Genomic DNA, 115,343 nt, shown 5'->3' with positions numbered 1-115,343 from the left:
TCGTCGACTTCCTTGGCAGCGGTGTGGTGACGGATGAAGACCAGCTCGACCTTCTCGTAGTTGCGCTCCAGGAACAGATACAGCAACAGGAAGAAACGCTTGCCGATGTCCTTGTGCGCCTGGGTCATCGACCCCGAGACATCCATCACGCAGAACATCACCGCCTTGTTGGACGGCATCGGCTGATTGATGAGGTGGTTGTAGCGCAGGTCATAGGTATCGAGGAACGGTACCGCCTTGAGGCGGGCCTCGAGCCGCTCGATTTCCGCCTTGAGCTCACTGATGCGCACCTTGTTGCGCAGCACCGGGTCCTTGCGCTCCTCCTGCTCCAGCGCTTCGACAGCTTCCTTCAGCGCCCGCTTGATCGGGGAACGCATCGCGATGCGCCGCGCCTGTGCTGAACGCATCGAGCGCACGATGTTGATACGTGCCGGTGTGCCGTCACGCGCGATCCCCGCGCGCACCGGGCGCACCTCTTCCATGTCCGCGATCTGCTTGCGCTCCAGATGCGGCAGTTCCAGCCCGTCGAAGACGAACTCGAGAAATTCCTCACGCGACAGGGTGAAGGCAAAGTCGTCTTCCCCCTCGCCCTGATTGGAGGCCTGGCCCTCGCCACTGCCGCCTCCCCCACCACCGCCGCTGGGACGGCGCATGCGGTCCCCTTCGACAAATTCCTTGTTGCCGGGATTGATCACACGCCGCTTGCCGCCCTGACCGTGCTGGAAGACCGGCTCGGAAATGTCACGCGTCGGAATGGAGACTTCCTCGCCGCGCTCCATGTCGGTGATGGAGCGCCGATTGACGGCATCCTCCACCGCCCGCTTGATATGACTGCGATAGCGCCGAATGAAGCGCTGTCGATTCACTGCACTCTTGTTGCGTGCATTGCTGCGTCGATCAATGAAATAACTCATTCGCCCTCCTTGCCGGCCCCGCCCTCAGCGGATGGCCGGATGGCAAGTGCCGGCGGCAATCGTGCCCGCCGGCAGGCCTGTCGTCAGTCGGCAGGGCTTACTGCGACTTGCGTACGCGCAGATACCATTCGGACAACAGGCGCACCTGCTTCTCGGTGTAGCCGCGATCCACCATGCGCGCCACGAAGTCCTCGTGCTTGCGCTGGTCGGATGCCGAGGCCTTGGCATTGAAGGAGATGACCGGCAGCAGCTCTTCGGTATTGGCGAACATCTTCTTCTCGATCACCGCACGCAGCTTCTCGTAGGACTGCCAGCTCGGGTTGGTACCGTTGTTCTGCGCCCGTGCGCGCAGCACGAAGTTGACCACCTCGTGACGGAAATCCTTCGGGTTGGAGATGCCCGCGGGCTTCTCGATCTTCTCCAGCTCCTCGTTGAGTGACTGACGGTCCAGCAGTTCGCCGGTCTCGGGATCGCGATACTCCTGCTCCTGGATCCAGAAGTCGGCATAGGTCACATAGCGATCGAAGATGTTCTGCCCATACTCGGAATAGGACTCGAGATAGGCGGTCTGGATCTCCTTGCCGATGAAATCGACGTAGCGGGGCGCCAGGTATTCCTTGATATAGCGCAGGTAGCGCTCGTGGGTTTCCTTGGGCAACTGCTCCTGATCGAGGCGCTGCTCCAGCACGTAGAGCAGATGGACCGGATTGGCCGCGACCTCACTGGCATCGAAGTTGAAGACCTTGGAGAGAATCTTGAAGGCAAAGCGTGTCGAGAGCCCATCCATCCCCTCGTCGACACCGGCGCTGTCGCGGTATTCCTGGATCGACTTGGCGCGCGGATCGGTATCCTTGAGGTTCTCGCCATCATAGATGCGCATCTTCGAGTAGACGCTGGAATTCTCCGGCTCACGCAGACGCGACAGCACGATGAACTGGGACAGCATGCGCAGCGTATCCGGGGCACAGGGCGCCTGATTCAGCGACGAATGCTCCAGCAGCTTGGCGTAGATCTTGACCTCCTCGGAGGCGCGCAGGCAATAAGGCACCTTGACGATGTAGACGCGATCGAGGAAGGCCTCATTGTTGCGATTGTTGCGGAATGCCTGCCACTCGCTCTCGTTGGAGTGCGCCAGCACCACGCCATCGAAGGGAATCGCGCCCATGCCTTCCGTCGGATTGTAATTGCCCTCCTGAGTCGCAGTCAGCAGCGGGTGCAGCACCTTGATCGGCGCCTTGAACATCTCGACGAATTCCATCAGCCCCTGGTTGGCCTTGCACAGCCCGCCGGAGAAGCTGTAGGCATCCGGGTCGTCCTGGGCATAGAGCTCCAGCTGACGGATATCGACCTTGCCGACCAGCGCGGAAATGTCCTGGTTATTGTCATCGCCCGGCTCGGTCTTGGAGATACCGATCTGATTGAGGCGCGAGGGATAGAGCTTGACCACGCGGAACTTGCTGATATCACCGCCATATTCCTTGAGGCGCTTGGCGGCCCACGGTGACATGGCACTGCGCATGCAGCGCTGGGGAATGCCGTACTCCTTCTCGATCAGCTCGCCATCTTCCTCCGGCGAGAACAGCCCCAGCGGAGACTCGAAGACCGGCGAGCCCTTGATGGCATAGAAGGGAATCTGCTCCATCAGCAGCTTGAGACGCTCCGCCAGAGACGACTTGCCGCCGCCCACCGGGCCGAGCAGATACAGGATCTGCTTGCGCTCCTCCAGTCCCTGCGCCGCATGCCGGAAGTAGGAAACGATCTGCTCGATAGCCTCTTCCATGCCATAGAACTCGGCAAAGCTTGGATAACGGCGGATCAGCTTGTTGGAAAAGATACGGGAAAGACTGGGGTCCTTGGCGGTATCGATGACCTCCGGTTCACCGATGGCCGCCAGCATGCGCTCGGCAGCGCTGGCGTAGGCAGTAGTGTCCTGCCGGCACAACTCCAGGTACTCCTGGAGACTCATCTCTTCTTGCTGAATCCGCTCGTAGCGGCTCTGCACGTGATCGAAGATGCTCATGGAAGCCTCCTTGTCGCGACATCAGTCGCTGGGACCATCGCCGGGCCCACTCAGGTAAGACCGCAAAATTCGTTCGTCCGCTCAGCCTAGATAGCGTACGCAGGACGACTGCCTCGGCGTGTTTATCAGCATAGGTCGATATAGGGTGCTGGTGTCCAATACAGTGAATGAATGCATTCAACGAACTTTCCGCCGGCGGAGCCAGTTCTGCCAAGCACCGCAGGATCTACGGCAGCCAGTGGGTCAGCAGACACTACGATGGCGCCTGAACGCCCCTGACAACGCGTTGAAGAAAGCTTCGAAAGACGCGAAAACTCGACCAATGCTTCTGCTGTCGCGGGTGATTCACTCATGTCATGTTGCACCGCAGCACACCTTGAGCATAGGAACAGACTGACGGTTGACGCCAGTCACTCTCACGCCCAGACGACATTGCATACCAGCCAGTCGAGCAAGAATGGCCGCGCCCACACTTCACTCCCGACCACCTCCGCCACGCTTCATACAGCCTCCTGACTCACCACAAAGACCATGAAAACAACGACTGGCGACGAAGTGGCTACCAACCTGATCAGACTCTTGCCTCAATCACGCATGACGTTGACAAGACCGGACAACCGGCCACAAAAAAATCCCCACCGCCGGCGCGATGGGGATCTCGAGGGAGGCGCTCACGCCTTCGGGACTGTCTGAATCAAGAGGCTCACAGCACGTCGCGAATATCCTTGAGCAGGGCGTCGAGCAACTCGGTGGTGGTGTTCCAGGAGCAGACGAAGCGCGCGCCACCCGCACCGATGAAGGTATAGAAGGTCCAGCCACGCTCACGCAGTGCCACCAGCACATGCTCGGGGAAGCTGGCGAACACGCTGTTGGCCTCGCTGGGGAACAGCAGCTCGATGCCTTCCAGCGCCTCGAGACGCTCGGCCAGATACTGTGCCATGCCGTTCGCATGGCGGGCGTTGTTCAGCCAGACATCATTTTCCAGCAGCCCCATCCAGGGCGCCGCGATGAAGCGCATCTTGGAGGCCAGCTGACCGGCCTGCTTGCAGCGGTAATCGAAATCGCGTGCCAGCTTGCGATCGAAGAAGATCACCGCCTCCCCCATGGCCAGACCATTCTTGGTGCCGGAGAAGCACAGCACGTCCACACCCGCCTTCCAGGTCAGCTCGGCCGGTGAGACATTCAGCGCGGCGCAGGCATTGGCGAAACGGGCGCCATCCATATGGATCTGCAGATCATGACGGTCCGCCACTTCACGAATCGCCTGCAGCTCTTCCAGGCTGTAGACGGTGCCGACCTCGGTGCACTGGGTCAGGGAGATCACGCGCGGACGCGGATAGTGGATATCGCTGCGCTTGGTGACCAGCTGCTCGATGCCTTCCGGCGTCAGCTTGCCGTTGGGGCCCGGCGCGTTGAGCAACTTGGAACCGTTGGAGAAGAACTCCGGCCCGCCGCATTCATCGGTCTCGATATGGGCCAGTTCGTGGCAGATGACGCTGTGATAGGACTGGCACAGGTGGGCCAGCGACAGGGAGTTGGCGGCGGTGCCATTGAAGACGAAGAACACCTCACACTCGGTCTCGAACAGCTGACGGAAACTGTCGGTAACCTGCTGTGTCCAACGGTCATTGCCGTAGGCGAGATCATCATTACGATTGGCCTGCATCATGTACGCCATCGCCTCGGGACAGATACCGGACGTGTTGTCACTGGCCAGAAAGCGTGAAGTGCACGCTTCATCGGCAGCAGAGGTCGCAGCGGGGGTCGGGGCAATGGCGTCAGTCGTCATGGGAATTTCCAGAGCGGGACAGGGGATCACCCTGTCCGGTGAAACAGACACGGCTCCCGGATGGCAGGAGCCGCTGCAGAAACTCCATCATAACAGCGCTGCACGCCGCCGCCAGTGGCAGGTGAAGGCTGCACGCAAGCCACCGGAGGGCACCTCGCGAGAGGGGACGAGCCAGATGACACTCGCCTCGCCAGCACCCTCAGATGGCCTGCAACGCCGGATAACCTCGCCGCCCCTGCAAGCCCCCGCTGTGCAGCACGCGAATGCGCGTACCGCGTGCGATCAGGCCATTGGCCAGATGATGCGCCAGCGCCGCAAACAGCTTGGCGGTATAGACCGGCTCCACCGCAACACCTGTCTCGGCCTCGAAGCGCTCTATGAACTGGATCAACCAGTCAGGCGCCTTGGCAAAGCCGCCGGCCTGCGCCCCCAGCCACAGGCCCCACTCCGGCGTCTTCTGCTGGCTGCCACCACTCTCTGCCAGCAGGCGACGCACACGATGATAGAGCTGATCGCCATGATTCATGGTCGGCACCCCGATGACCCGCAGCCCATCGCGCTCGCCCAGCGCACTCAGCACTCCGGCAAGCGTCGTGCCGCTGCCACAGGCCAGCAGCACCAGCTGCGGCGCAGATTCGCCCGGCACCGGCTCGGCCAGCGCCTGAGCCAACGGTGCCAGCCCGGCGACGCCTTCCACGCAACCGCCACCCTCGGGAATCCATACCCCCTCGCCATGGCGCCTGGCAAAATCAGGCTGGTCACGCTGCCGGTACTCGGCTCGCGAGACGAAACTCAAGCGCATGCCATTGTCGCGCGCATCGGCGAGCGTGGGCGTCAGCGGCGCTTCGGGATGCCCGCGCACCAGGCCATGCGTATCGATGCCCAATCTGGCGCCCGCCGCCGCCAGCGCATGCAGATGGTTCGACCATCCACCCCCACAGCTGATGATGCCCCGCTTCTCGCTCAACGCCCTGGCCAGCGGCAGGCGCAACTTCCAGGCCTTGTTGCCGGAAATCTCGCTATCCAGCGTGTCGGCGCGCAGGCACTCGACGATCACACCGGCCTCATCGGCCAGCGGCCACGCCAGGCGCTCGACCGCTGGCGGCGTGAAGAGATCCAGCAGGCTGTCCAGTGTCTCGGCTACCGGCGGGGAGGCGGCCAGCGATGATGAAGTCCGAGCATCCTCCCTGTGAGGCGGCAAAGGACTGTCCTCGGTGTCCGGCATCAGAGCCTCAGCGGTGGCATGGCGTGAGGCGGCAGCGTGCGGTGACATGAGCAGATCCCATCGTGGCGGCAAGGTAGAGATCAGAGCGCATCGAGCCGCTGGCGCGGCGCCCGAGGCAAACTCTGAAGACGACAAAGCCACCACGGAGGCACATGCAGCAAAGGCACGGCGTCCGCGGTGGCTTCCATCAGTCTAGGCAGTGGTCAGGCTCAGCTCAACGCTGAATATCCCCATGCGTGATCGCGGTCAACTCAAAGGGCAGCGGCCGCCATGGTGCCCTGCGCGATCGCGCGCTTGGCATCCAGCTCTGCCGCCTTGTCGGCGCCACCGATGATATGCAGCTCCACCCCCGCCGCCTCCAGAGGCGCCTTGAGTTCCAGCACCGAATCCTGCCCGGCGCACAGCACGATGCTGTCCAGCGCCAGATGCTGCTCTTCGCCATTGAGGCTGACAGTCAGGCCTTCACTGTCGATCGAGCGATACTCACAGCCGGCAACCATCTTGACGCCACGCTGCTTGAGGGTCGCGCGATGCACCCAGCCAGTGGTCTTGCCCAGCCCCTTGCCGGGCTTGGAGGTCTTGCGCTGCAGCAGCCACACCTCACGAGGCGCCTGCGGCACCACGGGTGCCTTGAGGCCGCCAGGCGTGCTGACCGAGAGATCCACCCCCCACTCTTCGCACCACAGTTCACCATCCAGCGAGGGCGACGGCTCGACGTGAGTCATCAGCTCCGCGACATCGAAGCCGATCCCGCCCGCCCCGATCAATGCCACGCGACGCCCGACCCGCTCCGGCGCACTGATCGCCTCGGCATAGCTGAGCACCTGACCCCGCTCGATACCGGCTTCGACACCCTCGATATCCGGCGTCCGCGCCTTCACGCCCGAGGCCAGAATCACGGCATCGAATTCCGCCAGCATCTCGGCGGTGGCGCGAGTATTGAGGCGCACCTCGACCCCACAACGCACCAGCTTCTCGTTGAAGTAACGCAGTGTCTCGTCGAACTCTTCCTTGCCGGGAATACGACGCGCGAAATTGAACTGGCCCCCCACCTCGGACTGCGCCTCGAACAGCACCACCACGTGACCACGCTCGGCCGCCGTCACGGCGGCAGACAGTCCCGCAGGCCCTGCGCCCACCACTGCCACGCGGCGCTCATGTCGCGCAGGCTCGATCACCATCTCGGTTTCATGGCAGGCACGCGGATTGACCAGACACGAGGTCAGCTTCATCTGGAAGGTGTGATCGAGACACGCCTGATTGCAGGCGATGCAGGTATTGATGATGGCAGCATCGTCCGCTCTGGCCTTGCTGACCCATTGCGGGTCCGCCAGGAACGGTCGCGCCATCGACACCATGTCGGCATGGCCCTCAGCCAGCACCGACTCGGCAACCTCGGGCATGTTGATGCGATTGGTGGTGATCAGCGGCAGGCTGAGTTCCTGCTTCATGCGCTGGGTCAGCCCGGTGAAGACAGCGCGCGGCACGCTGGTGACGATGGTCGGCACACGCGCCTCATGCCAGCCGATGCCGGTATTGATCAGGCTCGCCCCTGCCGCCTCGATGGCCTTGCCGAGCGCGACCACTTCCTCCCAGGTGCTGCCCTCATCGACCAGATCCAGCATCGAGAGGCGATAGATGATCAGGAAGTCCTCGCCCAGCGCGGCACGGATACCGGCGACGACCTCCACCGCCAGGCGGATGCGATTCTCGAAGCTGCCACCATACTCATCCTCGCGCTGATTGGTGCGCCGACAGATGAACTGGTTGATGAAATAGCCTTCCGAGCCCATCACCTCGACGCCGTCATAGCCGGCCTCGCGGGCCAGGCTGGCGCAGCGCACGTAGTCGGCGATCTGCTCCCTGACATCTGACGTGCTCAGCGCACGTGGCGTGAAGGGGTTGATCGGCGCCTGAATCGCCGAGGGCGCGACCTGATCCGGCGAGTAGGCATAACGCCCCGCATGCAGAATCTGCAGACAGATGCGCCCATCCTCGGCGTGCACCGCCTCGGTGACCTCGCGATGGTGCTCCGCCTCTTCCGGGGTGGTCAGCTTCGCGGCCCCCTGCATGACAGCCCCTTCCGCATTCGGCGCGATACCGCCCGTGACGATCAGCGCCACCCCGTGGCGTGCACGCTCACGATAGAACGCCGCCAGGCGCGCGAAGCCATCGGGAGTCTCCTCAAGCCCCGTGTGCATCGAGCCCATCAGCACACGGTTCTTGAGCGTGATGTGGCCCAACGTCAGCGGACGGAAGATATTCGGATAGGCAGTCATTGCGGTCTCTCCTTGGCTGTCTCGAGCACCTCGGACAATCATTGTTATATCGCGCCGCCGCCACTCTCATCAGCAACACTCACTCAGTCATGGTCATCAGTAACAGGTTGTCAGGACATCAACGACTGATGATAGATGGCAAACGGTCGTATGAAACGAGTGATCCCAGTGTAGAGCATCGCGCCATGGGCTCAATACTCCCAAAGGCCACATTGCGAATGACATCAGTGATGACATCAGAGAGGTGAGCAACCGCGCAGGACACCCATCAACGGGAATGAACGAAATGTCGTGATGTGCCCAGGGAAGACCGACAAGCCTGGAACATGACCAGGTCGAGAAGAGAGAAGAGAAAGGAAGAGGAAAGAGGCAAGAACAGGAGGCAAGCGGGCCGGGCCAGTACTGAAGACTTTCCGACAGCCAGAAACGCAAAAACCCGAGCTCGAAAGCTCGGGTTTCACGAATTCTATGAGATCGAATGGCGGACCGGACGGGACTCGAACCCGCGACCTCCGGCGTGACAGGCCGGCATTCTAACCAACTGAACTACCGGTCCGCATTGGTGGGTGATACTGGATTCGAACCAGTGACCCCAAGCATGTGAAGCTTGTGCTCTAACCAACTGAGCTAATCACCCAACACAAACGATCTTTGCTGCAAGCAGCGGTGATATCTCGCGATTCTGATGGCGGACCGGACGGGACTCGAACCCGCGACCTCCGGCGTGACAGGCCGGCATTCTAACCAACTGAACTACCGGTCCACTTCAGAACAACTCAACATCGGGCGCATGACAAACGAGAATGGCGGACCGGACGGGACTCGAACCCGCGACCTCCGGCGTGACAGGCCGGCATTCTAACCAACTGAACTACCGGTCCACGACAATCGCTTGCTTCTGCTAACGAACCAGGCCATTTAATCAAGTAACGCTTTGAAAAGCAATGACTTTTTTCAAATGGTGGGTGGTACTGGGTTCGAACCAGTGACCCCCAGCTTGTAAGGCTGGTGCTCTACCAACTGAGCTAACCACCCCTGTCTCGTTGGCGCTGCATTCTACGGAATCCGGCCCATGAGTCAATACTTTTTTTACGCGCAATTTCAGCAATCGTCCGCGACAGAGTATTGATAAGACAGGACTTTCCCGCTGCATATCGCCTGCAGGCCAGTAAACATCAGCGTTGCGTCATCATTCTGACATGCCGCTGTCGCCATCGAAGGCCAGGGTAATGCCCCTCGCATGGTGGCGATTCACTGCCGTTTTCCGCCCAGCGCCGGGTGATTGGCCAAGGCCTGCGCCGCACGCGAAATCAGTCCTTCACGTGTCTCGCCACTCGCTTTTCGTGGCTTGAAATCATGTTCGCCATCATTCAGCCAATGCAATGTCAGGCTTTCCGGCAACGGATATGCCGTCACTTCCTCGCGAGTTCCGAAGGGATCGCGGCTGCCCTGACAGATCACGCCGGCCATCGGGATATCCGGCAGATGGTCGATGCGCAACTTGTCGGGCTTGCCCGTGGGATGAAACGGATAGCCTAGCGCGTACCACCCGACCGGCAACGGCGCATGCGCCGCCCGGGTCAACTCCACCAGCAGATGGGAGGCCACACGACTGCCCATCGACTTGCCGCCGACCAGCCAGGGCAGCGATCGCAAGGAGTCGACGGCCGCCACACACGCCATCAGCGCCTGACACCAGCGCGCCATCTCCTCGATCAGCCCAGGCAGCCGGGGCGGCGGTCGGCGACGGCCTTCACAGCGCATCCTGACGAGATAGCCGAAATCGAATGCCAGCCACGCCATGCCCTGCATCAGGCAGGCAGCGCCGAACTGTTGATGGAAGTCGGTCTCACGCCCGGCGCCGGCTCCATGCGCATGCAACAGCAGGGCACGCCCCGGTTGCCCATGGATCTCAAGCGGGCCCAGTTCCGCCAACCAGCCTCGCCACGGCCCTCGCGCGGCCAGCGCGTCGTCGGACATGGTCTGGCGAGCAGCAAGCTCCGCGGCGACATCGGCCAGGCTGGCGACACGAAAGCCTTCCTCGGCGTAAGGGCTGGGAACCTCAGCCGTATTGGACGCATTGGCATCTTCGTCCGATGATGAAGTGACGGCGGGCAAGCGAAATTCTCCTGTTGATCTCGTACGGCTCGCGCCAGACAACGCTGGAACCGATGAGGGGTAAACGCTGCATTCCAGCGCGAGGGATGGCCTGTCAGTCGGCCATGGTCGCGCGTGATATCGGTCAGCGCCAGCCCTGCCGCCCTGACAGGGGCGTCGATGACCTGGCCGCTCCCGCAGCGCCGCTTCCAGCACCGTCACCACCAGCACTGCGCTTTCGCCCACTGCCGACGAGGTCGTGATATGCGTACAGCTCTTGAGGCTTCGGCCTGTCATCCCCGCGTGAACCATCATCACGTAAGCCATGATTTCGCTCGCATGGCCGTCATCTGGGGCCTGCTCAGCCTCTGTCTGGCCGTATGGCTCAACCTCATCTGGCTGTGGCCATCACTGGGGCCGGAGGTGGCCTGGCTGAGTTACGGCCGCCTCGCCCCCTTGCAGCACCACCTGCTGCTTTACGGTCTGGGCGGCTCGGCAGTGATCGCCGGCGGCTACTCCATCGCCATGCACAGCGTCCTGCAACGCGAATCACGCACGGACGCCGAGACGGCGATAGCGGATATCGCACTGCCCCCCTTCACGCTCAAGTTGATGCATTTCATCTTCCTCGGCTGGCAGGCCGTGGTCGCGCTCGGCGCACTGGCGATTGTCGCAGGCTACTCCTCGGGCCAGTACATGGCCGAAGCGCCCTGGCTCGTCGATCTCCTGATGACCCTCGTCTGGCTGGCCGTGGCGTGGGTCTTCTTCACGGTGCTGGAACAGCGCACGCTGCGCCGCCTGCCGGTGGCCTGCTGGTACTTCATCGCCGGCCTGATGCTGGTGTTGATACAGCATGTGCTGATCTCGCTCAGCGTGCCGATCGGCCTGCTGGAATCGATACCGCTCTTCACGGGCAGCCTCGAGGCACTGGTTCAGCGCTGGCAGGCAGGGCCACTCCCCGGTGGCATGTTCGCATTCGGCCTCATTGCCTTGCTCCATCACATGGTGACGAGCCGCTCGCGGCTGCCGCTCTACTCGCACCGGCTGGCCACCACCAGCTTCTGGATGCTGGTGCTGCTGGTGACATGGGGAGGCGCTCCGCTGCTGTTCGCGAGCGCCCTGCCGGCCTGGAGCCAGACGCTGGGCATGGCGATGGGCCTCCTGCTGCTGGCGCCGGGGCTGGCACTCAGCCTCAATGGCCTGATGACACTCAAGGAGGATTGGCACTCATTGCGCCGGGATCCGCTTAACTGCCTGCTGGCGGCAGCGCTGGTCAGCTTCGCCCTTGCGGTTCTTGAATACAGCCTGCTGTCATTGCCGACACTCAATGCCCTGACCTTCAGTGCCGCCAACAGTCTGTCGCCGGCAGCAAGCCTGGGGGTGGTCGCGACAGTCGCCATCGTGATGGCCTATCACCTGCTGCCCCCGATGCGCTCCCTCGCGCTGCTCAAGACTCACGCCCTGCTGGCCATCATCGGCACCCTGCTGTGCGTTGCCGCCAGCTGGGCGACCACGCTGCTTCAAGGCAGCATGTGGCATGTGCTGGCAGATGACGGCAGGCCGCTATACACCTTGAGCGAGGTGCTGGAAGCGGCCCGCATGCCGATGATGATCTCGCTGGGCGGGCTCGCCTGCTGGGCGCTCGGCATGCTGCTGATGCTCCTCAACGTGACGCGCACCCTGGCTGATCAAAAGAGCGAACGCCAAGCCGCTCACGAGCGCCAGCGCCTGAGCTCCGGCTCGCACAAGGCATCATCAGAACCTGCCATGCACTCTGCGTCCCCCTCTACCACGCCCCCTGCCACATCCTCGGGAGGGCATTACGCATGAGACATGTCCTGCTCGAACGTCACGCCGGCCTGATGACGGCACTATGCCTGCTCACCATGAGCCTCGGCGCCCTCGCCCAGCTGGTGCCGCTCGGGGCTCACCCCAGCCTCGCCAGCGCCCCCGAAGACCTCAAACCGCTGAGCGCCCTGGCGCTGGAGGGCCAGCGCATCTACCAACGCGAGGGCTGTCAGCAGTGCCACACACGCATGGTGCGCGATCTACCTGGCGATACGGCGCGCCACGGCGATGCGACGACCGCCCGGGCGCGCTACTACGACCGTCCCTCGCTGTGGGGCGTAGAGCGCTGGGGGACGGATTTGAGCCAGCTGCCTGCGCAACATGACGATGCCTGGCAGCGTCTGCATCTGAATGACCCGCGCAGTCAGGTGCCGGGCTCAGCGATGCCCGCCTACCCGTGGCTGTTCGAGCGGGCGTTGAGCGGTGAAGGCATCGCGGCACGCATGCGAGCCCTGCAAGGCCTGGGCGTGCCCTACGCGGAAGATGAGATTCTCGCCGCCCCCAATGACGTGCGTGGCACTGCCGAAATCACGGCGCTGCTCGCCTACCTGCAGCAGGCCGCCCCCGCGAGCGACATCGCCAGCCGTGGCCCATGACAGGACACCGCTCAGGAGACACGACATGAATCTGCTGGAGACAACTGGACTCCCCCTGTTCTGGAATCTCTGGGTGCTGGCCCTCACGCTGGGCAGCCTGGTGCTGTTCGCCATGCTGGCCCTGGGCAGCCTTTCGCGCGCTGCAAGCGCTGACAGCGACGAGCGCGAAGGCGATGGCCCCATGCAGGAACATCGCATCAACGGCGTACGTCAGCCTGACACACCAGCACCACGTGCCTGGGGCATACTGGCACTGGCGACGCTGGCCGCCGCACTGATTCTGCTGCTCGGCGCAGCTGGCTGAGGCAGGTCGTCGCGGTATGGTCACGCAGGGCCAACCAGGCCTAAAGTTCACACACCTTGCAACGCCCATGGGTTGGGCAGGATAATGAATTAATAAAATCTAATATTATGGCGCCACGAAATTGCGCTGCGCCAGCCGATGAGCGCTCAGACTCTGGCCGCTCGAATCACATCGGCTGAGCAGGGTAGCGGCGGGCGACAAGGCCCCGCCCCACCGTTCGTTGCGCCCGAAAGCCCCCTCCGCTGCCCTGCCCCAGGGGTAGCGGTGACATTCCTCAGGAGAGTCACCATGACGGCCAATGCACAGGCATCACACCGCTTGCGCGCCCATGAAGCCCGCTGCCAAACCTGTTCGCTGAGTTCACTGTGCCTGCCACTGGCACTGAACATGGAAGATATCGACCAGTTTGACGCCATCATCCGCCGTCGCGCGCCACTCAGAAAAGGGGAAGTGCTCTTCAGCCAGGGCGATGCCTTCGATTGCGTCTTCACGGTGCGCTCCGGAAGTCTCAAGCAGATCACCAATGAAAACAGCGGCATGGAGCAGCTGACCGGCTTCTACCTGCCCAGCGAGCTGGCCGGGCTCGATGCTATCGACAGCAATTGCTATCCCGGCACCGCGGTGGCGCTGGAGACCACCACCGTCTGCGAGATCCCCTTCGACCGCCTCAATGCGCTCTCGGAGCAGATGCCGGAGCTGAGAACCCAGCTGTTCAAGAGCCTGAGCAAGGAGTTGCACGAAGATCGCCGCATGATGATGCTGCTGTCGCGCAAGACAGCCGATGAGCGGCTGGCGAGTTTCCTGGTCAACCTGTCACAGCGCTTCCGTCGCCGTGGCTATTCGCCGTACAGCTTCCGCCTCTCGATGGCACGCGCCGATATCGGCAACTATCTGGGGCTGGCCGTCGAAACCATCAGTCGTATCCTGACCCGCTTCCAGACCCAGGGGCTGGTCGACATTCGTGCCCGCGAGGTGCATATCCTGCATCTGGATGGCCTGATCGAACTGGCCGAAGGCGAGTGTCAGGGCGGTCGCTGATGACGCCTGCTGACAGCACATCACGCTGAGCGACACTGCGCTGATCCGCCACCAGGGCACCATGTCGGCACCACACAAGACAGAAGCCCGCCACGCAATTTGCGTGGCGGGCTTCTTCTTTCTGTCAGGTCAGTCGTCCTGACAGTCCTGGCAGCCCAGACAGTCATGACAATAGGCCTTGTCTCGGCCTTCGCTGGCGATCAGCGGTTCTCGAGGCGGTTATAGTCCAGCAGGCCCGCTTCGACAGGGCGATCAGCATAGTTGGTGCGCAGCACGCTGTCGGAGAACTCCCAGAAGCGCGGGTCAGTCCGGCGCACCCCGATATCCGCCTGCAGGGCGCGATAGTCCTCTTCGGTCTCGAGTGCCGCCACCCGCTCTGCCAGCCTCGTCAGGGTGTCAGGCGTCAGACGCCAGAAGGCATTCGGGTAATCGCCCGCCACGCCCCGCAAGACATCGAGAGTGTCTTCCTCAGGACGGCGATTTTTCTCCTCATCGAACAGGCTGGTGATGTTGGCGTGGGCGGAATTGCGCAGCACGCTGTAAAGGCGCGGCGAGTCATCAGTGCCCTCCTCCAGCGCGACGATCGTCACCTCCGGCATCAGGCTGGCCGAGACTCCCTGCACCGCAGCGAGGGCCTGCAGCTCATGTCGCACGTGCTCGTCCTCGACATTGCTCAGGCTGCGCTCATGGCCGAGTTCCGGCGCGAGGCGCTCCTGCATGCGCCGCATCAGCCCAAGGCGCGCCTGGTCCGGCGATGACAGCTCCTGCGGTGTCCAGACGATGCCACTGGGCGCATCGAACTGCGGCGGCTTCTTGAACAGCAGCTCGCCAAGGCCGGGGCTGACGTCGCGATACCAGCTGTCATGCACCGCCTGGCGCTCGCCTGCCGGCAACAGCACCAGCAGGTTGTTCTCGCCTTCCATGCGCAGGAAGTCCATGTACAGACGGGTGACCAGCTGATGGCCGAGATTGCCATAGACATCGAAGCCGGCGACCAGCAGATAGTGGATGCGCTCCAGCATCGGGTAATCGATGATCCAGCCCGTCTTGGGCACGCCACCGACCAGCCCCTTCATCACCGCCGCATTGTCGAAGTGACGATAGATGGTCAGGGCCGCGTTGGGGTTGCGCCCCTGGCCGGGGCCGTCGGTCCAGCCGCTGCCGTCCCACAGCACCCGCTCATCCAGGCGCAGATCGCCATCGAGATAGGCCTGGGACATCAGGCGCTGCTTGGCCTTGAGATAGGCGGTCTGTTTGCTCTCGAACTTGACCCATGAGCTGATCGGCAACGCATTGCTGCTCTGCTCGGCGGGCAGGCTGAGATTCTTCCCTTCCTCGGCCAGGGTGCGTTCCACTTCCGGGTGACTGAACATCTTCGGGTCAGTGAAGCCGACCCAGAAGTGATCATTGATCACATCCACCGCAACCTGCCCGCGACAGACCGGCCCCTTGATGAAGCCCATGATGGTGTTCTGCGACTCATCCAGCATGAAGCGATAGCGTGACTCGGCCGGGATGGCCTCGAAGGTCAGGAAAGGATTCGAGGCCGTCTTGAGGTCGTAATCCGGCAGGTCATCCACCGGGTAATCCGGTGTCAGGAACAGCGCCTGCCAGCGCTTGAAGCGAGCATCATCGAGCGCATAGGGCAGATGATTCTTGGCCAGGATCGTCGCGCGCTCCTGCCACAGACGGTAATAGACCCGCGGGCGCCCGGCGTCATCGTGGGGCATGCTCGCGCGTTCATCGGCGGTGTAGGAGGCGTAGGGTGGATCGTAGGGGCGGCGCGTGGAGATGCGCTTGATCGGCTCGCCCGGCGGGGTGCTGGAACGCACCAGCTTGAAGAAGACCGGCCGTCCGTCCGCGCCATTGATGCCCGGGAAATACACATGACTCAGGAAGAGGTGCTCGTAGATATAGCGATTCATCAGGCGCTGCTTGAGGCTGTCGCCATTGAAGAAGCGCTCGGCCTGCTCGATGTGCGGCATCAGCGCCTGGGGCAGCGGTGCCGGGCCCGTCATCGCGCCACCCTTGGCCAGCCAGTTCACCAGCGTGCGGTGCTCTTCATCGCTGACCTGTGGCAGGGCGTAGGGCATGCCCCAGTCAGGATGGTCTTCGGCGAACTTGTCGTAGCCCTCGACGGGGGCACATACCTGACTGCGATTGAGCGACAGGTCGAAGCGGTCTTCCGGCAGCAGGCCATCTTCCGTCACCGGCAGCGGCGCCTTGCGCTTCTGGCTGAGCGCACGGAACAGCACACTGCCCTCCAGATTGGCGGCCGGGGAGTCGAAGCGCTCATTGAGCACCGGCGAGAAGTCCATGCTGCGCCACTGCTCGGTGGTGTCCGCGTCTTCGAACATGCGCGTCAGATTGGCCGCCAGCAGGCGCGTGCCATCGTAGACCGGCGCCGGATTCATGCCGCGATCGATCCCCGCGGCCGATGACATCTTGAGCTGACAGGGAGCGTCGTAGCAGCCATGACAGACCACGCAGCGCGTCTCGATCACCGGCTTGACCTCATCCTCCCACTGACGCCCGGCAAGACTGTCGTGTGACACCACCCGCTCACGCGGTGACGCGGGGCCGAAACGCTCATCGAGCTGATGAATCGCGACGGCACTGCAGCCCCCCAACAGTAGAACGAGCACGATGCTCCAGCGCCAGCGCGGTATGCGCCACAGGCGTCGAAGTAGGTCCGGCATGGGGAACTCCAGCAAGAGGAAGGGGTATCGGCAATCGGGCAGATGATGGCGAAAGCGTACCATAAGCAGGCTCACTAATTCGGCAAGACTGCCTTTCCAAGCATAGTGAACAATGATGTCAGATTTTTTTGGCGTTTCCGCATCCAACTTTATTTTGACGGCGTATGACTTCATGACCCGCCTGAACGAGCTGTCTGACGCAAGCGGGTGCATCGATGTTCCTGATCCATAATTCAAAAAATACGGGCCCTGCCCGATAGGAAGCCATCATGACCATGAAGAAGACCGTTACTGCCGCTACCTTCGCCGCCGCTGCCGCCGCGCTGTTCTCCACTGCCGCCCTGACCTCGATGCCGGTGCACGCCGGTGACAATGCCGTGAAGTGCTCCGGCATCAACTCCTGCAAGGGCACCTCCGAATGCGCGACCGCCAACAGCGCCTGCAAGGGCCACAATGCCTGCAAGGGCCAGGGCTGGTCGTACACTGCCAGCGCTGAATCCTGTGTCGGCGAAGGTGGTACTGTCGTCGAGGGTTGATCCTCAGGCATCAGATGCGCCTGCTGAGGCAGGCGCATCTGGCGAATTCCCGACGGGAGGACGGCACACCGTCCTCCCGTTCCTGATTCTGGGTCTGGCTCTGTTTCTTCCTGGGCCCCCTGGCGGGTGTCTTTCAGCCCTCCTGACTCGCCATCTGCCTCGCCCTTTTCCGCACCCTCTGCCTTAGCTCAGAAGAGGACTCACGCATGACGACAGCTGTCACCTCTCGCCTGCCCACGCCCGCCAGCGCCGGCATTGGTCAGGGGCTGGGCCTGCGCCCCGAGTACTATCACGAGATTCTGACGACGCTGCCGGACATCGACTGGTTCGAGGCCATCAGCGAGAACTACATGGGCCACGGCGCCAGCGAATCCGGTGGCCTGAGTGCCGGCGGCAAGCCACTGCATCACCTCGAGCGTGTCCGAGAGCACTACCCCATCGCCCTGCATGGCGTCTCGCTGTCCATCGGTGGCAGCCATCCCATCGACAGCCGTTACCTGCGCGAGCTGCGCGCCTTGTGCGAGCGCATCGAGCCGCTGTGGGTCTCCGACCACCTGTGCTGGACGCGTACCGGCGCGCATCAGTTCCATGACCTGCTGCCGCTGCCCTATACCGATGCCACCATTGACCATCTGGCCGAACGCATCGATCAGGTCCAGAACGCGCTCGGCCGTCAGTTATTGCTGGAAAATGTCTCCAGCTATCTGACCTGGCGCCCTGACGAGATGAGCGAATGGGAGTTTCTGGCCGAGGTCAGCCGCCGCGCCGACTGCCTGATCCTGCTCGACCTGAACAACGTCATCGTCTCGAGCCACAACCATGGCTTCGACCCGCTGACCTATCTGGACGCCATGCCGGCAGAGCGCGTCTGGCAGCACCACCTGGCCGGTCATATCCGGCAGGAAGTCTCCGGCGGCGAGCTATGCATCGACACCCACGACCAGCCCGTCCCGGACACCGTGTGGTCGCTGTATGACGCCGCGCGGGAGCGCTTCGGCGATGTCGCCACCATGATCGAGCGTGACGACAACTTCCCGCCCTGGTCGGAGTTGATGCAGGAGTACGCCGAGCTGCGCCGCCGCAGTAGTCGTCCGCTGACGGATGCCACGCGCGCGAATCAGACGGCAGACCACGGAGGGCTGCGCGCATGACGCAAGCGAGCCCCGCAGGCGGTGCTGATCGCAGCGCCCTGATGCAACTGCAGGAGACCACGGGCGCCTACCTCGCGACACCGAGCCCTGACACCCGCAGCGCGGCGGCCGAGGCCGTCATCAGTGATCAGCTTGCCAGCGCCGAGGAGCGCCTCGACATCTACGCGATGGCCTATCGGCTGCGGCTGTTCGAGGTCTTCGGCGGGGATTTCGAGGCCGTGCACACCCTGATCGGCGATGACGCCTTCGGGCTGCTGTGTCGTGACTACCTCGCGGCCCACCCGCCGAGTCATTATTCGATTCGCTGGGCCGGCCAGCATTTCCCGGCCTTCGTCGCGGCGCGCGAACCCGAGCGCTCCCTGGTCACCGAGATGGCCGCCTTCGAGTGGGCATTGGGGCTGGCGCTGGATGCGGTGGACAGCGCCCCGCTGAGTGTCGAGTCCCTGCAGACGCTGGCCCTTGATGAGTGGCCCGAGCTGGCCCTGGCAGCGCATCCGTCCCTCAAGCGCTTCTCGTTCCACTTCGATACGCCGGCCATCTGGAAGGCCATCGACAACGATGAGCCGCCACGCGCACCGGTCGAGTCCGACACGCCCACGCCCTGGATCGTCTGGCGCCAGCCCACCGCTGGCGCGCCCGAGGTGCACTATCGCTCTCTCGAGCCGCTGGAGGGCCAGGCTCTCGGCGCCATCCTCGCGGCCGGAGACGAGGGCCTGAGCTTCGGCCGACTCGGTGAGCTGCTGACGCCGCAGGTGGGGGCAGAGCAAGCCCCGGGCGTGGCGATCAACCTGCTGGTGCAGTGGCTAGCCGCCGGTCTGCTGATCAGGCCCTGACATAGCCATCCGCGCGCCCGACGCCACAGCGGACATGACAGCCAGCGGCGAAAGCCGGACAATACACGCCGACCCTCATTGCGATGGTCGGCTTTCGTCTTCCTGCTGCCGTGATGCCCATGCCCTCTTCTCCTGATGCTCCGCACTCCGACGCGCCAACGGCGCCTCAGACACCTGCGCCGATGGCGGACGCCACGCCCACGCCTCTCGAGGCCAAGTCTGCTGAGGTGACTGAGCCGGCCGAGCCGGTTGAGCTGACTGAACCCGCCGAGCCACTCGACATCCTGTTCCAGGATGAAGTGCTGGTGGTGGTTCACAAGCCATCGGGCCTGCTGGTGCACCGCAGCCCCATCGACAAGCACGAGACCGAGTTTCTGCTTCAGCGTCTGCGCGACCAGATCGGCCAGCATGTCTTCCCCGTGCATCGCCTCGATCGCCCCACATCAGGGCTGATGGTGTTCGGCCTCTCGCCCCAGGCGGCGCGCAAGCTGAGCACCGCCTTCGAGGAGCAGCAGGTCAGCAAGCGCTATCTGGCGATAGTGCGCGGTGTCGCGCCCGAGCAGCAACGCCTCGATTACGGCCTGCGCAAGGAAGATGGCAAACTGCCCAAGGCCGAGATGCCGGAGCAGGAAGCCATCACCGACACGCGCCGTCTGGCACAGGTCGAGCTGCCCATCGCCATCGATCGCTATCCGCAGTCGCGCTTCTCGCTGGTCGAGGCCCGTCCGCTGACCGGCCGCCGCCACCAGATTCGCCGTCACCTGTCACGCCGTGGCTACCCGATCATCGGCGACGCCAAGCACGGCAAGGGCAACTACAACCGCTACTTCGCCACGACACTGGAATGCCCCCGCCTGCTGCTGGCGGCTGTCGGGCTTGAGCTTCCTCACCCCGAGGGTGGCTGGCTGAGCCTGTCGTGTCCGCCAGAAGGCGCCTACGCGGCACTGATGGAGCGCTTCGGCTGGCTGGGCCATCTGCCCGAACGCTACGCTGAACATCTGGCAGAGCGCCCGACCAGACACTGGCTCGATGCGACCGCCGGCGACCCGGCTGACTGAGCGCATCCCTGCCGACTGCCACCCGTTCCCCCGAGATTCGCGAGCTGCGCATGACCACCTCTTCCGACACCCCGGACTCGACCGACATGAGCCCAGAACAGCAGAGCTCTGAAAGCAAAAGCTCTGAAAGCAAAAGCCCTGGAGAACAGAGCCCTGACCGCAAGCCCTCAGGCGAGCCGTCGACTCACGCCAGCACGCCCTCTGCCAGCGAACGAATGCTGGAGAGCTTCTTTGCGGCCGGCGCTGCCAGCCAGGCCCCCGCAGAAGACGACTACGACTTCCGCTTCGGCGGCATCCGTCGCCTCTACGGTGCCAACGCCTTCGCCCACTTCCGCCACGCGCATGTCGCGGTGATCGGGGTCGGCGGCGTCGGCAGCTGGAGCGCCGAGGCATTGGCACGCTCCGGCATCGGCGAGATGACGCTGATCGATCTCGATGATGTCTGCGTCTCCAACGTCAATCGTCAGCTGCATGCGCTGGATGGCCAGATCGGCCGTCCCAAGGTCGAGGTGCTGGCCGAGCGCTGCCAGCTGATCGCGCCACAGATGAAGATCCACGCCATCTCGGCCTTCGTCACGCCGGACAACCTCGCCGAGCTGATCCACGACGACCTCGATCACGTCATCGACGCCATCGACAGCGTGCCCGCCAAGACGGCGCTGATCGCCTGGTGCAAGCGGCGCAAGCTGGGCCTGACCGTGACGGGCGGCGCCGGTGGCCAGCTCGACCCGACGCGCATCCAGATCGGTGATCTCGCCCGCACCGAGCAGGACCCGCTGCTGGCGCGCGTTCGCTCACTGCTGCGTCGCGACTACAATTTCAGTCGCAACCTGAAGCGCCGGTTCGATGTCGAGTGCGTCTATTCCGACGAGCAGCTGACCTACCCCGGTGCCGACGGCGAGGTGTGTGCCACCAAGCCCGGCGACAGCGCCACGCGCCTGGATTGCGCCGGCGGCTTCGGCGCGGCCACCTTCGTCACCGGCAGCTTCGGCTTCACCGCCGCTGCCCGCGCGCTGGCGCGCATCGCACGCCGCGGTGCCAAGGCCACGCCTGTCGCTGATGACACCTCTGTGGCTGATGCGCCGAACGCTGCCGACTGATACGCCTGCTTCTCGCTGCTGGCTTCACCGCTTCTCGCTTCTCGCTTCTCGCTTCTTGCTTCACCCTCAAGGAAATCGCCATGACTGACCTGCCTGCCATGCCGCCGCTGCCGGAAAATCGTCCCGTGCCGGGCCTCTACCGCCACTACAAGGGCGCGCAGTACGAAGTGATCGGCACCAGTCGCCACAGCGAGACCGAAGAGCTGCTGGTGGTCTATCGTGCTCTTTATGGTGAATGCGGGCTGTGGGTGCGTCCGCTGAGCATGTTCATGGAGAACGTCGAGATCCAGGGCGAGCCGGTGCCACGCTTCGCGCTGGTCTCGGCGTGGTCCTGCTGATCCGCGGCCTTGCCGCACCCACATCCTGACCGACCAGACAGGTACATGCCGCCTGTCGGTCGCGGTGCTATACTGCGCCGCTTGTTTTTCCAGACATACGCATTGAGCCGCTTGCGGGCATGATCTGCCCGCGCGGCTCGGCCACGCCCACACAGCGCACTGCCCGGCACGTCTGGCAGGCACTGTGAGCTGGTTCATACCACGTCAAGAGCGGAGGAAGCATGAGCGCACTGGTTGGTGTCATCATGGGATCAAAATCGGATTGGGCGACCATGTGCCATACGGTCGAAACCCTGGAAGCGCTGGGGATCGAACACGAGGTCAAGGTCGTCTCTGCCCATCGCACGCCCGACCTGCTGTTCGACTATGCCGATACCGCTGCCGAGCGTGGCCTCGAGGTCATCATCGCCGGTGCCGGTGGCGCGGCGCACCTGCCGGGCATGTGTGCCGCCAAGACCTGGCTGCCGGTGCTGGGTGTGCCGGTGCAGTCCAGCATGCTGTCGGGTGTCGATTCCCTGCTCTCCATCGTGCAGATGCCCGCCGGCATCCCCACCGGCACGCTGGCCATCGGCCGCGCCGGTGCCGTGAATGCCGCGCTGCTGGCCGCCAGCCAGCTGGCCAACAAGTACCCGGCTATCCGCACCGCGCTGATCAACTTCCGTGCCGAGCAGACCGACCGTGTGCTCGACAATCCGGACCCGCGCCCCGACGCACCCAGCCTGTCCCACGGAGGCGAGTAAGCCATGAGCCAGCCGTTCCGCTTCGGTATCGTCGGCGGCGGTCAGCTGGGCCGCATGTTGGCTCAGGCCGGCGCCGCCCTGAATGCCCGCTTCACCTTCCTTGATCCTTCGGATTCGCCCTGCGGTCGCGTCCACGGCCATCATCTCTGCGCCGATTGGCAGGATGATGCGGCCCTGACGCAGCTGGTGGCGGCGTCTGATGCCATCACCTTCGAGTTCGAGAACGTGCCGGCGGACGCCGTCGCGCGTCTGGCAGCCGAGCGCCCGACCTTCCCGCCGGCTGGCGCCCTGGATACCGCGCGTGACCGCTGGAGCGAGAAGTCGCTGTTCATGCGTCTTGGCATCGAGGTGCCGCCGCTGGCGCTGGTCGACAGCCAGGCGGACCTTGAAGCGGGCGTCGCGACCATCGGTCTGCCCGCCGTGCTCAAGACACGCACGCTGGGCTATGACGGCAAGGGCCAGAAGGTGCTGCGCGAGATGGCCGACGTCGCCGACACCTTCGCCGAACTCGGTAGCGTGCCGCTGATCCTGGAAGGCTTCATCGCCTTCGATCACGAAGTCTCGGTGATCGCGGTACGCGGTCGCGATGGCGAGACGCGCGCCTGGCCGCTGTCGCGCAATGAACATCGCAGCGGCATCCTGCACTGCTCCACGCCGCTCGACTCCCACGGCCTGCAGGCCGAAGCCGAGGCGGCTGCCTTCAAGGTGATGCACGAGCTCGACTATGTCGGCGTGATGGCCTTCGAATTCTTCGTCGTCAAGGACGCCGATGGCAGCGAGCGCCTGCTGGCCAACGAGATCGCACCGCGCGTGCATAACTCGGGTCACTGGAGCATCGAAGGCGCTGTCACCAGCCAGTTCGAGAATCACCTGCGTGCCGTCGCCGGCATGCCGCTGGGCGAGACCGCACTGCTCACGCCCTGCGCGATGCTCAACATCATCGGCCGCATGCCGGAACGTGACGCCGTGCTCTCCATCCCCGGCGCGCGTCTGCACGACTACGGCAAGGCGCCGCGTGCGGGGCGCAAGATCGGCCACATCACGGTGCTGGCCGCCGACAAGGCGAGCCTCGACGCCCGCATCGCGGCTGTCGAAGCGCTGCTGGTCAATGAACTGGGCAAGTAAGCCGGTTCTGCGCCACTGAAGACAAAACGCCCCCGCTGCCATCGGCAGCGGGGGCGTTTTGTCTTCGGCACGGCTCAGCGAGCCGCCACGGAATCAGTCGATCTCGTGGTGGATCTGCTTCTGCAGGTAGAGCTCGATGCCGACTTTCTCGATCAGGCCCAGCTCGGTCTCCAGGTGATCGATGTGCTCTTCCTCGTCGTCGAGGATCTTGCGGAACAGATCACGCGAGGTGTAATCGCGAACCTGCTCGGCGTAGGCGATCGCTTCCTTCAGATCGCCATGTGCCTGGTGCTCCAGCGCCAGATCACACTCGAGCATTTCCTTGGTGTTCTCGCCGATGCGCAGCTTGCCGAGGTCCTGCAGGTTGGGCAGACCTTCCAGGAACAGGATGCGCTCGATCAGGGTGTCGGCGTGACGCATCTCTTCGATGGACTCGTCGTATTCCCACTTGGCCAGGCGCTTGAGGCCCCAGTCCTTGTACATGCGCGCATGCAGGAAGTACTGATTTATGGCGACCAGTTCGTTGGCCAGTATGGTGTTGAGATGCTCGATGATCTTGGGATCGCCTTTCATGTCGCCATTCCTCTCTTGTCAGGGTTGCTGCTTGCGTCAGGTTCTGTGCTGCGCCTGATGACGGCATGCATCAGCCGCAGCGCGGGCACGTCAGGCGTGCCCTATCGATCATGTGCGGCAAGTATGGCGCAAAAACATGAATTTTTCGAGACATACCAACAAGTTATCGACTTTTAGGCGCAAATGGGAAGGATTGGTATCCGCGTTGTCATGTGGCGACCGACACCGGATTGCCTGGCGCCCATACGAAAACGCCCGCCGCCCGGTCTTGAGACCAGGTGGCGGGCGTCAGGCAGGCGAGCACTTGCCGGGAGTCGACGAGAACGGATCACGCAGCAATGGACAGTGCGGCGACTGGAGTGTCAGTCGCCGGCAGGCGAGCCTCGGCTCGAGCCTGCATCACACCGCGTAGGCGAGACCCTCTGCCGGCATCATTTCACGCGCGACCGCTTCGCGAGTGATGGTCTTGGCCATGCAGGCACATTTGCCGCACTGGGTCGCGCAGCCGGTCTGCTCACGGACTTCGCGGAAGCTGCGCGCTCCCTGTTCCACGACTTCGCGGATCTTGTGGTCTGACACACCTTTGCACAGACAGACGTACATGGCTCACCTCGCTCACTCCAAGTGAGACAAATGTAAATGATTCGCAGAAACATGCGCAACACCTGACTGCAAAAAATTCTCATTCACACGTTATATCAAATACTTAGCGAGGCGATTTCTGGCCGGTTTGCGGTTGCGGAACACACGATGTCATAAGCAGGCCACATCAGCCTCACAAAGCGATTGCCGTGGGGAAAGCCAGCGCCGTATAAAGAATGATGGCTCGTGGCTGACAGAAAGGTAGGGTTGCGATTTCACACGAGACCGCTAGTATGTATAACGATTTTTTATGCAATTCGAAAAACAATCGCACCAAAACATAATGAGTCATCGCTAGCCGATCACTCAGGCGGGTCACTCGAACGCAGCCCAGCTGAACGCAGCCCAGCTCCTCGCTCACGGGAAGCGCCGCGTCACGATGAAGGCAAATGACTGCCACGCCCCGCCAGGCAATCAGGAAAGAACATGAACAGGACACTGCAAGAGATTCCGTCGCTCCGCCTCCTCATGGCCATGACCCGCATCGGCATGCCGATGATGGGCGCCATGCTGAAGCCGTGACCGGCCTGAATCCGTCTGCTGTTGCCCTATCTGCCGATTTCCGAACGCCAATCCGCAAGGAGCCCGATATCATGTCAGTACAACTCGCCACCGCCGATCATCACGCCACGTCCCACCTGCCACTTGATCTGGACGCCGTCCGCGACGCCGGCAGCTGCTTCGGTGACCACCACCGTCTGCCGCTGACCCCGCTGCTGCGCAATCTCTATCGTGAAGCCCGCCGTGAAGGCTTGGTGGATGAGCATTGCAACGCGCGTGAACTGATGAGCCATATCGCTCTGCCCCATGACCACGTGGTCACCCAGGAAATTTCCGACCGCGTCTGGCGCTACAACGTCGGTTACTCCAACACCGGCGAGAGCGCGGAACAGGGCGACCTGAGCGCGGCGCTGGACTCCCTGAACGAGCGCACCCTGGATGAGCCGCTGCCGGGCGCCCTGCAGCGCCTGACCGAATCCTGGCTGTACCTGCCGGGCGAGCTGGAAAGCCCGCGTCAGGCCAGCGCCGACGTGCTGTGGCTCGACAAGCAGGGCCGTGCTCGCTACCGCCTGGATCAGGCGCGCCACTGGTTCGCCACCCTGCGTGACGAAGCCATCGACATCGATGGCTGGCTGGCATGGCGCCTGACACATCTGCCGCTGACCAGCGCGCCGGTGCTCGATACCGTCAGCGCCTTCACGCGTCTGGCGCGCCTCGATCACGATGGCCAGCGTCCGATCGGCCAGCTGTCCTTCGTGCGTTATCGCGAGGGTGTGCGCCTGGAAGGCATGGGCACCGCGGTGATCGACCTGCCGCGCGAGTTGCCCGAGACGGCGGCACAGGAAGACAGCCTGGTGGTGTCACGCGCCAGCGTGGAGCGCATCATCACGCGCCTGGATGGCCTGCTGGGCGTCTGATCACCCCCTGCACTCGCGGAAAACACAACGCCCCGCCAGTCGATGACTGCCGGGGCGTTTTTTTATCTGATTGAGATCACGTCTGGCTGAGATCACTTCTGGATGAGCTCGCTGCTTTCCTGCACGGCGCATGCGCCAGAGGATCCCTGACGGTGCCTCACTCGCGCCGCGGCTTGGGCAGCACCACCACGCGGGTGCCGGAGGCGATGTCCTGCCAGCTGCGCTGCTCAGGGTCCCACAGCTGCCAGACGTACCCCAGCCCGCAGGCGCCCAATGACAGCCCGGCAACCACGAAGCGTATCAGGCACTGCTGCAGCGTCGGGACATGACCCTGTGGCGTCTCGATGCGCAGTCGCCAGGCCTGCATGCCCAGCGTCATGCCACTGCGGCTCCAGCAGCCGCCGAAGAAGGCGAACATCGCCACCAGCAACAGACTGCGGAACAGCGGCGACTGATTGGCCTCACCACCATTGACGGCAACCCCGATGAAGCCCAGCACGATCAACAACGCCATCACGAGGAAGGCGTCATAGACCACGCCACCCAGACGCCGCATCAGGCCCGCAGGGCGCGCTCCCTGCGGGTCGAGACGGCGGCGAGAGTGCGGGGCGCCCCTAGCCACTGCGCCGGATCAGCAGCAGGCCGATCACGTAACAGGCCAGCATCGGTGCCAGCACCGCCCAGATGGGCGCGAAGCCGAACACCACCGAGGCCGGGGCGAGCAGGTCCTGCAGATACTTGAACAGCAGGCCGACCACGATGCCGTAGAAGACCCGGGTCCCCGCCGCCACCGTGCGCAAGGGCCCGAAGACGAAGGAGGCGGCCACCAGTACCAGCGCCGCCAGTGTCAGCGGCTGCAGAATCTTCTGCCAGAAGTAGAGCAGTGGCTGGTTGGCCGACAGCCCCTGGTCCTGCAGATAGCGGGAATAGCGCCACAGGTCGGAGGCTGACTGCTGCTTGGGGTCGCTGATGACCAGCTTGAGCAGGTCCGGCGTCAGCTGGGTATCCCACTCGCGGGTCTCCTGCTGAGCTACCGTGGTGGCGCTCGGCTCGCCATCCTGGGACTCGAAGGTGGTGGTCTGCACTGCCTCCAGCGTCCAGCCATCATCCTGCCAGACGGCGCGCTTGGCGTAGAGCGCCTGGGTCAGGTGGCGCTCGTCATCGAAGCGATAGCGGGTGACGTTGAGCACCACATCATCGCTGCGAATCGAGCCGAATCGGTAGTAGTCGTTGCCCTCGCGCTGCCAGCCGCCACCCTCGGCATAGACGGCGCCTGCGCCCTGCTGCTTCTCGGCGCGCCAGGCGTCGGCCTGCAGTTCGGTGACGGGGGCGACGTATTCACCGACCGCCATGGTGATGGCGATGACCAGCCCCAGCGGCTTCATCACGCCCCACAGAATGCGTGTCAGTGAACGACCGGCGGCGCGCATGATGGTCAGCTCATTGCTCGAGGCCATGCTGCCCAGCCCGATCAGGGCGCCCAGCAGTACGCCAACCGGCACGAATTCGTAGAAGCGCGACGGCAGACGCATCAGCAGATAGAGGAGCACTTCAAAGGCGCCGTAGTCGCCTTTCACATCCCCCAGATCATTGATGTAGGTAATCATCAGGTCGAGCCCGAGAATCAGTACCTGCACCACCAGCATGGCCACCAGCACATTGCGGGCGATGTAACGGTCGAGACGATCAAGCAGCATCAGCGGCCACCTCCGCGGTTGTCGCGCCAGCTCAGCCAGATGCCGAGCGCCAGATAGACGCCGTGAATGGGCCACAGGCCAATGGCGGCCGGGTACTTCTCGGATGCGACGGCATTCTGCGCCGCGATCAACAGACTGAGGTAGGTGATATGCACGAAGATGGCCGGCAGCAGACGCGCGAAACGCCCCTGACGCGGATTGACGCGTGCCAGCGGCAGGCCGATCAGCATCAGGATCGGCACCATCAACGGCAGCGAGATGCGCCACTGCAGCTGGGCCTTGGCCTCCGGAAGATCGGAAGCCCAGAGCTGCGCCGTGGTCGCAAGCTCGATGTCCTCCTTGAGAGCCGCGGCGTCCTGGCCCTCGGTGATGCGCACGCCGTAGCGATCAAAGCCCAGTCGCTGGGCGATCGCCTTGCCGGGCTCCACGCCGTAGCGCGTGCCGTCGCTCAACACCAGATAACGACTGCCGGTCTCGGGGCTAACTTCCTGGAAGGCACGCTCGGCGCGCACCACCGACTGGCTCGGTTCGCTGTCGGGCGTGCTGGCGGCATTGCTGTCACCTGCCTCGGCGATGAAGACGTTTTCCAGCTCGCTGTTGTCATCGCTCATGCTCTCGGCATAGACGGTGCGATTGCCGATCTCCTGGAAGCGTCCCGCGCCGAGAATCGAGAAGTCGGTCTTCTGCTTCTGCTGCTCGAGCAACAGCTCATTCTTGAGCGCGCCGGCAGGCGTCAGATAGAGGCTGCAGGCCGCGACCAGCGCCGTGATCAACAGCGCCGGCAGCAGGGTGACACGCAGCAGGCGCTCCGGGCCGACGCCACAGGCGACCAGCACGGTGATCTCGCTGTTCATGTACAGCTGACCGAAGGCCAGCAACACGGCGAGGAAGAAGGACAGCGGCAGCAGCAGTTCGAAGAAACCCGGCAGGTGATAGAGCATCAGACTGCCGAGAATCGACGCCGGGAAATCCCCCTCCGCCGCATCACTGAAATAGCGGATGAATCGGCTGCCCATGATGACAAGCATCAGCACCCCGGCCACGGCGGCCATGGTGGTGAGTATCTCGCGTGTCAGGTAGCGGAAGATGATCAAGTGGAACTCCTGTTTCCCGCTCGCAAGCGAGCGTGTTGACCAGATCGATGATAGCCGGTGGAGGAATGGTCGTGATCACATGAAGGCATCATCCCCCTCATGCATGGTGCGCAGCCTTTGCGTACACTGGCGGCACGGGTCTGAAGACTGGACGGGAGCGGCTCCCCCTCATGCAGCAGCATTATCCAGAAAGGATGCTGCCTTGTCGCGGCTGCAGGCATTGCACGTGGACAGCCTGACATGATGGACTGCCCTCACTCGTGCATGCCAGCTCAGCTTGTCATGAGCGGTCTGCGCCCCCATCCAGACCATGACCCCGATGTCGCCGCGAGCCGGGCACGCCTGGCCTGACGACATCCTTCATCCTTGTACTGTTCATCTTCGTACCCTCACTCGCGCGCGTGGAGTTGCCATGGAATTTCCTGTAGTCACTGCCAATCCGGCCCAGCTTGAAACCGCCTGCATCGTGGTACCTGTCATCGAGGGCGACCTCACCGGTGCTGCGGCACGACTCGACGATGCCAGCGAGAAGCTGATCTCCCAGCTGATCGAGCGCGGCGACTTCAAGCCCGAGCTCGGCAATACCCTGCTGGTGCCCTTCGCTCCGGGCCTCGGCGCTCAGCGCCTGCTGCTGGCCGGTTTCGGCAGTGAGGAAAAGCTCGACGAAAGCCGTTACAAGCGTGGCCTCGATGCCGCTATGACTGCCCTGCTCAAGCTGCCCATCGAAGACGCGGCCTTCGCTGGTCTCGAGCTGAATCTCGAGCTGCGTGAGGCTGACTGGATGGCGCGCATGATCGCCGAGAGCGCACTGCGCACTGCCTATCGCTTCACCGAGATGAAGAGCAAGCCGGGTGAGCCCGTCTCTCTGACCCGCCTGAGCGTGGTTAGTGCCGACAAGCAGCGTCAGGCCGAACTGGAAGCCGGCCTGCGCGTCGGTGCCGCCATCGGCATGGGCGTCAATGAAGCGCGCACGCTGGGCAATCTGCCGGGCAACATCTGCACGCCGCGCTACCTGGGCGAGCGTGCCGAGCAACTGGGTGCTGCCTCCGATGGCGCCCTGAAAGTGACCGTGCTCGGCGAGGAAGAGCTCGAGGAGCTCGGCGCCCTGTCCCTGCTGTCGGTCGGCCGCGGCAGTGAAGAGCCGAGCCGCCTGATCGTGATGGAATACCGCGGTGCGGAAGACGAGAACGAAGCCCCGCACGTGCTGGTCGGCAAGGGCATCACCTTCGATACCGGCGGCATCTCGCTCAAGCCGGGCGCCGGCATGGACGAGATGAAGTACGACATGGGCGGCGCGGCCAGCGTGTTCGGCACCATGCGCACCGTGCTGGAACTCAAGCCCAAGCTCAACGTGGTGGCCATCGTGGCCAGCGCCGAGAACATGCCGGACGGCCGCGCCACCAAGCCGGGCGACATCATCAAGACCCTGAAGGGCCTGACCGTCGAAGTCCTCAATACCGACGCCGAAGGCCGTCTGGTGCTGTGTGATGCGCTGACCTACGCCGAGCGCTTCGAGCCGGCCAGCGTCGTCGACATCGCCACTCTGACCGGCGCCTGCGTCATCGCGCTGGGCAATCACGCCACCGGCCTGATCTCCAACGATGATGACCTGGCGCTCGACCTGCTCGACGCCGGCGAAGAAGCCTGGGACCGCGCCTGGCACATGCCGCTGTGGGACGAGTATCAGACGCAGCTGGATTCCAACTTCGCCGACATCGCCAACATCGGCGGTCGCGAAGCCGGCATGATCACCGCAGGTTGCTTCCTGTCCCGCTTCGCGGACACCTTCCCGTGGGCGCATCTGGACATCGCCGGCACCGCCTGGATGTCCGGCAAGCAGAAAGGCGCCAGCGGCCGCCCGGTGGGCCTGCTGACCCAATACCTGCTGGATCGCGAAGCGGAACTCAGCGCCCCGCAGGAAGAGACCGTCTGAGGCTTCGCATGCTCTCGATAGCGTGCTAGCGTTGAGACACGCGGGTCGCGACGCCACTCGGCACCGCTGACCCGAGAGGTCCTATAAAAATGATTCGACCCCCGGCGTTCCGCGTCGGGGGTCTCGCTGCTACGGAGACACCCACGTGACCAAAGGCTTCGACGTCCGCGCGTCCACGCAACCGGCGGATGCTGCCGTTCGCGACACCATTCTGGCCAATCCCGGCTTCGGCCGTCACTTCAGCGATCACATGGCCCATGTACGCTGGACCGCCGACGGCGGCTGGCACGGCCATGAAGTCCGCCCCTACGGCCCGCTGAGCCTCGACCCCGCCGCCTCGGTACTGCACTACGCCCAGGAAATCTTCGAAGGCATCAAGGCCTACCGTCATGAAGACGGCTCGGTGTGGACCTTCCGCCCCGAGAAGAACGCCGCACGTTTCCGCAATTCCGCCCGCCGTCTGGCACTGCCGGAGCTGTCCGACGAGGACTTCGTCGGCTCGCTCAAGGCCCTGCTCGCACAGGACAGCGCCTGGGTGCCGACTCCGGCCAGCGTCAGTGACGAATGCAGCCTCTATCTGCGTCCGTTCATGATCGCCAGCGAAGCCTTCCTCGGCGTGCGTCCGTCGCGTGAAGTCGATTACTACGTGATCGCCTCACCGGTGGCGGCCTACTTCAAGGGCGGCATCAAGCCGGTCTCCATCTGGCTGTCCTCGCACTACAACCGTGCGGCCGCCGGCGGTACCGGTTTCGCCAAGTGCGGCGGCAACTACGCGGGCTCACTGGCCGCGCAGAGCGAAGCCTCCGCCAATGGCTGTGACCAGGTCGTGTTCCTGGACGCCGCCGAGAACAAGTGGGTCGAGGAACTGGGCGGCATGAACCTGTTCTTCGTCTTCAAGGACGGCCGTCTGGTCACGCCGCGCCTGACCGGCACCATTCTGGAAGGTGTCACCCGTGACTCCATCCTGACCATGGCGACCGATCTGGGCCTGACGCCGGAAGAGCGCCCGATCAGCATCGACGAGTGGCGTGAAGGCATCGCCTCCGGTGAGATCACCGAGGTATTCGCCTGCGGTACCGCCGCCGTCATCACCCCGGTGGGCGAGCTGGTCAGTGAAGAAGGTCGCCTCGACCTGACCGCCAACGCCGGTGATGTCGCCATGCGTCTGCGCAGCCAGCTGCTGGACCTGCAATACGGTCGCGCCGAAGACACGCGTGGCTGGATGACGCGCCTGGTATAAGTGCACTGACATTAGTGCACGGAAACAAGTCCTCGAGCCTGCCCCTGTGGCTTGAAGGATGACCAAAACCCCAAGGCCCGCCTCGAAAGAGGCGGGCCTTGGGGGTTCTGGCGCACGGATATCTGGCTGCGGAAAGACATCACGGGAGGCAGGCTGCATCGAAGCCGCGCGGCGAGTGCGGTATCCTGAGCGCTCGAGAATTCCTTGCCCGAGCGGTGCCCATGACCCAGATCGACTTCTACATCCTGCCCGACACCACGCTGGAAGCCCGGCTGGAATTCGCCTGCCGGCTGGCCGAGACCATCCACGCCAAGGGCTTTCGCCTGCATGTGCATGTCGAGGACGAGGCGATGGCGCGTCAGTTCGATGAGCATCTGTGGCAGTTCCGCCCGGAAAGCTTCGTGCCCCATGCGCTGGATATCGATCTCGACATGGCCGCCCGCGAGGCCGAACACGCCGATGACGTGCCGCGCCCGCCGGTCACCATCGGCTGGCAGGACGCCCCGGCGCCGGGTATCGAGGCGCTGCTCAACCTGCACCCCGAGATTCCCGAGTGGTTCTCACGCTTCGAGCGCGTCGCCGAGATCATCAATCAGCATCAGGATGTGCTGGTCACCAAGCGCGAATGCTGGCGCACCTACAAGTCGCGCGGTTATGCCGTTCGCTCGCATCAGCTCAAGGGCGTCAGCTGAGCGACACGCCATGCGTCAGCGGTCCGTATCGCAGGCACGCTGGAAGCTGACCATCAGATGCGTCATCCAGCGCTCGATATCGGCCATGCTCGGCGGACTTTCACCATTGTCGAAGAAGGCCTCGGGCAGGCCGCCTGCGGCCTCGCTGGCGTGACGCTCCCCGATACGCACGGCCCACAACGGCAGTTCGCGCGGCATGCGCTGGATCTCGGCGAACAGCGCCGCCACGTTCATGTCCGGCACATCGCCGAAGATGACCAGACACGGGCAGACATCTCGCACCAGACGCAACGCCTGGGCCGCACTGCTGGCGATGATGATCTCCAGATTGGCGACGTGACTGCCGATCACCTCGAGGCGCAGACGGTCCTGCGCCCGCGTGCTGATCACCAGCCAGCGACAGGGCACCGGCAGCACCTTCTCCGCCGACCACGCCGCCTGGACGACGCGCTCATGGGCGCTGACATCCGCCAGCGGCAACCAGACCCGGAAGCTGGCGCCTTCGCCCAGCTCGCCCCGCGCCGTGATGTCACCGCCCATGCGGCGGGCGAGCTCCCGCGACAGCGCCAGCCCGAGCCCGGTGCCCTCGATGCCTGAATCTTCACGTCCCAGACGCGAGAACGGCTGGAACAGCTGGACCGCCTGCGCGGAATCAAAGCCGAAGCCGCCATCGGTGATTTCCACCCAGCCCATCTCCACCCCGCTGGCATTGCGCTCCTGACCGATGGCCAGACGGATCCAGCCCCCCTCGCGGTTGTACTTGATGGCGTTGCCCATCAGGTTGCCGAGAATCTGATCCAGGCGGCGCTGGTCGGCATTCAGCCACAGTGACTCGCCTTCCAATGCCAGCGATAGCGTCAGGTTGGCGCTCTCCAGGCGCGGCTGATATTGCCCCGCCAGCCGGATCAGCTTCTGACCCACCGAGAGAGGTTGGCAATCCAGCGGCAGATCACCGGCTTCCAGACTCGACATCTGCAGCACGTCCTCGATCAGCGCCGACAGCTGTGCCGCCGCATGACTGGCCTCATCCACGTAGCGGCGCTGCTCGCGGGTCAGGTCGGCTTCCTCGCAGAGCAGATCCGTGAAGCCCATGATGGCGTTGAGCGGGGTGCGAATCTCGTGACTGAAACTCGAGAAGAAACGCGACTTGGACTGGCTGGCCTCGGTGGCACTGTCACGGGCCGCCTCCAGCAGCTTGAGCGACTGCTTGTGGCGCTGGATATCCAGCGCAAGCCCGGTGGCGCGCTGTGGCCGGCCCTCATGATCACGCCGGGTGATCTGGCCGCGAATCTGCACCCAGACCCAGTGACCACGCGCATGCCGATAGCGCACGTCACGTGCCTCGGCCCAGCTTTCCCCGTGCATGACTCGCCAGCGCGCCTCGAGCAGACCGACGAGGTCTTCCGGGTGCGTCATGGCGTCAAGGTCCGCCAGATGCATGCTGGCGCGGACCGGCAGCCCCAGCATCAGGAAGAAATTCTCGTGCAGGTAGAGATCGTCCTGATCGAAGTCATAGCGCCAGGTGGCATCGCCGGAGGCCGCCATCACCATCTCGACGTGCCGCGCACCCTCGGCGCGTTCAAGCTCGATCTGGTCGCGCCGCTGGGCCGCTTCGCGCAGCGCCTCACCGGCCTGGTCCAGCTCCTGCAGCTGGAAGCGCTCGCGTACCACGGGCTGGCCGCGACCAATGCGCAGCGCCATGTCGCTGAGGCGTGCCAGTGATTCGGACAGGGTGGCCGCCATGGCTTCGGCCCGCCAACGCATCACTACCAGCAGGGCGAAGAAGAACAGAATCAGTCCCACCAGCATCACGTAGCCCAGCTGATTGAAGCGTTCATTCCAGATATCGATGCCGCTGTTGACCTGCTGCGCATCCACCACCGCCAACAACCGCCAGTCAGTGCCCGGCACCGATTGCCAGCCGACCAGCCGCTCACCGGCGAGCAAGGCAACGCTGCGCACGCCCTGCGCCTCATCCGAGATGCTGCGCAGCAGGTGCGCCATGGCCGGGGAGTTCTCGACATCATGCGCCGTATCGAGGAAGCGATCGTGCAGCAGCGGCATCGGCACCACTTCAGGGTCGGGCTGGGGGCCGAAATCCTGCTCGCCGACACTCGGCATGGCCATGACGACATCGTCACTCACCAGAATCAGATAGGCGCCCCAGGGCAGCTCGGCATTCTCGAGCCGCTCGACCAGAGAATCGAGGGTGACGTCGATGCCGACCACGCCTTCGAGAAAGTCGCCGCGATGGACCGGCATCAGCGTCGAGACCAGCCAACCGCTGCCGACCGGGTCCTGGTAGGGCGGCGTGATGACGGCGCCACGGCTCGGGTTGTTGCGATCATCCGCCAGGTAGTAGAAGCCGTAGCTGGTGAGGTCGACGCCAGGCGTGAAGATGTTGCGGGTATCGGTCCACGGCAACATGCGGAAGTAGCCGTCGTAGCCGGAGAACCAGATCTGGCGCAGCTCGGGTTGCGTGGCGAGCATGTCCGACACCTGGGCGTCCATTGTCGAGAGGCGCACCACCTTGTCGTGGTCCTGCAGATAGCTCGGCACCAGCGAGGAGTAATAGGAGCCGGCGCCACCATCATTCTCGGCGACGTACAGGGTGCCGTCGCCCGCGCTCATGTGGCGCTTTAGCTCCTGCTCGCGCTGGCGGGACGTCACGGGGGTGTCCATGTGACGCAGAGTGCTGCGCGCCAGCTGACGGGCATCACTGCGCCAGTCGTCCGCCAGCAGGCTGATGTGCTCTGCCTCGTAATGGGTCAGCTGCTCGAGCTGGGTATTCACCAGCTCACTGCGCGTGGAGTCCTGCTGCCCGGAGACCAGCCAGTGCAACACCAGATAGCAGCCCAGCAGCGCCACCTCGAGCACCAGCAATGGCACCAGCGCATGACGCAGCAGTTCATGCCAGACCCAACGACGTGTCGGACGAGGGGCACCGTCCGTGGGGCGAGGCTTGGACATTGCGGCTCCGCGAGCGTGAGAGAATGGGAAGTGTGCGAGGCGGCAAGCCTCGGCGTCATGAGGTCGCAACAGGATACGGCATCAGTGCGTGGATGTTGCCTGCTTTGTGAAAACAGCGTCTGCCATACGCCACGAGGGCCTGCCTGCCAAGACCGAATGACGCCCGTCATCAGCGGCGCTATAATCGAGCCCATTTTCTGCCTGCGCTGACCGCTCCTTGAGCCGGCGTGGGACGCCCCGCCCAACCGGATCAATGCAGACCCATGGACAAGACCTACCAACCGAACGCCATCGAGACGCGCTGGTACGAGCGCTGGGAATCCGACAACCGCTTTGCGCCGTCAGGCCAGGGCGAGAGCTTCTCATTGGTCATCCCGCCGCCCAACGTCACCGGCTCCCTGCACATGGGCCACGCCTTCCAGGATTCCATCATGGACACCCTGGTCCGCTGGCGCCGCATGCAGGGTCGCAACACCCTGTGGCAGGTAGGCACCGACCACGCCGGTATCGCCACCCAGATGCTGGTCGAGCGCAAGGTCGCCGCCGAAGAAGGCAAGACCCGCCATGATCTCGGCCGCGAAGCCTTCACCGACAAGATCTGGGAGTGGAAGGAAGAGTCCGGCGGCAACATCACCCGCCAGCTGCGTCGCATGGGCACCAGCATCGACTGGAAGCGCGAGCGCTTCACCATGGATGACGGCTTCTACAAGGCGGTGCAGGAAGTCTTCGTGCGCCTGCACAAGGAAGACCTGATCTACCGCGGCAAGCGTCTGGTCAACTGGGACCCGACCCTGCACACCGCGATTTCCGATCTCGAAGTCGAGAACCGCGATCAGCAGGGCAGCTTCTGGCACTTCCGCTACCCGCTGGCCGATGGCGTCAAGACCGCCGATGGCAAGGACTACGTCATCGTCGCCACCACGCGCCCGGAAACCCTGCTGGGTGACACCGGCGTGGCCGTCAATCCCAAGGATGAGCGCTACGCAAGCCTGGTCGGCAAGTTCATCGAGCTGCCGCTGGTCGGCCGTCGCATCCCCATCGTCGCCGATGAACACGCCGATATGGAAAAGGGCTCCGGTTGCGTCAAGATCACCCCGGCCCACGACTTCAATGACTACGAAGTCGGCAAGCGTCAGGGCCATCTGCTGATCAACGTGATGAGCCAGGATGCCACCATCCTGGAGCGCGCCGAGATCTATGACCTCCAGGGCCGTCCGCAGCCCCAGGAAGACGCCAGCCTGCCGGCCGCCTACGCCGGTCTGGACCGCTTCGTCGCCCGCGAGAAGCTGGTCGCCGACATGGACGCGCTGGGCCTGCTGGAGCAGGTCGAGGCCGTCAACAACACCCTGCCGCACGGTGACCGCTCCGGCGATGTCATCGAGCCGCTGCTGACGGACCAGTGGTTCGTGGCCGTCGAGGAGCTGGCGCGTCCGGCCATCGAAGCGGTCGAGAACGGCGACATCGAGTTCGTGCCCAAGAACTACGAGAACATGTACTTCGCGTGGATGCGTGACCTGCAGGACTGGTGCATCTCGCGTCAGCTGTGGTGGGGCCACCGCATTCCGGCCTGGTACGACAACGACGGCAACGTCTATGTCGGCCGCAATGAAGAGGAAGTCCGCGCCGAGAACAACCTGGGTGCCGACGTCGAGCTGCGTCAGGACGAAGACGTCCTCGACACCTGGTTCAGCTCCGCGCTGTGGACCTTCGGTACCCTCGGCTGGCCGGCGGATACGGAAGAACTCAAGACCTTCCACTCCACCGACGTGCTGGTCACCGGCTTCGACATCATCTTCTTCTGGGTGGCGCGGATGATCATGTTCACCCTGAAGTTCAAGGGTGAAGTGCCGTTCCGCAAGGTCTACGTGCATGGTCTGGTGCGTGACAGCCTCGGTCAGAAGATGTCCAAGTCCAAGGGCAACGTGCTCGACCCCATCGACCTGATCGACGGCATCGGCATCGAGGAGCTGGTCGAGAAGCGTACCGGCAACATGATGCAGCCGAAGAAGGCCAAGGCGATCGCCAAGGCCACCCGCAACGAGTTCCCGGAAGGCATCGAGCCTCACGGTACCGATGCGCTGCGCTACACCCTGCTGTCACTCGCCTCCACCGGGCGTGACGTGAAGTTCGACATGGGCCGTCTCGATGGCTATCGCAACTTCTGCAACAAGCTGTGGAATGCGGCGCGCTACGTGCTGATGAATGCCGAGGACCAGGATTGCGGCGTCAACGGCGAAGCCGTCGAACTGTCGCTGGCCGATCGCTGGATCATCGCGCGCCTGCAGCAGACCGAGCAGCAGGTCACCCGCGCACTGGAAGAGTTCCGCTTCGACCACGCCTCCCAGGCGCTCTACGAGTTCATCTGGAACGAGTACTGCGACTGGTATCTGGAGCTGTCCAAGCCGGTTCTTTGGGACGACAACGCCAGCATCGAAGCCAAGCGCGGCACGCGTCGCACCCTGGTGCGCGCCCTCGAGACCATCCTGCGCCTGATCCACCCGATGATGCCGTTCATCTCCGAGGAGATCTGGCAGCGTATCGCACCGCACGCCGGCAAGCCGGTGGAAGGCGAAAGCATCATGAGCCAGGCGTGGCCGCAGGCCGAAGCCGACCGGATCGATGAGCAGGCCATCCGCGATATCGAGTGGCTGAAAGGCATCATCATCGCCATCCGCAACGTGCGCGGCGAGCTCAACCTGTCACCGGCCAAGCCGCTGGAAGTCTTCCTGCAGAACGGCGCAGCTGGCGATGCCGAGCGTCTGGAAGCCAACCGCCTGTTCCTCTCCAAGCTGGCACGTCTGGAAAGCATCACCTTCCTGGCGGCAGGCGACGAAGCCCCGATGTCCGCCATTCAGCGCGTCGGTGAGCTGGAAGTGCTGGTGCCGATGGCAGGCCTGATCGACAAGGAAGCCGAGCTCAAGCGCATCGACAAGGAGCACGAGAAGCAGCAGAAGGTCATCACCGGCCTCGAGAACAAGCTCGGCAACGAGAAGTTCGTCGGTCGTGCACCGGCTGATGTGGTCGAGAAGGAGCGCGCCAAGCTGGCCGACGCCCAGGCGGAACTTGCGCTGCTGGAAAGCCAGCGCGTCAAGATCGAAGCGCTGTAAGTCACGCACGCGCTTCACGCAAGCAAAAGCCCCCTGCACCGAAAGGTGCAGGGGGCTTTCTCGTTTCTGGCAGCCCGCTCGCGAATCGCCCTCACAAGCGCGCCGAGCAATTACTCGGCGGGGCCTGCCAGCGGCATGAAGGTCGCCAGCAGATAGCCGGTGTCATCCATCACGCGCAGCCGAGCACTCTCACCGCTGCCGGTGATCTGGTAACTGGCCACATCCTCGAGCATGCGATTGAAGGCGTTGGACTGCTCGGGGTTGGGGCACATCTTCATGGTCGAGGCCAGCGGACCGATATCCAGCGTCTGGCGCGATTCATCCAGCACCACCGGCCCCATCAGGCGGTTGCAACCATTGCTGCCGACCAGACGCAGACGGTCATCCTCCTCGTCTGCCAGCTGCTGCTGGCTGGGAGGCTGCAGCAGGAAGTTGGCGGCCTCTTCACTGGCATCCGTGGCGGAGAAACTCCATTGGGTGCCCACCAGGGCAGGAGCAGCGGCACCCGATGAGTCACTGCCCTGCGGATGCTGTGTCATGGCCGCGCAGCCAGCCAGCAAGGAGATAGCGAACCCCACGGAGGTATAACGCGATAGACGACGCACGGTAACGGACATGGATGACTCCTGTGGCGCCCGCCAGTGGCATTGCCGGCAACGGCAGTCACCCGGCAGACGGAAAGAACGGTGGGTAAGTAACGGACATGACAGCAAGGGTAGCGATCATGCGCACGGCTGTCATGAACGACAGGCCCTCACGCCATGCGCCTGAATGTCACCTGCCGGACTGCCGCCGGCTTGCCAGCAGCGCGATGGACGCGACCATCTGTCCACCTCGCCGACTTTGAAAACAGTGTTTTCAAAGCGGAGCCTGCTCTAGAATTTCGACCAGATCGCCACTCAGCGTCGCCTGTCTCGAGTCCTCTGGCCACCGGGCCAGCGAGCTACCGACCTGAGTGCGCCTGTCCCGACATGAGCCCTGCAGAGCTGACACGACATGACTCCCGCCGCCCCCGATAGTCCTTCCATACACGCCGCTGATACTGCGTCTTCACAGCGAGTCAGTGGTTCGCAGCAGGCCCCGCACGTGCAACCCTCGCCCCCGCCCCGCTCGCACAGGACGCAGACAGGATTCAATCTGCGACGACTGGTGCTCCTGAATGCGCTCGGTGTGGCGCTGCTGGCGTGCTGGTGGATACCGGCGCTGGATTTCTGGCCCACCCTCGACAGCGATGTCTTCTGGGACTTCAACCAGTTCATCACACCGCTCAATCCGCACTGGGACACGCTGCTCGGCATTCTGAACACGCGCGCCTTCGACGCCGTAGCCTTCGCCATGATGGGGGTATTGTTCTGCTGGGCGATGCTCAATGATCAGCAGCCTGCCCGCTATCGCCGCTGGACCAGCATCGGCATCACCATGCTGCTGACGGCGGGCCTGCTCTCGCTGTTCGTGCTGCGCGCCATCAGCTATGGCCATGCCAGCCCGACGCGCTTCTTCAGCCACGCACAGCATCTCTCCGAGCTGGTGTCCTTCAAGACCAAGGATTCGGCGTCGAACAGCTTCCCGGGAGATCACGGCCTGATGCTGATGGTATTCGCGAGTTTCATGCTGGCCTTCGCACCGCGCCGCATCGCTCTGTGCAGCCTTGCGTTCGTGGTACTGCTGAGCGCTCCGCGGATCATGGTCGGCGCTCACTGGTTCAGCGATGTCTATCTGGGCTCGCTCAGCATTGCACTGATCGCGTTGCCCTGGGTGCTGTGCACACCACTGGCGACCACCGTTGCCCGTGGCATGGAAAACGCGCTGGCCCGATTCAAGCAGCGCTCCTGAAGCAGCATTCGTGAACCTGCACTCAAGAACCTGAACTCAGGTCAGCCGACGAGGGGTGTCCGCGAGAAAGGGCTGGAGTCCTTGTGGTGCCGCTTTTCCTGGCGGTCATCCTCCTTGTCGCGAGCGCCCTCCTCCACAGCCTCTGCCTTGCCAAGCCCGCTACCGCCATTCCCGGGGGGCGGAGGGCTGGCATCGGCCGTGGCAAGGCCTGTCATCTCGTGTTCCCCACCGGCCACCACCTGATCACGTCCATTGTGCTTGGCGTGATACAACCGCCTGTCGGCCAGCTGCATCAGCTCATCCAGCGAATCGACCTCATGACTGATGGCAACGCCGATGGAAACCGTGACCGGCACCGGCGTGCCGGCGAAGACCGGAGGAGACTTGGCCAGCAGGGAGCGCATGCGCCCCGCCACGGAAATGGCCTCGGTGCGCCCGATACGTGGCAGCAGCACCAGGAACTCCTCGCCACCGACGCGTCCGGCGCGATCGCCCTGACGCAATGTGGCCGTCAGCAGACGGCCCAGATGACGCAGCACTTCATCTCCGACGGCATGGCCATGCAGGTCATTGATACGCTTGAAGTTGTCCGCATCCAGCATCAAGACCGCACAGGGCACTCCGTCACGCCACCAGTCCTCGGCGTGGCGCAATATCTGGCGGCGATTGAGCAATTCGGTCAACTCATCACGACTGGCATCCTTCAGATACTGGCGCTCGAAGTGTTCGGTAAGCGCCAGCATGCGCCACAGGAAGGTGACCATCATCAGGAAGACCGCGAACAGATTGGTCGATTGCAGCACCCAGGCCGACAGGACGCCGCCCTCATGCAGGACCGGCGAGACCATCAGTGCCGAGACAGCCGCCATGAACAGCATCAGTGTCGTCACCACTCGAACACGCGCCGCCAGCGGGGCCAGGTGGATACCGGCCATCACGATGAAGAAATAGTACTCATAGCCCGCCGAGAGCCCGAAGCAGAAAACCGAGAGCCAGGCCATCAGCGTCAAGGCGCTCATCATCATGGCCAGACCCAAGGTCAGCTGATGCGCCCGGTGCAGCATCACGCCCAGCACGGACACGAGCGCCATGATGCCGCTGGCGAATGCCAGCCGCGACTCGTTGAAGAGAGTGAAGAAGGGAACCCACAACACGAAGAGGCCCATCAGCATCAGATAGACCCAAAGATAGGCATGGTAGAAACGACGATGCTCCACGGCGAGCAATCGTGGCTCATGACGTAGCCAGGCGCTTATGACTCTCGGCATCAGGCAATCCTTGCCAGCTAGGCAGTGTCCGCGTGGCGGTCCCTCACGCGACTCCAGAAGGTGCAACATCGCGGCAGGCGGGCAGCAAGAGAAAGGAAGAGGGTATAGCTGCCTGCCGCGATGGCACTCCACAAAGGCCGAGCACGACATGTCACACATCATGCTACGGGGCTTATGAACTTCATTACATCATAAGCCCTGCTGGGCGATGCACCAGTCATAATTCGGCTATTGCGTTGCCTGGATGCGACGCTTACGCACACGTCAACCTGCGGCCTTGCTTGCTTACCAGCTGCCCGTGTTGCTCATGGAGGCCCAGGGTTCCTGCGGCGCAAGGGCGTCACCGGCCTGCAGCAGCTCCAGCGAAATCCCATCCGGGCTCTTCACGAATGCCATGTGGCCGTCACGCGGCGGGCGATTGATGGTCACGCCGTTGTCCATCAGATGCTGACAGGTGGCGTAGATATCCTCGACGCGATAGGCCAGATGGCCGAAGTTGCGCCCACCTTCGTATTCTTCCGGGTCCCAGTTATGGGTCAGTTCCAGCATCGGCGCCTGCATTTCGCGGGCACGTTCGGCATCCTGCGGGGCTGCCAGGAAGATCAGCGTGAAGCGGCCCTTCTCGGAATCCTTGCGCGAGATCTCGACCATGCCGAGCAGGTCACGGAAGAAATGCAGTGAAGCGTCGACATCACGGATACGCAGCATGGTGTGCAGATATTGCATGGATCACTCTCTTGAACGGTGGCTGAGGCAGCACTGAGGACGGAAAAGGCGTGCGCCGAGCGTAGCTGGCTCGGCGCACGGGAATATTCTAGACACACGACTGCCGCGCGACGAGTCTCCTCGCGGCACGGCAGTGTGGTGATGCATGCACCCTGCTGCTGGCGTCTCGCGCCATCAGGCGATGCGTGAACTGCGCTCCAGACGCACGGGCACCGCCTTGGAGGATGGCGTGCCGGTATCAGCGCCGTGGCTTTCCAACGCGACCAGCACGTTGGTTTCCGGATAGTAGGCCCCGATGCAACCGGCCGGGATGTCGTACTCGACCAGACGGAACTGTGGCGCACGTCGCTCGCTGCCGTCCGGACGCGGCTCGCCGAGCATGTCGACCCAATCACCGTCGGCCAGCCCCAGCCGCGCCAGGTCTTCACCATTGATGAAGATCACCCGCCGCTGACCGGACACGCCACGATAGCGGTCGTTGTAGCCGTAGACGGTGGTGTTGTACTGATCGTGACTGCGCATGGTCTGCAGCGTCAGCCAGCCGTCACGCCGCGCCAGCTGTTGATGCATCACCGACTCCGGCAGCGGCATGTGCGAGAACTCGGCCAGGCCGCTGGAGGTCGGGAAGGCAAGCTCGCGTACCGGATTGGCGAGGTGGAAGCCGCGCTTGTGTGCCAGCCGCGCATTGAAGTCCGCGAAGCCGGGGATGACCGCCGCGATCTCGTCACGGATCAGATCATAGTTCTCGCTCAGGGCCTGCCAATCGACCGGATCACTGACCCCTCGCGCCGGCAGCACGCGCGCCAGGGTGGCACGCGCGATCGCCGAGATGATGCCGGGCTCGGAGCGCAATTCAGGGCTGGCCGGCGCCTTGATGCCGGCGCTGGAGTGCACCATCGACATCGAGTCCTCGACGCTGATGTGCTGGGAAGCCACCTGTGAGGAGCGATCTATCTCGCTGCGCCCGAGACACGGCAGAATCAGCGCATCGGTCTGCTTGCCCATCACCAGATGACTGCGGTTGAGCTTGGTGCTGATCTGGACGTTGAGCTCGAGGTTGCGCATCGCGGCCTCGGTCCGCTCGCTGTCCGGCGTGGCACGCGTGAAGTTGCCGCCCAGCGCGATGAAGGTCTTCGCCTTGCCCTGCTCCAGCGCCGCCAGGCTCTCCACGGTGTTGTAGCCCGGCGTACGCGGCATGCTGACGCCGTAGCGCGCTTCCAGCGCATCGATCAGCCAGGCGGGCGCCTTCTCGTCGATACCCATGGTGCGATCGCCCTGGACGTTGGAATGGCCACGCACCGGACAGGCCCCGGCACCGGGGCGACCGAAGTGCCCGCCGAGCAACAGCAGATTGACGATCTCGCGCACACTCTCGACGGCATGCAGATGCTGGGTGATGCCCATCGCCCATGTGCAGATGACGTTGCCGGCACCCGCGAAGATGGTCGCCGCCTCCTCGAGCTGAGCGCGTGTCAGGCCGGACTGGTCCTCGAGGGTTGCCCACTCGGTCGCCTCGACCAGCGACTGCCAGGCCTCGACGCCCCGGGTATGCGCTTCGATGAAGCTGGCGGCGCGCATGAATTCGCCCCGCGCCTCCATCGCGAACAGCGCCTTGGCCATGCCGCGCACCGCCGCCATGTCGCCGCCCATGCGCGGCTGGTAATAGCGATGGCTGATGGGCTGGCTGGAGAGGGTCATCATCTCCAGCGGCGACTGCGGATCGGCAAAGCGCTCCAGCCCCGGCTCACGCAGCGGATTGAAGCTGACGATGCGCGCGCCACGCCGTGAGGCGCGCCGCAGATCGCCCAGCATGCGCGGGTGATTGGTGCCGGGGTTCTGACCGAACACGAAGATGGCATCCGCGTGCTCGAAGTCCTCCAGCAGCACCGTGCCCTTGCCGACGCCGAGGCTCGCCTTCATGCCGACACCGCTGGCCTCGTGGCACATGTTGGAGCAGTCGGGGAAGTTGTTGGTGCCGAACAGACGCACGAACAGCTGGTAGAGATAGGCCGCCTCGTTGCTGGCACGCCCCGAGGTATAGAACAGCGCCTCATCCGGCGACGTCAGCGCGCTGAGGTGCTCGGCGACAAGCTCGAAGGCCGCGTCCCAGCTGATCGGCGTATAGCGATCACTGGCCGCGTCGTAGCGCATCGGTTCGGTCAGACGCCCCTGATCCTCGAGCATGAAGTCGTCCCAGCCCAGCAGCTCCGTGACGGTGTGCTGCGCGAAGAAGCGCGGCGTGACACGCTTGGCGGTCACTTCCCAGGCCACCGCCTTGGCGCCGTTCTCGCAGAACTCGAAGGAGGAGCCGTGTTCCGGGTCTCCCCAGGCACAGCCGGGGCAGTCGAAGCCCTTGTCCTGATTGGCCTTGAGCAGGGAGCGCACGCTCTTCCACGGCGCCCTGGAGTGACTGACATGCTGACCGACGCTCTTGAGTGCGCCCCAGCCACCCGCCGGCGCGGAATAGGCGGCAATGCGCGGATGACGCGTCTGTTGCGCATCCTCGCGGGGCAGGCTGGCAGACGCAGGCGTCTCGATCTCGGGGGCAGCAATGTCGGTCATGTCAGGATCCACTGGCTAGGATGAACGGGGGCGATCAGCGTGACCGCTAAGCAGTTCGAGTCGACGCCCGCGGTGGGCACAGATCAGATTGAGATCGCAGGCGCGGGCGGTCTCGACGGCGAGTCGCGAGGGCACCGCGAGGGTGATCAGGGTCGGAATGCGCGCACGGATGGTCTTCTGCACCAGCTCCAGGCTGCAGCGGCTCGACACCAGCAACGCCTCGGGCCACACACCACTGTCGAGGCTCATGCCGATCACGCGGTCCAGCGCATTGTGGCGACCGATATCGGCACCCTGCGAGATCAGACCGCCTTCGGCGTCCAACCCCAGCGCCAGGTGCATGCCGCGGCGCGTGGCGCGCTCCAGGCGTTCCAGCCCACGCATCAGCGCATCGGGCGCCAGCGCTGCCCGTGGCGGCAGACGCATGAGTCCCGCCATCAGCTCCGCTTCGTCCTGCACGCCACAGGCGCCGCAGCTCGAGACACTGCTCTCACGCCGCTGATGACGCTCGGCCTTGCGCGCCAGCGAGTCACTGACCTCAAGGCGCACCGCCAGCCCATGGCGCAGCCGCGAGAGATGGATCGCCGAGACCTCGTCACGCCGCGTGATCCAGCCCGCGGTGAAGGCATGCCCCAGCGCCAGCGGCTCAAGGGCCTCTGGACTGGCCAGCAAGGAGCCCATCGCGATGTCATTGAGCGCCAGACTCACCGGTAGCTCCGATGGGCCATCCAGCTCGCGCAGCGGCACCTCGCGGGCATCCGCGTAGCCTGCAGCGTCTGGCGCTTGTTGATAGAGCGAATCTTTCATTACGGCTCTCCGTGGCGCAGATGCGTGGCGAGAATGGCGCGCGCAACCCTCACCCGACCTCTGCGCAATATGGGAATATCCTACCGTCATGCCGTGAGGGCGACCAATTGAGCCGAGCCGCCAATTGATAGACACCGCCAATGAAGATGGCGCCCTGCCGATGACAGGCATGCGGGCCATCGCGGTGGGCGAGAAATTCGCGCGCGAGTCGCGTAAAATGCGTCGCCGACCCTTGAGGGTGCTCCTGCTGTCGCGCTATCCCCCGTCCGCCGGCCGCTCTCATCTCTCGATCATCCTGCTCCGGATTTACGTTCCGGCCCGCATGAGGACCTTCGCATGACCGACACTCCCGACCTGACTGCCGCGCCTGATCAGGCCAGCGCCCCGCAGCTGACCAGCACGTCTGCCTCCGCCCGTCCCAGCCCGCTGGCGCCGCAGCATGTAGTCTGCGCGCTCTACAAGTTCGTCACTCTCGAGGACTTCGAGGCGCTGCGCGACCCGCTGCTGGCGGTGATGAACGAGCACGCCATCCGCGGCACCCTGCTGCTGGCCCGCGAAGGCATCAACGGCACCGTGTCCGGCTCACGCGCCGGCATCGATGCGCTGCTCGCCTGGCTGACCAGCGACCCGCGCCTGGCCGAGCTCGACACCAAGCAGTCACTGGCCGAGCAGGCACCCTTCCTGCGTGCCAAGGTCAAGCTCAAGCGCGAGATCGTCACCATGGGCGTCGAGGGCATCGACCCGCGCCACACAGTCGGAACCTATGTGGAGCCGAAGGACTGGAATGCGCTGATCTCCGATCCTGAGGTGCTGCTGATCGACACGCGCAATGACTATGAAGTGGAAGTGGGGACCTTCGCCGGTGCCGTCAACCCGAACACCACTGCCTTCCGTGATTTCCCGGACTACGTCTCGCGTGAGCTGGACCCGACACAGCACCGCAAGGTGGCGATGTTCTGCACCGGCGGCATCCGCTGCGAGAAGTCCACGGCCTATCTCAAGGAGCAGGGCTTCGATGAGGTCTATCACCTCAAGGGCGGTATCCTGAAGTATCTGGAAGAGGTGCCCGAGGAAGAGACGCTGTGGCAGGGCGAGTGCTTCGTGTTCGATGAGCGCGTCACCGTCGACCACCAGCTGCGCCCCGGCCAGTACGACCAGTGTCATGCCTGCCGCCTGCCGATCACCGAAGAAGACAAGCAGAGCGAGCGTTACCAGAAAGGCGTCAGCTGCCCGCGTTGCTACGACAAGCTGAGCGATGCCCAGAAGGCGCGCTTCGCCGAGCGCGAGAACCAGATTCGCCTCGCCAGAGAACGCGGCGAAGCCCATCTGGGCATGGATGCCGTCGCCCAGATGCAGGCACGGCGCGATGCCAAGCAGCAGCAGCGTGAAGCCGCCCGTCGTGCCGCGCTGGAGGCCAGCAAGAAGTCCGGCGAGAAGAGCTGATAGCGGCCAACGTCGCTTTCGCTACCCGAACACCCCGTCTCGACGGGGTGTTCTGCGTTGCAGGCTCGCTCAATCGGCCACACCCGCCGAGTGAGGCAGCGAACGCAGCAGCTCCAGCACGGCATTCAGGCGTCGGCTGCGCTGCTGACCACTGCGCCACAACAGCCCGACCGTCTCGCCCTCGCCGGGCAGTCGACGCGCGATCAGCCCTTCACCAAGCCGCGAATCGGCCAGGTTCTCCGCCAGCACGCTGACTCCCAGGCCAGCCTCCAGCATCACGCCGAGGCCGGAAATCGAATTGGCCTCCAACAAGGGCGAGGGCTGCAGGCCCAGCAGCTCGAACTGCTGATTGAGGCGTCGCCGTTGCTGCATCTCCGGCGTCAGCAACACCAGCGGATAGTCACGCAGGCACTCCCACTGCGGCGCGTCGGGCAGGCGGAAATGCGTCTGACTGGCGATCAGCGCCGAATGCTCCTGATAGAGCGGCCGACAGGCGAAGCCGCTCATGGCCGGCGCCGCAGGGTAGCCGACCGCGAGATCCAGCTCGCCATCCTCAAGCCCCTGGGCCAGCGATGAGGTCGACAGCTCGCGCAGGCGCAGCGAGAGCTGCGGAAAGGCTTCGCGCAGCCGCGGCAGAAATTCGCCGACCGCCGCCAGCGCCGACGGCACCACGCCCAGTGACAGGCGGCCGGTCAGCACCGCGTCCGGCGACAGGTCTCCCTTCAGCTCATCCAGCTCGGCGAGAATGCGCCGTGCGTGGGTCAGCACGCGCTCCCCTTCCGGCGTGAAGCCCTCGAAGCGGTGGCCGCGCAGTATCAGCGCCGTGCCCAGCTCCTCCTCGAGCTGCTTGAGGCGCGCCGACAGCGTCGGCTGGGTGACATGACAGACCCGTGCGGCGCGACCGAAATGGCGCTCACTGGCCAGCGCGACCAGAAAACTCAACTGTCGATGATCCATGTCGGGCCCTTGGCTCGCGGTGGCGGGAGTGACGTACGCTGGGGGCGCATGCCGTCAGCGCTATGATGACGCAAGGCGGCCCGTCAGTCAGCCTGAGCGGCGATCAGACACGAAAACGCCCGGCGCGATGGCCGGGCGTTGGATATCACCACTATCCGGGGCGTCGCTTATTGAGCGGCGTCCTGGACAGCTTCGCCAGCATGCTCGACATCCTGGCCGGCACCGTCAACGGTGTTGCAGCCGGAAAGCGCGGCCAGAGTGAAGAAAGAGGCGAAGATGAGTGCAATGGTGCGGGACATGGTCATGCTCCTTGCGGTAGTGAATATCGAGAAATCTCGTAAAGACGCCAGTTCCTGCGCCTCTACCCTCATACCTTGGGCCGCCCCATGGGCTTTCAAGGGGTGAGATTCATGTTTTGTTCACTCGCCGCCCATGCCATGGATAGTGCCATCAACTGGCCGATTCCTCGATGGAACCCCCAAGGTGTTCGAGATCTTCCCCGAAACCTTCCACGGTATTGCAGCCACCCAACAGCAGGCCGAACAGCAGCGCGGTGCCAGTCATCATCATGAATCGTCGCATGGGCATTCCTCTCTCTCGGGCAATCAGCTGGCGGCGTTGTCGATCGAACCGCCCAGATGCTCCAGGTCCTTGCCGAAACCGGCCACGGTATTGCAGCCGGCCAGACTCACACTGGCCACCAACAGGGCAGCCACCATCAAACGCGTCATTCTCATCACTTCTCTTCCTGATCAACGGCCAATGAAGATGAGACACCCTCACTGACCGAAGGTGCCAATCCTCAACGATTTACCAGCAGGATCTTGCCCAGCGCCTCGCCGGACTCCAGCAGCTCATGCGCCTTGGCGACGTCACGGAAGCTGAACTGGTGCTCGTCGAGCAGCGGACGTACCGCGCCGGCCTCCAGCATCTCGCTCAAGGCGTTGAGCAGCTCCGGCTGGTCGTCCATGCCGATACCGGTCAGCAGCGGTACCGAGCGGAAGATGACGTGCAGCGACAGGTTCTTGGAGTGCAGCTGGGTCAGGTCGTGGGTCGAGCGGGTATTGATGGAGCACAGACGACCGGAGGTCGCGGTGGCCTCGATGGAGCGATCCAGGTTGTCGCCACCGACGGTGTCGAAGACCAGATCGAAGCCACGCCCGGAGGTCAGGCGCGTCACGTAGTCCGCGACCGCTTCCTCGCGGTAGTTGATGATCTCGTCGGCGCCCAGCTGGCGCGCCAGGTCCGCCTTGGCTTCGCTGGACACGGTGGTGGTGACATGCGCGCCCAGATACTTGGCGATCTGTACCGCGACATGGCCGACGCCGCCGGTGCCGGCATGGATCAGCACGTGCTCGCCTTCCTTGATCTGACCGCGTGATGCCAGTGCCGTCCAGGCCGTCAGGAACACCAGCGGCAAGGCCGCGCACTCTTCCAGCGTCAGCGCCGCCAGGCTCGGGCGCTTCACGATCACACGGGTGTCGGCGATCATGTAGTCCGCCAGAGCGCCCTGCCAGCCCTTCACACCACCGGCACAACCGAGCACTTCATCCCCGACGGAGAAGTCCGATACGCCTTCGCCGACGGCATCGATCACCCCGGAGACATCGCCATTGAGAATGGCCGGGAATTCCGGGTGCGACTTGACCAGCCCGCTGCGCAGCTTGGTCTCGATGGGGTTGATGCTGGAAGCCGTCACCTTGATACGCACCTGCCCCCGCGCCGGTGTCGGGGTCTCCAGTTCGCGCTCGACGAACACTTCGGGACCGCCGTACTGCTCGATGACCATGGCTTGCATGAGGAAAGACTCCTGAACGATGAAGGAAGAGACGCCATAGCCGGGCTCGGCGCCATCATGAATAGGGGGTGAGCGGCGTGCCGGAGTGTCGACAGGACAGACTGGCATTTCGCTCAGATTACCGCGAGCTTACTCCGTGTCTAACATAAGGTCAGCATCAGCTCAGCATCAGGTCAGCGCCAGCTTGAGCACGATGATGAAGATGACCGCGACCGTCAGCCACTTGACCCACCGCGCGCCCGCGGGACTCATGTTGACCCGTGCACCGAGGAAGGCGCCGCTCATGTTGCCGACCGCCAGCACCAGACCGTAGGCCCAGCGCACCTGACCATCGAACACGAACACCGCCAGCGCCGGCAGGGTATACATCAACACGATGAAGACCTTGAAGACGTTGACCTGGGTCAGGTCGATCTTGAGCAGCCGGTAGAGCACCACGATGAACAGCACGCCGACACCGACCTGGATGAAGCCACCATAAATGCCGATGCCGAACATCGCCAGCAACACCACGGGCGTGATGCGCTCCGGCGTCAGTTCACGCGTGTCGATGCGCGGCGTCGGCAGCAGCATCATGATCGAGCACACCACCATCACCACGATCAGGACGCTCTCGAAGGCCTCGGCACTGATGCGGGTCGCCAGCCAGGCGCCCAGCATGGCGCCTGCCACGGCGGGTACGGCCAGCCGCCAGGCCACCCCCATGTTGTGTGCGCCCGCCTTGAGGAAGGTGCTGGTCGCGGTCGCACTCTGCAACGCGATCGCCACGCGGTTGGTGGCATTGGCCTGCGCAGGCGGCAGGCCGAGAAACATCAGCAATGGCAGCGTCAGCATCGAGCCACCCGCCGACAGCACATTGATGAAACCGGCCACGCCACCCAGTGCGATCAGCGCCACTACGCTGATCAGATCAAGGCCGCTGGTCAGCCCTGCAACATCCGACATCATGCCGACATTCCTTGTCCCGCCATCCCGTTGAGTGAAGACGCCCGAGGCGGACAGGCCCCAGAGCGCGCGATGCCCGACACACCACCCTCGCGTGACTGAGCGGGGGGAAGTGATGCCGGGCATCGTTCATAGCATATCGCGTCGCGTCACGCCTGCTTCAGCCACATCGGCTGACGCGTCTGGCGCTCATCCGACACGCCTGGCTCAGTGCGCCAGCGCTTCCTGCCGGCCACTCTGACGCACGCTGTAGGTCAGCACGCCCAGGAAGATGACCAGACCCGCGAGGTCGTAGGTCAGCTGACCATGCGGCCACAGCATCAGCGCACCGAGCGGGAACATCGCCAGACGCAGCCACCAGGGCAGCTCGTGCTCCAGATAGCCTTCCAGGCCCGCAACGATGGCGTAGATCCCGAACAGCGCGAATACGAACACCGTCAGCATCTCGCCGATGTCACCGGAGATCAGCGGGCTCCAGGCGAACAGCAGCGGCACGATGTAGAGGCCCTTGGCGATCTTCCAGGCCATCAGGCCGGTCTTCATCGGCGGTGTGCGGGCGATCGCGGCTGCCGCGAAGGCGGTCAGGCAGACCGGCGGTGTGACGTTGGAATCCTGGGACAGCCAGAAGATGATCATGTGCGCACTTACCAGCGCCATGGTCAGCACGTGCGGCGACAGCGCCTGCTCATACAGCTGGCTCTGGAAGGTATCCGGCACCAGTGCCAGCAGTTCGCGGGCGGCGTCCATGCTCATCGGCGCGCCCAGCAGGTCCAGCTTGTCCGGTGCAGCCAGCATGAAGATGGCCTTGGCCTGCTCCGGCAGGTTGCCCGCCGCCAGCAGGTCCACCAGCTGGGAATGGGCGATCAGGTTGTAGAGCGCCGGGGCGGACAGCGTGCCCAGCACGATATAGGACGCCGTCACCGGCAGGCCCATGCCCAGAATCAATGACGCCAGCGCGATCAGGATGATGGTGATCAGCAGGCTGCCACCCGCCCAGTCGGTGATCATCAGCGAGAAGGTGTTGCCGATACCGGTGGTGGAGACGACGTTGACGATCAGGCCGACGGTGATCAGCAGGATCGCGGTGGTGGTCATGTTGCGCACCCCGGCCAGCATCGCCTCGATGATGTCACCGAGCTTCATCGGATTCTTCGACAGCCACGAGGCCGCGATCACGGACAGGATCGCGATGCCGGCGGCGTAGGTCGGCGTGAAGCCGTAGATCAGCGCGCCGACCAGCACGAACAGCGGTGCCAGATAGTGCCAGCCATCCTTGAGCACGTCCTTGAGACGCGGGCCCTGCGGGTCGTCCAGCGCCGTGGCGTCGGAGCGCTTGGCCTCGATGCGCACGAACATGGCCACCGACAGGAAGTAGAGCAGCGCCGGCAAGGCGGCCACGCCGACGATGGTCAGGTACGGCACCTGGGTGTAGGACGCCATGATGAAGGCACCCGCGCCCATCACCGGCGGCATCAGCTGGCCACCGGTCGAGGCGGCGGCCTCGACGCCTGCCGCGAAGCGCGCCGGGAAGCCGGCACGGCGCATCAGCGGAATCGTGATCACGCCGGTGGAGACGGTGTTGGCGACACTCGAGCCAGACACCGAGCCCATCAGACCGGAGGCGAACACGGCCACGAAGCCCGGACCACCCTTGAAGCGACCCGCCGCGCAGCGCGCCAGATCGATGATGAAGTCACCCGCGCCGGACTTGACCAGGAAGGCCCCGAACAGGATGAACATGAACACGTAGGACCAGGAAATGCGGGCGATGGAGCCCAGCATCCCTTCGCCGCCGATGAAGCTTCTGAACAGCACCGTCTCCCAGGTCAGGCCCGGGAAGTTGAATACGCCGCCGACATACTTGCCCCACCAGGCCACGTAGGTCAGCGCGATCAGACACAGCACCGGGATGAACCAGCCGGTGGTGCGGCGTGCGAACTCCAGCACCAGGCCCACAGCGACGATGGAGACCACCCAGTCCGCGGTGGAGAACACCACGCCACGATCATAGAGCGCATCCTCGAAGCCGATCAGATAGAGGCCGCAACCCAGCGCCGCCAGCCCCAGCAGGATATCCACGCCCAGCACCCAACGCTTGGCGCCATCACTGGCCGGGGTCAGCATCGGAATGGTCAGCGCACACAGCAGACCGAACAACCCGAAGTGCAGGGCGCTCACCCACAGTTCCGACAGGGTCGAGAGCGTATTGAAGTACAGATGCACCAGACAGGTGACGATGGAGATCACGAAGACGGCACGCCCCAACCAGGGCAGGTCCATGCGCCAAGGCGCAGCTTCGGTGGATTCGTCACGCACACCGGAAAGATCCGGCTCCTGCGCTTCGCTATCAGTGGGACGAGAGGGCTCTGGCGAGCGGGAATCATGCATGGCGTTGCCTCAAAACGGGGTCAGACAGCGATGGCGCAGCGGCGACTTGCGTCACCATGCGCCCGGGCTTGCGAGGAGAATACGGGCTTCTACAGCAATCATTCGTGGGCACTGCTCTGGTCCCGCGCCTCACCTTGCCCACTCGAGGCAGTGACATGGCGCCGGACCGGCGGTGGTTTATTGGTCTGGGAAACTGCGCTGCCCTCACCGCCGCCAGAGGCGAGCGATGAGGGCAGCGGGAACATCAGGAGTGGATCACTCGGCGATCAGGCGCGCCGGAATCTCGATGCCCTGCTCCTTGAAGTAACGTGCGGCACCCGGGTGCAGCGGCAGCGGCAGGCCCGCGATGGCCTTGTCGATGGCCATGGCCTTGGTGGCCGGGTGGATGTTGTTCAGGAACGGCAGGTTCTCGTACATGGTCTTGGTGATCTGATAGACGTCTTCTTCGGAGACATCGTCACGCACCACCAGGATGTTCGGCTGGGCGATGGTGTTGATCGCCTCGTCCTGCCCCGGGTAGGTGCCAGCGGCGATTTCGTACGGGGTCCACAGCTCGAACTGCGAGTTGACCTTGGCCAGCTGCTCTTCGGTGAAGTCCAGCGTGGTGATCTCGCCGCCCAGGTTGGCGTAGGCACGGGTCACGGCGGAGGCCGGTGCACCTGCCGGAATGTTCATGCCGTCGATGTTGCCGTTCTGCATCGCGTCGGCGCTCGGGCCGTAGCCCATGTAGGCCAGATCCATCTTGTCGGCATCGATGCCCAGCTGCTCGAGGATGAAGCGACCCGAGCCTTCGGTACCGGAGTTCTTCTTGCCGATGGAGAAGCTCTTGCCGTAGAAGTTGGTCATGTCCTCGATGGTGCCGGACTTGACCTCATCATTGCGGGCCACGAAGTGCTCGACGTTCTGCCACAGCATCGAGATGCTGCGCAGGTTCTTGTGCGCCTTGTTGACCGGCGGGGTGCCATTCCATGCCCAGGCGCCGTAGAGGCCCTGAATGATGCCGAACTGGGCCTGGTCCTCTTCCATCAGCTTGAGGTTCTCGCCGGAACCGGCAGAGGAGATCGCGGACACGGAGATGCCGGCGGTCGGCTCGAGCTTGACCTTGATCAGCGTGGAGAGTGCCACGCCGACCGGATAGAAGGTGCCACCGGTGGTGGCGGTACCCATGATGTACTTGCCTTCCGCCTGAGCCACGGCACTGAGACCAAGAGAGGCTGCGATGGCGAGACCGAGACCGGCCTTGAGGAACTGGCGCTTTTGCATGGAGTGACTCCTTGGCGAACCTGCCGGGCGCAGGTTGAGCATTCTTGTAATGTGGGTAGGCAGACGGACATTGCGGCTGAGCAGGCTCTGGCCCTGGGCGGTGCTGGCCATGTCGCGACCGACAATGCGCAAGGTAGCCCTCTTTTGCGTGGGGCGTTCGTTGCGAGCCTCTGCATCAGCGTAGGAAGAAGGTTAGCAACTGTCCGCGCGGCGCGGTATTTGGCGATGGGGGCATTGCGCAGCCCCCACAGCGCGCACGGGCAATCCGCAAAGTGGCAGGATTCTGCCGATCTGGTCACACTGAGGGCATTCGCGGGCACTCAAGCCAGGGAGTCCGCCACGATTCGGGTTACCCTTTGCCCTCGACTCACGCACGCCCTGCTCCATCCGATCAAGGAGAGACGATGACCCCCTTCAACCTTCACCCGCAGCTGGACGCCGACACCCACTTCGTGGCCGACCTGCCGCTGTGCACCGTGCGCCTGATGAACGATGCGCGCTATCCGTGGCTGGTACTGATTCCGCGCCGCGATGCCATCCGCGAGATCTACGAGCTGGACAGCAGCGCCCAGCAGCAGCTGTGGCAGGAAACCACGCAACTGGGCGAGCTGCTGATGACGGTAAGCGGCGGCGAGAAGCTCAATATCGGCGCACTGGGCAACATGGTGCCGCAGCTGCACATGCACGTGATCGCACGCCGCAGCGATGATGAAGCCTGGCCAGGGCCGGTGTGGGGCGTCGGCACGGCTGAGCCCCACGACAGCGAGACGCTGACGGTGCTGGTCGACACCCTGCGCATGAAGATCGCCGAGCTGCCGAGCTATTCCTACTGACAGCGTCACCTGCGCTGTCACTGACATCTACGCTCTCGCAGACACTGTCATCCACGTTCTCACATCTACGAAAACGGGGCCCAATGGGCCCCGTTTTCGTATCTTGCTGGTAGTAAGCAGCAGCTAGTAAGCGACAGGTAGCAAGCGGCCTGCCTGCCTTGGCGGGGCAGGTCTCACTCCTCGCCTGAGCTCTGCCCTGATGACCTCGGGCCCAGAGGGCTCTGGAGGGAGGTGCCCGGTGCCGAGCGATCAAACGGCGAAGCACCGCGACCGGTGGGAGAGTCCAGCGCCTTGAGACTGCTGGCGACCAGCAAAGCACCAAAGACCGTGATGATGATGCCGCCGAGCAGCCCGACCAGCGCCGCCCACGGCCACTGACGACGCGCGCGGCCGTTTGAGTGCGGCCCACCCAGGCGCGAGCCGGCCGCCGCCAGGCGTCCGCTGGCCTTCATGATCAAGGTGGCCATCGCCACGCTGCCCACCGTCAGCGCGGTGCCCAATGACATCGCCAGCACCGCCAGTACCCCGCTGCCGACCATGTTCAGCGCCAGCGCGGCCAGCAAGACCAGAATCGCGCCGGAACACGGCCGCAGGCCGATCGCCAGCACCGCCATGCCCATGGTGCGCCAGTCGCCACTGGCCTGCTCCGCCGTCACTCCATGCGCATGGCCGCAACCACAGTCATGCCCGTGTGAATGAGCGTGGCCGTGAGAGTGAGAGTGAGAATGTGAGTGGTCGTGGCCAGGCGACGGCTCGAACGCCAGCCCCTGCATCGCTGGCGCCTGCGGCGCTCCCACGCTAGAGACAGGCTGTGCCCTGACAACACGCCATAGCGTGCGAGCGGCGCGCCACAGTAACAACAGCCCCAGCACCAGCACCCCGAGATGACTGAGCAGGGTGACCTTCTCGACCTGTCCGAGCACATCGCGCCCCGCCCAGTCGAGCAGCCCCGCCCCGAGGCCGACCAGCACCAGCGCACTGACGCCCTGCAGCAAGGCCGCCAGCAACGACAGCCACAGTGCACGGCGCCGAACGATGGGCTGGCTGACCAGCAGCGTACTGATCACGACCTTGCCATGCCCGGGGCCCGCGGCATGCAGCACGCCATAGGCGAAGGACAGCCCGATCAGCGCCCAGGGCGTGCCGGGATGGGCGGCAAGCTCACTCATGGCGCGCCCCAGCGAGCGCTGGAAACGCGATTGCTCGGCGAAGACCCACCCCAGCGCCTCGCCCCAGCCCTGCACCAGGCCTGGCCAGAGCGCCATGCCCAACACGAGCAGCCCGCAGCCGACCGCCAGCCAGCCGGCCAGGCGCCGCCCCCGCGACGAGGCCGGCTTCAGCAGGCCATCACGCATGCCCTTGAGGCTCTTGATATCGCCAAGTCCGCTGGTGTCCTTCGGCTCACTGCTCATCAGCCACCTCACAGCTGACACTGCCGACCTCGGCGAAGTACTGGCCGAGATCCATCGGTGCGGTGGCGTTGATATCCAGCATCGAGGCCTCGGCGACCTTGGACGGGTCCGGGTCGGCCGGCGTGATGCCCGGCGTGCAGCTCAGCGCCGAGTCCTGCCCTTCCAGCCCGCTCACCACCAGCCCTTGCTGCACGGCGATGGCATCCGGGTCATGCAGAATCTCGATGTAATAGGTGGGGTCGTAGATACGATAACTGAGGGTGTGGCCAGCCATCGCCACCGGCTCGGCCAGCGGCAGCTCCATCTGGAAGGCGACACGCTCGCCCTTGAGCCAGGTGGTCTGGCGCGTCGCCTTGCCAAGCGCCACGGGTTCGCCGTCCAGCGTGACATGGGTGTAGTAATCGAACTGCGACAGATTGGCCAGAATCTCGCTGCCCAGTACATCGAGACGCTGCTCCATGCTGGTATCGTCCTCGAGCGCGGCCAGCTCCTGACGCAGCGTCAGGCTGTAGAAGGGGTCGAGCAGCCAATACTGGCGCATCGCGACGGCCCGCCCCTGGTCATCGAGGCGCAGCGTCACCCGCAGATCGACCCAGCCATGCGGATGCGCGGCGGCAGGCTGACTGACCACCAGGGTGCCCAGCATCAGCAACGGCGTCAGCCAGACCGCGGGGCGCAGGCTGTGACGAGACGGGAAACGCGCCAGCGCGGACGACAGCGCCGCCACCAGGCGATGAACAGCAACAGACATCGGGAAACTCCGGCAGAACGTCACGGGGACGACAGGAAGGGATTGGCAGGATGTTACTTCATGACAAAACGGGCGGCATCCCGACGCAGCCCGAGGACACCTTCGACAGGCTTTGATGGCGGTCAGTTCGCCGAATCATCATGGCCATGGCGAAAGTCTTCACGGCGCAGCCCGTATTTGTGCATCTTGAGATTGAGCGTACGCCGCGGCAGTGCCAGCTCTTCCAGCACCTGAGCGATGTTGCCGCGTGCACGGGTCAAGGCGGCGCGAATCAAGGTCGACTCGAACATCGCCACCTGTGCCGCCAGCCCATGCTCCTCGCTGCTCGCCAGCGCCTCGTCGCTCGCGCCATTGCCGGTCTCGCCTGCGCCCTCCTCCGCTGAGGCATTGCCCGGTGCGGATGACTGCCGCGCGGTGGGCGATTCCCCCAGCACCACGCGGCGACTGGCGGCCTGACGCAGCTGCCACAGATTGCCCGGCCAGTCCGCCGCCATCAACGCGGCCAGCTCACCGCTGGCGAAGGGTTGCGCCTCCACCTCATGCACCTCGGCGGCCTGACGGCTGAAATGCGCCATCAGCAACGGGATGTCCTCGCGCCGCTCGCGCAGGGCGGGTGTCGTCAGTTCGATTTCGGCCAGTGCATGCCCCAGAGTGCGCGTCAGCGGCCCGCTTGCCATCACGTCGCCCACGCTGCACTGCGCGCTGCACACCAGCCGTGGCGCCTGGCGGGCGCCGTCCTCACGCGTGGCGATCCAGCCATCCAGCCACTGCCATTGCGCGCCACTCAGGTGATCCACCTCATGCAGCAGCAAGGTATTGGCCGCAGGACATGCCGCGAGCGCATCCTCGATCGCGCCCGCCAGAGCCTCCGCGCCCTCTGCCCTGGCTTGCGACAGGGGCGCGCATTCCACTCGCGCCAGCAAGGCCGTCGCCGCCGCCGGCATGGCGGCAGATGAGGGCGACACCTCGGCAGGCGGCGCATGCTCGGCCAGTGCCAGCGCCAGAGTGCTGCGCCCGCTGCCCGCCTCACCGCTGATCCAGACGCGCGCCGGATGCCCGCGCAATTCAAGCAGTCGCTCACGCAGCTGGCGAATCTGACGGCTCTCGCCTCGCAGCAGACCACTGAGGCCGCGCACGCTCAAGCGGCGGCGCAGGCGTTGGTTTTCATCACTCAGACGCCGCCCAGCCAGCGCCTGACGCAGCTTGAGCTCCAGCGCTTCGGGGTCAAACGGCTTCTCGATGAAATCGCGCGCGCCGCCCTGCATCGCGGCAACGGCCGTGGCGACATCGCCGTGACCGGTCATCATCAGCACCGGCAACTCCGGCGCCTTTAGTGCAAGCCGCGCCAGCAGCGTCAGGCCATCCATGCCCGGCATGCGGATGTCGCTGATCACCACACTGACCGGCTCGGCGGCGGCCAGGGCTTCCAGCAGCGCCTCGGCGCGCGAGAAGCAGAGCAGATGGATCTCGGCCAGCTCCAGCCACTGGGCGAGGGATTCGCGCACCGCCGGATCATCATCCACCAGCCATACCGGCGCCTCACGGGTCAGATCGCTGTCCTGCTGCAGGCGCAGCTCTGCCGGGTCCAGGCCCGTGGCGGCAAACTCCTCTGCGCCCTCGAAGCCATCGCTGTCATGCGTATAGCCTGTCATTCGTGCGTATACCCCGTCATGTCACGGATTGCTGCCTGCTGCCTTGTTGTTCGGTGCCGTCGGCTGCATGCGTTGCCTCCGACGCCGGCGTGCGTAGCCACAATTCGAAGCAGGCGCCGCCCAGCGCAGAGCCCTCAGCCAGAGAGGAGCCCTCAGCCGGTTCAGACACAGAAGCGCCATCGGCCAGACGCAGCAGGCCACCGAGGTCGCGCGCCAGGCCATAACTCAGAAACAGCCCCATCCCCATGCCCTCGCCGACCTCGCGTGTGGTGGTGAAAGGATCAAACAGCGTGGCACGCAGCGCAGGGTCGATGCCGGGACCATTGTCCTCGATACGCAGACATCCGCCTGGCTGCCCCTCAAGACTGGCCACTGCCGGCCAGGCCTGCCAACTGAGGCGCAGTCGCGGGGCCGTGCGCTTGTCGTCCGGCTCGCCGCTCTGCTGATCGGTCTGTTGATCGGCCTGCTGTGCTCTCTGCTCCCCTTCCAGCGCATCGAGTGCATTGCGGATCAGGTTGGTCAGCAACTGCTCGAGACGCACCTGTCCGCCCATCACGATGATGTCTCGGGGCAGCGCGTCCTGCTCTACCGTCAGGTCGAGGGCGGTGACTCGCTCGGCGAGCAGTTCCAGCGCGAAGTCGATGCGCGGCGCCAGCGCCAGGGCGACGGGCGCCTGCTGACTGGCCGGACGCACGAAGACCCGCAACTGGCGAATCATGTCGGCCAGACGCTCGGACAGCTCACTGATGCGCGTGAAGTTGCTGGCGGCGGATTCGGCGGCACGCGCGGTCAGCTCGGGGCGCGTTGCGGCGGAGGCGATGCCCCGCGCCAGCAGCTTGCCGCCGCTGGCGGCGTAGGTGCGAATGCCGACCAGCGGCTGATTGAGCTCATGGGCGATACCGGCCGCCATGGTGCCCAGCGCGGCCAGCTTGCCGGCCTGCACCAGCTCATCACGCGTGGCCTCGAGTTCGCGCGAGCGCTGGGCGACCCGCTCCTCGAGGCGCTCGTTGATTTCGCGCATCATCACCGCTTCACGCCGAATCAGCCCCAGGCGCGCCTGTCGCTCGCGCATCCACAGCGCCATCATCGCCAGCCCCAGGATCACCGCGAGCCCGACCAGCACCACATTGCGCGCCTGGATATAGAGTGGCCGCAGCGGCATCAGAAAATGCAGCTGCCAGCCCAGCGGCCCGCTGGCCAGCGACTCATCCAGATAGCGTTGGCCCATCGCCGCCGTCGGCAGCCGCGCGATCTCCGACGCCGCCAGTTCGTGGTTGTCGCCCAGCACCAGGCTGCCGTCCTCCAGCTCCCGCGACAGCGGTGTCAGCGGCGCCCCGCGAAACTGCTGCTGCGCCCGAATGCTGTCCAGCGCCTGCGGCTCGATCGCCTCCAGCGCGCGATACTTCCAGTTGCGCCGCGAGGCCAGCAGCACGATGCGATTGGCATCGGCGAGCAGTACCGTCTCCCCCGCCTGGCGCCAGGTATCCTCCAGCGCCTCCAGCGAGACCTTGACCACCATGACGCCCAGCGGCTCGCCCTCGGCCCCGAGTACCGGCGCCGAGACGAAATAGCCGGGGCGCCCGGTGGTATTGCCGACGGCGAAGAATTCACCGCGCCCACGCGCCAGGGCATCGATGAAATAAGGGCGGTAGTCGTAGCGATAGCCGACGAAGCTGTCGGGCTCATCGAAGTTGCTCGCGGCCACGGTCATGCCGTCGCGGTCGGTCAGGAAGATGGCCGCCGCGCCGGAGGCACGCGCGACACGCCGCAGATGCTGATTGAGATCGCTGCTCGAACCGAGGGGAGCGGCGGCACTGGCGGCGTCGCGTTCGTCTGAGGGGATAAGAGGCGGCGTTGCCGCAGGCGGGACGCCCTGCTCGCCGAGGGCGATACGCACACGGGCCTGGCGCGCCAGCAATTCCGGCAGCCATTGGAAACGTGACAGCTCGGCATTCAGCGTGCTGGCATAGAAATTCAGGCGAGTCGCGGCGTGCTGGCGGGCATCACGCTCGCCACGCGCCAGCTCCCAGTGCCAGAGAGCAAACAAGGCCATCAGCCCGGCCAGCAGACTGGCCGAGAGCGCCAACCAGGCCAGACGCCGACGGCGCAGCGCACTCAGCGTCATGGGCCATCACACCGCGCGAGCGCGGGCTCGCCCGGGCTCCGGTACTGCCCGCCTGCGAAATGATGGACAAGGCCAGAGAGGCGACGCTGAGGGCCGCCTCGTGGGGTTGCCATGCGTGGGGTTGCCATGCGCGGGGCGGTCACGGCGCGCCGATCACCGGCACGGTGCGCGCATCCAGGGCCACGGCGACCTCCACCAGCAGGTTGTCGAGGCGGCCCGGCGCGATATCGGCACCATTGCTGTCACCGCTCACGCTGAGACGAATCTGGCCGTTGACCTCGCTCACCCAGGCTTCCAGCGCCAGCGGCGGCCGGGCAGCGTAGCTGGCGTCGAGGCGCTCGAGGTCAGGGTCTGCGCGCTCGATGATGAAGCCACGCTCCGCCAGCGTCGTCAGCAGGGTGACGAAGACCTGCTGGGAGGTCAGGGTGCCGCTGTCGGGGGCGATCACCGCGGTGCGCGAGTCCGGCGCATGGGTCGGCTGATTTATGCAGCCACCCAGCGCCAGCAGGCCGGCGAGCAGCGTCGCGAGCCCCAGACGTTGCCATAGCGAGCGTGGAGATGCCTTGCGCATGTTCATCAGCGAACCTCCCGTGGATCACGACCCGCCAGCGCAGCCTGCAGCTGACGCTCGATCTGGCGGCAGCTGTCGCTGTCATTGTGAGGACGGGCATCGATGACGTAGCCGCCCTGATTGATGACCTGCTCATCGCGGATCACGCGCACGCGCTCATCCGGCGCGACCAGCGAGATGCGCTCGAAGCTGATCGGGTCATCGCGGAAGGTGTCATTGCCGACGCCCACGCCGAAATCATTGCCCGCCGCGACGCCATAGCCCACCGAGAAGCCGATGCGCGAGCCGAAGGGCCCATCGATCGCGCCCAGCCCCGGCTGGTCCACCTTGCGCTCACCCGTCACCACGCCCAGCGCCTGTTCGCTCTCGCGGATCTTGTAGCCACGGGCCTCGACGACCTGCGCCGCGGCACGCAACCACTGATTGGCATCGCCCTCACGCGGGAAGATGCAGGCTTCGGGCAGGCCAGCGCTGTCATTCGCGGCCAGCGGGTCCTTGCCGGACAGGGCCGAGCAGCCGCTCAGCAGCACCAGCCCCACTGCGAGCAGTGTCATGCGCGGCAGGCGCGAGCGCGCTGACGTATCAGCCACGCTCGGCCGTGCGGGAAATTCGGGAAGTCGATGGAGCATGCGAACGTCTCCGGTCAGCCACTTGAGCCGGCGCTGCATCACGATTTTCACACCATGAGACACGCCAGAGGCACTAGACTGACACATAAGTCTTGTAGGATTTCTGCATAATTATGGTATCGAGACAGCGGGATAACCTGGATGCAGCAAGCCTCATCTTAGCGCCCAGCCATGCCAGCGCCTACCGTATCCAGCACCCGACAATGGGCGACAAGGCCGCACCGCCATTGCCATCCCGCACGATGATCACGCAACGCCAGCACTGCCAGAACCGCTCGCTCGGCGCGCAAACCGCCGGTCAGCGCGCGCAACACTGGTTACATATGGAAACGATATCGCGCGGACAACTCACGACGCTACAGGTTCAATAAGTTACCATTATCGACGAATAGGCAATCAGGGAGAGAAATTTATGTCAGAAAATGCCGACCAGCCCACGGTCGCCAAGATCAACCCGCCAGTCTTCTTCGGCTCCGCCGTCGTGATTCTGGCGTTCGTGATCTTTACGGTCGCCATGCCGGATACCGCGCAGACCGCCTTCGGTCATGTCCAGACCTGGATCATCGACACCGTCGGCTGGTTCTACCTGCTGGCCATGGGCGTGTTCGTGATCTTCACGCTGGGTCTCGCCTTCTCGAGCTATGGCGACATCAAGCTGGGGCCAGACCATTCCGAGCCTGATTTCAGCTACGGCTCCTGGTTCGCGATGCTGTTTTCCGCGGGCATGGGCATCGGCCTGATGTTCTACGGCGTTGCCGAGCCTGTCTTCCACTTCACTGCGCCTCCGGTCGGCGATGCCGGCACCGTCGAGGCCGCGCGTGAAGCCATGAAGACCACCTTCTTCCACTGGGGCATCCACGCCTGGGGCGTCTATGCCGTGGTGGCGCTGGCGCTGGCCTACTTCAGCTTCCGCCACAACCTGCCGCTGCGCATCAGCTCTGCGCTGTATCCGCTGATCGGCAAGCGCATCCATGGCCCGATCGGCCATGCCGTCGATATCTTCGCCGTCTTCGGCACCATGTTCGGGGTCGCGACCTCGCTGGGTCTGGGCGTGCTGCAGGTCAGCTCCGGTCTGCATTACCTGTTCGATATCGACAACGACCTGACCACCCAGATCATCCTGATCGCCATCATCACCTGTCTGGCGACCGTTTCCGTGGTCATGGGTCTGGACGGCGGCATCCGTCGTCTCTCCGAGCTGAACCTTGGCCTGGCACTGGCGCTGATGCTGTTCGTGCTGTGCGTGGGTCCGACCATCTTCCTGCTGCAGACGTTGATCCAGAACATCGGTGGCTACCTCAGCGAAGTGGTCGACAAGACCTTCAACATGTTCGCCTATATCCCGGAAGATGGCCCGTCCAAGTGGCTGGGTGGCTGGACCCTGTTCTACTGGGGCTGGTGGATCGCGTGGTCCCCGTTCGTGGGCATGTTCATCGCACGCGTCTCGCGTGGCCGCACCATCCGTGAATTCGTCTACGGCGTACTGTTCGTACCGATGGGCTTCACCTTCCTGTGGCTGACCTTCTTCGGCGACAGCGCCCTGCACATGCTGCTGACCGATACCGCGGGCAACCTGGCAGAAGCAGTCTCCGCCGATGCGTCCGTGGCACTGTTCAAGTTCCTGGAGCTGTTCCCGTTCGGTAGCATCACCTCCATGCTGGCCACCCTGCTGGTCGTGACCTTCTTCGTCACCTCCTCGGATTCCGGCTCGCTGGTCATCGATATGCTGACCTCCAAGGAAGGTGATGAATCTCCGGTCTGGCAGCGTGTCTTCTGGGCCTTCTCCGAAGGTTTCGTCGCCGTAGCGCTGCTGATGGCGGGTGGTCTGGGCGCCCTGCAGACCGCCTCGCTGGCCTCTGCCCTGCCGTTCGCGATCATCCTGATGTTCGTCTGCTATGGCCTGCTCAAGGCACTGCGTCTCGAGGGCGTCAAGCAACGCTCCATGCAGCACCTGAGCAACACGCCGGGCCACACCGCCGGTGGCGCACGCAGCTGGCAGAAGCGCGTCCAGACCCTGGTCGAGACTCCGCGTCAGAAGAACGTCGAGCAGTACCTGATCAACACCGTCACGCCGGCACTGGCGGATGTCGCGAAGGAATTCGAGGCCCAGGGCCTGGATACTCGCGTCAATGACGAGGAAGACCGCAGCTATCTGCAGGTCAGCCACGGCGAGGAAGTCGACTTCGTCTACGGTGTGCGGGTGCGCGAATACGCTGCTCCGGCCTTCGCGCTGCGCAACGTCAAGCGCAAGGGCACCAGCGACGTGGAACGCCATTACCGCGCCGAGGTCTTCCTGCGTGAAGGTGGCCAGACCTATGACGTCATGGGTTACACCAAGGAGCAGGTGATCGGCGACGTGCTGGACCAGTACGAGAAGCACATGCACTTCCTGCACATGGCGCGCAACTGACGCCTGAGCGTTGCAGAAGTGATGACAGCTGATGACATGGCTGTCGCAAAGGCCCCGCCCCGTGCGGGGCCTTTGCGTATGTGGCCGAAATCAGAATGTCCGAGCCGACGACATTGGCTGCAATATCCGTGTGCGACCTTGAAAACCGCATGCGCGCACCACATCTCTTACTAGGCATTCATCTACGGCTTGAGGGTGGTGCGCCGGCGACGATAGGGGTGGCCGATGAGGGCGATACAGTGAATTCGTTACCCTGCATCCCGCCCAGCCTCTACACTGGTGGCATACTGGCAGCACGGCTCGCCACCTGCATCTCCACTTTCCCCACAATGCCGTTCACTTCACATTTTTCAGGAGAGTCTTCATGTCCAACGATACCAATGCCATCGGCCTGCACACTGCCAGCGCCACTCAGCTGGCCGAGCACCTCAACATCCTGCTGGCCAACTACCAGACCTTCTACATGAATGCCCGTGGTTACCACTGGAACGTGAAGGGCAACCAGTTCTTCGAGCTGCACGTGAAGTTCGAGGAAACCTACACCGACCTGCTGACCAAGGTCGACGAGATCGCCGAGCGTATCCTGACCCTGGGTCACGAGCCGCTGCACGCTTACAGTGACTACGCGCGTGTCGCCACCATCAAGGAAGACACCCACGTCAGCGACGGCACGGCTTGCGTCAAGGGCCTGCTGACCGGTTACAAGTCCCTGATCGAACTGCAGCGCGAGATCATGTCCGTCGCGTCTGACGCCGACGATGAAGGTACCGCTTCACTGGTCGGTGACTACATCCGCGAGCAGGAAAAGACCGTGTGGATGCTGTCCGCCTACCTGGGCGAGTAAGCGCTCAAGCCAATGCAGCGCCAGGACATGGCAGCGCGGATCTCTGATGCTGCTGTCTGACGCTGTAGTTGACTGACACTGGGCCGCGAGGCATTCGCGCAGTGTGAACGCCGCCTTTCGACCCTGCACACGCGGGACTCGAAAGGCGGCGTTGTCATGTGGCCATGAAGGCCCGCCAGATACCGACCAGGAGGGTTGCATGTCACTGCCGCTGACACGTCTGCTACGCAAGCTGCTGCATGTGGCTGCCAAGCCCATGCGCCACGCCCAGGGCAAGGATGGCTACGTCATTCACGCCTATCGTGGCTACGGCTCGCACAGCGAAGCCTTTCTGATGGGACGCATCTTCCGCCAGCCCGGCTCACGCAGCCAGCTGGCTCCCGGCGCTGGGCGCGACCTGATGGATGTCGGTCGTCGCATGCTGCGCTGGGGCAAGAGCGGCGTCGAAGTAGAGGTCGCGCTGGGGGACAACCGCACCACCGCCATCACCGACCGCGATGGCTACTTCAGCGTGCATCTGCCGCTCGATGAGCCGCTGGAGCACCAGGGCCAGTGGCATACTGCCCGCATCACCGCGTGTCCGCCGAAGCAGCCCCCGGTGGAGGGCGAGGCGCAGGTCTATCTGCCGCCCATCAGCACGCGCCTCGGGGTGATCAGCGATATCGACGACACCGTGATGTACACCGGCGTCGCCAACAAGCTCAAGATGCTTTACCGCCTGTTCATCGAGTCCGCCGAGCGGCGCACCGCCTTCCCGGGCGTGGCTGCCCTCTATCAGGCGCTGCATGAGGGTGATGATGGCCAACAGCAGCGCCCGCTGCTCTATGTGTCGCGTGGTCCGTGGAGCATCTACGAGATGCTGGAGGTCTTCTTCCAGCACAACCGCATTCCGGTCGGGCCGATCCTGTTCCTGCGCGAGTGGGGCCTGACGCTGCAACGCCCGCTGCCCAGACGCTCCGAAGACCACAAGCAGGCGCTGATCGAGAAGATGCTCGGCCTGTATGACGAGATGCAGTTCCTGCTTATCGGCGACAGCGGCCAGCATGACCCGGAAGTCTACGCTGAGGTCGTGCGCCGTTATCCCGGTCGCATCTGCGCGATCTACATTCGCCAGATAGGCGATTCGGACTCGCGCAAGGCCGAGCTGGACCAGCTCGGCGAGGAGCTGGCTGCCCTCGGCTGCGTGATGCTGTTGAGCACCGATAGCCTCGACATGGCGCACCACGCGCATGCCAACGGCTACATCGATGCCGCCAGCGTCGAGATGGTACGTGCCGAGATCGAGCATCAACTCGCCGACGAGCCGGCCTGAGCGCCTCGCTAGCCAGCGGATAGATAGCGGCACTATCGCGGTACTACAACGCAAGACGGAGACCCCAGGGTCTCCGTCTTGCGTTGTGCGCGACTGATATGAGCCTCACCGAACGACTCTGCTGAATGACGGCCTCAGGCGATGCGTGAGCGAATCAGCTGATCGAGCGACAGGCGTCCCGGGCCCTGCAGTACCAGCACCAGCAGGCTGGACAACCACAGACCATGAGTGACCCAGGCGTGGGGATAGACGAACAGCTGGATGGTCAGCGTCATGACGGCAAGCCCCAGCGCCGCGAAGCGCGTCCCCAGCCCCAGCCACAGCATCAGCGGGAAGAGGTGCTCGGCGATGGTCGCCAGCCAGGCGGCCAGTATCGGCGAGACCAGCGGCAAGGCGTATTCGTGCTCGAACAGGAAGAAGGTGCTGTCCTTGATCGAGAAGCCGTCGACCTTGGTCTGCGCCGACATGAAGAATACCGCGCCGACGATGATGCGCATCAGGATCAGCACCGCATCCATGCGCAGGTTTTCCAGCCAGACGAACACTTTCAGGACCTGCCCCGCCACACCGGTACGAACCGCAGGCGTCGTTGATGATTCAAGGCTCATGATGAGGCCTCCTCAAGGGTGCGCCAGGGCGCGAAGGGTCAAACAGAAAGAGCCGAGCAGAAAAGAACCAGGCAGGATCAGGTCGGCGCGCGGAAGGCACCACTTGCCAGCAGGGGGGCCAGCAGCGGCCCCAGCTCCTGCTCGGGGTGCGCGTCCGCGAGCCGCGCTGCCGCGTCCGCCAGCGTCTCCCCCGCCAGCAGCAGCTCGAGCAGCAAGGCAGCGGCCTCGCACAGCACCGTGACCTGCACCTCCAGCGCCGGGCGCGTGATCAACACCCGCTCCGGCCGCGCGATATCCAGCCCCTCCAGCGTCGCGCCGGCATGCTGATGGCGCTGCCATATCTCGAGCACCGCATGCTCCAGGTGCAGCAGACAAGCCGCGGGGTGCGCCGAGAACCTGAGCTCCATCACCGCCTCAGGCGGCAGTCCCGCCAGCTGGGTCGGCACCAGGGCTTCGGCGTCCGCCGCGTGATAGGCCACCAGACGAGCGGCCTCGAAGCGTGCCAGGTCCACCGCATAGAACGGCAGCTGAGCGGCCGACACCTGACGCGCCTCGACCAACGTGGTCAGGGTCTTGTGCAGGGTCTCGGCAAGCCCGGCCCCGTACTCCATCATCAGCGGTGATCGCGGCAGATGCTGGCGGGAATGATCGTGGGCCAGGGCCGCAAAGAAGCGCTCGCCCACCACCTGCCGGGTCACCGGATAGGCCTCTTCCAGCGCACTGATCAGGCTGGCCCAGACATTGTTGCGATAGACATCGAGGCGCTGCTGATGGCCTGCCTCGATACCCAGAAGCGCGGCATCGGGCTGGGTGAGTGCCTCGATGAAGGCGCGCTGCCAGTCGGGCTGGCGCTCAGCGCTGGCATGCCGCTCGAGAGAGGTCATTGGCCGCCCTCCATGCCGGAGCGCGTCAGCTGCTGCGCCCGTGTGCTGTGCAGCAACGCCTGAGCGCGTGTGGTCTGCCCCAGCAAGACCTCCAGCGCCGGCACCTGGGTGTCCCACTCAATCAGCGTCGGACGCGGCCCGATGCGATTGATGAAGTCGGCATACAGCGCCCAGACCTCATCACAGACCGGCGCGCCATGGTTGTCGATCAGCAGACCTTCACGCGTGTCCTCGCCATGCCCCGCCAGATGGATCTCCCCGACGGCGTGGCCCGGAATGGATTCCAGCCAGGCCGCGGGATCGATCCCGATGTTGTGCGCCGAGACGAAGACATTGTTGACGTCGATCAACAGACCGCAGCCACTGCGCTCGACCAGGCGAGTAAGGAAATGCGTCTCGGGAATCAGTTCCGCTCCCAGCTCGCGTGCATCGAAACGCAGATAGTGGGCGGGATTCTCGATCAATACCTGACGGCCCAGGGTGTCCTGCAACTGCATCAGGTTATCGCTGACCCGTGCCAGCATCGCGTCCGTCAGCGGTACCGGCAGCAGGTCGTTGTAGAAGTGGCCGCTATGGCCGGCCCAGGCCAGGTGCTCTGACACGCTGGTGGGCGGGTGACGCTCGCAGAGCGTTCTGAGGCGCGCCAGATGCGTGGCATCCAGCGGGCGCTCCGATGCCATCGACAGGCCGACACCATGAATCGAGAGCGGATACTCCTGCAGCGCATCCAGCCGGGCATGGGGTGCCCCGCCGGCGCCCATGTAGTTCTCGGCATGAATCTCGAGAAACCCCAGCGCCGGGCGCGACGACATCAGCTCACGCACATGCTGCGCCTTGAGGCTGATGCCGACGGCCATCTCGTCGAGGGACGGATAGGCCGTACCGAAATCCGGACTGCCGGAGGAAGGGGATGGCTGATGCATGAAGACCTCTCGAGGCGGCGAGCGTCCGGTGGCGGCGTGGCGCCAGGCCACCGGACGTCAAGTTCGGGGGGATGCTCGGGAAAGCCCGAGACAGCCCCGAGGCGTGATGCTTACTTGATCTCTTCCAGGCTGCCGGTGCCATTGGGCGTCTCGATGGAGGTGCAGGTGCCTTCCGGAACCAGCTTCCAGGCATTGCCCTGATAATCGACGGTGGAAGTCCCGGCACACGAAGTACCCGGGCCAGCGGCGCAGTCATTCTCACCGGCCAGCGACACGCCGTAGCACTTTTCCATGCCCGCCGCGTGGGCCGGGAGGGAGACGACAGCGGTAGACAGAGCGACAGCGGTTCCGAGTGCGGAGGCCAGGGCAAAAGCGGTCTTGGCGGACTTGTTCGTCTTGGTAGACATGGGCACATCTCCTGAGAAAATGCTCTTTAATGAGCCAAACGTTATTTATCTATCACTTTCGCCCCTGCGCTGCGGGCTCAATCCAACTTACGGGGGGCTTGGGGAGATGGATGCAGAAAAAATCGAAATTCTTGCCGCGACTCGACAATATCGCGCAGACCGCACTCCCCTCATCGCATGCGGAAACGATACCCCGCGCTTGCGTTGACCTCGCAATGCAAACGCAAGCGGCCCCATATAGGGGCCGCTTGCGTCGACTGTCATCTGCTGTCTGAGGGCATGTCGCAACGTCTGTTGTAACGTCAGTCGCAACGACTGCCTGCCGTGCTGCAGGCGATGAGGGCGATCAGCAATCGCCCTGCCACTTGCGCTCCATGAGCTCCCAGCGCGAGAGCGACGCAGGCGCCTGCCCTGCCTCGGTGTCCAGTGTCTCGGCATCCGGCGCTCCGGTGACATCCTGGCCTTCGCTGGCTGCCGATTCTTCACTGGCAGGCGGCTCGGGCGCGGGCTGGCGATCAAGCGCCGACGGCGCGGATGTCGATGGCTGATCAAGTGCCGGCTCGGGCTGATACAGGGTGTCACGCGACTGGCGCACCAGCGCTTCCGGCAGTGGTTTCTTCATGCGCGCGCCGAGCTCCAGCAGCTCCTCGGCACGGCTGATCAGGTTGCCGCGCCCGCTGGCCAGCCGCTTCATGGCGGTATCATGCGCCTCGCGCGTGCGCCCCAGCTGAGTGCCCAGCTCCTCGAGGGATTCGGCGAGGCCGCGGAACTTGTCGAGCAGCGCCCCGGCGCGCTCGCCGATCACGCGTGCATTGTCGTTCTGGCGCTCCAGACTCCACAGACTCGCCACGGTGCGCAGGCTGGCCAGCAAGGTGGTCGGCGTCACCATCACCACGCCCTGGGTGAAGGCGTCCTGGAACAGGCTGTCATCGTGTTCGAAGGCCAGCGCGAAGGCCGGCTCCATCGGCAGGAACAGGAACACGAAGTCCGGCGAGCCCAGCCCCTCGATGGCGGGATAGTTGCGCCGCGCAAGCCCGGTGACATGGCCGCGCACCGAGGTCAGATGCGCGCGCAGCGCGCGTGCTCGCGTCACGTCGTCCTCGGCATTGACGTACTCGGTGTAGGCGGTCAGCGAGACCTTGGCATCGATGATCAGATGCTTGTTGTCCGGCAGGTAGACGATGGCATCCGGACGCTGACGACCGCCCTCACCGGTGAACGACACCTCGCGCTTGAACTCGATGCCATCACGCAGACCGGAGCGCTCCAGCACGGTCTCCAGAATCATCTCGCCCCAGTTGCCCTGCATCTTGCTGTCACCCTTGAGCGCCCGCGACAGGTTGGCCGCCTCCTCGGTGATCTGGCGGTTGAGGCCCGCCAGCTGGTCGAGCTGACTCTTGAGGCTGGTGCGCTCGCGCACCTCCTCGCCATGCAGCTGCTCGAGGCGCTGACGGAAGTCGCCGACCTGCTCACGAAACGGCTTGAGCAACTGCTCGAGCTGGGCGCCACTGGCGGCGGTGAAGCGCTGCTGGCGCTCCTCGAACACCTTGCCCGCCAGCTGCTCGAATTCCTGACTCAGGCGCTCGCGCGACTCGTTGAGCAATGCCAGCTGCTGCTCGTGATGGCTGGCCTCCTGACGCTGGCGCGTCACCAGCGAGGCATGCGTCTCGCGCAGCTCGGCGTAGCGCTCGGTCAGTGTCTCGAGACGCTCTTCGCGCTCCAGCAGCTGCGCCTCCAGCACTTCCTGCTGGCGGGTCAGGCTGCGCGCCAGCGTCTGCTGCTCACTCAGGGCGCGTGACTGTTCATCAAGACGCCCCTGCAGCGATTCGCGCAGCGTGGCGAGCTGCTCGGTCAGCGCATCGCGCGCCTGGCGCGCCTCCTCCAGCGACTGACTCAGATAGCGTTGCTGCTGCTCCGCCTGCTGCCCGTCCAGTGCGGCACGTTGCTCGATCAAGGCCGCCCGCTGCTCGGCCTGTTGCTGGCGCTCACGCGACTCGTCCAGCGAGGCCTGCCACGCTTGCTGCATCGACTGCTGCTCCTCACTGCTTTCCTGCAGTGCATGGAGCTGCTCGCGGGTTCGCCGCCAGCCCAGCCCCAGGGCCAACGACAGCATCAACAGCACGCCGACCAGCAACCACATCACGGCGGAAGATTCAGAAAGCAGCGACATCGGGCACTCCATGGCCTGTGAAAACGCAGCGGGGTCACCCCCCTTGAAAGTCAGTATCGCGCATCCATGTCTTGAGTGTCAGGGCACGAAAGGACGGGAATTGCCTGCCATCAGCGTGCAGCGCTCACTGCGGTGAGTGACGCACACCGAGAGCAGAATTCCCCACTTCTCTGCCCAGCACGCTCGCAAGAGCCGAAGCACGGAAAGGAGATTCGCATGACACAGCAGACCGATCAGCAGACACGTCAACAACTGCAAGGTAAGCGCGTGGCCATTCTCGCGACCCATGGCTTCGAGGAATCCGAGCTCGCGGTGCCGCGCGCCGCACTGCAGGAGGCGGGCGTCGAGGTAGACATCGTCTCGCCGGAGAAAGACGGCATTCGCGCCTGGGCCGAAACCGACTGGGGTGAGAAGTACCAGGTCGACACCCCGCTCAGCGATGCCAGCGAACACGACTATCACGGCCTGGTGCTACCGGGTGGCCTGTTCAATCCGGATACCCTGCGCCAGAACGAGAAGGCACTAGGCTTCGTGCGCAGCTTCTTTCAGGCCCACAAGCCTGTCGGTGCGATATGTCACGCGCCGTGGATCCTGATCGATGCTGGCGTCGTCGAGGGACGCCAGGTGACCTCCTTCCCCTCCGTCGCACAGGACCTGAAGAATGCCGGTGCCGAGTGGCAGGACAGCGAAGTGGTGTGTGACAGCGCGCTGGTCACCAGCCGCAAGCCAGCAGACCTAGATGCGTTCAACGCCAAGCTGCTCGAGGAACTGGCCGAAGGCAAGCACCAGCATCAGCACGCCTGAGGCCGCAAGCCAGAGAGCCGCAAGCTCTGAAGCTTGAAAAGACAGACGCCCCTGCCACTTCGGCAGGGGCGTTTTCGTTGTCTCAAGGGCGCAAACCGGTGCCTTGGCGGCAGAAGTGAAGTGTCCTCGCAGCACTGGCTGAACCCCTCATCTCCGAGGTTCGTTGGCCATTCTGCAGCCGTGCGTTGTATAACCTCATTGCGAGCAACCACTTACGCCACAGGCAACGCAATCTGGACAACTCAGCTCCACAACAACACACCGAGCGACGCACGGAGACATTAGCGAACGCCTTTCGTAAAAGGCGCTGCGACACGATATTCTGACGACAAGGATCCTCTTGGGTGACTGACCGACCATACGGGAGACCGCCCCATGCATATCTCTACCTTGAACACAGCTCTTACGTCTCTGCTGCCTTCCCTGCTGCTGGGACTGACGCTGATGCTCGCCACGCCGACGCTGGTCGCCGCGGATGATCGCCATCGCGCGCAGGGCCAGCACGGCGAGCGCCACAGCACGCCGCAGAGTCGCCACGAGGCGATCAAGCGCCGCCATCTCAGGATGTTCGACGAGCCGCGCGTGGAGCGCCACCACTCGCGCCAGCATTCTCGCCATGACACCCGCCGCCATGTCCCCAAGCGCCGCTACCATCAGCATGGGCGTCTTGAGCACGACCGCTACCGCCCGTACTACTACCAGAACCATGACTCCGGTCGACATGGCATCCGCCGCTACCATAACGGCGTGAGCATCGGCATTCCGGCGATCCGCATCAATATCAACTGAGCTTGCTCACTCTCAGCAGGCCACGCCAGCGCCTGATGCCCAGAGATGACGACGCCCCCGCAGGCTGACCTGCGGGGGCGTCGTTCGTCTACGTGACGAGTCTTGCCTGAGAGTTGCTCAAGCGGCCTTGGCAGGCTCGGCGAGTTCGGTGATCAGGCCCTTGAGCACCTGCCAGAATTCACCGACCGACTCGACCTCGACCCGCTCGCTGGGCGAGTGGGCACCGCGAATCAGCGGCCCGAAGGAGATCATCTCGAGCTGGGGATACTTGGCCCCCAGAATGCCGCACTCGAGCCCGGCATGGATGACCTTGATCTCCGGCGCACGGCCGGTGACGCTCTCGTGCAGGCTGCAGAAGCGCGCCAGCAGCTGCGCATCCGGCGCCGGCTGCCAGCCCGGATAGGTATTCTCGGCCACGGTGGTCGCGCCGATCAGCGCAAAGAGCCCACGAATGCGTTGCTCCATCATGGTCACGGCATCGTCACGCAGCGAGCGCACCAGCGCGCAGAGATGGAAGCGCCCCTCGCGCAGCTGCACCACGCCGAGGTTGTTGGAGGTTTCCACCACGCCTTCCACCGCCGCGCTCATGCGCTCGACCCCGTAGGGCGCGGCATCCAGCACCGCGACCAGCCGCTGAGTGTCCTCGACGGACAGCGCGTTCTCGGCGTTGCCACGGGTCACGCTGAGCGAGACATCCGGGTCCGTCTCGCGCAGCTCATCGCGAATCTGGGCCTCGAAGTCCGCGAGGCGCTGGCGCGCGGCAGCGACGCGCTCGTCATAGATCACCACGCCGACCGTGGCCTCACGCGGCAAGGCGTTGCGCAGCGTACCGCCAGACCAGCTGACCAGACGCGGCTTGAACTCGGCCAGCGCGACCAGCGCGCGTGACATCAGGCGATTGGCATTGCCGCGACCACGATGGATATCGAGCCCGGAATGGCCGCCGACCAGACCACCGATGGTCAGCTCCAGCTCCGCTTCGGCATCCTTCAGGGACGAGGTGGCAAACTCGTGGGCGACATTGATGTCCGCGCCACCGGCACAGCCGATATAGACCTGTCCGCGGTCTTCCGAATCCAGGTTGAGCAGGTAGCGCCCTTCCAGCCAGTTCTCGGCCAGATTCAGCGCGCCGCCCATCGAGGTTTCCTCCTCGAGGGTGAACAGCGCTTCCAGCGGACCGTGCACGAGGCTGTCGTCTTCGAGAACGGCCAGCGCCGCCGCGACGCCGAGACCGTTGTCGGCCCCCAGAGTGGTGCCGCGCGCCTTGAGCCAGCCGTCTTCCAGATAGGTATCGAGGGAATCACGCGTGAAGTCGTGATCACTGTCGCTGGCCGCCTGGGCGACCATGTCGAGATGGCCCTGCAGCACGATGCCCGCTGCGCTCTCGTGGCCGGGGGTGGCGGGCTTGCGCAGACGCAGGTTGCCAAAAGCGTCGCGATCATGGGCGAGACCACGCGCTTCGGCCCAGTCGATCAGATAGGCCACCAGCGCGGCTTCATGCCCGGACGGGCGCGGGATATTGCACAGAGTGCGGAAATGACGCCAGAGGATGGCGGGGTCCAACGTATCGATATGCTCATTCATGGCGAAGATTCCTGTTCTTGTCATCAGCGAGCATACGGAACAGCGGACGGGCGTGGCTAGTGGTTGTCGACACCTATCGATCAGTGACTTCGAATATGCAAGGATGACAATCACGACCCTGCTGACAGCTGCATGCCATTCCCCACCCTCATCGGAGCCCTTATGCCTCGTCGACTACTGCTGCTGACCGCCATCTCCGCCACTGCCGGCCTGCTGATGCTGAGTGGCTGCTCGCCGATTCCTGACATGCCCGGCCCGATCGGCATTCCGGGCCTCTGAGCCGCAAACGGCCGCGCTGGGCTTATTTGATGCTCATGTCAGACGGCCTTGTCATTCGCTCTTTTCGATCAGGCGCCCGACGGCCGCTCGGCACCAGCGATCGCGCGCCTTGCGGCCCACGATGCCCTGCCCCTCGGCCCAGCTGATGAAGGCAGGCGCATCCTGTCCGCCGAGCGCCAGCACCAGCCCGTGACGTGACGCCTCATCGAGTCGTGAAGGCTCACAGGCCTCGAGCGCTGTCTCGAGCCACGGCCGCACCAGCGCCAGCCCCCCGCCACCACGCCGATACCAGTCCAGTCGCTGCGCGCATGCGGCTGGCGTCAGCGTGGCCAGATCAGCCTCACTTCCCCGCTGCCGCAGTCTGTCGGCCAAGACGGGCGGCAAGCCGTGCAGCTCATGCGTGAGCAGGCTGGGCAGCAGGCGCTGGAAGTCCTGCTGCAGCACGCCGAGCAAGGCATCCTGCGCCAACTGCCCGCGCGGCGCTGATTCTCCACTCCCACTCTCGCCGATGGCCTTGCCCATCATCACCGCGTGCTCGCCACTGGCGGCATCGCGCTTGAGGCCCATGCGCAGCGGCACGAAGCCCTGCGCCAGCCAGAAGGCGACCAGATCGGCCTCGGCCCCGAAGCTGGTGCCGAGTCGCGTGACGCCTGCCGCCAGCGCCTGCTGCTCCAGCGCCTTGAGCAAGCGCGCGCCCTGACCACGCCGCCATAAAGCGGGATGCACCGCGATGCGCAGCACCCGCCACCAGCGGGCCTCGGCGGCGCCCTGATGGCCTGCATGCGCCGCCAGCGACTGTGCCAGCAGGTGCCCGCGCGGACGCCGCTTGCCGCACCAGATGTCATGCGCCAGGGGCGTCGGGAAGCCGCCCTCCTCGACGGCGGCCACCACCCCCAGCCAGGCATCACGCCCTGTCGTGACGTCGCGCTGACGAATCGCCATCAGCGTGAGCCCCGGCGTGTCGAGCAGCTGGCGCAGGTCCGCCGGTGTGGTGCGGTAATGCGCCTGCACCAGCAGGCCGAACAGCTGCCGCAACGCCGCCTCGTCACGCGCCAATGCATCACGCTCCAGTACGACAATGTCGCAGCCCTCCAACCACTGCTGAGCATTCTTCGCGCATGGCTCAGGCAGCTCAGGCGGCTGCGCCGAGAGCAGCAGCAGGTCATCGGTCAATGCTTCCAGCGGGTCGCCGGGCGCCCAGCGCACGGGCGTCGTCATCTCAAGTGCCTGCCAGCCGGGACACTGGCGCTCGAGATGATGGCGAAACCGCAGCTGGAAGCCGCGACCGGTGCCTTCATAGCCATGCACGGTGGTGGCGAAGGCGATGCGCGAAAAATACGCCAGATAGCCTTTCAGCAAGGGCGTGGGGATGGCGGCGGCCTCATCGACGAACAGCCGCGGCAGCAGCTCATCGTGACAGGCGTGGCGAGCCGCCTCGATGGCATCCGGCGCCAGAAAACGCAGTTCGCTGCCGGAAGCCGTGTCGTCCTCCGCCTGCCCAGCCGGCAAGCGAAAGACATTGCCCTCGCGCCGCCCCCGGGGCAGCAGGGCCGCCAGGCGTTCGAAGATCGCACTGACCGCCGCAGGGCGTGGCGCCGTCAGCCAGACATCCTGCCCCGCCGCCAGACAGCGCGCCGCCGCGATGCCCAGCGCGCCACTCTTGCCACGCCCGCGATCGGCACTGATCACCACGGGTCGCGCAGGTGCCAGAGCCTCCAGCGCAGCCACGCTGGCGGCCTGGTCCTGCGTCAGGCAGTCGCTGTCGGCGATGGCGTCTGATCGCGCCGCCTGATTGCCGCTTTGCAGCGATGGCGCAGGCAAGTGTCCGCCCTGTGGCCAGTGCAGCACACTGGCATGCGATGAGAGGCGCCGCGCCAGCCGCGCCAGATAGCGCGCCGTCAGCTGCTGCCGCTCGAAGGGCCAGTGAGCCAGACGCGCGTGATCGCCATCCGGCACTGGCGCAGGGTCTGCCGCGGCCCAGGCGGCAGGCGTCATCAGCACCAGCAGCCCCCCCGCCTTCAGGGTGCCGGCCACGGCGCCGAAGGCATCGGGGTCGAAGCCCGTCGCCGGCTGCGCTGCATCGAAGATGACCAGTGACTGCTCACCGCCCAGCTGAGTGGCGGCCTTGGCCATCGCCAGCGCACGCACCGGCGTCGCGCCCGCTGTCGACAAGGCTTCACCTGTGCCCAGCCACAGTGGGGCAGGCTCATGCGCTGGCCACCGCTCGCAGATTGCCTGCGCGGCGCCAGAGGGGTCATCGCCGCTGATCCACAGGCAGGCACGCTGACGCCGCGCGAGCAGATGTTGATGCAGCGTTCGGCACCACGCCTCGAGGGCGGGCAGATCAATGCGAGAAGGAGAATCTGAAGGAGGAGTCGTCATGTCGCGCAGCATGCCGCATGGCAGCGCGCCAGACCAGATGAGCAGACCAGATGGCGCGAGAAAGTCGCGAGGCAGCCGTAAAGTAGTCGTGAGAAAACCGCGACCTGCTCGGCGCTGCCGCCAGGCCTGCCACTCGCGCCTGTTACTTGAGTAGAAGCTCGTGCTTACTTGAGAAGAAGCTCATGCTCATACAACGCCCCGTTGCAAGATGAGCAACGCAAGCGGCGCAGGGATGAGAATGGTTATATTTAGGCTTATCGGGATAATGAAGCTCCACTTCCCATCATTGCGAGCCCCCCCGATGCCACAGCGTCACTCCCTCACCACTGCTCTGCCCCGCGCGCTCAAGCCTTGCCTGCTCGCCCTGAGCCTGGCGGCAACATTCGTGGCGGGTCAGGCCTCGGCACTGGAATACCCGATCGGCACGCCGGTCAAGGAAGGCGGCATGGAAATCGCTGCGGTCTACCTGCAGCCGGTGGTGATGGCCCCGGCCGGCAAGCTGCCTGCCAATCAGGCCGATATTCACCTGGAAGCCGATATCCACGCGCTGATGGAAAACGACAACGGCTTTGCGCCGGGCGACTGGATTCCCTATCTCGGCATTCACTACACCCTGACCAAGCAGGGTGGCGAGGCGCCGATCGAAGGCGAGCTGGTGCCGATGATCGCCAATGACGGCACCCACTACGGCAAGAACGTCAAGCTGGATGGCCCGGGCAAGTACCACCTGACCTTCGAGATCCAGCATCCGGACATGCCGCGTCATATCGACAAGGAAACCGGCGTCGCCGAGTGGCCGCAGACCATCACCACCGACTACGACTTCGTCTATGCCGGCGTCGGCAAGAAAGGCGGCTACTGAGCGCCGCTCTGCCCTTGCTGCATGACTCTGATTGTCTGCATCCCGTGAGGCGGCCATTGCCGCTTGCTCCTTCGATGGCCGCCTGTGCTGACCTGCACTCGCGGCCATTGGTCGCTCTACCACCAGCGCCTTGCGCTGGTGTCAGTGTGCGCTTTCCCTCATCGTCCGGAGTGTCCCATGCGCCTGACCTCTTTCTTGCCCTCTCTCTTGCCCTCTCTCTTGCCCTCTCTCTTGCCCTCCCTCTTGCCCTCTCGCCTGCCCTGTCGCCTGCCCCATCGAGCAAGCGCCCTGCTGCCCGCGCTCGCCATGCTGCTCGTGGCCCTGTTGCTCGTGGCCCTGCTGCCTCGGCCGGCGGCCGCCAGCGACATGCCGTCCTACGACCTGACCCTCGACAACGGCAAGCTCATCCCTGAGGTCCTTGAGGTGAAGGCCGGCGAGAAATTCGTCATCCAGCTGCACAACGCGGGCAATACGCCGGCCGAATTCGAGAGCAACTCCCTGCGCAAGGAGAAGGTGCTGGCGCCGGGCGTGAAGTCGTTCGTCGTCATCCATCCGCTGCGCGCGGGCAGCTATGACTTCTTCGATGATTTCCACCTGCCGGACGCGCGTGGCAAGGTCGTCGCCGAATAAGCTCGGCCACCCTGTGCCAATGACGCCTTTTTCGTCATCGATGGCGCGCACCGATCGTCAGTAGAAGAGAGTCCGCATGTTTGATCAGATCCTGTTTATCGTCTGGCGTGAAAGCGTCGAAGCCATTCTCGTCATCGGCATCATGCACGCCTGGCTGGTGCAGTCCGGCACCCGCGCGGGCCTGCGCTACCTGTGGGGCGGGGTCGTCGCCGGCCTGGTGCTGGCCGGCCTGATGGGGGCGGCGCTGATGGGCGCCAACACCTGGCTGACCGGCGCCGCGCAGGAGGTCTTCCAGGCCGTACTGGTGCTGACCGCCTGCCTGTTGATCACCCAGATGGTGCTGTGGATGCGCACCAAGGGCCGCACGCTCAAGGCAGAGCTCGAGAGCGGGCTGGCCAGCGCCGTCTCCTCCGGCAGCTATTGGGGCGTGGCGACGCTGGTCGCCATCGCCGTGGCGCGGGAAGGCGCGGAAACCGTCGTCTTCCTCTACGGCATGGGCGCCGCCAGCCTGCAGTCCGGTGGCATCACCAGCTTCGCGCTGGCCGCGGGCCTCGGTTTCGCCCTCGCGGTAGCCACCTTCATGGCTCTGCAGCTCGGTTCACGCCTGTTCTCCTGGAAGCTGTTCTTCCGGGTGACCGAAGTGCTGCTGTTGCTGCTGGCGGCGTCGCTCTTGATATCGGGCCTCGAACAGCTGATCGGCCTTGGCTACCTGCCGGCGGGGCTCGATCCGCTGTGGGATTCCAGCTGGCTGCTCGATGACGGCAGCGGCCTCGGCGGACTGCTGGCGACCTTCGCCGGCTATCGCGCCTGGCCGGCCACGACGATGGTGGTCGGCTACCTCGCCTACTGGGTCATCGTCGCAAGCCTGATGAAGCGTCAGCGCCGGGTGGAGCGCAAGGACCAGCGTCAGCAGCTCACCGCCCGCGCCCGCAGCTGAGTTCCCCTCACGCGCCCCGTCAGTCAGGAGAGAGACATTCATGGCCAATTGCGGCACCGGCTCCTACGCCGCCACCTCCGACATCATCGCCAGCGATGGCGCTACCTCGCCGGCCCGTCAGGCCACGCGCATCGCACGCTTCGGGCAGGCGATGCAGCAGCGGCGTGGCCTGATCCAGCTGGTGCAGTGGCTGGTGGTCGGCATCTATGCCTTTCTGCTGGTGGTGCCGGCCCTGTTGCCGCTGCCGGATTACCAGGCGCACATACTCACCAATCTGACGGTGTTCGCCGAGTTCGTGTTCTGGGGGCTGTGGTGGCCCTTCGTGCTGATCAGCATGGTGCTGATGGGGCGCGTGTGGTGCGGTGTCTTCTGCCCCGAAGGCACCCTGACCGAAGCCGCCAGCCGCATCGGCCTCGGTCGGCCGATTCCCGGCTGGATGCGCTGGGGCGGCTGGCCCTTCGTGGCCTTCCTCGGCACCACGCTGTATGGCCAGCTGGCCAGCGTCTATCAGTACCCGCTGGGCGCACTGGTGGTACTGGGGGGCTCGACGGTGGCCGCGATCATCGTCGGGCTGATCTACGGCAAGGGCACCCGCGTCTGGTGCCGTCAGCTGTGTCCGGTGAATGGCGTCTTCAATCTGCTGGCACGGCTGTCACCGACCCACTTCCGTACCGATCAGGCCCGCTGGAACGCCCACAATCAGGCTGTCCGTCAGGGCAACGCCGTGCGCATGCACGCGCCTGACTGCGCGCCGCTGATTCCGCTCAAGCAGCTCGACAGCGCCGGTGACTGCCATGTCTGCGGACGCTGCAGCGGCTACAAGGACGCGATGCAGCTGGAGTGGCGTGCGCCGGGGGTAGAGCTGGTCGAGCCGCCGCAGCCGGTGCGCTTCACCCACTACTCGGTGCTGGTGTTCGGCCTGCTCGGCATCGCCATCGGCGCCTTCAGCTGGAGCGCCAGCCCGTGGTTCGTCGCACTCAAGCAGCAGCTGGCCTTCTGGCTGGTCGATCACGACCTGATGTGGCCGCTGACCACCACCCTGCCGACCTGGATTCTGACCAACTACCCCGAGCACAACGATGTCTTCAACCTGCTCGATGGCAGCCTGATCACGCTGTGGATCGTGGTCGGTGGCGGCCTGCTGGGCGCGCTCACCAGCCTGCCGCTGCTGCTGGGCAACTGGCTGATGGGTGGCAAGGCGACGCTGTCACGTCTGTGGCACCTCTCGCTGAGTCTGATTCCGCTGGGCGGGCTGGGCGTGTTTCTCGGCCTCTCCGCCACCACCATGACGCTGCTGCGCGGTGATGGCATCAATCTCACCTGGGCCAATGATCTGCGCGCCACCCTGCTGGCACTGGCCTGCCTGTGGGGGCTGCGGCTGGCCTGGCGCATTACCGGTGAGCAGCGCAACGGTGAGCAGCGCAACGGCGGCCTGCTCGCCGGCAACGCTGCACGGCTGATCGGTACCGCGAGTGTCGCGCTGGCCTGCCTGCCCGCACTGGGCATCTGGTATCTGATGTTCTGGGGCTGGTGACGCCCTGCTGGCTGGATGCTGGCTGACTGACAGATGCTCAATGCCTGAAAGACAAAGACCCGCCGATTGGCGGGTCTTTGTCTTTCAGCGACATGCGACTTTTTCTCAAAGCACGCTCAAGGAGACTTCAAGGCGTCATCAGTGCGCTGGGCTCTGTTCGGCACTTTCGCTGGCATCCGCCTTGCTGGCCGGGTCTTGCGGACGACGGAACAGGAAGGCCGCCACGCTGCCGAGCACATAGACCGCGCCCAGCCACAGGAAGATATTGTCGAAGGCCAGCACCTCGGCCTGGATGCTGATGCGCTGGGCGATCATCTGCACACCGGCCTGCCACGGATCAGCCAGCCCCGCGAAGGTCGACTGATAGCTTGCCAGCTGGTCGATCACCACCTGGCGGCTCTGGTCGATGGCCCCGATCATCTGGTTCCAGTGATAGTCCTCACGCAGCTCGCGGATGGTGTCGATCAGCGCCAGTCCCACCGCGCCGCCCAGGTTGCGCATCACGTTGAACAGGCCACTGCCGTTGCCTATCTCGTGGGGCGCCAGACGTCCCATCGCCAGCCGGGAGACCGACAGCAGCACCATGATCTGGCCCGCGCCGCGGATCACCTGCGGCCAGAAGAAGTCATCGAAGCCCGAGTCCGAGGTCAGGTGCACGTTCATGCCGGTGCCGAGGCCGGTCAGCACCAGACCGATGCACAGCATCAGGCGCAGGTCGATGCGGTCGGAAAGCTTGCCCGCCACCGGCGCCATCAGGAACATCACCACGCCGCTGACGAACATCACCTGCCCGATCTGCACGCTGGAGAAGCCGGAAATCGAGCCGAGAAACAGCGGCACCAGATAGACCAGCCCATAGAGCACCACGCCGATCCAGAAGCCGATGATCGCCCCCAGCGCGAAGTTGCGGTCCCTGAACACCCGCAGGTCGACGATGGGGTTGCTGGTCGTCAGCACGCGCCAGAAGAAGCCGACTGCCGCCACCGTACACACCACACTCCAGAACAGGATCAGCGAACTGGCGAACCAGTCATCGCCGGGCCCCTCCTCGAGCACGAATTCGAGACTGCCGAGAAAGACCGCCATCAGCGCCAGGCCCAGCGTATCCAGACGGCTGAGCAGGCCGCGGTCGCCGCTGTCGATCTCCAGATTGCGCCACACCAGCGCCGCCACGATGATGCCCGGCACCAGATTGACCAGAAACAGCCAATGCCAGCTCATGTATTCGGTGATGTAGCCGCCGACGGACGGCCCGATGGAGGGCGCCATGGTCGCCACCAGGCCGATCACCGCCTGGATGCTGCCCATCATGCGGCGCGGGAAGATCGAGAAGCTGGCCGCCTGGGTCAGCGGAATCATCGCCCCGCCCATGAAGCCCTGGACCGCACGCAGCACGATCAGGGCTTCCAGCGAGGTCGAGAGCGCACAGCCCAGACTCGCCAGCGTGAAGCCCAGCGCCGAGACGGTCAGCACCAGCCGCGTCGAGAAGATGCGCGCCAGCATGCCGGAGAGCGGAATCATCACGATCTCGGCGATCAGGTAGCTGGTCTGTACCCAGGAGATCTGGTCCTGACTGGCGGCGAGGCCCGCCTGCAGCTCGTTGAGCGAGCTGGACACGATCTGGATATCCAGAATCGCCATGAACATGCCGAACACCGCGGCCACGAAGCCGATCTGCTGGCGGCGCGTCGGCATGTCACTGGCGGTGCCCGTCGGGGGCTGGCTCGGGGGCTGAGCCGAGGACTGGGTCGTCTCGGCCATGCTTACTGCGCTCCGCGATCAGCGCTGGCGACCTGCGCGGCATCGGGCGCGATGACGTCATTTGAGAGAGTATCGACGGCATAGGTGCCGGTGTCCGCAAGCTCTCGTGTATCGACGCTGGGGATGACCGACAGACCGGCGCGCAGACGCGGCAGCGCATCCGCTGGGCCGGTCAGGCGAATGCGCACCGGCACACGCTGGACGATCTTGTTGAAGTTGCCGGTGGCGTTGTCGGTCGGCAGCAGGCTGAACTCGGTGCCGGTCGCCGGTGCCAGGCTATCCACCACGCCCTCAAACTCGATGTCCGGGTAGGCATCCACCTCGAGACTGACCGGCTGGCCGACGCGCATGCGCTCGGTCTGGGTTTCCTTGTAGTTGGCCACCACATAGGCGCTCTTCACCGGCACCAGCTGCATCAGGGTCAACGAGGCGCTGGCCATGGTGCCCACCTCGACACTGCGATTGCCGACCACGCCATCCTGCGGCGCGTAGATCGAGGTCTTCTCCAGCTGGTGGCGCGCGTAGGCGAGATCCGCCGCCGCTGACACCACCTGGGCACGCGCCGACTCCAGCTGCGCCTTGTAGACCTCAAGCTGCTGCCGGGCAGACACCAGCGCGGCCTGCTTCTGGGCAACGCTCGCCTCGGCGGTCCGCATGGTCACCTGGTCATCTTCATAGGACTGACGCGAGGCGTAGCTGCGGCTCTCCAGACTTCTGGAGCGCTTGAGGTGCAGCGCCGCCTGATCGCGTTCGGCCTTGGCCGAAGCCAGCGCGGCCTTGGCCTCGTCGATCTTCGCGCCTTGCAGGTCCAACTGACGCTCGGCCTGGACTTCCCCGGTGCGGGCGTTGTCCAGCGCGGCACTGGCCTGGTCCAGATTGGCCCTGGCATCTTCGTCATCCAGCTGCACCAGCAACTGCCCCTTCTTCACCGGCTGGTTGTCATGCACCAGCATGCGCGTCACCCGCGCGGTGATCTCGGAGCGCACCGCGACGCTGTCGGTACGCACATAGGCGTTGTCGGTCTCCTGCATGAAGCGCCCGACCTGCCACCATTCGCCCCCCATCACTCCGCCAGCGATCACGCCCGCCACCACGATGAGTGCCACGACACCCTTGCCTGCCTTGTTCATTCGGCGACTCTCTCTTGCTGCCTGTCGGTGACAGGCGTGTAATCTGTCTGACGCTGCGGATGAGGCGGCCACGGCGCTTGCGAGCGCTCAGGCCACGGCTGTCATCTTGCATCGCCACAAAGTGTAATGAATACTACACTTACTTGAGGCAGCCCCGACAGTTTCGACAGACAGCGTCTCTCGTTCGCAATATCGCAACCTTGCCTGTTTCAGGCGGTTTCCGGATCACAGACAGGACACTCACATGACTGATTCGCCCTCATCAGAGACTGCCCCTGACTCGGGAAGCACCACGACTCGCGCCTCACCGCGCGGGGAAGCACGCCGCAAACGCCAGCTGGAAGTCGCGCGTGAACACTTCCTCGAACACGGCTTCGCCGCGACCAGCATCAATGAGATCGCTCGGCAGGCCGGCGGATCACTGGCAACGCTGTATCGTAATTTCGGCAACAAGGACGGCCTGTTTCTGGCCGTGATGCAGCAGGAGGCGCAGACGGTGTGGTCGGTGATGGACCACGAAGCCAACGAGACACGCAGTGTCGAGGAAGCGCTGGAAGACTTCGGCATGGCGATGCTGGCGCTGGCCCTCGCGCCGGAACTGATCCGCCTGTTCCGTGGCCTCGCCTTCGAGAGCGGCCGCAACCCGCAGCTCGGCAAGCTGTTCCTCGACAACGGGCCCAAGCTGACCCGACAACGCCTGGCAGGCTACCTGTCGCGTCAGGTCGCCCAGGGCCACCTGCCGTCCACCGGCCTCGGCCAGGAACCGCTGGCCGCCGCCAACCTGCTCACCGGCATGCTGCTCAACCCGCTACATGTCGACGCCCTGCTCGGCTGCCCACCCGACACCGCAAGCCCCGAACAACTCCGCCCACATGTCAGACGCTGCGTACGCGTATTCCTGGCAGGTTTCGGTGCCAGTTAGAAAGCTTGCCGGCTTCGGGGCAAGCTGAAGATCTGGCAGGTTTCGGTGCCAGTGAGAAAGCTTGCTGGCTTCGGGGCAAGTTAGAGAGCTGGCAGGTTTCGGTGCCAGTTAGAAAGCTTGCTGGCTTCGGGGCAAGTTGAAGAGCTGGCAGGTTTCGGTGCCTGAGGCACAAGCTGTGAAAGGAAAGCGGGTACACGCTCATCTAGGGAGGATTGAAGAGGCGAAAAGCGAGGGTCGAGGATGAGTAAAGGCTCGGGCAGCACTGCCGGCTTCAGGGCGTGTGGGTGAACTTCTGCATCTTTTTGACCAGCGTCGACTGGTTGATCCCCAGCGATGCCGCCGCAGCGCGAGTGGTGCGGTGCTTCTCCAGGGCTTGCTCGATCAAGCGCCGCTCCAGAGCTTCGCTATGTTCCTTCAGCGTGCGCTCCGGTGAGCCATCCTCCGGGGCGGTTATCGCGCCGAGTATCATCGAGTCATCCCACCCGGAACTGGCATGCGCCGCAAGATACTCTGCCGGCAGGACATCGGACGTGATCACCTCGTTGGTGGTAGTCACCACGAGGCGCTCCACCAGATTGATCAACTCACGGATATTGCCGGGCCATGCATGGCCGCCCAGCAGTTCGAGCACTTCAGGATCAAGGCGCCGGACCAGTGCATGACGCTGACAGAAATGGCGGAGGTAATGCTGCAGCAGCGGGATCACTTCGCTGCGCCGCTCACGCAGCGGTGGCAGCGTGATGGGCACGACACTCAGGCGATAGTAGAGGTCTTCCCGGAAACGTCCCTCCTTCACCCGAGCAGCCAGATCATGATGTGAGGCGGTCAGCAGACGGACGTTGGTGCGCCGAAGCTCTGTCCCGCCGACAGGCATGAAACGCTGCTCCTCGACGACCTTCAACAACTTGGCCTGCAATGAAAGCGGCAGATCACCGATCTCATCCAGGAAGAGCGTGCCACCATTGGCGACGTCCAGAAGCCCCTGCTTGCCACGTGCGTTTGCACCGGTGAAGGCGCCAGGCGCATAGCCGAACAACTCGGCTTCCAGCAGCCCTTCCGGCAAGGCAGCACAGTTGAGCTCAAGGAATACCCCCTCGGCACGCGTGCTGTGCTCGTGAAGATAGCGGGCCAGCAGCGTCTTGCCCGTTCCCGTCTCGCCCTGAATCAACACCTTCACATCAGTGGCAGCCACGCGTTCCGCCAACGCGAAACAGTCGGCAGTAGCGTCACTGGTCACCAGCTCCAGAGACTGTTCATCCGTCCCGGAGCTGACGCTGTAGGTGTCATGCAGAGAGTGCAGTTGACGCAGCTGCTCCTGTGCATGCTTGGCGCGCAGCAGCTCGGTGATATCGCGCACGCTGGTGACCACATGGCTCAAGGTGCCGTCGTGGGCCAGCATCGGGAGACCGCTGACCAATATCTTGCGGCCATCGCGCAGACTCTGCACGAGGGTGACGGGCTTGCCGTCACGGATGACCTCCAATGACACCGACTTGGAGATATACCCCCGGCGCACCAGCTCCTGCATGTGATGCCCCAGCACGTCACTGCGCTTGAGCCCGGTAATACGCTCATAGGCCTGATTGATGGCGACGGTCACGCCACGCCCATCGGTGATATAGACGCCGTCATGCAGGGCATCCAGCAATCGCTGGGTCGGCACCTGAGCCAGCAGATCAGACGCCGGATTTGCGCCAACCTCCGTGGCATTCTTCCCGGTTGAGCTGCCCCGCTGATTGGAGAGCGCGAGGCGTTCCTTGAGTTCCGCGGCGGACTCCACCTCCTGACGCGTCAAGACACCGATAACCTTACCACGTGTATCGATGACCTTGACGGCCTCCAGTGACTGGCGCTCCAGCAATGCCAGCGCTGCTTCAAGCCTGAGATCCTGCTCCACGTTCTGCATTGACGACTCCCCCGGCAGAAACCCCCGCGCGCTCAGGCGGCGGGGGGACATGGGGTCACGATACGTCAATGCGAGGACGTCGGGGAGTCTGTCGAAGCGGCACCTGTCGAGGACAGGCTTGCTGTCTTGCTGTCGGACGGCGCGATATCTGACTTGCCGATATCACGACTGAAGGTCTCATCGATCTCGCCGGAGAAGAAGCGCTTGCCGTAGATCAGCAGACACAGCGCAATGCCGATCCCGAAGGCCCAGGCAGCCCCCTTGATGACCAGTACGGCGGCGATCACCCCGGCAATGCCCAGGTCGCGCTGGCTACGCGCTTCCAGAATGCCCAAGCGCACGCTGACATAGCCCTGGATCAACAGCGTCAGTGCCAATGCTATCCCCAGGATGGGCTGGACCAGACTGACGATGGGCAGCAACAGCAGACCGGTGTTGGTGCCCCAGCGGAATGAGCCCGAGCCACCGAACAGCGAATGCATCGCCTGCTTGCCTTCCTTGTAGCGTTCGACCACCACCACCTGCATGGCAGCCCACAGCGGGCCACACATGGTGACGTCCGGGCCGAAGAGACTCATCAGTGTATTGCGCCCGCCGAAGATCATGTGTGCACGGTTGGCGTCGTAGTCGATCTTCTCGTCGGGGCGGGACTCATCAGCCTCCTCGACCAGTGCCTTGGACTGCAGAACATCGCCGAACAGCACGATATAGGCAGCCAGCACGGTCGGCAGCGCCGTCAGGAACATCGACAGCGGCGGCAAGCCGACACCGAAGACAGTGTACTGGCTGAACATGGTCACGAAATCAGGTTGGCTGAAGCCCAACTGCACATCAGGCCATGCGGCCTCGCCCACCAGCGGCGCGACGACGATCGCCAGCAGGATGATCGGGAAGATGCCCAGCTTGCCGAGATTGCTCCAGAAAGGATTCGTGGTCTTCAGCTTGGCGAAATGACGCGAGAAGATGATGTAGAAAGCCAGACCTACCGCGATGCTGATGGTGATGGGATAGGTGTCGAAACGCCCGCCTTCCTTGAAGACCACGCTGATTGCGGCCAACCCCGCGCCCATGATGATGCCAGCCTTGATCGCCGAGGGAATCATGTTGACCACCTTGCTGGCCAGCCCCGTTCGCCCGAGCACGATGGCCAGTATCCCGAGCATCAGCTGGAAGGCAATCAAGGCATGCACCCGCGTCTCCCCCTCCGGGAAGGTCGCCACATAAGCCATCAACAGTGGAATGGCAGGCGTGATCCAGCCGGGAATGACCGGGTCGCCCAGCAGGTGGTGAACCAGATACAGCAGACCATTGAGCATCACGATGGCCAGTGCGGCCTCGAACGGCATGCCCAGGAGCTCCGTCATCAACGGGATGGCGGCGAGATCCACCGCGCACATCAACAGCCCTTGCAGGTAGTCGGGCAGCTCGAAACGGTAGTGCAGGAAGGGAAAACGAATCTTGAAGGGCCCCAGCGCGAAGTAGGGGCTTTCCTCACCGGGCTGGCGGGTTTTCCAGTGGCTCATGATGGCGTTCCTGTTGTTATCGTTATGCATCTTCACCTGTGGTGGAGATGGTGTTCAGAAAGGAGATTCAGCGCTTCAGTAGGCCGCGCGATAGATACTTTCGATATCGGCCTGGCTGAGCTGACGTGGATTGTTGCGCAGCAGGCGTTCGACCTTGAAGGCATCTGCCGCAAGAGAGGGGATGTCCTCTTCGGGGATGTCGAAATGGCGCAGGCCGCTGGGGATGTCCACATCTCGACATAGCTTATGTAGTCGCTCGACGACCAGTTCGGCAGTAGCTTCATCCTTGAGCTTGCGATGTGATGTATCGAGGGCCTCCGCAATATCTCGGAAGCGCTCGACACAAGCCAATGCATTCCAGCGCATCACGTGGGGCAACAGCAGCGCATTGGTCACGCCATGTGGCAAGTGGTAGCGCCCTCCCAACGGATAGGCCAGGGCGTGCACCGCCCCGACACCGGCATTACCGAACGCCATCCCGGCCAGCAGACTGCCAGTCGCCATGTCTTCACGCGCCTTGAGATCGGCAGGATTGGCATAGGCCTTGGGCAAGGCCTTGATGATCAGGCGCATGGCCTTGATGGCCAGTGCATCGGTGATCGGCGTGGCAAAATTGGAAAGATAGGCTTCGATGGCGTGGACGAGCGCATCGACACCGCTGGCGGCAGTGACATGTCGGGGGCAGCTCACCGTCAGCTCCGGGGCAACGATGGCGACATCTGGCAGCAAGTAATCATTGACGATGCCTTTCTTCATCCTCGCTTCGGTATCAGACAGAATCCCGATGTTGGTCACCTCGGACCCGGTGCCTGATGTCGTCGGCATGGCGATAAGTGGCGCACCGCGGACACGCGCCTTGTTCTCGCCAAACAGACTCTCGAGATCACCATCATGGGTGGCATACACCGCCACGCATTTGGCGATATCCATCGCACTGCCACCGCCTACCGCGATCAGGCTATCGCAGCCCCCCTCGCGGTAGCTGCTCATGCAGTCCTCGACGATATGCACTTCAGGTTCGGCGCTGACATCACTGAAGATGCGATAGTCCGTCAGGTGTCCCCTGGACTTGAGGTCATCCAATTGAGCCTTGATCGGCTCCAGTGTTCCGGACCCCAGTACACCAGGGTCGGTGACCAACATCGGCGAATGCATGCCCAGTCGCATGACCTCCTCAGCAAGACGAGTCGAGGCTTGTTGTCCGGTGAGCAGACGATTGGCAGATTTGAAGCTGGCGATACTCATGGCGATATCCTTTGGTGAGTGACGAGATGAATCCGCTGACCGCGTCTCTTGTCACTGTGGATAGCAAGCGCCATGCCAGCACCATTCACCTTACAACCTACTGATATTACTAACATTATTTTCAACCACCCTCCCAAGGTCGCTACACCAATGGTCTAGAGGTGATTCTATATCGCATCAAATAAGCGCCAATTAGATTCCCTATGGAATCAGAGACGATGCCTATCATGCTGTGCAGTCGGCGTGGATTGCCTATACCGAAAAGTATGCGGATGACCAGAAGCGCACCCCGCAGAAAGCAGAGCGCAGAGAACAGAGAGCGAAAGCAGAGAGCGGTACACAAAGACCCCGCTCCGCGACAGGTCACGCTCTGCAAGAGCCATGGGCGGGAGCCATCCCTCGGCGCCCGCCCATGCCGTCAAGGCGGCAGCAAGGCTAGGTCAGCCTCACAGGCTGGCCTTCACGGCGGCCAGGGCATCCTCGCCATCGCGTGTGGTCACGTCGGCGAGAAATTCCGCCAGCCGATCCGGGTTGGCAGCCAGCCAGTCGTGCGCCACCTCATCGAGGTCACGCTCCTTCAGGCTGTAGTCGAGGATGAAGCCGCTCTGCTCTTCGGAGCTGAAGACCAGCTGATCGAGGAAGCGGGCGAGGTTGGGATTGGCTTCGGCGTAGGCGGTGCGCACGACGGTCTTGACGTCACTGGCGCCATTGTCGGGGCCGAACACCGACTCCGGATCCTCCAGGATATGGGTGTCGAATTCCGGCACCATCCAGTGCGGTGTCCAGCCGTAGAAGGCGATCCAGCGTTGCTCGCGCTGGGCGGCACGTACCTCGCTGAGCATGCCGGGTGTCGAGGATTCCATCGCATCCCAGTCGCCCAGACCATAGACATCATTGTCGATGGCGCCATTGAGCATGTCGCTGACGCTGGAGCCGCTTTCGATGGAGTAGACGGTCTCGTCGAATTGCTCGGCGTGGGCGGCAAGGTCCGCGGCGCTGTGGATGCCGGCCTCGTAGACATAGCCCGGCACCGCGAAGCCCATGCGGGCGCCGGTGACGTTGTTGCCGAGATCGGTGATCGCACCGGCGGCCATGGCCGCGTCATAACTGTCTTGCTGGGCAGGCAGCCAGCCAGCGAGGAAGGCGTCGCTGTCGCCGGTGGTCAGGGTGTTGTAGCCGACGGTGGAGCTGACTTCCTGTCGCTCCATGTCGTAACCCAGCGGGGCGAGAATCTGGGCGACGATCTCGCTCTTGACGGTGACGCCGGGCCACAGCGGCACGATCAGCGTCAGCTCGTCATCCTTGTCCTGGGCCGAGGCTGCCAGGCTAGCCGTGCCGAGCAGCAGGGTCGCGAGGGCAAGCAGACCACGGCGGGCGCCGTGCTTCGTCGTAGGTGTCAGGGGGTACGGGGTGGTGGTCATCGTGTCTTTCCTTGTCGGTTCCGGTCGCGCCGGGCCTTGTTGTTGTCGGGGCTGAAAGGCTTCGTATATGGCGGTCGTCGTGCGTGTCCGTCGCTCACGGCGCTGTCGTTGTCGGCGCTTGTGTCTTCTCCGCCCTGCCGCGTCGCTGAATTCGCCGCAAGCAATTGATTCATTGGAGCTTTACCCTCCAGAGGAGTGCGTCTTCAGCGAGCACTGGCCTGCCTGTCCATGCCCTTCTCAAGCTCTGGCTCCATTTCTGCCTCAAGTTCTGACTCTGGCTTCGGCACCAGATCCGGCAAGCCGCCGAAGGGCGCGCGCGCCATCACCCGCTCCAGCATCGGGATGAAATGCTCCAGTGGCAGGGTGTCGTATTCAGGATCGAAGCTGGTCTGGTCCCACTCGTCACAGAAGCGCACGGTGCGCTCATAGGCGGGATGCCCGGCATGTGCCTCGCGGGCGTGGCGGTCCTGCCCGAAGAATTCGCGGTAGTGATAGCCCTGGAACAGCTCGTGATGACGAATCATCCAGGTGTTCAGCGGGTCGATGAACGGCTCGAGGATACCGGCGGCGATCTCGGCATGATTGGCTGGTGCCAGGTCATCGCCGATGTCATGCAGCAGCGCGCAGACCACCATCTCCTCATCGGCGCCGGCGCGCAGCGCGCGGGTGGCGGTCTGCAGGCAGTGTTCGTAGCGATCGACCGGATAGCCGTGGTGATCGCCCTTGAGACGCCCCAGATGTTCAAGCACACGCCGGCAGGCATCGGACTGATATTCCCGGAAGCGCGCATCGATCAGCGCCCACTCGGCATGCGTGCTTTCCTGGAAACTGCGGAAGCGGGCCTGCTCGCTCATGCGCTGGCCTCCTCATTGGCGAACCGACCGGCGAGCTGATCGACCAGCAGCAGCCGGCGGCTGGCGGTGGAGTCGCGGTCCACATAGCCCTGGCGCATATGGCGGATGCCGCCCTCCAGCTGGAAGGCGCTGCGACCATGGAACAGCCGGTAGTTGTCCATGATCAGCATCTGGCCCGGTGCCAGCTTGAGGTGCAGCGTGAAGTCGTCACCGGAGATCAGGCGATAGAACGCCTGGCGGGCAGCGTAGTAGCGACGCAGGGTCGCGCCGGGCAGCGCCGGCACCCGCTCGGTGCGGTTGGAGAAACGTACTCGGGCGACCCGACCACGGCTATCCAGCTCGATCAGCGGGCCTTCGCTTTCCAGTCGCGTGGTGGCGTCGTGATAACGGAAGCCGGGGCTGACGTCTGTCAGGCAGGCGAAGGCCTCGGGGTCCTCACGGCGCAGGTGCTCTGCCGCGCTGAAGCCATCCACCAGCATGCTGTCGCCGCCCTGGGCCGCGTTGCGCAGGCAGTGCAGCCAGATATAGCCCGGAATCGGGTCGCGGTAGGGATTGTCGGTATGCGGCTCCAGCCCGCGCTGGGTCATCGTGAGGTCATAGGCATTGGCGACGGATTTCACGTCGGCGATACCGCCCCAGTTGGTGCGCCGCAGCGGCCCGATACGGTGGATCAGCCCCTGCATGCCGTCCTCCGTGTCCGGCACGCCGCTGACCCGCACGAAGCCGAAGCGCTGCAACTGCTCGAGCATGTCCAGCAAGGCCGCGTCATCGTCCAGTGCTGCGGCGAAGTCGGCCTCGGGCAGCTGGGCGAGACTCCCCTGCCAGAAGGTCATGCCCTGATAGGCCTCACACGGCTGACACTCCGCCAGCAGGGCCGCCAACGAGAAGCTCGCTGCATGACCATCACTGAAGGCCAGCGACAGCGTATCGCCATCCAGTTGTGCCTGAGTCAGGCTCAGGTCCAGCGGCAGGTCCGCCGCCTCGATCAGGCGCTGACCAGTGAGGGAGTCGAGCGTCGTTTCATCGGGACTCCGCTCACGCAGCCAGAGCGCCTCGAGGGTCAGATCGCCCTCGGGGTGGCTCAGATGCAGTTGTTGTCCATGGTCTTTCAGGCTGACGGAATGCGGGCTGCTGGGCACTCGATGATCTCCACGGCTGAGGGAGCGGCACTGTTGTCTTACTGGTCAGGTACCTGCTCGCGGACGCTGGTGCGACGCTGAGTCTCCTTCTACCTTAATCACTTCAGCCAGAGCGGATTGATATAATTGGACGTATATTTGATCAAATTGGCCATATGTCAGACCAGCAGACGACAACAAGCGGCCGTGGCAATGCCACGGCCGCTTGTGTTGTAAAACGTCTGTCGGGAGATCAGTCGCTCAGGTGCAGCACCTGACCATTGAGGGAGCGCCCGGCGCCACCGGCCAGAAAGCGCGCGCATTCCGCCACGGCGTCCGGTCGGCTGCCCTCCGGGCACAGCAGATTGGCGCGTACCTTGTCCGGCGCGCGTGACGCCAGCCGCTGGATCAACTCACTCAGCGCCGCCTGTGCCATGGCAGTGCCGTGATGCTCCTGCGAGGATAGCTGCGAGGACAGCGACGAGGATGGCTGCGAAGGCAGCGGTGGTGCCACCGCCAGCAGGCGTCCGCCGTGGCGCAACATGCGCGCACAGGCCGCCTTGAGCAAGGCGCCGGGGCCGGCGACCTGCGCGACCAGACAGGCTTCCAGCGACTGCCCGGCCATGGCCTGCGGCGGCATGCAGACCAGCACATCGAGGCGCCCGAGACGCGCCACCAGTGTCTCGAAGCAGCCCTCGCCGACCACCTGGCCGAAGCGGTCCGACTGCTCACCGCCCAGTGCATCCAGCACGCGTTCGAGGTCCGCCGGCGCGGTGCCCATCAGGGCGATGATGGCGCCATCTTCCAGGAAGGTGCGCGCCATGGCCTCCAGCCACTCCCCCTGCCCCGCGATCAATACCCTGCGTCGTGGCAGCATCTCATTCTCCCTGATAGAACCCCGAAGGGTCACCCTGCGTGCCTCACGCCGTATAGCGCTGCTCAGCTCTCTGCTCAGCTCTCTGCTTACCCAGACATCACCTCCCTGTGATGTCCGGAGTGGCGTGGGTCAGGGCATCAGCCCCGGCAGCCACAGCACCAGCGCCGGGAACAGCATGCACAGGATCAGACCCGCCAGCTGCAGGCCAACGAAGGGCAGAATCGAGCGATAGATGGTGCCGATGGACACCTGTCCGGCGGTGATGCCCTTGAGGTAGAACAACGCATAGCCGAAGGGTGGCGTCAGGAAACTCGTCTGCAGGTTGATGGCGACCAGAATCGCGAACCACACCAGCAGCCCCTGGCCGGAAAGCCCGAGCCCGAAGTCCAGCGCCTCGACCACCGGCGCCACCAGCGGCAGCACCACGAAGCTGATCTCGATCCACTCGAGGAAGAAGCCGAGCACGAAGATCAGCCCCATCAGCAGCAACAGCAGGCCGTAGGGGCCAAGGCCGGTGCCGGTGATGACATCCTCGATCAGGTAGTCACCGCCGAGGCGCTTGAAGACCACCGAGAAGCAGGTCGCGCCGATGACGACGAACAGGATCATCGCGCTGGTGCGCGAGGTATCGCGCAGCGTGTTGCGCAGGGTGGAGAAGGACAGCCCGCCCATCACCAGCGCCAGCAGCAGGCTGCCACCCGCGCCGATGGCCGCGGCCTCGGTGGGCGTGGCGATACCGGTCATGATCGACCCCAGCACCGCGACGATCAGCACCATCGGGCCAAGAAGGTCACGCAGCAGTGCCAGCGGCAGCGGTGTCTTGTCGGTGCCGAGCAGCGACTGGTCCGGCAGCGGAGCCCAGTCCGGGCGCAGCTTGGCGGTGATCAGCAGATAGGCGACGTAGAGCGCGCCGAGCATCAGCCCCGGAATCAGCGCCGCCTTGAACAGCGCCCCCACCGAGATCTGCAGGATGGAGCCCATCAGCACCAGCATGATCGAGGGCGGAATCAGGATGCCCAGGGTGCCGGAGGCCGCGATGACCCCACAGGCCATCTCGGCCTTGTAGCCCTGCCCCAGCATCACCGGCAGCGCCAGCAGGCCCAGCATGACCACCGAGGCACCGATGATGCCGGTACTGGCGGCCATCACCACGCCCAGCAGCGCCACCGAGACGGCCAGACCGCCATGCACGCGACCGAACAGCCGCTGCAGTGTCATCAGCAGATTGCGCGCCACGCCGGAGCTTTCCAGCATCAGCCCCATGAACACGAACAGCGGAATCGCGATCAGCAGCCAGTTCTCGATCACGCCACCGAAGATGCGCGAACCGACGGTGCCGAGAAACGGCAGCGGGATGTCGCCGATGAAGGCGAACAGGATGCCCAGCCCGCCGAGCAGAAAGGCCACCGGGTAGCCGGAGAAGATACCGATCAGAAGTGCCACCACCATGGTGATGGGCAAGGCGTATTCAGCGAGCATTGTCATGGCTCCCGTCTGCATGATTCTGGGGTGCCGTGGCGTCGGTGGTCGCTTGCGCAGCATTCTGCTGATCCGCAAGGCCGGCCAGACTGGCAATCTCGTGGTCCTTCAGGCGCTCAGGGGTGCGCGCCGGGTCGAACAGGCAGGCCAGATTCTCGAAGATCTGCCCCAGCGCGCCGAGGGCGAGGAACACCAGCCCCGTCGGCAGCATCGCCTTGATCAGGTAACGGTCCACCAGGCCGCCATAGTTGGACTTCTCGCCGGACATGTAGGACATGGTGACGAAGTGCTTGGACAGCCAGGCGATCAGCAGACAGAAGGGAATCAGCATGATGATGTGGCCGAGGATATCGACCACGGCGCGTCCGCGCGGCGAGAGGCGCTGATAGAACAGGTCGACCCGCACATGCGTATCGCTGTGCAGGGCGTAGGTGCCACCGAAGAGCGTCAGCAGACCGAACAGGTGCCACTGCAATTCGGTGACGGAATTGATGGTGATCGCGGTGCCGAACAGCAGCACGTCGGGCGACCCCCAGTTGGCGATTTCATTGATGCCCAGGGCGTTGAGCGTGACGGTGGTGAGCACGGCCAGGATGATCGCCAGACCCAACCAGCTGGTCAGGCGACCCACCCACAGCCCCAGGCCGACCAGCGGTCGACCCAGGGCGTCACACACCGCCCCGCCCTGTGCCCGCCAGGGCGCAAGGCGGGGGTCGGTCATTGGGCGCTACCCTCGTCAGCGTTGTCTGCCTGCTTCATGGCCATCGGCTGCGGCATGGCCTGCAACTCGTACCATTCGTCGATCAGTGCGGCGTGCTTCATCAGCGAATCGTAGGCCTTGGCGAAGTCAGGATTGGTCTGCTTCTCTTCGGCCAGCACTTCACCCCAGGCTTCCTGCAGCGCGGTCATCACCGGCTCCGGGAAGCGCTTGACCTCGACACCCTTCTCCTCGAGCTCGTGGATCGCACGCACCTGAGCCGGCGGCGCTTCGGCCATCGCCCACTGCAGGGTCGCGCGGCAGGCAGTCTGGAACTGCGCCTTGCGCTCATCGCTGTAGCTGTCCCACACCTGCTGGTTGATCAGCAGCGAGAACCAGCTGGCGCTCTGGTGCCAACCCGGGAAGTAGTAGTACTTGGCGACTTCATTGAAGCCCATCGCCTGATCGACCTGCGGCACCGAGAACTCGGTGGCATCGACACGGCCACGCTCCAGCGCGAGGTAGATCTCGCTGCCCGGCACCAGCTGGGTGGAGGCGCCCAGCTTGTTGAGCACCTTGGCGCCAAGGCCGGAGATGCGCATCGACAGGCCCTTGAAGTCCTCCGGCGAGTTGATTTCCTTGTTGTACCAGCCGCCGGTTTCCTGCGGCGAGATGAAGCACGGCAGCACCTTCACGCCGTAGGGGTCGTAGGCGGCCTGCACAAGCTCGGTACCCTCACCGGCCCACATCCATGACATGAAGGCTTCCGGGCTCGGGCCGAACGGCAGTGCGCCGTAGAGATTGGTGATCGGCACCGTGCCGGCCCAGTAGCCCATCCAGTCCCAACCGGCCTGGATGGCACCGGAAGACACGGAGTTGAAGACTTCGAAGGCCGGCACCAGGTCCCCCGGCTCGTGCACGCGCAGGCCGACTTCGCCGCCGGTCGCGCTCTTGAGTTCCTCTGACAGGCGCACGGCACCGGCACCGAGGAAGTTCTTGGTCGAGAAGGTACTGGCGACGTCGAGCTGTTTCGGCCCTTCCGCCTGGGCTGGCGCGGCGGCCATCAAGGTGGTGGTGGCCACGGCCGCCGCAATGGCAGCTCCGAGGCGCAGGCGGCGGGTCGGCGTCGATTGATACGGCGTGGCGTGTTGCGACATGGTGCGGCTCCCTGATTTGTTGTTGTGCTCGCTGGTCGTACGGCTTGTGGCTTGCTGGACATGAGCCACGTTGCAAGATGACGCTTACGTCAACTTACCCGATGACAACGCAAGCGGCTGACCACGCCACAACAACGTCAATGATTTCAGAGAGCTACGAGGGGAAGGCCCGCGCGAGGCGACTCACCGCGCCCTGAGCGGCAGTATCGGCTCACGACAGCGTCCGGAAAGCCGGACACTCAAGCTGCCGAGGCTGCGACCAAGGTCGCGCGCGGTCATGAATTCTGTCTACGACTCCAGTCGAATATGCCGATAGAGGAATGCAGAGCCCATGCGGCTATGCACGCCGTGGGGCGGCGAGAAACGCAAAGCGTCCGGAATTCCGGTCACTGACCGAGATTCCGGACGCTTTGGCCACTCGTTGGTGGCGGGGAGGTGAAATGCCGGTCGATCAGGGCGTTTCGGCCAATAGTCCATGCCGGTTGAGCTTTTCGTAGAGCGAGGACTTGGCGATGCCGAGCTGACGGGCGGCGCGGGTGCGATTGCCCTCGGCGGCGCGCAGCGCATCCTCGATCAACTGGCGCTCCGCCTGGGCCATCGCCTCACGCAGCGTGGCCGGCGAGGTGTGCAACTCCCGGGCGGTTGTGGACGACTCGGACGCTGAAGCGGGTGTGGACAAGTCGCTTTGATGGGTAGCGGCGTGCCGGGCATCGCCATGCCGGGCACCGATGGCATCCGGCAAGTCGGTCGGTTGGATATGACTGCCGCCCAGATAGAAGGCAGCTTCGAGCACGTTTTCCAGCTCGCGCACGTTGCCGGGCCAGTGGTGGGCGCACAGGCGCTCGAGGGCGGCTTCGGAGAGAATCGGCGGGCGGCGACCACTGCGTCGCGCCAGACGTGACAGCAGATGCGTGGCTAGGGTCGGCAGGTCGTCGCGGCGCTCGCGCAGTGGCGGCACCTTCAAGGGCACCACGTTGATGCGATAGAAGAGGTCTTCGCGGAATTCGCCGCTCTCGACCAGCGCTTCCAGCGGGCGGTGAGTCGCGGCGATGACACGCACATCGACGCTGACCAGACGGGTCGCGCCGACCGCCTCGACCTCGCGGTCCTGCAGTACGCGCAGCAGCTTGGCCTGCATCGCCAGCGGCATGTCGCCGACCTCATCGAGAAACAGCGTGCCGCCATCCGCGAGCTGAAACTTGCCGGGCTTGCCGCCACGCTTGGCGCCGGTGAAGGCGCCTTCTTCATAGCCGAACAGCTCCGCTTCCAGCAGCGCTTCGGGTATCGCTGCACAGTTGAGCTTGATGAAGGGGCCCTTGGCGCGCGCCGAGCTGCGGTGCAGCGCATGGGCATACAGCTCCTTGCCGGTGCCGGACTCGCCACGGATCAACACCGAGGCACCGCCGGGGGCGATCTTGCGCACCTTGCAGGCAAGCTCCCGCATGGCGGGCGAATCGCCGATGATGTCACTCAGCTGCCAGCGAGCGCCGGTGGGAGTTTCCAGCGCCTGACGGTAATAGTCCACTTCCGCTTCCAGCGCTTGAACCTGAGCATTCACCTGCCGCCATTCCCAGGTGTCGTGATAGAGCACCGAGCCGATGGCACCGATCAGCTCGCCATCGCGGAAGATGGGGTAACGGTGGGCAATCATGTGGTGGCCACGAATCAGCTGCAGCTGGGCCAGCTCCGCGCGTCCGCTCTCCAGCACCTCGTGCATGCGGGTGTTCTCGATCACCTCGCTGACATCGCGCCCCAGCACCTCGCTGGCCTCGACGCCGAGAAACTCGGCATAGGGCGCATTCAGAAACTGGATACCGCCCTGGGCATCCACCACCACGACCCACTCCTCCACCGCATCCATCGCGGCACGCAGCAACTCGCGGCGCGCCCGCTCCAGATGAATCGAGGTGGCAGGTAGATCATCGCGCAGCGGGGCAGTCATCTTCTCCCCGACCACCGCGCCTGACACAGGCATCTGCTGAGCCATCACCGCTCTCCCTTGGCGTGTCCGGTCATCGTGGGCAGCCGTATCCCTCTGCCACCACACCCGCCGGATCTGATTGTTATGGGCCGCGCCATCACGCAGCCAGCGTCCGGAAAACCGGACACCACTCACAGCATCGGCCTACCGCCGCCAAGGATCAACGTAGCCAGTGGTCGTAGTACTGTTATCAATAAAAGCTAGGCGAATAACGATTCATCGATACATCCTCCATAGCTCTTGGAATTAAGACTCGGCATACCACACTGTAACTGCACGATTCCTATAGGTTTATGGAATATCACTACGAGTTCTACAGTACATATCCAAAAGAATGTGCTATAAGCTATACTATCCAACATCCTCTGTATAGAAAGAGATACATGGAAAACATAAATATAAGTCTTTATCAAGATTGGATTAATATTCTTCGCAATAGATTATCTGATTTCGGATATAGCATTAGCGATCATAGCGATGAAAATATAAGCCACATCTATTTAAATCTAGAAAAAAGGCTAATACCACAAAAAGCTCGAAGAATCCTTAAGCACGACAATTTCTATTGCCCTGATGAAATGACTAGTGGTCTGAAAGGAGTTGAAGAAGCCATTACGTCAGGCCAGAACCTGCTACCATATTTAAGCAAAAGAATCAAAAAACCCAATTACAATGATGCCTTACTTAATCACTGGGGAATTCATCACTTACATCTTGGTAAAACCATTGGGCGCGATGGATTTGTTGAACATGGCAATCCTTTATTGTTTTGTAGATTTGATGACGAAAATGCTTATTTTATTAACGTCTTAACCCATGGCGCCTGGGCAGAACAAGACATGATTAGAGTGCTACATAAAAACTGGCCTGATAGCATAAAGCAGTTCCGAATAAATGGTTTGATAAGATTGACACAGCCTATAACTGACTCAGATGTCAAGACTTTTAGGCAGAAAAAAATAAACACTTTCGTAGAGGTTGAAGATGGGGCTATCTATGGTGCAATCGGGGGCGGTTTCGCATCATCGGGAATAAGTATCGACGTGGTAAGACAAGCCGATCAGTACGAAGCATGGCTAAACCAGAACCAAGCTCACATCATTAATAACATCGAAAACATCAGGAACGAAGCAAGAAAGAAAAATATAGAGCTACCATCAACACCTCACTTTGAGCTAAAAATAGAAAACAATACAGAATATGCAGTAGAGAGCGTATCCAAGATATGTATCAAGCTTCATTAGCTCCAACAAACAGAAATTTCACATAAGACAGCCGCTCATCAAAACCCCGCCGAAGCGGGGTTTTGATGTTTGCTTTAATGGTGCATCGCGTTAATGCGCTTCTTCCCAGTTGTCGCCTTGCTCGACTTCGACGAGCAGCGGGACGTCGAGGGAGGCGGCGTTCTGCATGCGCTGGGCGACGTCTTTCATGAAGTCTTCGACCTGCGCTTCGGCGACTTCGAAGACGAGTTCATCGTGTACCTGCATGACCATCATGGCGTCGTATCTGTCGGCGCCGTCGCTGCCCGCCAGCCAGGCGTCCACGTCGATCATGGCGCGCTTGATGATGTCGGCGGCGCTGCCTTGCATCGGGGCGTTGATGGCGGTGCGTTCGGCGGCACTGCGACGCGCGTGATTGCGTGAGCCGATTTCCGGCAGGTAGAGACGACGGCCGAAGATGGTCTCGACGTAGCCCTGCTCGGCGGCGAGCTGACGCGTGTCTTCCATGTAGGTGGCGACGCCCGGATAACGCTCGAAGTAGCGCTCGATGTAGGTCTTGGCCTGGCCGGGTTCGATATCCAGCTGACGCGAGAGGCCCCAGGCGGACATGCCGTAGATCAGCCCGAAGTTGATGGCCTTGGCGCTGCGGCGCTGGTCACTGCTGACACGCGATTCCTCGGTGCCGAAGACTTCAGCGGCGGTAGCGGCGTGCACGTCGCGGTTGTCGGCGAAGGCCGAGAGCAGGCCCTTGTCACCGGAGAGGTGCGCCATGATGCGCAGCTCGATCTGCGAGTAATCCGCCGCGACGATGCGATAGCCGGGGCGCGCGATGAAGGCCTGACGGATGCGTCGGCCCTCGTCGCTGCGCACCGGGATGTTCTGCAGGTTCGGATCAGACGACGACAGGCGCCCCGTGGCGGTTACGGCCTGATGGTAGCTGGTGTGCAGGCGACGCGTGGTCGGGTTGACCAGCTGCGGCAGCTTGTCGGTGTAGGTGCTCTTGAGCTTGGTCATGCCGCGATGGCGCATGATCAGCTTGGGCAGCGGGTAGTCCAGCGCCAGCTCCTCAAGCACCGCTTCGGCGGTGGACGGCGCGCCCTTGGGCGTCTTCTTCTTGACCGGCAGCTTCTGCTCCTCGAAGAGGATCTCGCCCAGCTGCTTGGGGGAAGAGAGGTTGAACTCGCGGCCCGCAAGCTCAAAGGCCTGCTTCTCGATGTCGTGGATCTGCTCGGTCAGCTCGCGGGTCTGGACGTGCAGGCGCTCGGGGTCGATCGCGACGCCGTTGCGCTCGATGCGCGCCAGCACCGGAATCAGCGGATACTCGAACTGACGCAGCACTTCATCCAGACGTCCCAGCTTCTCGATGCGCGGCATCAGCAACGCGGCGAGGCGCAGGGTGATGTCGACATCCTCGCAGGCATACGGCATCGCCTCTTCCAGCGCGATCTGATCAAACGTCAGCTGCTTGGCGCCCTTGCCGGCGATGTCGGTGAAGCTGATGGTGCTCTCGCCCAGATACTTGAGCGCCAGCGAGTCCATGTCGTGACGGGTCGCGGTGGAATTGAGCACGTAGGACATCAGCATGGTGTCGGCCAGCGGGCCGGCCACCGCGATGTCATAGCGCGCCAGCACCTCGATGTCGTACTTGAGGTTCTGGCCAATCTTGGTGATGGCGGTATCGGCGAGAATCGGCGTCAGCGCTTCCAGCACGGCCTGGCGCTCCAGATGCGCGGGGGCATCCAGATAGCTGTGGGCGACGGGAATGTAGACGGCCTCGCCGACTTCCAGCGCCATGCCGATACCGACGATCTCGGCTTCCATGTAGTTGAGGCTGGTGGTCTCGAGATCGAAGCACAGCGAGGTGGCGTTGCGCACGCGCTCGAGCCACGCATCCAGCTCGGCCTGCTCGGTGATGGCGCGGTAGTTGCGCTCTTCACGCGGCGGCAGCGCATCGGGCATCTCGTCGCCCTCTTCCGCCGCTTCCAGATCAGGCGTTGGCGCAGCGGCGGTCTTGCCCTTGCCTGAGGCCTTGTCAGCGACGGGCGCGATGCTGTCACCGAACAGGTCACTGCCGGCGACTCCGCTGTCCTTCTCATCGGCATGCGGCGTGGCCGCCATGTCGCCGCCTTCCAGCAGCTCCTTCAGCCAGGCGCGGAATTCCATCTCCTTGTAGAGCTCGACCAGCGCGGCGGTGTCCGGCGCGGCGATCGCGAGGTCATCCAGGCCATATTCCAGCTCGCAGTCCAGCTTGATGGTGGCGAGACGGTAGGAGAGATAGGCATCTTCGCGATGCGCTTCCATCTTCTTGGCCAGGGTCTTGGCGCCACGGAAGCTGAGCGTCTTGATGCGATCGAGATCGCCGTAGATGGTGTCGAGGCCGCCTTCCATGCCCTGCAGCAGGCCCAGCGCGGTCTTCTCGCCCACGCCCGGCACGCCGGGAATGTTGTCGACCTTGTCGCCCATCAGCGCGAGGAAGTCGATGATCAGGTTCGGCGGAATTCCGAACTTCTCGGTGACGCCGTCCACGTCCAGCGTCTCGTTCTTCATGGTGTTGACCAGGGTGATGTGCTCGTTCACCAGCTGGGCCATGTCCTTGTCGCCGGTGGAGATGACGGCGTCACGCCCGGCCTCGGTCGCCATGCGCGCCAGGGTGCCGATGACGTCATCGGCCTCGACGCCTTCCACGCACAGCAGGGGCAGGCCAAGGGCACGCACGCAGGCATGCAGCGGCTCGACCTGCAGGCGCAGGTCATCCGGCATCGGCGGACGCTGGGCCTTGTACTCCGAGTACATGTCGTCGCGGAAGGTCTTGCCCTTGGCATCGAAGACCACCGCCATGGGGCTGTCCGGGTACTGGCGAATCAGGCTCTTGAGCATGTTGATCACGCCCTTCACCGCGCCGGTGGGCAGGCCCTTGGAGGTGGTCAGCGGCGGCAGAGCATGAAAGGCACGATAGAGATAGGAAGATCCATCGACGAGAACGATCGGCGTGGCGGCCATGAGCAGTCGCATCCGTAGGCTGAAGGGTGAGCTTGGGGCAAGCAGAGTCGGGGCCGAAAACCTCTCGGCAGCTATGGCTGTCATGATACGCAAGGGCTGCGGCGAGGCACAGTCGCCACCCTCGGCGCGTGTGTCTTCTGCGCCCGGCATTGATGGCGGGAAGTCGTGCACACTGCCGGCAAGGGACGTAAACTGCGCCCATCAGGCAAGGTTTCAGGCCAGCGCCGATTCGCTTGTCTTCTGCACGGGTACGCACCGGGTGCTTGCTCGCAGGCACCCTGCCTGCAGGCCCCTTGCTCACAGAACTTTTGCACGCGGAACCTGATACAGGCTGCGCTTGTGTAAAGGAGGATTGTCATGCGCTCGACTGCTTCCATTGCTCCGCATTCCCTGCTGCGCCTGCCCACGCTGCTGGCCACCGGGCTGCTGCTGGCCGTCACCGCCCTGAGTGCGCCGCTGGCCGTCGCCGAGAGCGAGGCCCCCAAGCCGCAGATCACCAGCCGTCAGCAGGATGACCGCCAGCTGCGCGAATACCGCGTCAATGGCCATCTGTATGCCATCGAGATCATCCCCAAGGGCGGCGCGCCCTTCTTCCTGCTCGACAGTGACGGCAACGGCAACTTCATCAAGTCCAGCGTCACCAGCGCCAGCCAGCTCAAGGTACCCGGCTGGGCACTGAAAAAGTGATAAGCTCGGCATCTGGTTCACGCGACAGCTGAGCCAGCAGCGACAGGCGTCACGCCCGCAGCACACCTCTTGCTCCCGGGCGTGGCGGCATCCTTCCTGCATACCTACAACAACTCCTGTCAGCGCATTGCCGCCGCTTCGCTCCGGCGGCGCGCCACTGGCGGGGCGGACACATTTCGGCGAGAAGAGTCACCCATGGCAGTCTTTACCCCCCTGAGCGACGCTCAGGTCGCAGAATTTCTGGCAGAGTACGACGCAGGCACGCTGACATCGCTTGAGGATGTCGCGCACGGCACCGAGAACTCGACCTTCTTCGTCACCACCGATCGCCGCGAGATGGTGCTGACCCTGTTCGAGCAGGGCGAGCATGCGGAACTGCCCTTCTTCGTCGAGCTGCTCGACTTCCTCGCCAGCCACAAGCTGCCGGTGCCGGGCCCGCTGCACGACCGCGACGGCCAGGCGCTCAAGGTGCTGGCAGGCAAGCCGGCGCTGCTGTTCCCGCGTATGCCGGGCAACTGGCCGGTCTCGCCCAACGTGGCCCAGTGCCGCGAGATCGGCGCGGCGCTGGGGCGCATGCATGCCGTCTCGCAGCATTTCACCGGCCACCGCCCCAACACCCGCGACCTGCACTGGATCAAGCCGATGCACCACAAGGTGCTGGCGTATCTGAGCCCGGAAGACCAGGCGCTGATGGCCGACGAGATCGATGTCTGCGAAGACGTCTTCAGCGGTGTCGACCTGCCGCAGGGCGCGCTGCATGGCGACCTGTTCCGCGACAACACCCTGTTCGACGGCGACCGCCTCGGCGGCATCATCGACTTCTACAACGGCTGCACCGGCGACCTGATCTTCGATCTGTCGATTCTGGTCAATGACTGGTGCTCCAATGATGATGGCCGTCTGGACCAGGCGCGTTATGACGCCCTGCTGAGTGCCTATCTGGCCGAGCGCCCGATGAACGCCGACGAACGCCGCCTGTGGCCGAGCATGCTGCGCATGACCGCGCTGCGCTATTGGCTGTCACGCCTGCTGGTGGTCTACGTGGACCCGCCCGCCCACAGCCTGACGCCGAAGGACCCGGCGCAGTACCGCCAGCTGCTGGGTCGGCGTATCGAGGAAGGCGCTCTGCCGCTGCCCGAGGCCACGCAACCGGCCTGACCGGCACCTTCCGTGCTGTCCGAGTCGTCAAAGCAATTGCCTGCTGGCCCCCAGCAGGCATAATGCGCCCTCTGAGCGCCCGCATTCCTGCGGGCGTCATTGTCTTCTCCGACGCTGCCCACACCTGTTGAGCACCGCCGGGCTTGCCTTCACGCCGTCCATCTCCGGAGACCGCGATGACCTCCTTTGCAGCCGAAGCACGCCGCACCTACAACATCGACCAGTGGGGCAGCGGCTATTTCGACGTGGGCCAGGATGGCCTGACACTGGTGCGCCCGCATGGCGAGCCGGGCACACCTGCGCTGCCGCTGATCTCGCTGATCGACAAGGCGCGCGCCCAGGGCCTGCGCCTGCCGCTGCTGGTTCGCTTCGCCGATATCCTGCATGACCGCGTCGAGCAGCTGTGCGCCGCCTTCGATGCCGCCATCAGCTCGCGCGGCTATGGCGCCAGCTACACCGCCGTCTACCCGATCAAGGTCAATCAGCAGCGTCGCGTGGTCGAGGAACTGCTGGCGACCAGCGAGCGCTCACGCGGACGTGTCGGACTGGAAGCCGGCAGCAAGCCGGAACTGCTCGCCGTGCTGGCGCTGTCGGACAGTGGCCCGTCGGTGATCGTCTGCAATGGCTACAAGGACCGCGAATACGTGCGTCTGGCGCTGATGGGCGAGAAGCTCGGCCACCGCGTGCACCTGGTGGTCGAGAAGGCCAGCGAGCTGGAACTGGTGCTGGAAGAGGCCAGGCGCCTGGGCGTGCGTCCGCGCATCGGCCTGCGCGCGCGCCTGGCCACCATCGGCAAGGGCAACTGGCAGAACACCGGCGGCGAGAAGTCCAAGTTCGGGCTGACCGCCAGCCAGATCGTGGCGCTGGTCGAGCGTCTGCGCGAAGTGGATGCGCTGGACTGCCTCAAGCTGGTCCACTTCCATCTTGGCTCCCAGATCGCGGACATCAGCGATATCCAGCGCGGTCTGGCCGAGTGCGCGCGCTTCTATCAGGGCCTGCACGAAGCTGGCGCCGGCGTGGAAATCGTCGATGTCGGTGGCGGCCTCGGCGTGGACTACGAAGGCACCCGCTCGGAAAGCGCCTGCTCGCTCAACTACTCGATGCGCGAATATGCCGACTACGTGGTCGGCGCCTTCCACGCCGTCTGTGATGCCCATGACCTGCCGCATCCGCACATCATCTCCGAATCCGGCCGCGCCCTGACCGCCCATCATGCGGTGCTGGTGACGGACGTGATCGGCGAGGAGCGCGTGAACCTGCCGCTGCCCGCACGCCGCGAGGACGATGCCCAGATCGCCGCGCTGTGGGCGCAGGCCGCACGACTGGAAGGTCAGCTGGAGCCGCGTGAACTGGTGGAGATCTACCACGCCGTGGTGCATGCCCAGCATCAGGTGCAGGAGCGCTTCGTGATGGGGCTGGCGAGCATCGCCATCCGCGCCGAGGCCGAGGCCATCTACACCAACGTGTGTCGCAGCCTGGCCGGGCGTCTCGATGCGCGCCAGCGTTCGCACCGCGCGGTGCTCGATGAGCTCAACGAGAAGCTGGCCGACAAGCTGTTCGTCAACTTCTCGCTGTTCCAGTCGCTGCCGGACATCTGGGGCATCGAGCAGATCTTCCCGATCCTGCCGCTGACCGGTCTCGATCGCGCGCCGACACGACGTGGCGTGATTCAGGACATCACCTGCGACAGCGATGGCCGCATCGACACCTATGTGGATGATCAGGGCCTGGACGCCACCCTGCCGCTGCCGGAATGGCATTCCGATGAAGAGAAGCTGCTCGGCTTCTTCATGGTCGGCGCCTATCAGGAAATCCTCGGCGACCTGCACAACCTGTTCGGCGATACCGATTCCGTGGATGCCAGCCTCGACGACGATGGCCAGTGGCAGCTTTCTCATGCGATTCAGGGTGATAGCGTGGCGCAGGTGCTGCGTTACGTGAACTTCGACCCGGAGCAGCTGGCCGCACGTCTCGCGCGTCAGCTCAAGTCATCCAACCTCAATGCGCTGGAACAGGCAGACCTGCTCGAAGACCTCAAGGCCGGTCTCGACGGCTATACCTACCTGGAGAGCTGAGACACTGCCGAGGCTCGGGCCCTGGCTCAATCAACCGAGCTCGCCAGGAACAGCTTCAAAAGCTAAATCCCAGACAGCAAAAGCCCCTGCCGGTGACCCGGCAGGGGCTTTTCTGTTTCAGAACTCGCTCAGGGCTGCTTTCAACTCGCTCAGGGCTGCTCTCTACTCGCTCAGGGCTGTCCAGAGCCAGCTCAAGTTCGGGGTCAGGCTGAAGCAGCCCCAGACGTCATGCCACGCCGCGCGTGCGTGTCTCGACACGCAGCAGCTCGCCACTGCCATCCGGGGCATCCAGCGCCAGTGCCAGCGCCTGATCCGGATTCAGCTCGCCGACGCCTTCCGGCGTGCCGGTCAGCACCACATCGCCGGGCAGCAGGGTGAAGCTGTGGCTGATTTCACTGAGCAGACGCGCGACGGGGAACAGCATCAGGCTGGTATCCGCCTGCTGGCGCTGCTCGCCATCGATGGCAAAGCGATAGTGCAGCGCCTGGAAATCCACGCTGTGCAGCTCGCCGTCGGCATCGCGCCAACGCGGCCCTTCCAGCGCCACGAAGGAAGACAGCGGACAGCTGCCATCGAAGGCCTTGGCCAGCTCCCACGGCTGACCCTTGGCCTTGAGCTTGCTCTGGCGCTCACGCAGGGTCAGGTCCAGCGCCAGGCCCATGCCGGCCAGTGCTTCCAGCGCCTCTGCTTCGCTGGCTTCACACAGCGGCTTGCCGATCAGCAGCGCCAGCTCGGCCTCGTAATGGTACTGGCCACGACGCCGCGAGATCGCCAATGGCTTGTCCATCGGCGTCACGCTGGTGGCGGGCTTGATGAACAGCAACGGCTCGCTAGGCACTTCATTGCCGAGCTCCGCGGCATGGGCTGCGTAATTGCGGCCGACACAGACCACCTTGCCGAGGTCATGAGCGAAGACGCGACCATCGCTGAAACGCGGGGTGAAACGCTGAGCAAGTGGCATGCAGAACTCCTGTCGGGGCGTGATGGAGAATCAATGAAAGACGATCAATGAGAGATATCGCAATGATACGTCGCCCCGACAGCCTGCCACTACCACACCAACGTCCGAGATTTCGCCGCCTGAGCGCAACCCGGCGTTGTGCAGTTCAGTCCACTTCGATCTTCAAGGCTCAGCTTTCAAGCTTGGTCTTCCACTTCAGTCTTCAAGCTCGGTCTTCAACTTCAGTTTTCAAGCTCAGTCTTCAACTTCAGTTTTCAAGTTCGTCCCAGCCACCATCGAGACGGTGCGCCAGAAATTCCGGGCGCGGACGTGCGGCGGCAAAGGGCGCCTGCATCGCGTTGTCGACACGGTTGTAGACGAAGAAGGCGTTGCTGCGCGGGTCCGGCGACATGTTGGCGTTGGAACCATGGAGCGTATTGCAGTCGAACATCAACAGACCACCGGCGGCACCGGTCGGTGCTTCGATACCACGTTCGGCGATCAGCTCGCTCAGTGCTTCGCGCGAGGGCACACCGACCTTCTGGGTCTGCAGGGATGACTTGTGGTTGTCATCCGGCGTCTCGCCCAGGCAATGCACGAAGACTTCATGCGAGCCGGGGATCAGCATCAGCGGACCATTGAAGTGGTGATTGTCGGTCAGGATGATCGAGGCGCTGACCGCGCGCATCTCCGGCATGCCATCCTCGGCGTGCCAGGTCTCGAAGTCCGAGTGCCAGTTGAAGCCCTTGCCCTCGAAGCCCGGCTTGTAGTTTATGCGCGACTGGTGGAGATAGACATCGCCCCCCAGGATCTGGCGCGCGCGATCGACCAGGCGCGGGTCTTCTGCCAGTTGGCGGAAGCGCTCGGACAGGAAGTGCACGGCGAAGATGGAACGAATCTCGCGGCTCTTGGGCTCGGTGATGGTGAAATCACGCCCCTGCCACTCTTCGTTGTCGAGCAGCGCTGCCAGCTCGGTCTTCAGCGCCTCGACTTCCTCCGACGCCAGGAATTCCGGCTCGAACAGGAAGCCGTCACTCTTGAAACGCTTGAGCTGCTCGGCGCCCAGCGGCCCCTCATCGGCACGCGAGTGCACGACGGGCTCACGGCGCTTCTGCCACAGGTGCTCCGGCGGCTGGCTCAGGCGCGTCGGATAGGCGTCTCTCGAGTGATCGGAGCCTCGGTCGCTGCCCGACTTGTCGAGATAGGCTTCCGGCGCCTGATCACGGTCGGCATTGGTCTGACGGGCGTCCAGCTGCTGATTGGAGGCTTCTGCAGCGGCGCTGACGTTGCCACCATCGGTCTGCTCATGTTGGCGTTGCTTGGACGAAAGAGCAGAAGTGGCGTTGTACGAGGTCATATGGCGTGAAGCTGTCATCATGCTCTCCTTAAGGCATCAATGTCCTGCATTGAGGAAAGTGGAATCTGGCGTTCTAGCATGCGGCTTGCCCGCACTGTCCCACCTATGGGCCATGCAACAGACTTCAACCCCGAGATTCATGAAATAAGCATAGAGATCTGATCCACAAGATCGTTAAAAGACCATCCAATCTCACACCACACCCGCCATCACCCTTCTCAAGAAAACATGAGGCTGCCTGTGCCTCGCGGATGACAAATTCCTTCAGTCATCCCCTCTCGCCAGTCCCGACTCATCCTGTTGCCATGAATTCTCATCTTTCGTGAGACAAGCGGCCTAATCAGCGCCTCATCACTGGCACCACACCCGTGGTATTTCCCCTCACTTCGCTTCGCCATTTGCAAAACGCATCGCACGCAACATTGCGCATTAATGCGTAAGTGTCTGTGAAATATTGTGAAATTGTTTGGCACGCTTCGTGCCCCTTAGAAAACACGGCAGAACAACTGATAGAGACATATCAGAGAAAAAATAACGGCGCAGGATCATGCGTCACACCAGGGGAACTTCCAGCATGTTTAAGCCACGGATATGCATGGCCGCTTGCATGGCCACAGTGCTGGGGGGCTGCGCCGCTGTCGAACCGAAATTCGACAATGTCGAACCGGTCGTAGGGCCACCAGTCACCTCCAACAATACGCCATATAGCGAATGCCTCGTATCACTCAGTCGAATTCAGGGAGCCACCAACCTGCCTGTGATTGCAGTGGGTCAGGTGACGGACAAGACCGGTCAGCGCAGTTACTCCACCGTGACAGAGAGTGCTGCCGTGACCCAGGGCGTATCAGAGATGCTGATAAGTGCTCTCTACAAAACTCGCAAGGTACATCTTACCGAGCGTCTCGATGTACGAGTCCCGCTGGCAGAGCAGCAGCTTTTCGAGAATAAGGCCATGGCCTACTCGCCGCGCAAACTGGCAGTTCTCCCTTCGCATTTCGTGGTTCTCGGCGCACTGACAGAGCTCAATTACAACATTTCAAGCGGCGGTGCCCGCCTGTTCGTCAGCGGAATCGGGGCCGGACTGCGCACTGCAGTCATCAACGTCGGCCTGGACCTGCGCATGGTCGATATCCGCACCTTCCGCACCGTCTATGTCACCAGCCTGCAGAAGCAGGTGGTGGGTTACGAAGTCGAAGCCGGTATCTACCGCTTCTTCGGCAATCAGTTGGTCGAGTTTGACTCCGGCGCAGTGCGCAATGAACCACTGCAGCTGGGGGTGAGATCAGTCGTGGAGATGGGCGCGTATCAGCTTCTGACTGAAGGCCTGGGACTTCCTGTACCTGCGGGACAGGAATGTGCATTGCACCCGGGACAGCATGTTGCAGATGACGATAGCAACACGCAGCAAGTGGCCGCAGCCAATACCAGCAGTAATGCAGCAAGTGGCAATGAATCAAATGAAGCAGTCGCAACACCGTTGCAAGCAACACCCGCATCAGAAGTACCGGCAGCATCCAGCGCAGCACAATAAGTCAACATTCATGAGGAACATGACAATGACTACCTATAATAAGCTCGCAGTCGCCATCGGTCTCGTAAGTGGTGTGATGATGGCAAGTCAGGCGCAAGCCTTCGACAATGTCCATTGGAAATGGCATGGCCACGTTGACACGCACATCAAGGTGGGAGCCCATATCGATCCGACGATCGACGATCCGGGCGGCCTGGTGATGGTGGAAAACTTCCAGAAGCAGATCGGGGATGTCAGCTCGGAAGCCGTCGTCAGTGACATCAGTTACGGCTCTGGCCCCGGTGAGACCACCACCGAAGTCGGGATTGGCGTGGGCGCAGCCGCAGGAGCAGCCGCAGGTGCAGGGGCCAGCTCGTATGGCGGCTGGTTTGGCTCTGGTGCAAATGCCAGTGCCGGTGCCATCGCAGGCGCAGGCGCAGGGGCCATTGGCTATATCAATACCACCACCACCGACCCCGTCGTGAATGCTGATATCACACGCCTGGAAAGCCTGGAAAATGCGGCGACCTCAGTCGGCAACAATGCCTCACTGGAAAGCGATGCCATGGTCAACCTGCACAACGAGCAGTTCTTGGCAGGGGGTTATTACCAGAAAGCGAACATCGACTCAGTGGCCACTGTCGAGAACATTCTCAATCTGAGCGTGGACAACGCCGCGACCTCCGTGGGCAACAACCTGTCGGTCACCCAGGACACAACTGGTCTTGATACCGCCCTGATTGCCGACAATACCCAGATGAGCTTCGCCAATGTGACCTCCACTGCCTCAGTCAGCGACATCACGCTCGGCTTGCCGCCAGTGGGCAGCTTCGAGGGCCCGGTCATCAACAATGCTGCGACCTCAGTGGGCAACAACGTCTCCATCAATGTCGGTCCGCAATAATCCAGCGACAGCCTGATCAACACACGCGGGGCAACCCGCGTGTGTTTCAGCATCTGCCGACACCAGAGTCTTCACGCATCAGACACTGCATCTTTCACAGAGCGAAAGGAGCAAGACATGAATGCCTTTACACGTATCAGCCTGGGGGTCGTCAGCGCGGGATGCCTGCTGGCCACGACTGCCAGCGCCAACTCACTGATGGGCCCCTTCCCCTACGACTTTCCAGCACGTAGCGCAGAAACCGCCCTGATTCTCTACGAGAGCAAGAAGGCCGGCAGCCTGGGGGAAGGGTCCGATACCAATATCGGGGAATATACCCTCAATACCGGCAGCAGCACCTCGATCGGCAACTGGCAACAGATCGAACAGACGCTGAGTGATGGTTCCACCGGCACCATCGACAGCACTGCGGATCAGTCCGCGGATGGCAGCTCTCAGACGTCGTCGACTGACTTCACCATTACCCACAACAACGAAGATGAGGAGGAAGACGCCCAGTGATGCACTACTCGGGACAGTCATCAGTGGGAAGACAGACCGTCAGATACCAGAACTCACCCTTTCAGCGTGAGTAGAGAGTTGGTCAGCCAGGCAAGCGTCGAGACTGAGAAGTCTGCCACTCAGGGGGAGCGGAAAAAACGCACTAAAAGCCGCCATGATCATCTCGCACAAGTCATTAACCTCTATATGGGTACTCGATAAACCCCGAAGACGAACACTCAACGCTGGAGAATCCAGACTCTCCGGTGAGGCTGTCACCAGAAGCAGCCCGACAATTATTCTTTCGCAGCCCGCTCGAACGAAGCGCAGGCAATGCAGAAAGACCAGCAGCAAGGGAACAACACTCATGACCGCACTGAAAGCTCATCAGGCTGCATCATCGGCTACTGCATTGAATCTGGCTGACGATATCTCCACTACCTCGCGGGTAAGGGAACTACCGGTAAAGCGACCTCGCGGTTTTGGGGAGTTTATCGGAGACTCATCGGCCATGCAGACGCTCTATCGCACTCTCATCCAGGTCGCCCACTCGGACGCTCCCATCTTCATCACCGGCGAAAGCGGCAGCGGCAAGGAATTGTGTGCCACTGCCATTCACCGCCATAGCCCGGTACGTGACGGCCCGTTCATCGCCGTCAATTGTGCCGCCATTCCGGCAGAGCTGCTGGAGTCGCAATTGTTCGGACATGTGCGCGGGGCTTTCACGGGGGCCGTGAGCGCCCAGCAGGGGCTCGCCGTGGCGGCAGATGGGGGGACGCTGTTTCTCGATGAGATCGCGGAGCTGCCGCTACCCTTGCAGAGCAAGCTGCTGCGCTTCCTGCAGACGGGACAGGTAATGCCGGTGGGTGCCACGCGCACGGTAGAGGTCAATTGCCGCATCGTGTGCGCCACGCATCAGAACCCGCGGGTACTGGTCGATACTCACCGCTTCCGGGAAGACCTCTTCTATCGTCTGCACGTCATCCCGCTGAAGGTGCCGCCGCTGCGCGAGCGCGGTCAGGATATCCTGGAGATCGCCACCGGGCTGTTGGGGCGCATGGCAGGCCACGAAGGCAAGCGCTTCACACGACTCAGTGCATGCGCCGAGCGTCAGCTGCTGGCCCATGACTGGCCCGGCAACGTGCGAGAGCTGGAAAACACGCTGCGGCGCGCCATCATCCTCAATGATGGTGAGGTACTGACGGCCGACATGCTGGACCTGCCCAGCAGCACGGCGCATCGCCCGTCGGTCAACCACAACGCGCCGGAGGACAGCGAGACCACGTTGCGCCCGTTGTGGATGGTCGAACGCGAGGCGATCGAGAGCGTCATCAGCGCCTGTGATGGCAGTATCCCCCGCGCTGCGGCGATACTGGAGATCGCCCCCTCTACCATCTATCGCAAGCGCCTGAGCTGGCTGGCGATGCACCCGGACGAGCCCACCTCGCACTGAGATGAGCGCCGGCCCACGGCATGCCCCGTCGCCCTCCCGGCCTTTACTCCAGTGTCTAGTCCTGAAATAGGTTGACACTTTGGGAACTCAAAACGCTCGATGCACCG

93 protein-coding genes and 5 tRNA genes (1 of these 98 running past the window's edge) are annotated in these 115,343 nt (G+C 63.8%); 38 read left to right on the top strand and 60 right to left on the bottom strand.

The window, feature by feature from the left end:
- The 11 genes from QD208_RS00490 to QD208_RS00440 form a co-directional block, all read right to left on the bottom strand.
- Positions 1–914, bottom strand: partial view of a YeaH/YhbH family protein gene (locus QD208_RS00490; RefSeq protein WP_043334759.1) — the 5' portion only. 370 nt of this gene lie to the left of the window's left edge; only the first 914 of its 1,284 coding nucleotides appear in the window; its start codon is at positions 912–914; the stop codon falls past the left edge of the window.
- Between the two features lie 97 nt (positions 915–1,011).
- Entirely contained in the window at positions 1,012–2,934 is a 1,923-nt protein-coding gene (locus tag QD208_RS00485) for a PrkA family serine protein kinase (protein ID WP_043334761.1), read from the bottom strand.
- A gap of 703 nt (positions 2,935–3,637) precedes the next feature.
- Positions 3,638–4,723 (bottom strand): low specificity L-threonine aldolase, encoded by a 1,086-nt coding sequence (locus tag QD208_RS00480; protein WP_279835239.1) that lies wholly within the window; start codon positions 4,721–4,723, stop codon positions 3,638–3,640.
- 199 nt (positions 4,724–4,922) lie between these two features.
- Entirely contained in the window at positions 4,923–5,996 is a 1,074-nt protein-coding gene (locus tag QD208_RS00475; protein ID WP_279835237.1) for a pyridoxal-phosphate dependent enzyme, read from the bottom strand.
- Between the two features lie 203 nt (positions 5,997–6,199).
- Positions 6,200–8,227, bottom strand: coding sequence for an NADPH-dependent 2,4-dienoyl-CoA reductase (locus QD208_RS00470; protein ID WP_279835235.1), 2,028 nt, complete (start codon positions 8,225–8,227; stop codon positions 6,200–6,202).
- A 479-nt stretch (positions 8,228–8,706) separates the two neighbouring features.
- Positions 8,707–8,783 (bottom strand) — tRNA-Asp (locus QD208_RS00465).
- A gap of 4 nt (positions 8,784–8,787) precedes the next feature.
- Positions 8,788–8,864 (bottom strand) — tRNA-Val (locus QD208_RS00460).
- Positions 8,865–8,913: 49 nt separating this feature from the next.
- Positions 8,914–8,990: transfer RNA gene (locus QD208_RS00455), tRNA-Asp, on the bottom strand.
- 41 nt (positions 8,991–9,031) lie between these two features.
- Positions 9,032–9,108 (bottom strand) — tRNA-Asp (locus tag QD208_RS00450).
- 78 nt (positions 9,109–9,186) lie between these two features.
- Positions 9,187–9,262 (bottom strand) — tRNA-Val (locus tag QD208_RS00445).
- 216 nt (positions 9,263–9,478) lie between these two features.
- The gene (locus QD208_RS00440; protein WP_279835233.1) at positions 9,479–10,345 is read right to left on the bottom strand and encodes an alpha/beta family hydrolase; all 867 of its coding nucleotides are present in this window, start codon (positions 10,343–10,345) and stop codon (positions 9,479–9,481) included.
- A gap of 318 nt (positions 10,346–10,663) precedes the next feature.
- On the opposite strand from QD208_RS00440, the gene QD208_RS00435 reads away from it, so the two are divergent.
- The 4 genes from QD208_RS00435 (at position 10,664) to fnr (ending at position 14,110) form a co-directional block, all read left to right on the top strand.
- Positions 10,664–12,154: a cbb3-type cytochrome c oxidase subunit I gene (locus QD208_RS00435; RefSeq protein ID WP_279835231.1), complete on the top strand. Its 1,491-nt coding sequence runs from the start codon at positions 10,664–10,666 to the stop codon at positions 12,152–12,154.
- The gene (locus tag QD208_RS00430) at positions 12,151–12,768 is read left to right on the top strand and encodes a cbb3-type cytochrome c oxidase subunit II (protein WP_279835229.1); all 618 of its coding nucleotides are present in this window, start codon (positions 12,151–12,153) and stop codon (positions 12,766–12,768) included. The genes QD208_RS00435 and QD208_RS00430 overlap by 4 nt, the downstream gene beginning before the upstream one ends.
- Before the next feature lie 25 nt (positions 12,769–12,793).
- On the top strand, positions 12,794–13,072 hold the full coding sequence (locus tag QD208_RS00425; protein WP_192838652.1) for a hypothetical protein: 279 nt from the start codon (positions 12,794–12,796) through the stop codon (positions 13,070–13,072).
- 288 nt (positions 13,073–13,360) lie between these two features.
- Positions 13,361–14,110: a fumarate/nitrate reduction transcriptional regulator Fnr gene (fnr, locus tag QD208_RS00420; protein WP_279835228.1), complete on the top strand. Its 750-nt coding sequence runs from the start codon at positions 13,361–13,363 to the stop codon at positions 14,108–14,110.
- 200 nt (positions 14,111–14,310) lie between these two features.
- Here the strand turns inward: fnr and QD208_RS00415 are convergent, their stop codons facing one another.
- Complete coding sequence (locus tag QD208_RS00415; protein WP_279835227.1) at positions 14,311–16,809, bottom strand: fatty acid cis/trans isomerase; 2,499 nt, start codon at positions 16,807–16,809, stop codon at positions 14,311–14,313.
- Between the two features lie 269 nt (positions 16,810–17,078).
- On the opposite strand from QD208_RS00415, the gene QD208_RS00410 reads away from it, so the two are divergent.
- The 8 genes from QD208_RS00410 (at position 17,079) to QD208_RS00375 (ending at position 23,690) form a co-directional block, all read left to right on the top strand.
- Positions 17,079–17,345, top strand: coding sequence for a hypothetical protein (locus QD208_RS00410; protein ID WP_279834751.1), 267 nt, complete (start codon positions 17,079–17,081; stop codon positions 17,343–17,345).
- Between the two features lie 206 nt (positions 17,346–17,551).
- Positions 17,552–18,496, top strand: coding sequence for a DUF692 domain-containing protein (locus QD208_RS00405; RefSeq protein WP_279835225.1), 945 nt, complete (start codon positions 17,552–17,554; stop codon positions 18,494–18,496).
- Positions 18,493–19,329: a DNA-binding domain-containing protein gene (locus QD208_RS00400; protein ID WP_279835224.1), complete on the top strand. Its 837-nt coding sequence runs from the start codon at positions 18,493–18,495 to the stop codon at positions 19,327–19,329. Before QD208_RS00405 ends, QD208_RS00400 begins: the two co-directional genes overlap by 4 nt.
- A 119-nt stretch (positions 19,330–19,448) precedes the next feature.
- A complete protein-coding gene (locus tag QD208_RS00395; RefSeq protein WP_279835223.1) occupies positions 19,449–20,387 on the top strand; it encodes a pseudouridine synthase in 939 nt (312 codons plus the stop codon).
- Between the two features lie 215 nt (positions 20,388–20,602).
- Entirely contained in the window at positions 20,603–21,487 is an 885-nt protein-coding gene (gene tcdA, locus QD208_RS00390; protein WP_279835442.1) for a tRNA cyclic N6-threonylcarbamoyladenosine(37) synthase TcdA, read from the top strand.
- Positions 21,488–21,567: 80 nt separating this feature from the next.
- Positions 21,568–21,825 carry a DUF1653 domain-containing protein gene (locus QD208_RS00385; protein ID WP_225996526.1) on the top strand — a complete coding sequence of 86 codons (258 nt, stop codon included), beginning with the start codon at positions 21,568–21,570 and terminating at the stop codon, positions 21,823–21,825.
- A 221-nt stretch (positions 21,826–22,046) separates the two neighbouring features.
- Entirely contained in the window at positions 22,047–22,565 is a 519-nt protein-coding gene (gene purE, locus QD208_RS00380; RefSeq protein WP_043333193.1) for a 5-(carboxyamino)imidazole ribonucleotide mutase, read from the top strand.
- 3 nt (positions 22,566–22,568) lie between these two features.
- Positions 22,569–23,690: a 5-(carboxyamino)imidazole ribonucleotide synthase gene (locus QD208_RS00375; protein WP_279835221.1), complete on the top strand. Its 1,122-nt coding sequence runs from the start codon at positions 22,569–22,571 to the stop codon at positions 23,688–23,690.
- A gap of 93 nt (positions 23,691–23,783) precedes the next feature.
- On the opposite strand, the gene bfr is transcribed toward QD208_RS00375, so the two are convergent.
- A complete protein-coding gene (gene bfr / locus QD208_RS00370; RefSeq protein ID WP_043333195.1) occupies positions 23,784–24,263 on the bottom strand; it encodes a bacterioferritin in 480 nt (159 codons plus the stop codon).
- 399 nt (positions 24,264–24,662) lie between these two features.
- Positions 24,663–24,866: a bacterioferritin-associated ferredoxin gene (locus QD208_RS00365; protein WP_279835219.1), complete on the bottom strand. Its 204-nt coding sequence runs from the start codon at positions 24,864–24,866 to the stop codon at positions 24,663–24,665.
- 632 nt (positions 24,867–25,498) lie between these two features.
- Here QD208_RS00365 and QD208_RS00360 point away from each other — a divergent pair.
- On the top strand, positions 25,499–26,323 hold the full coding sequence (locus tag QD208_RS00360) for a hypothetical protein (RefSeq protein WP_279835217.1): 825 nt from the start codon (positions 25,499–25,501) through the stop codon (positions 26,321–26,323).
- Positions 26,324–26,480: 157 nt separating this feature from the next.
- Here QD208_RS00360 and QD208_RS00355 read toward each other — a convergent pair whose 3' ends face one another.
- Genes QD208_RS00355 through lptF form a run of 3 tightly spaced genes read right to left on the bottom strand, consistent with a single transcriptional unit; the run spans position 26,481 to position 29,114 of the window.
- Positions 26,481–26,945, bottom strand: a complete 465-nt coding sequence (locus QD208_RS00355; RefSeq protein ID WP_235506925.1) for an RDD family protein — start codon at positions 26,943–26,945, stop codon at positions 26,481–26,483.
- Positions 26,938–28,020: an LPS export ABC transporter permease LptG gene (gene lptG / locus QD208_RS00350; RefSeq protein ID WP_131431197.1), complete on the bottom strand. Its 1,083-nt coding sequence runs from the start codon at positions 28,018–28,020 to the stop codon at positions 26,938–26,940. The genes QD208_RS00355 and lptG overlap by 8 nt, the downstream gene beginning before the upstream one ends.
- Positions 28,020–29,114 (bottom strand): LPS export ABC transporter permease LptF, encoded by a 1,095-nt coding sequence (lptF, locus tag QD208_RS00345; RefSeq protein ID WP_082388186.1) that lies wholly within the window; start codon positions 29,112–29,114, stop codon positions 28,020–28,022. The genes lptG and lptF overlap by 1 nt, the downstream gene beginning before the upstream one ends.
- Positions 29,115–29,526: 412 nt before the next feature.
- Here lptF and QD208_RS00340 point away from each other — a divergent pair, with 412 nt between their 5' ends.
- The 3 genes from QD208_RS00340 (at position 29,527) to QD208_RS00330 (ending at position 32,979) form a co-directional block, all read left to right on the top strand.
- Positions 29,527–31,047, top strand: a complete 1,521-nt coding sequence (locus QD208_RS00340) for a leucyl aminopeptidase (protein ID WP_043333204.1) — start codon at positions 29,527–29,529, stop codon at positions 31,045–31,047.
- A gap of 145 nt (positions 31,048–31,192) precedes the next feature.
- A complete protein-coding gene (locus QD208_RS00335) occupies positions 31,193–32,287 on the top strand; it encodes a branched-chain amino acid aminotransferase (protein WP_279835214.1) in 1,095 nt (364 codons plus the stop codon).
- Between the two features lie 221 nt (positions 32,288–32,508).
- Positions 32,509–32,979 (top strand): DNA polymerase III subunit chi, encoded by a 471-nt coding sequence (locus QD208_RS00330; RefSeq protein WP_043333207.1) that lies wholly within the window; start codon positions 32,509–32,511, stop codon positions 32,977–32,979.
- A 15-nt stretch (positions 32,980–32,994) separates the two neighbouring features.
- On the opposite strand, the gene QD208_RS00325 is transcribed toward QD208_RS00330, so the two are convergent.
- Positions 32,995–35,949: an ATP-binding protein gene (locus tag QD208_RS00325; RefSeq protein WP_279835213.1), complete on the bottom strand. Its 2,955-nt coding sequence runs from the start codon at positions 35,947–35,949 to the stop codon at positions 32,995–32,997.
- Between the two features lie 263 nt (positions 35,950–36,212).
- Here QD208_RS00325 and QD208_RS00320 point away from each other — a divergent pair, with 263 nt between their 5' ends.
- Positions 36,213–39,056, top strand: coding sequence for a valine--tRNA ligase (locus QD208_RS00320; RefSeq protein ID WP_279835212.1), 2,844 nt, complete (start codon positions 36,213–36,215; stop codon positions 39,054–39,056).
- Positions 39,057–39,166: 110 nt separating this feature from the next.
- Here QD208_RS00320 and QD208_RS00315 read toward each other — a convergent pair whose 3' ends face one another.
- The gene (locus QD208_RS00315; RefSeq protein WP_279835211.1) at positions 39,167–39,673 is read right to left on the bottom strand and encodes an META domain-containing protein; all 507 of its coding nucleotides are present in this window, start codon (positions 39,671–39,673) and stop codon (positions 39,167–39,169) included.
- A gap of 532 nt (positions 39,674–40,205) precedes the next feature.
- On the opposite strand from QD208_RS00315, the gene QD208_RS00310 reads away from it, so the two are divergent.
- Positions 40,206–40,889, top strand: a complete 684-nt coding sequence (locus QD208_RS00310; protein ID WP_279835210.1) for a phosphatase PAP2 family protein — start codon at positions 40,206–40,208, stop codon at positions 40,887–40,889.
- A gap of 41 nt (positions 40,890–40,930) precedes the next feature.
- Here the strand turns inward: QD208_RS00310 and QD208_RS00305 are convergent, their stop codons facing one another.
- The 4 genes from QD208_RS00305 to QD208_RS00290 form a co-directional block, all read right to left on the bottom strand.
- Entirely contained in the window at positions 40,931–42,157 is a 1,227-nt protein-coding gene (locus QD208_RS00305; protein WP_279835209.1) for a diguanylate cyclase, read from the bottom strand.
- 285 nt (positions 42,158–42,442) lie between these two features.
- On the bottom strand, positions 42,443–42,883 hold the full coding sequence (locus QD208_RS00300) for a VOC family protein (protein WP_043333215.1): 441 nt from the start codon (positions 42,881–42,883) through the stop codon (positions 42,443–42,445).
- A gap of 174 nt (positions 42,884–43,057) precedes the next feature.
- Complete coding sequence (locus QD208_RS00295; RefSeq protein WP_279835208.1) at positions 43,058–45,445, bottom strand: FdhF/YdeP family oxidoreductase; 2,388 nt, start codon at positions 45,443–45,445, stop codon at positions 43,058–43,060.
- 15 nt (positions 45,446–45,460) lie between these two features.
- Entirely contained in the window at positions 45,461–46,252 is a 792-nt protein-coding gene (locus QD208_RS00290; protein WP_279835206.1) for a formate dehydrogenase accessory sulfurtransferase FdhD, read from the bottom strand.
- A 336-nt stretch (positions 46,253–46,588) separates the two neighbouring features.
- Here QD208_RS00290 and QD208_RS00285 point away from each other — a divergent pair, with 336 nt between their 5' ends.
- Positions 46,589–47,695, top strand: coding sequence for a rhodanese-related sulfurtransferase (locus tag QD208_RS00285; protein ID WP_279835205.1), 1,107 nt, complete (start codon positions 46,589–46,591; stop codon positions 47,693–47,695).
- A gap of 69 nt (positions 47,696–47,764) precedes the next feature.
- Here QD208_RS00285 and QD208_RS00280 read toward each other — a convergent pair whose 3' ends face one another.
- The 8 genes from QD208_RS00280 to QD208_RS00245 all read right to left on the bottom strand — a co-directional run bounded on the left by QD208_RS00280 (position 47,765) and on the right by QD208_RS00245 (position 55,046).
- Positions 47,765–48,652 carry a LysR family transcriptional regulator gene (locus QD208_RS00280; RefSeq protein ID WP_213113684.1) on the bottom strand — a complete coding sequence of 296 codons (888 nt, stop codon included), beginning with the start codon at positions 48,650–48,652 and terminating at the stop codon, positions 47,765–47,767.
- A 167-nt stretch (positions 48,653–48,819) separates the two neighbouring features.
- Complete coding sequence (locus QD208_RS00275; RefSeq protein WP_043333217.1) at positions 48,820–48,951, bottom strand: entericidin A/B family lipoprotein; 132 nt, start codon at positions 48,949–48,951, stop codon at positions 48,820–48,822.
- 151 nt (positions 48,952–49,102) lie between these two features.
- Positions 49,103–49,234, bottom strand: a complete 132-nt coding sequence (locus tag QD208_RS00270; RefSeq protein WP_107335644.1) for an entericidin A/B family lipoprotein — start codon at positions 49,232–49,234, stop codon at positions 49,103–49,105.
- A gap of 23 nt (positions 49,235–49,257) precedes the next feature.
- Positions 49,258–49,389 (bottom strand): entericidin A/B family lipoprotein, encoded by a 132-nt coding sequence (locus QD208_RS00265; protein ID WP_084589348.1) that lies wholly within the window; start codon positions 49,387–49,389, stop codon positions 49,258–49,260.
- A 65-nt stretch (positions 49,390–49,454) separates the two neighbouring features.
- A complete protein-coding gene (locus tag QD208_RS00260; protein WP_279835203.1) occupies positions 49,455–50,450 on the bottom strand; it encodes a zinc-dependent alcohol dehydrogenase family protein in 996 nt (331 codons plus the stop codon).
- A gap of 168 nt (positions 50,451–50,618) precedes the next feature.
- The gene (locus tag QD208_RS00255) at positions 50,619–51,398 is read right to left on the bottom strand and encodes a TSUP family transporter (protein ID WP_225347489.1); all 780 of its coding nucleotides are present in this window, start codon (positions 51,396–51,398) and stop codon (positions 50,619–50,621) included.
- A gap of 204 nt (positions 51,399–51,602) precedes the next feature.
- Entirely contained in the window at positions 51,603–53,675 is a 2,073-nt protein-coding gene (locus tag QD208_RS00250) for a TRAP transporter permease (protein WP_279835440.1), read from the bottom strand.
- 363 nt (positions 53,676–54,038) lie between these two features.
- The gene (locus QD208_RS00245) at positions 54,039–55,046 is read right to left on the bottom strand and encodes a TAXI family TRAP transporter solute-binding subunit (protein ID WP_043333219.1); all 1,008 of its coding nucleotides are present in this window, start codon (positions 55,044–55,046) and stop codon (positions 54,039–54,041) included.
- A 404-nt stretch (positions 55,047–55,450) separates the two neighbouring features.
- On the opposite strand from QD208_RS00245, the gene QD208_RS00240 reads away from it, so the two are divergent.
- The gene (locus QD208_RS00240; RefSeq protein ID WP_279835200.1) at positions 55,451–55,879 is read left to right on the top strand and encodes an HIT family protein; all 429 of its coding nucleotides are present in this window, start codon (positions 55,451–55,453) and stop codon (positions 55,877–55,879) included.
- A gap of 173 nt (positions 55,880–56,052) precedes the next feature.
- Here QD208_RS00240 and QD208_RS00235 read toward each other — a convergent pair whose 3' ends face one another.
- From QD208_RS00235 to QD208_RS00210, 6 genes are all read right to left on the bottom strand, one after another.
- Positions 56,053–57,291, bottom strand: coding sequence for a sodium:proton antiporter (locus QD208_RS00235; protein ID WP_279835197.1), 1,239 nt, complete (start codon positions 57,289–57,291; stop codon positions 56,053–56,055).
- Positions 57,281–58,042, bottom strand: coding sequence for a DUF1007 family protein (locus QD208_RS00230; RefSeq protein ID WP_279835195.1), 762 nt, complete (start codon positions 58,040–58,042; stop codon positions 57,281–57,283). Before QD208_RS00230 ends, QD208_RS00235 begins: the two co-directional genes overlap by 11 nt.
- 122 nt (positions 58,043–58,164) lie before the next feature.
- Complete coding sequence (locus QD208_RS00225; RefSeq protein ID WP_279835194.1) at positions 58,165–59,694, bottom strand: response regulator; 1,530 nt, start codon at positions 59,692–59,694, stop codon at positions 58,165–58,167.
- 16 nt (positions 59,695–59,710) lie between these two features.
- Entirely contained in the window at positions 59,711–61,819 is a 2,109-nt protein-coding gene (locus QD208_RS00220; protein ID WP_279835193.1) for a cache domain-containing protein, read from the bottom strand.
- Positions 61,820–61,958: 139 nt separating this feature from the next.
- Positions 61,959–62,396, bottom strand: coding sequence for a hypothetical protein (locus tag QD208_RS00215; RefSeq protein ID WP_279835192.1), 438 nt, complete (start codon positions 62,394–62,396; stop codon positions 61,959–61,961).
- Positions 62,396–63,019 carry a hypothetical protein gene (locus tag QD208_RS00210; RefSeq protein ID WP_213113680.1) on the bottom strand — a complete coding sequence of 208 codons (624 nt, stop codon included), beginning with the start codon at positions 63,017–63,019 and terminating at the stop codon, positions 62,396–62,398. Before QD208_RS00210 ends, QD208_RS00215 begins: the two co-directional genes overlap by 1 nt.
- Before the next feature lie 412 nt (positions 63,020–63,431).
- Between QD208_RS00210 and betT the strand changes: the two genes are divergently transcribed.
- From betT to QD208_RS00195, 3 genes are all read left to right on the top strand, one after another.
- Positions 63,432–65,429 carry a choline BCCT transporter BetT gene (gene betT / locus QD208_RS00205; RefSeq protein ID WP_054555244.1) on the top strand — a complete coding sequence of 666 codons (1,998 nt, stop codon included), beginning with the start codon at positions 63,432–63,434 and terminating at the stop codon, positions 65,427–65,429.
- A 364-nt stretch (positions 65,430–65,793) separates the two neighbouring features.
- Positions 65,794–66,273, top strand: a complete 480-nt coding sequence (locus QD208_RS00200; RefSeq protein ID WP_043333228.1) for a Dps family protein — start codon at positions 65,794–65,796, stop codon at positions 66,271–66,273.
- Between the two features lie 199 nt (positions 66,274–66,472).
- Entirely contained in the window at positions 66,473–67,585 is a 1,113-nt protein-coding gene (locus QD208_RS00195) for a phosphatase domain-containing protein (protein ID WP_192838676.1), read from the top strand.
- Between the two features lie 134 nt (positions 67,586–67,719).
- On the opposite strand, the gene QD208_RS00190 is transcribed toward QD208_RS00195, so the two are convergent.
- From QD208_RS00190 to rmuC, 5 genes are all read right to left on the bottom strand, one after another.
- Positions 67,720–68,193: a DoxX family protein gene (locus QD208_RS00190; protein WP_279835191.1), complete on the bottom strand. Its 474-nt coding sequence runs from the start codon at positions 68,191–68,193 to the stop codon at positions 67,720–67,722.
- Between the two features lie 77 nt (positions 68,194–68,270).
- Positions 68,271–69,077, bottom strand: coding sequence for a DNA-binding domain-containing protein (locus tag QD208_RS00185; protein WP_279835190.1), 807 nt, complete (start codon positions 69,075–69,077; stop codon positions 68,271–68,273).
- Positions 69,074–70,000 (bottom strand): DUF692 domain-containing protein, encoded by a 927-nt coding sequence (locus QD208_RS00180; protein WP_279835189.1) that lies wholly within the window; start codon positions 69,998–70,000, stop codon positions 69,074–69,076. Before QD208_RS00180 ends, QD208_RS00185 begins: the two co-directional genes overlap by 4 nt.
- A gap of 110 nt (positions 70,001–70,110) precedes the next feature.
- On the bottom strand, positions 70,111–70,407 hold the full coding sequence (locus QD208_RS00175) for a DUF2282 domain-containing protein (protein WP_043333233.1): 297 nt from the start codon (positions 70,405–70,407) through the stop codon (positions 70,111–70,113).
- A gap of 346 nt (positions 70,408–70,753) precedes the next feature.
- Positions 70,754–72,577, bottom strand: coding sequence for a DNA recombination protein RmuC (rmuC, locus tag QD208_RS00170; RefSeq protein WP_279835187.1), 1,824 nt, complete (start codon positions 72,575–72,577; stop codon positions 70,754–70,756).
- A 216-nt stretch (positions 72,578–72,793) separates the two neighbouring features.
- On the opposite strand from rmuC, the gene QD208_RS00165 reads away from it, so the two are divergent.
- Together QD208_RS00165 and QD208_RS00160 are read left to right on the top strand one after the other, a co-directional pair.
- Complete coding sequence (locus tag QD208_RS00165; RefSeq protein ID WP_279835185.1) at positions 72,794–73,381, top strand: type 1 glutamine amidotransferase; 588 nt, start codon at positions 72,794–72,796, stop codon at positions 73,379–73,381.
- 375 nt (positions 73,382–73,756) lie between these two features.
- Positions 73,757–74,170, top strand: a complete 414-nt coding sequence (locus QD208_RS00160) for a hypothetical protein (protein ID WP_279835183.1) — start codon at positions 73,757–73,759, stop codon at positions 74,168–74,170.
- Between the two features lie 117 nt (positions 74,171–74,287).
- Here QD208_RS00160 and QD208_RS00155 read toward each other — a convergent pair whose 3' ends face one another.
- Positions 74,288–75,754: an aminoacyl-histidine dipeptidase gene (locus tag QD208_RS00155; protein WP_279835181.1), complete on the bottom strand. Its 1,467-nt coding sequence runs from the start codon at positions 75,752–75,754 to the stop codon at positions 74,288–74,290.
- Between the two features lie 330 nt (positions 75,755–76,084).
- Complete coding sequence (locus QD208_RS00150; RefSeq protein ID WP_279835179.1) at positions 76,085–78,205, bottom strand: GNAT family N-acetyltransferase; 2,121 nt, start codon at positions 78,203–78,205, stop codon at positions 76,085–76,087.
- Between the two features lie 511 nt (positions 78,206–78,716).
- Between QD208_RS00150 and QD208_RS00145 the strand changes: the two genes are divergently transcribed.
- The 4 genes from QD208_RS00145 to QD208_RS00130 all read left to right on the top strand — a co-directional run bounded on the left by QD208_RS00145 (position 78,717) and on the right by QD208_RS00130 (position 82,378).
- A complete protein-coding gene (locus QD208_RS00145; protein WP_192838682.1) occupies positions 78,717–79,277 on the top strand; it encodes an iron transporter in 561 nt (186 codons plus the stop codon).
- 177 nt (positions 79,278–79,454) lie between these two features.
- Positions 79,455–79,907, top strand: a complete 453-nt coding sequence (locus QD208_RS00140; RefSeq protein ID WP_279835178.1) for a cupredoxin domain-containing protein — start codon at positions 79,455–79,457, stop codon at positions 79,905–79,907.
- A gap of 76 nt (positions 79,908–79,983) precedes the next feature.
- A complete protein-coding gene (locus QD208_RS00135; protein WP_279835176.1) occupies positions 79,984–80,844 on the top strand; it encodes an FTR1 family protein in 861 nt (286 codons plus the stop codon).
- A gap of 40 nt (positions 80,845–80,884) precedes the next feature.
- Positions 80,885–82,378, top strand: a complete 1,494-nt coding sequence (locus QD208_RS00130; protein ID WP_279835175.1) for a 4Fe-4S binding protein — start codon at positions 80,885–80,887, stop codon at positions 82,376–82,378.
- 138 nt (positions 82,379–82,516) lie between these two features.
- Here the strand turns inward: QD208_RS00130 and QD208_RS00125 are convergent, their stop codons facing one another.
- Both QD208_RS00125 and QD208_RS00120 read right to left on the bottom strand, forming a co-directional pair.
- On the bottom strand, positions 82,517–84,139 hold the full coding sequence (locus tag QD208_RS00125) for a DHA2 family efflux MFS transporter permease subunit (RefSeq protein WP_279835174.1): 1,623 nt from the start codon (positions 84,137–84,139) through the stop codon (positions 82,517–82,519).
- A 2-nt stretch (positions 84,140–84,141) separates the two neighbouring features.
- The gene (locus QD208_RS00120; protein WP_279835173.1) at positions 84,142–85,269 is read right to left on the bottom strand and encodes an HlyD family secretion protein; all 1,128 of its coding nucleotides are present in this window, start codon (positions 85,267–85,269) and stop codon (positions 84,142–84,144) included.
- Between the two features lie 244 nt (positions 85,270–85,513).
- Between QD208_RS00120 and QD208_RS00115 the strand changes: the two genes are divergently transcribed.
- On the top strand, positions 85,514–86,191 hold the full coding sequence (locus QD208_RS00115) for a TetR/AcrR family transcriptional regulator (protein WP_107335663.1): 678 nt from the start codon (positions 85,514–85,516) through the stop codon (positions 86,189–86,191).
- Positions 86,192–86,462: 271 nt separating this feature from the next.
- On the opposite strand, the gene QD208_RS00110 is transcribed toward QD208_RS00115, so the two are convergent.
- The 11 genes from QD208_RS00110 to QD208_RS00060 all read right to left on the bottom strand — a co-directional run bounded on the left by QD208_RS00110 (position 86,463) and on the right by QD208_RS00060 (position 100,455).
- Entirely contained in the window at positions 86,463–88,097 is a 1,635-nt protein-coding gene (locus QD208_RS00110; RefSeq protein ID WP_279835171.1) for a sigma 54-interacting transcriptional regulator, read from the bottom strand.
- Between the two features lie 65 nt (positions 88,098–88,162).
- Positions 88,163–89,620, bottom strand: coding sequence for a hypothetical protein (locus QD208_RS00105; RefSeq protein WP_279835170.1), 1,458 nt, complete (start codon positions 89,618–89,620; stop codon positions 88,163–88,165).
- A 75-nt stretch (positions 89,621–89,695) separates the two neighbouring features.
- Complete coding sequence (locus QD208_RS00100) at positions 89,696–90,865, bottom strand: iron-containing alcohol dehydrogenase (protein WP_279835168.1); 1,170 nt, start codon at positions 90,863–90,865, stop codon at positions 89,696–89,698.
- 446 nt (positions 90,866–91,311) lie between these two features.
- On the bottom strand, positions 91,312–92,286 hold the full coding sequence (locus tag QD208_RS00095) for an ABC transporter substrate-binding protein (protein WP_279835167.1): 975 nt from the start codon (positions 92,284–92,286) through the stop codon (positions 91,312–91,314).
- Positions 92,287–92,489: 203 nt separating this feature from the next.
- Complete coding sequence (locus QD208_RS00090) at positions 92,490–93,140, bottom strand: HD domain-containing protein (protein WP_279835166.1); 651 nt, start codon at positions 93,138–93,140, stop codon at positions 92,490–92,492.
- Positions 93,137–94,231, bottom strand: a complete 1,095-nt coding sequence (locus tag QD208_RS00085; protein ID WP_347881983.1) for a TauD/TfdA family dioxygenase — start codon at positions 94,229–94,231, stop codon at positions 93,137–93,139. Before QD208_RS00085 ends, QD208_RS00090 begins: the two co-directional genes overlap by 4 nt.
- A 280-nt stretch (positions 94,232–94,511) precedes the next feature.
- Positions 94,512–95,135 carry a hypothetical protein gene (locus QD208_RS00080; protein WP_054555228.1) on the bottom strand — a complete coding sequence of 208 codons (624 nt, stop codon included), beginning with the start codon at positions 95,133–95,135 and terminating at the stop codon, positions 94,512–94,514.
- A gap of 129 nt (positions 95,136–95,264) precedes the next feature.
- Positions 95,265–96,614, bottom strand: coding sequence for a TRAP transporter large permease subunit (locus QD208_RS00075; RefSeq protein ID WP_054555227.1), 1,350 nt, complete (start codon positions 96,612–96,614; stop codon positions 95,265–95,267).
- Complete coding sequence (locus QD208_RS00070; protein ID WP_082388172.1) at positions 96,604–97,335, bottom strand: TRAP transporter small permease subunit; 732 nt, start codon at positions 97,333–97,335, stop codon at positions 96,604–96,606. The genes QD208_RS00075 and QD208_RS00070 overlap by 11 nt, the downstream gene beginning before the upstream one ends.
- A complete protein-coding gene (locus tag QD208_RS00065) occupies positions 97,332–98,468 on the bottom strand; it encodes a TRAP transporter substrate-binding protein (RefSeq protein ID WP_082388171.1) in 1,137 nt (378 codons plus the stop codon). Before QD208_RS00065 ends, QD208_RS00070 begins: the two co-directional genes overlap by 4 nt.
- A 451-nt stretch (positions 98,469–98,919) precedes the next feature.
- Positions 98,920–100,455 (bottom strand): sigma 54-interacting transcriptional regulator, encoded by a 1,536-nt coding sequence (locus QD208_RS00060; RefSeq protein WP_279835165.1) that lies wholly within the window; start codon positions 100,453–100,455, stop codon positions 98,920–98,922.
- A 377-nt stretch (positions 100,456–100,832) separates the two neighbouring features.
- Between QD208_RS00060 and QD208_RS00055 the strand changes: the two genes are divergently transcribed.
- Positions 100,833–101,693, top strand: a complete 861-nt coding sequence (locus QD208_RS00055) for a hypothetical protein (protein ID WP_279835164.1) — start codon at positions 100,833–100,835, stop codon at positions 101,691–101,693.
- Between the two features lie 90 nt (positions 101,694–101,783).
- On the opposite strand, the gene polA is transcribed toward QD208_RS00055, so the two are convergent.
- Positions 101,784–104,672 (bottom strand): DNA polymerase I, encoded by a 2,889-nt coding sequence (gene polA / locus QD208_RS00050; RefSeq protein WP_279835163.1) that lies wholly within the window; start codon positions 104,670–104,672, stop codon positions 101,784–101,786.
- A gap of 357 nt (positions 104,673–105,029) precedes the next feature.
- Between polA and QD208_RS00045 the strand changes: the two genes are divergently transcribed.
- The 3 genes from QD208_RS00045 to speA all read left to right on the top strand — a co-directional run bounded on the left by QD208_RS00045 (position 105,030) and on the right by speA (position 108,592).
- Positions 105,030–105,359 (top strand): DUF2782 domain-containing protein, encoded by a 330-nt coding sequence (locus tag QD208_RS00045; RefSeq protein WP_082388170.1) that lies wholly within the window; start codon positions 105,030–105,032, stop codon positions 105,357–105,359.
- Between the two features lie 195 nt (positions 105,360–105,554).
- On the top strand, positions 105,555–106,517 hold the full coding sequence (locus QD208_RS00040) for a homoserine kinase (RefSeq protein WP_107335670.1): 963 nt from the start codon (positions 105,555–105,557) through the stop codon (positions 106,515–106,517).
- Positions 106,518–106,693: 176 nt separating this feature from the next.
- Positions 106,694–108,592: a biosynthetic arginine decarboxylase gene (gene speA / locus QD208_RS00035; protein ID WP_279835161.1), complete on the top strand. Its 1,899-nt coding sequence runs from the start codon at positions 106,694–106,696 to the stop codon at positions 108,590–108,592.
- A gap of 226 nt (positions 108,593–108,818) precedes the next feature.
- On the opposite strand, the gene QD208_RS00030 is transcribed toward speA, so the two are convergent.
- A complete protein-coding gene (locus QD208_RS00030) occupies positions 108,819–109,553 on the bottom strand; it encodes a fumarylacetoacetate hydrolase family protein (protein ID WP_176675972.1) in 735 nt (244 codons plus the stop codon).
- A gap of 247 nt (positions 109,554–109,800) precedes the next feature.
- On the bottom strand, positions 109,801–110,907 hold the full coding sequence (gene thpD, locus QD208_RS00025; protein WP_347881981.1) for an ectoine hydroxylase: 1,107 nt from the start codon (positions 110,905–110,907) through the stop codon (positions 109,801–109,803).
- 589 nt (positions 110,908–111,496) lie between these two features.
- Between thpD and QD208_RS00020 the strand changes: the two genes are divergently transcribed.
- The 4 genes from QD208_RS00020 to QD208_RS00005 all read left to right on the top strand — a co-directional run bounded on the left by QD208_RS00020 (position 111,497) and on the right by QD208_RS00005 (position 115,236).
- The gene (locus tag QD208_RS00020) at positions 111,497–112,420 is read left to right on the top strand and encodes a CsgG/HfaB family protein (protein WP_249330629.1); all 924 of its coding nucleotides are present in this window, start codon (positions 111,497–111,499) and stop codon (positions 112,418–112,420) included.
- Positions 112,421–112,439: 19 nt separating this feature from the next.
- Entirely contained in the window at positions 112,440–113,303 is an 864-nt protein-coding gene (locus tag QD208_RS00015; RefSeq protein ID WP_213115033.1) for a hypothetical protein, read from the top strand.
- Positions 113,304–113,420: 117 nt separating this feature from the next.
- Positions 113,421–113,804 carry a hypothetical protein gene (locus QD208_RS00010; RefSeq protein WP_279835155.1) on the top strand — a complete coding sequence of 128 codons (384 nt, stop codon included), beginning with the start codon at positions 113,421–113,423 and terminating at the stop codon, positions 113,802–113,804.
- Between the two features lie 154 nt (positions 113,805–113,958).
- Positions 113,959–115,236 carry a sigma-54 dependent transcriptional regulator gene (locus QD208_RS00005; RefSeq protein WP_347881980.1) on the top strand — a complete coding sequence of 426 codons (1,278 nt, stop codon included), beginning with the start codon at positions 113,959–113,961 and terminating at the stop codon, positions 115,234–115,236.
- Positions 115,237–115,343: the final 107 nt, after the last annotated feature.

The organism is Cobetia sp. 29-18-1, from assembly GCF_029846405.1.
Classification (GTDB): Bacteria; Pseudomonadota; Gammaproteobacteria; order Pseudomonadales; family Halomonadaceae; genus Cobetia; species Cobetia amphilecti.
Note: the sequence above shows the minus strand (reverse complement) of the source record. Positions and strands in the feature narration are given on the sequence as shown.

Bases quoted from the DNA above. Each gene is read 5' to 3' on its own strand.
- QD208_RS00255 (WP_225347489.1), bottom strand. From the start codon at position 51,398: ATGATGTCGGATGTTGCAGGGCTGACCAGCGGCCTTGATCTGATCAGC.
- QD208_RS00135 (WP_279835176.1), top strand. From the start codon at position 79,984: ATGTTTGATCAGATCCTGTTTATCGTCTGGCGTGAAAGCGTCGAAGCC.
- lptG (WP_131431197.1), bottom strand. From the start codon at position 28,020: ATGCTGCTTGATCGTCTCGACCGTTACATCGCCCGCAATGTGCTGGTG.
- QD208_RS00235 (WP_279835197.1), bottom strand. From the start codon at position 57,291: ATGAGCAGTGAGCCGAAGGACACCAGCGGACTTGGCGATATCAAGAGC.
- QD208_RS00155 (WP_279835181.1), bottom strand. From the start codon at position 75,754: ATGAATGAGCATATCGATACGTTGGACCCCGCCATCCTCTGGCGTCAT.
- QD208_RS00045 (WP_082388170.1), top strand. From the start codon at position 105,030: ATGCGCTCGACTGCTTCCATTGCTCCGCATTCCCTGCTGCGCCTGCCC.
- QD208_RS00340 (WP_043333204.1), top strand. From the start codon at position 29,527: ATGGAATTTCCTGTAGTCACTGCCAATCCGGCCCAGCTTGAAACCGCC.
- QD208_RS00260 (WP_279835203.1), bottom strand. From the start codon at position 50,450: ATGCAAGCCATGGTCATCGAGCAGTACGGCGGTCCCGAAGTGTTCGTC.
- QD208_RS00315 (WP_279835211.1), bottom strand. From the start codon at position 39,673: ATGTCCGTTACCGTGCGTCGTCTATCGCGTTATACCTCCGTGGGGTTC.
- QD208_RS00285 (WP_279835205.1), top strand. From the start codon at position 46,589: ATGACCGACACTCCCGACCTGACTGCCGCGCCTGATCAGGCCAGCGCC.
- QD208_RS00140 (WP_279835178.1), top strand. From the start codon at position 79,455: ATGCGCCTGACCTCTTTCTTGCCCTCTCTCTTGCCCTCTCTCTTGCCC.
- QD208_RS00130 (WP_279835175.1), top strand. From the start codon at position 80,885: ATGGCCAATTGCGGCACCGGCTCCTACGCCGCCACCTCCGACATCATC.
- QD208_RS00145 (WP_192838682.1), top strand. From the start codon at position 78,717: ATGCCACAGCGTCACTCCCTCACCACTGCTCTGCCCCGCGCGCTCAAG.
- QD208_RS00250 (WP_279835440.1), bottom strand. From the start codon at position 53,675: ATGGACCTGCCCTGGTTGGGGCGTGCCGTCTTCGTGATCTCCATCGTC.
- QD208_RS00415 (WP_279835227.1), bottom strand. From the start codon at position 16,809: ATGCCGGACCTACTTCGACGCCTGTGGCGCATACCGCGCTGGCGCTGG.
- QD208_RS00105 (WP_279835170.1), bottom strand. From the start codon at position 89,620: ATGAGCCACTGGAAAACCCGCCAGCCCGGTGAGGAAAGCCCCTACTTC.
- QD208_RS00075 (WP_054555227.1), bottom strand. From the start codon at position 96,614: ATGCTCGCTGAATACGCCTTGCCCATCACCATGGTGGTGGCACTTCTG.
- QD208_RS00270 (WP_107335644.1), bottom strand. From the start codon at position 49,234: ATGCGACGATTCATGATGATGACTGGCACCGCGCTGCTGTTCGGCCTG.
- QD208_RS00360 (WP_279835217.1), top strand. From the start codon at position 25,499: ATGTCAGTACAACTCGCCACCGCCGATCATCACGCCACGTCCCACCTG.
- QD208_RS00160 (WP_279835183.1), top strand. From the start codon at position 73,757: ATGCATATCTCTACCTTGAACACAGCTCTTACGTCTCTGCTGCCTTCC.
- QD208_RS00120 (WP_279835173.1), bottom strand. From the start codon at position 85,269: ATGAACAAGGCAGGCAAGGGTGTCGTGGCACTCATCGTGGTGGCGGGC.
- QD208_RS00060 (WP_279835165.1), bottom strand. From the start codon at position 100,455: ATGGCTCAGCAGATGCCTGTGTCAGGCGCGGTGGTCGGGGAGAAGATG.
- QD208_RS00220 (WP_279835193.1), bottom strand. From the start codon at position 61,819: ATGACGCTGAGTGCGCTGCGCCGTCGGCGTCTGGCCTGGTTGGCGCTC.
- QD208_RS00055 (WP_279835164.1), top strand. From the start codon at position 100,833: ATGGAAAACATAAATATAAGTCTTTATCAAGATTGGATTAATATTCTT.
- QD208_RS00125 (WP_279835174.1), bottom strand. From the start codon at position 84,139: ATGGCCGAGACGACCCAGTCCTCGGCTCAGCCCCCGAGCCAGCCCCCG.
- bfr (WP_043333195.1), bottom strand. From the start codon at position 24,263: ATGAAAGGCGATCCCAAGATCATCGAGCATCTCAACACCATACTGGCC.
- QD208_RS00275 (WP_043333217.1), bottom strand. From the start codon at position 48,951: ATGTCCCGCACCATTGCACTCATCTTCGCCTCTTTCTTCACTCTGGCC.
- QD208_RS00320 (WP_279835212.1), top strand. From the start codon at position 36,213: ATGGACAAGACCTACCAACCGAACGCCATCGAGACGCGCTGGTACGAG.
- polA (WP_279835163.1), bottom strand. From the start codon at position 104,672: ATGGCCGCCACGCCGATCGTTCTCGTCGATGGATCTTCCTATCTCTAT.
- QD208_RS00030 (WP_176675972.1), bottom strand. From the start codon at position 109,553: ATGCCACTTGCTCAGCGTTTCACCCCGCGTTTCAGCGATGGTCGCGTC.
- QD208_RS00200 (WP_043333228.1), top strand. From the start codon at position 65,794: ATGTCCAACGATACCAATGCCATCGGCCTGCACACTGCCAGCGCCACT.
- QD208_RS00110 (WP_279835171.1), bottom strand. From the start codon at position 88,097: ATGCAGAACGTGGAGCAGGATCTCAGGCTTGAAGCAGCGCTGGCATTG.
- QD208_RS00180 (WP_279835189.1), bottom strand. From the start codon at position 70,000: ATGCATCAGCCATCCCCTTCCTCCGGCAGTCCGGATTTCGGTACGGCC.
- thpD (WP_347881981.1), bottom strand. From the start codon at position 110,907: ATGACAGCTTCACGCCATATGACCTCGTACAACGCCACTTCTGCTCTT.
- QD208_RS00375 (WP_279835221.1), top strand. From the start codon at position 22,569: ATGAGCCAGCCGTTCCGCTTCGGTATCGTCGGCGGCGGTCAGCTGGGC.
- QD208_RS00305 (WP_279835209.1), bottom strand. From the start codon at position 42,157: ATGCCGAGAGTCATAAGCGCCTGGCTACGTCATGAGCCACGATTGCTC.
- QD208_RS00405 (WP_279835225.1), top strand. From the start codon at position 17,552: ATGACGACAGCTGTCACCTCTCGCCTGCCCACGCCCGCCAGCGCCGGC.
- QD208_RS00470 (WP_279835235.1), bottom strand. From the start codon at position 8,227: ATGACTGCCTATCCGAATATCTTCCGTCCGCTGACGTTGGGCCACATC.
- QD208_RS00395 (WP_279835223.1), top strand. From the start codon at position 19,449: ATGCCCTCTTCTCCTGATGCTCCGCACTCCGACGCGCCAACGGCGCCT.
- QD208_RS00265 (WP_084589348.1), bottom strand. From the start codon at position 49,389: ATGAGAATGACGCGTTTGATGGTGGCTGCCCTGTTGGTGGCCAGTGTG.
- QD208_RS00070 (WP_082388172.1), bottom strand. From the start codon at position 97,335: ATGACCGACCCCCGCCTTGCGCCCTGGCGGGCACAGGGCGGGGCGGTG.
- QD208_RS00015 (WP_213115033.1), top strand. From the start codon at position 112,440: ATGACAATGACTACCTATAATAAGCTCGCAGTCGCCATCGGTCTCGTA.
- rmuC (WP_279835187.1), bottom strand. From the start codon at position 72,577: ATGTCGCTGCTTTCTGAATCTTCCGCCGTGATGTGGTTGCTGGTCGGC.
- fnr (WP_279835228.1), top strand. From the start codon at position 13,361: ATGACGGCCAATGCACAGGCATCACACCGCTTGCGCGCCCATGAAGCC.
- QD208_RS00185 (WP_279835190.1), bottom strand. From the start codon at position 69,077: ATGACCTCTCTCGAGCGGCATGCCAGCGCTGAGCGCCAGCCCGACTGG.
- QD208_RS00225 (WP_279835194.1), bottom strand. From the start codon at position 59,694: ATGACAGGCTATACGCATGACAGCGATGGCTTCGAGGGCGCAGAGGAG.
- QD208_RS00010 (WP_279835155.1), top strand. From the start codon at position 113,421: ATGAATGCCTTTACACGTATCAGCCTGGGGGTCGTCAGCGCGGGATGC.
- QD208_RS00195 (WP_192838676.1), top strand. From the start codon at position 66,473: ATGTCACTGCCGCTGACACGTCTGCTACGCAAGCTGCTGCATGTGGCT.
- QD208_RS00215 (WP_279835192.1), bottom strand. From the start codon at position 62,396: ATGAACATGCGCAAGGCATCTCCACGCTCGCTATGGCAACGTCTGGGG.
- QD208_RS00240 (WP_279835200.1), top strand. From the start codon at position 55,451: ATGACCCCCTTCAACCTTCACCCGCAGCTGGACGCCGACACCCACTTC.
- QD208_RS00295 (WP_279835208.1), bottom strand. From the start codon at position 45,445: ATGACCGACATTGCTGCCCCCGAGATCGAGACGCCTGCGTCTGCCAGC.
- QD208_RS00475 (WP_279835237.1), bottom strand. From the start codon at position 5,996: ATGTCACCGCACGCTGCCGCCTCACGCCATGCCACCGCTGAGGCTCTG.
- QD208_RS00100 (WP_279835168.1), bottom strand. From the start codon at position 90,865: ATGAGTATCGCCAGCTTCAAATCTGCCAATCGTCTGCTCACCGGACAA.
- QD208_RS00115 (WP_107335663.1), top strand. From the start codon at position 85,514: ATGACTGATTCGCCCTCATCAGAGACTGCCCCTGACTCGGGAAGCACC.
- QD208_RS00480 (WP_279835239.1), bottom strand. From the start codon at position 4,723: ATGACGACTGACGCCATTGCCCCGACCCCCGCTGCGACCTCTGCTGCC.
- QD208_RS00280 (WP_213113684.1), bottom strand. From the start codon at position 48,652: ATGGATCATCGACAGTTGAGTTTTCTGGTCGCGCTGGCCAGTGAGCGC.
- QD208_RS00400 (WP_279835224.1), top strand. From the start codon at position 18,493: ATGACGCAAGCGAGCCCCGCAGGCGGTGCTGATCGCAGCGCCCTGATG.
- purE (WP_043333193.1), top strand. From the start codon at position 22,047: ATGAGCGCACTGGTTGGTGTCATCATGGGATCAAAATCGGATTGGGCG.
- QD208_RS00175 (WP_043333233.1), bottom strand. From the start codon at position 70,407: ATGTCTACCAAGACGAACAAGTCCGCCAAGACCGCTTTTGCCCTGGCC.
- QD208_RS00080 (WP_054555228.1), bottom strand. From the start codon at position 95,135: ATGCTGCCACGACGCAGGGTATTGATCGCGGGGCAGGGGGAGTGGCTG.
- QD208_RS00385 (WP_225996526.1), top strand. From the start codon at position 21,568: ATGACTGACCTGCCTGCCATGCCGCCGCTGCCGGAAAATCGTCCCGTG.
- speA (WP_279835161.1), top strand. From the start codon at position 106,694: ATGACCTCCTTTGCAGCCGAAGCACGCCGCACCTACAACATCGACCAG.
- QD208_RS00485 (WP_043334761.1), bottom strand. From the start codon at position 2,934: ATGAGCATCTTCGATCACGTGCAGAGCCGCTACGAGCGGATTCAGCAA.
- QD208_RS00165 (WP_279835185.1), top strand. From the start codon at position 72,794: ATGACACAGCAGACCGATCAGCAGACACGTCAACAACTGCAAGGTAAG.
- tcdA (WP_279835442.1), top strand. From the start codon at position 20,603: ATGCTGGAGAGCTTCTTTGCGGCCGGCGCTGCCAGCCAGGCCCCCGCA.
- QD208_RS00410 (WP_279834751.1), top strand. From the start codon at position 17,079: ATGACCATGAAGAAGACCGTTACTGCCGCTACCTTCGCCGCCGCTGCC.
- QD208_RS00325 (WP_279835213.1), bottom strand. From the start codon at position 35,949: ATGTCCAAGCCTCGCCCCACGGACGGTGCCCCTCGTCCGACACGTCGT.
- QD208_RS00090 (WP_279835166.1), bottom strand. From the start codon at position 93,140: ATGAGCGAGCAGGCCCGCTTCCGCAGTTTCCAGGAAAGCACGCATGCC.
- QD208_RS00005 (WP_347881980.1), top strand. From the start codon at position 113,959: ATGATCATCTCGCACAAGTCATTAACCTCTATATGGGTACTCGATAAA.
- QD208_RS00210 (WP_213113680.1), bottom strand. From the start codon at position 63,019: ATGCTCCATCGACTTCCCGAATTTCCCGCACGGCCGAGCGTGGCTGAT.
- QD208_RS00425 (WP_192838652.1), top strand. From the start codon at position 12,794: ATGAATCTGCTGGAGACAACTGGACTCCCCCTGTTCTGGAATCTCTGG.
- QD208_RS00020 (WP_249330629.1), top strand. From the start codon at position 111,497: ATGGCCACAGTGCTGGGGGGCTGCGCCGCTGTCGAACCGAAATTCGAC.
- QD208_RS00430 (WP_279835229.1), top strand. From the start codon at position 12,151: ATGAGACATGTCCTGCTCGAACGTCACGCCGGCCTGATGACGGCACTA.
- QD208_RS00230 (WP_279835195.1), bottom strand. From the start codon at position 58,042: ATGTCTGTTGCTGTTCATCGCCTGGTGGCGGCGCTGTCGTCCGCGCTG.
- QD208_RS00365 (WP_279835219.1), bottom strand. From the start codon at position 24,866: ATGTACGTCTGTCTGTGCAAAGGTGTGTCAGACCACAAGATCCGCGAA.
- QD208_RS00435 (WP_279835231.1), top strand. From the start codon at position 10,664: ATGGCCGTCATCTGGGGCCTGCTCAGCCTCTGTCTGGCCGTATGGCTC.
- QD208_RS00245 (WP_043333219.1), bottom strand. From the start codon at position 55,046: ATGCAAAAGCGCCAGTTCCTCAAGGCCGGTCTCGGTCTCGCCATCGCA.
- QD208_RS00300 (WP_043333215.1), bottom strand. From the start codon at position 42,883: ATGCAATATCTGCACACCATGCTGCGTATCCGTGATGTCGACGCTTCA.
- QD208_RS00290 (WP_279835206.1), bottom strand. From the start codon at position 46,252: ATGAAAGATTCGCTCTATCAACAAGCGCCAGACGCTGCAGGCTACGCG.
- betT (WP_054555244.1), top strand. From the start codon at position 63,432: ATGTCAGAAAATGCCGACCAGCCCACGGTCGCCAAGATCAACCCGCCA.
- QD208_RS00190 (WP_279835191.1), bottom strand. From the start codon at position 68,193: ATGAGCCTTGAATCATCAACGACGCCTGCGGTTCGTACCGGTGTGGCG.
- QD208_RS00040 (WP_107335670.1), top strand. From the start codon at position 105,555: ATGGCAGTCTTTACCCCCCTGAGCGACGCTCAGGTCGCAGAATTTCTG.
- QD208_RS00095 (WP_279835167.1), bottom strand. From the start codon at position 92,286: ATGACCACCACCCCGTACCCCCTGACACCTACGACGAAGCACGGCGCC.
- QD208_RS00330 (WP_043333207.1), top strand. From the start codon at position 32,509: ATGACCCAGATCGACTTCTACATCCTGCCCGACACCACGCTGGAAGCC.
- QD208_RS00065 (WP_082388171.1), bottom strand. From the start codon at position 98,468: ATGTCGCAACACGCCACGCCGTATCAATCGACGCCGACCCGCCGCCTG.